Here is a 115,343-nt window from a genome sequence, read left to right as displayed (position 1 = left end):
CTTCGCGATTTGTAACAGATACTTGCCCAGATAAGTCAAGATCATAGATCTCTCCTTCTACAACCACTTTTAAATTATCAAATACAATTGGATCAAACATTTCAACTACTTCCTTTTTTTATAAAATACGAACAGTCAACTCTTCTTCTTTCTTGCCAAATTAATTCATAACATACCTGTTATTTTGTTTTATCTCATAAGAAAAGCGATGCCAAGGCATCGCTTTTCTCTTAAAAAATACCTAGTGCGTGTCCATTCTCGTCAATATCCATATTGAGCGCAGCAGGTTTTTTTGGAAGTCCAGGCATTGTCATAATTGAACCTGTTAGCGCAACGAGAAACCCAGCTCCGAGTGAAGGACGGAATTCCCTTACCGTAATCTTAAAATCTGTTGGTCGTCCAAGCTTCGTCTGATCGTCACTTAATGAATACTGCGTTTTGGCCATACAGATCGGCAGGTGATCCCATCCGTTTGCTTCAAATTGCTGTATTTGCTTTAACGCTTTTGGAGCAAAATCTACGCCTTGTGCTCCGTATACGGTTTTAGCAATAGCTTCTACTTTTTCTGGAATCGAAGCTGACACATCATAAAGAGGAGAAAACTGACTTTCTGTCTCGTTCATGACTTCAAGAATTTTTTCAGCAAGCATGACGCCGCCTTCTCCACCTTTTTCCCATACTTCTGTTAAAGCAACTGGAACATTCTTTGAAGCGCACCAATTCATAAGCGCTTCTACTTCACCTTTTGAATCTGTTACAAAACGGTTCACGGCTACCACATAAGGAACGCCGAATGCCTGAATCGTTTCAATATGTTTTTCAAGATTTTCAATTCCCGCTTCTAAAGCCTCAATGTTTTCTTCATTTAAACGCTCTTTAGGAACACCCCCATGCATTTTCAGAGCGCGAATTGTGGCAACGATTACTACCGTTTCTGGTTTAATATCTGCCATACGAGCTTTAATGTTCAGGAATTTTTCTGCGCCTAAATCTGCCCCAAATCCCGCTTCTGTTACTACATAGTCGCCTAGTTTTGCAGCCATTTTTGTTGCAATGACGCTATTGCAGCCGTGGGCAATGTTAGCAAAAGGACCTCCGTGAATGAGGGCTGGAGTATGTTCCAACGTCTGTACAAGGTTTGGTTTAATCGCATCTTTTAAAAGAAGGGTAAGCGCTCCTTGTGCACCTAAGTCTGCAACCGTTACAGGCTCATTGTCTATGTTATAAGCTACCACAATAGACGCTAAGCGACGCTTTAAGTCTTGTAAATCTGACGCTAAGCAGAAAATAGCCATAATTTCTGATGCAACGGTAATATCAAATCCATCTTCTCGAGGAACACCTTGCATCGGACCACCTAATCCAACGACAACCTGACGCAGCGCACGGTCGTTTAAATCCACCACTCGTTTCCACGTAATTTTACGTGTATCAATACGCAGTTCATTACCTTGATGTATATGGTTATCTAAAATGGCTGCCAGCGCGTTGTTAGTTGTTGTGATGGCATGCAGGTCTCCAGTAAAGTGTAAATTAATATCCTCCATTGGTAGCACTTGAGCATAGCCACCTCCAGCGGCACCTCCTTTAATTCCCATTACCGGACCAAGAGAAGGTTCACGCATGGCGACAATCGCTTTTTTACCTAATCTATGTAATGCCTGAGCTAAGCCAACCGTCACTGTCGACTTCCCTTCTCCTGCTGGAGTTGGATTAATAGCTGTAACTAAAATCACTTTTCCATCTTGTTTTGTGTGTAAACGTTCCATAACGGACAAAGAAAGCTTGGCTTTATAATGTCCGTACGGCTCTAGCTCGGCCTCTGAAATATCGAGCTGCTCGGCAATCTCTTTAATCGGTTTAATCGTTGCCTCTTGTGCAATTTGCAAATCACTTTTTATTTGCTTCTTAGTTGTCATATAAAAACCCCTTTTCTGCTGAGAATTCTTTTTAAACACTTCATCAAAAAAGGATAAAATCCGTTTTCTGGGGGAGATATGAAGTTTAATAAATACAGGAACGACTACTCTATAAATTTTACTGAGTTTCAGTCATGCTAAAAAAGCATAGCAACGCTCCAATTTAACCTTATTGTACCATTTCATTTTAACCATTACGCATATTAATGCTCTTTTTTTTCAAAATTCAATTGCTTAATATTCTGTATATTCCTATAATAGTATATTGTACATAAATGTTGAACCTCATCTTCACGTGAGAAAGAACATTTATACGCGTCATTACTTCGAAATCGAATAGGAGGAATTTTATTGCCTATTAATATTCCACGTGATCTTCCGGCAAAAGAAATTTTAGAAAAAGAGAGAATTTTCATCATGGACGACGTGCGCGCGGTTAACCAAGAAATTCGCCCGCTTAATATTGTTATCCTAAACTTAATGCCGGAAAAAGAAAAAGCTGAAACGCAATTATTACGTTTACTCGGGAACTCACCGCTGCAAGTGCATATTACACTTCTTTACACGGCAAGCCATAAAGCAAAAACAACGAGTAAAAATCACCTAGATCAGTTTTATAAAACGTTTGAACAAATTAAAGAACGAAAATATGACGGAATGATTATTACAGGAGCACCTGTAGAACATATACCATTTGAAGAAGTAAACTACTGGAAAGAACTTCAAGAAATTATGGATTGGTGTAAAACAAATGTGACTTCTACCCTTCATATCTGTTGGGGAGCCCAAGCCGGACTTTATCATCACTTTGGCATTGACAAGCGACCTCTTTCTGATAAATGCACGGGTGTATTTACACATGTTGTATCGAGTGAAGAACCGATTAAGCTCCTGCGAGGATTTGATGATGTCTTTTATTCTCCTCATTCCCGTCACACTGATGTAGACATGAATGAAGTGAAAAATCATCCTGACCTTGAGCTTCTTTCCTACTCTGAAGAAGCTGGTGTTTATATGGCGATGTCTAAAGACGAAAAGTTTGTTTTCGTGACAGGCCACCCAGAGTACGACGTTCAAACACTGCAAGAAGAATTTCTTCGAGATACAGAAAGAGGACTAGAACCAAAGCTTCCGGAACACTATTTCCCAAACAATGATCCTGACAAAAACCCTTTAAAAACATGGCGTTCTCATGCCAACCTGCTGTTTATGAATTGGCTAAACTATTATGTTTACCAAGAGACTCCATATCTGTGGGAATGAAAGAACCGAGTGGCCGTATATCAAACATAAAAAATGACAAGTCCTTATATGGATTTGTCGTTTTTGCATTGATTATATTTCTCTTTTGTAAGCAGCTAGCTTTCTTTTCGATTATTATTTAGAACATAGTTTTATCAAATAAATAAAACACAATCTTCTAAGAGATTGTGTTTTACAGCTCTTTAATATATTCAATGACCGAATCTGGAAATTCGTTTCGTATTCCGCAATTCCCACAATAAAATCCGCTATATTCGTCTGTCGCAACGTATTGCCTTAAAAGAAACAATGTTAACCTATTTGGGAGACCGCATTCTGTGCAAAACGCCAGGTATTTGCTGCGCTGTCTTTTTGCTGACATACGTTTCATCCTTTCGATTAACTATAGAAAGCGTTTTCTTATTTATATGGAGCTTTCTTACTAGTTTATGACAGCAATTACGGTCTATCTCCAATTATTGTCGCGACGAGAAGGGCGGAATAAACGCAGAATTAAATTAATTACAAGTACAATAGCCAAAATGTTAATTAATAACCCAAAAATCCCGCCCAGTGCACCCATATGACCAAGCAAACCGCCAAATAACATCCCTGCCAGACCGCCGTACAGCAGTCCACGAGCGAATCCTCCTCGTTTTGAACGGGTAACGCCTCGATTTACAGTTCCATTTCTGCGATTTGAAAAATTAGATCTCGGCTCATTTTGTCTAACGCTTGGCTGTCTATTAAACGACCGCTTCCCCGAACGATACGACCTTGCACTTACGTTATAGTCGTCTTGATAGGAAATATATTCAGCTAAGGGAGATAAACTTAGCGAAAAAATCAATGCTACGGCAATCATTATTTTTTTCATTTGCTTTTTCCTTTCTTCACCTAATAGTAACTGTTTATTATAGTGCGCTGTTTCATGCATATCATACGTTTTGACACAAAAGGGAAATTCAGCTTCATACAAAGTTTTTAATCGGGTATCATAACGTTATACTTTGCCCTAGAGAGGAGCGTGCATGTACATGATACGGAGAATTAGTATACTGCTGTTCACACTGTGCTTCTTATTTAATGGAGCCCTTCCTGCACTATGTAAAGCGGAACAAGTAAAAAGTGTAGCTGTGCGTGACCGTTTGCTTTATCAAGGTAATAACCACCTAAAGCAAACCGCCCTAACATTTGATGATGGACCGGATCCGCGCTTTACTCCACATGTATTGGATCAATTGAAAAAGTATGGTATTAAAGCAACCTTTTTTCTTATCGGGGCAAAAGCTCATGAACATCCTGAGCTGGTGAAGAGAATGGTAGCTGAAGGTCATGCTGTTGGGATTCATACCTATTGGCACCCCAACTTACTAAAAGAATCGACTGAAAAGTTTCACTGGGAAATTGCCAAAACTCAGGCTATTATTAAAAATATTACCGGGTTTGAAACACAGCTGTTTCGTCCTCCCTATGGAAATTTAACGCAAGAAATGATCAGCGAGCTGCCAAATGAAAATGTCTATGCGATTAACTGGTCTTCTGATTCATTAGACTGGAAGCAAATCCCAGAAGCAGAAATCACCAAGAATGTATTTAAGAACATGCACGCTGGAACAATTGTTTTGATGCACGACGGTGGCCATTGGACCATGGACCTTTCCAACACCCCAAAGTCGCTGGATACCATCATTCCTAGACTTAAACAAGAAGGATATCATTTTGTGACCGTCCCAGAACTATTGCACATCCCTTATCCAAAAAATTAAGCTCCAACGAGTTTCTGATATAGAAACTCGTTGGAGCTTTACGATTTACCTTAATAGAAAGTAAATATGCCTCTCCTACAAAAAGTGCGTGTCAAAAGATCTAATTCAAATCCATCTTAAAACTCAAAGATATGCCCTATTTCTTCAAAACGTTATCATACTAAAGATACAAAATGAGGCATTCTTTTTTTGTTCCATCGCTCTACAATAAAGGGAATTTAAGGATAACCTCTAAAATAGGTTTTAAGTTGCATAATTAGGAGTAAATATTACTATAACTACTCTCATATTTTTAGACAAGCTGCATATGTATAAAATGAGAGAGTCGAACGCATTCCACATATCCCTAAATTTCTTCTTCTCACAAAAAAATTGACGAACTTTTTTTGTCAACAGGTGCGTATAGATATGATAGAATTCCTATATAATGACCTGGATTCATTTCTAAACAAGGAGTTTTGACTATGATTAATGAACAAGAGACGTTGTTATTTATTAAAGAACTTGGCCGCTTGTTGAAAGACTATCAAAACTGTTCAAACGCCTCTGTAAAAAGTGAAATATATAAAGATATCGTGTTGTTGAGCAATGTTATCCAGTTAGATCACGTGAACGTTTCTTACGCTTAGAAAATCCTTTTTATTTCTTTATAAATTTCAGTTTTTCTACCATAACTACAGAAAAGGAAGAAAAGAGACGATTTCCATCCATCTCTTTTCTTCCTTTTCTCGTTCTCATATTTTTATGGTTATTTAGAACATAGTTTTATTAAAATTGCTATAGAGTTTTTCGAGTGTCTTCGGTCCAACTATTCCATCTACCTGCAGATAAAGTGCTTGTTGAAAAGCTTTTACCGCTTTGAGAGTGGAAGACCCGAATATACCGTCTGCTCCTCCAAAAAGAGAATAGCCTAAGTGAATAAGCATACGTTGAATTAACTGTACTTGATTTCCTCGATCTCCGTATTCAATTAGCACTCTTGAAACCTTTTCCGTCTGTTTCTCAGGTTTTTTTCCACTTCGAAGCTGCGACAAAGATAAACCGAATGTATATTGAAAATGAGGATAATCTTTTAAGCTTTTCCAATCTCCTCCCCATTCCAACCCGATCCTTTTTCCTACCTCTCCCGCTTTGTTCCATCTTCGATCAATGGTCCAGTCAACTTCTCCGTTGTTATCAAGCAGCGCAATATCAATAGCTAGTCCATAATTATGATAAGAATAGCCGCCTTTGGCATTAGTCACGATACTTCCTGGTGTTGTTCGGCCTTGTGAATATAGTTTATCCTGCTGCTCTATCGATCTAAATCCTTCAGTGATCACAATAAATATACTTTCTTTATATGCTTGCCTAATGAGTTCGTACGCTTTTTCTTGCACTATTTCATGTACATTCTGCAGCTTATTTTCTGCTTTTTTTAACAGCTTGTCTAATGATAAATCGCTCATACTCCCCACTCCTTAACTAGATGGCTTCTCCTTATATATACGTATAAGACGAACTCTAAGGGAGGCATCCAGTATCAGTTTATGCGGAAAGTAGTTAAGTGGTGCAACAGTGCCGCCTGCTGTGTAGAGCTGCTGTTATTTCAGTACCCAGTGGCTGATAGCCTTCGCTACTCCGTTATTGACATTTGTATCTGTCACCCAGTCCGCTGCTTCTTTTACAGCTTCCTGAGCATTTCCCATGGCGATTCCACAACCTGCCGCTTCAATCATAGCCATATCATTTAAGCTGTCTCCCATTGCAATGACTTCATCCATTGAAATGCCCAAACGTTCACATACAGTCATGATCCCTTTTGCTTTGTTAATACCAAGTGCATTAATTTCTAGATTCGTTAAACTAGAGTTGCTGATTTCAAAATCTGAAATGCCTGCTATTTGTTTCAGCACTTCTTCTCGTAAAGCATCATCTGGAATATCGTAGCCAAACTTCAGCCATTCCTGTGAAGCAATATCTTCTGGAAATTCATCTCTCCATACTTTATCCGTCGTCACAGCCCAGAAGTTAAGCTTATGCTCTTGCGTTAAATTCCACATTTTCTCAATGTGTGAAGCATCAATTAACTTTCGTTCTACAAGCTGTCCAGATTCATCCCAAATTTCACTTCCGTTTACTGTAATAAGGTAAGAAGACAGCTGAAGAGACTGCGCGTATTCACGGCATGTTAAAAGAGATCGCCCCGTGCTTAATACCACATGAACACCTTGTTCTTGAGCTTTAGCAATGGCCGCACGATTTTCTTCAGAAACTTCTTGCTGATTGTTCAGCAGGGTTCCATCCATATCTAGTGCAATCAGTTTAAATTCTTTCTTTTCATTTGTTTGCATCTTTCTCTCTCCTTCTCATCAATAGTAAGTATGACATTACGCTGAGTATTTAACTTATACTATGTAACTCTTACTATAACTGTAGCACAGGAACATTTCACTCTGCATCAGATAAGCGCTAAAATGGTCAATTATTCTCTGGGGAATAATTGAAGGAAAGCAGCATACCTTTGCCGTAATTTATATTTAAAGCTTTTCATTTTTATTTATTTCAACTAGAATTTTGGTAAAAGGATGTGAATGTTATGAACACTATTATTTCACCGGCTGACTTACATACTGCATTACAGCAACCCCAACACTCCATTGTGTTGCTTGACTGCCGATTTACCCTTGGAAAGCCTGAGGCAGGAGCAGATGCTTATCAAAATGAGCACCTCCCGGATGCTCATTATTTGGATTTAGAAAAAGATTTGTCCTCTGTGGCTACTTCTCACGGAGGCAGACACCCGCTGCCCGATGTTCAAAAGCTCGCTCAGAAGCTCGGCAACTTAGGAATTAATGCTGATTCCAGAGTCGTCGTTTATGATGAACAAAACGGAATGATGGCTTCAAGAGCATGGTGGCTACTGCGATATATAGGAATTGAATACGTACAAATTTTAAATGGAGGTTTTAATAACTGGAAACAATCGGGATATGAAACAACTAAGAGCGTTCCAGCATCTTCTCCTCAAACTTTTGTACCTTTCGTTCAACAAGATTGGGGAGTTGCAGGAGTTGAATACGTAAAAGAGAATCTTCATAATCCTAATGTTGTTCTTGTCGACTCTCGTGAAAAAAAGAGATATCTCGGCTTAGAAGAACCCATTGATTTTGTAGCAGGACATATTCCAGGCGCCATTCATTCTTTTTGGCAAGATGTGTTAACTTCAGAAGGTTTATGGAAAACAGATAAAGAGTGGAAGGAGATGTTTTCAGCTATTGATTCTCACGCTGAAATCATTGTATACTGCGGATCGGGTGTATCTGCTTGCCCTAACGTTTTGGCTTTAAAATCAGCCGGTTTTCCAAATGTAAAATTATATGCCGGCAGCTGGAGCGATTGGATTAGCTATCGTGACAATCCAATCGAGAAAAACAGATAGATAAAGAAGGCTCAGTCTCACCAAAAGTATAGAGACTGAACCTTCTTTTTTTGTATTTTTCTTATTAGCCGCATGCTATTTACTGAGCCTCAACATAAAATCATGAAGCCGATCTAAGGTAAGCAAGTTTTGATTACACGCTTCGCTATCTTGACAAATATAATTTCCTCGTTGGGTAAATGTTCCTTGAACAGTTCCTTTGATTTCAGCAGTGAACATACCGACTTCCTCGTAGCTGTGGCAAAGTGTGCATATTCCCTTCTGGTTGATAGGCTTAAATGTTCCTTGAATACCTTTTAGCTTCTGAGTATAGAGATCCTGCGCTACGATAAACTTTTTGTTTGAGCCTTTATCGACCCAGCTAACATATGAAATGCTCCCTAGATCAATGGTATCAACTGAAGGAATCTTTAACTTTTTCACTTTCGGAAACAATTTTTTCACGCCAGCTTCTGTAAACGATTTAAATGAAATCACGTAAGGCTTTATCGTTTCTAAAAACACCTCTGCTTGTTCTTTATTTTTAACTTCAGCAACCGGTAGCAATAACTCTTCCTGTTCCTCAGTAAGAACTCCAAACGCGTTTAATACTTTTTCTTTTGCAAGAGCTTTTAAAGCCTGCAGCACATCGGAATTGTTCACTGTTCCATACCCATTGATAAGAATTTGCGTTTGGCTTTTGATAAAGTTATATTGATCATTTCTTATAAACGCTTCCACGTTCTTCACTCCTTCTTCAGGTAATCAGCTACTTTTTACTTTACCGTATGGATTCCTTTTACGAAATGTAAAAAATAAATCAGAAATAAACTATACCTAAAAAAGCGCGGGCATTCAGTCGCCCGCGCTTGATTTTTACCGTTGCTTTTTATATACAATTTTTTTGATGGTTTCGGTTGATAAGAAGTATTCACGGGCTAGCTCCTCGATTGAAGCTCCTTTTTTGAACAACGTCTTAATCTGTTCGTTTCGCTCGTCAATCAACTTTCTTCCACCAGAGCAAGTGCCCCATTTCTTCCTTGCCTTCTGCGGCTTCGGAATATAAATGGTTTCTCCTTGAATATATTTTTGAATTTCACTAATCAGCTCTTCAGGTAAAATATTTGTTGCTTTTACATACGTCATTTCTGCCAGCTCCTTATGTGATTTTGCTTATACAATAAGGGGCAAAGCCGTATATATTAGAAATGAGATATGCTCGGTTAGGCGATGTCTATTACTAAACCGTCCACCCCATGCAAAGTATCGCCTCTCTAATATCAGGCTTTGCATGAGACGCTGCAGTATCCGGTAAATATCTTTTATTCACCATTTATTACACCTCCGCTTTACATCGAATGGAAACCAAGCTTGTAGAAAATTACAATTATTGGCTCAGATTTTATTATAAGCTATCTGCAATCTTGCAGACAATACTTTCTTACTTATAAAGATGACACCGTAAATAAAACGAACTTGCAGTGAGCTCGTTGTTCTCCCTGCAAGTTCGTTTTATTTTTGTTATGAACGCTTCTGCTTTTTGTTAGCTGAACTGCTTTGAACACCTTGTTCAGAAGTGGTCGTCCCTTGTCCTTCTACATTTGGTGAACCTAGCTCTGATTTTGAGCGGTCTTTTTTAATTTTACTCATGTCACTCACCTCCAGTTTGTAGTGTACCCTTTGTACAGCTACATATAAGGAGACGCGTGCTGTTTTTATTGTTTCTTGAGCATAAATAGCCATAGAAACGTTAAGGCTTGCTTTAATTCATTTGGGAGCTGTCCAATCAGCTTATCAGTAACATTTCGCTTATATACACCTTCGCCATCGATTACTTCCCATCCATTTTCTTTTGCAAGCTGTTCAAACTCCCACGGCATCATCGTATTGCAAATAACGTCTTCCCCATATAGTCTTTGATAACTGTTGGTACGAGGCTGAGCAGTTGGCCCAAGAATACCTACGCATGCATATCCTCCTGGTTTTACAACTCGGTACAATTCCTTCAAAGCTAATCGAGGATGCTCAGTCCATTCTAACGCATTGATTACCATAACCCCTTCTACTGATTCAGAAGACAGCGGGAGCTTCATAATATCAGCTTGAGCGAACGACAAATTTTCACTTTTATGCAGCTGCGATGCTTTTTGAATCATTTCTTCCGATAAATCAAGACCGATTGTTTTGTATCCAGAAGCAGCTAGAAGAGATGTCCCAAACCCATCACCGCAGCCCACGTCTGCCACTATACCACCTGATTTAAGATGTTTTTGAACAAATGGAATCACTGTTTTCCGACTTCCGTTTTTCCACATTTCTTCACTTCGACTATTCCAAAATGATACTTTTTGGTTCCACTCGTCTTGAGCTTGATCATGCCAATTAAATGTTGTCATTTTTTATCCCCTTTGCACTCTTTTCTTTACCTTATCACTTTTTATAATGAATAAAAACGACTATTTCAGCAACCATATAGATGTAAAGGAAGGTGTTTATTTGTATGAAAGAACGTTTCGTTGCAGTACGTAAAAATGCAGACGGTGACCTCTTAGAATTCCAAACGGCTTCAGGAGACGTTTTAACCTATGAAGAAGCGTTAAAGAAAGTAGAAGCTGGGGACGTTGAGCATGTGAGTACCTTTGTAGGGAAAGACGGCGGTACGTATATTCGCAGCATTCCTGACCATGACAAAACAAATAATCTCGATGCATTGCCATCGTTTTAAAGGAGAATGGATATGACAAAAAAGAATAACAAAGGAAGCGCTAATCAAAGTAATCCAAAAACGCAGCACCACCTTGTTGAAATGGGTGAAGAAATTTCAAGCGGGGATAATTCAATGGGAAACAAACGCAACAAAGATCAGTCTAGTAAAACACAATAAAAAAAGCCGTGCTTTTTAGCACGGCTTTTTTTATTAATGTTGGCTTGGAAGACCTAATGTTGAAAAATCTCCTGTTGCTACGCTTGTTCCAACTGAAGCAACACCTGCTACTAATGTAAACGCTAATGCCATACCGACTAATACTTTTTTCATAATTATTTCCTCCTCTTTCTTTGATTTGACTCTAGTGTATCACAGGATAAAAGTAGATGAATTCCTTTCTATCAGCATTTATCACCTTAAAACCATGGATTTCCTCCATTTTGATAGAAATTTCTCAAAAATTATAATGATAGGAATATTTTAAACAAATAGAGCTTCAAGTTCTTTTTCTACTAGCTTGACGAATCGCTCGTTTCGCTGCAAGGTGAAAATGGTCATAGACTTTTCCATATATTCTTTACCTTGTTCAATTTTACCTAATTTGATTAAGCTCTCTCCTGCTTGGTAATGAAGTTCTCCAAATAAATACATTGATTCATTACTAATGCACAAATCGATTCCTCGGTTGCTATATATCAATGATTCATCATAGTTACTCATATCTCCAAGCGTTTTGGCAAGTGCATTTAAAATTCTAATTTTTATATTTTCGTCTTTTGTTTGGGGCAGCTCATTTAAGCTTTTGAGTGCTGTTTGATATGTATCTAGAGCCTGTTCATACTCTTTCTCTTCATAAAGAATAATCCCAATGCTATTTAAAATTTCAATTTCTCTTTCTTTATAAAACGTTGCCGATTGCTTAGTAAGCTCGATCGCTTGGTACATTTTAGACAGCGCATCTTCTTTATTATGATGAATGTAATACACGCAAATACCTTCGTGCCACATTAAAAATTGCTTGTTCAGCGGATTTTGAAACAGGGGACTTTCTTTTTCTTTTACAATGATATTATGAATAGCATCATAATCTCTCTGACGAATATATTGACGAATTAACGATTGAACCGCATCTACGTAATCAAGTCGAGGTGATTCTACACTATCAAAAAAGTAGTTAACATCTACGCCAAGGCGCTTAGAAATTTTATAGAGGGTAATGCTTGATGGATATTCTTCACCATTTTCAATTTTGCTGATTTGCGCTTGTGTACAAATGTCTCTTGATAATTCTTGTTGTGTCAACCCTGCCATTTTGCGAAGGTCTCTCATAACACTCCCAATTCTATACTCTCTCATCTCTTTTCTCACCCTTACTTTCACATAATATATTCTCTCTATAAACATATAGTGCTTTTATTTAGATAGTCAACTGTAAACACGTTAAAAATTTATGCAATGTTTCGAAATTGACCATTCCCTATAATAGCAAATTAATCTATAAGAGTAAAATAGTGTATTATTTTTCTTCTCTAAAAAATCCGAACGATAAATCGTTCGGATTTTCCTTCAACTAACATATTTTTGTTCCAGCCTCATTTACATTTTTCATTTATAAACAGGATATCCAACAAATTTAAAGTCTTTACCGATTGAAATAACAGAAAGACGCTCCACGTCCACTGCATCCCACATCTTTTCTACGCCTTTTCCTTCTAGAAAAGTAGGAGCTTCTTTTCCTCCTGACAGCTTTGGAGCCATATACAGCACCAATTTATCAATTAAACGATTTTCTAGAAATGCGGCATTCACTTCGCCGCCTCCTTCAATTAAAAGAGACGACACAAATTTCTCACCTAGTATAGAAAGCATATCTTCAAGATTTACTTTGTCCTCACCGCTTGTGACAAATACTTCGACGCCTTGTTTCTCAAGCTGTTCTTTTTTTCCTTTTGAATAGCCCTGACTTGTAAATACCCATGTTGGGGCTAAAGAATCCGTTGCTAGCTTGGAATCAAGGGGCATACGCAACTTCGAATCCATCACAATACGAATCGGGCTTCGGCCGCCTTCGATGCGAGTTGTCAGCTCGGGGTTGTCCTTAATGACCGTGTTCACCCCTACTAAGATACCCGCCGTTTCATGACGAAGCTGATGTACATCCAAACGAGCTGCCTCAGACGTAATCCACTTGCTGTGAGAAAAAGCAGTAGCTATTTTACCGTCTAACGTAATCGCTGACTTTAACGAAACAAACGGCTTCTTCGTTACAATATACTTATTGAAGACTTCGTTCATTTGACGTGACTCTTCTTCACATACACCTGTTATGACCTCAATGCCTGCTTTTTCTAAAATTTCAACTCCATTACCTGCTACTAAAGGGTTGGGGTCTAAAGTTGCTATGACCACTTTTTTTACACCGGCTTCAACCAGCGCTTCAGCACAAGGACCTGTACGTCCATGGTGTGAACAAGGCTCTAACGTTACATAAGCAGTCGCTCCTTGTGCTTGTTCGCCAGCCATTCGCAGCGCATGAATTTCAGCGTGAGGCTCTCCCGCTTTTAAATGCGTACCGATTCCAACGATTCGATTATCGTTTACAATGACAGATCCTACAAGCGGATTTGGATCTGTTTGTCCTTTTGTTGCTTTTGCGTTTTGTAAAGCTATATTCATATAAAATTCGTGATTGATCAAAGAAGAACCTCCTCTTTTAAGTGTCCTGAACGTTTAACTTTGGTGTCTAGATACTTTTCATTAAACTGAGATACATCTCCCCAAAGTGGAACGCGCCCTGATAAAAGTGCGCCGTTTTTCTCAAGTGCGATTAGCTTTTTCGGATTATTGGTAATCAGCGTAACCGGTTTTTGGCGCAGCACTTTTAACACGCTGATGGCATCACTATAGCTGCGAGTATCATCTTCAAATCCTAACCCTTCATTCGCCTCTACCGTATCAAATCCGTTTTCTTGAAGAACGTATGCCATTGCTTTGCTGAATAGGCCAATGCCGCGTCCTTCATGATTTGCTAAATAAAATAGCGCTCCGCTTCCATTTTCGACAATCATTTTCATCGATTGTTTTAATTGAAAACCACAGTCGCAGCGTTTGCTTCCGAATATGTCTCCCGTATGGCAGATACTGTGCATACGAATGAGTGCCTCATGCGATTCTTGAAAATCTCCGTACACAAGAACACTCGATTGCTGCATGTCAGCTAAATTAGCTCCTTGCATTTTTTCAATAAGCTCTTCCGTACTTAAAGATCCTTCTTTTACATTATCAGAACGCAACCATGAATACCAACTAAATACTTGTGTCTCTCCATCTAGATTCACCGGAAGCGTGATAGGTCCTACTATATAAATAAAATGATCATCATTTTTTACTACATTAATTTTATCTTTTAAAATTGAAACAACTTTTTCGTTAATCACAGTCATTTCCTCCTCTTATGTGTCTTTCACTTATCTACTCTTTTCACATTGTGCTCAATCTCTCACATGAACAAATATTTTTTCTAGCACTTCACTACATTTATCTTTTTTAATTGATGTATTAGCTTACTAAAAGTAAGTAACTTTACTTGCTTAAAGTATTATATGACGATACATTTATCTTGTAAAGCTTTTATGTTCTCTTTGTTACTTTTAGTAATTAACTTCTTTAATTATATAAATTATATAATTAAAACATAAAAACGTAAAGTAATTTATGTTCTTTAAGTAATTAAATTACACAACACTAGATAAAATGCTGACTTTGTTTTATAATATAGGAAGAGAATGGAGGTAATAACATGGACGGTTTAGCACTCTGCCCGCGTTTTGAAAAGGCTGTTACTATACTAACGAAACGTTGGACGAGTTTGATCATTTTTCAGCTACTTTCCGGCTCACAGCGGTTTTCTCAAATGCAAGAAGCACTTCCAGTAAGCGGAAGGCTCTTATCCGAGCGCTTAAAAGAATTAGAGCATGAAGGAATCGTCATTCGTACGGTTATTCCGGAAACTCCTGTTCGAATCGAGTATTCGCTATCCGACAAAGGATTAGCACTGGCGCCGGTAATTCAGGAAATTCAGACATGGTCCAGTGAGTGGATTACAAAAGAAGAAGTGGAATAAAAGAAATCTCTAAAGAAATCTGGAGGGCTTCTATATCGATATACTCGCAGCCGTTTTCGTTTTCTTTAGAGCTCCATAAATAAAAAAGGCATGCTCCCTTTGAGCACGCCTTTTTTTATTTATGTTATTTTCCTAATGATTCATTTTGAGAAATAATGCGCTGTTTCTGGCTTTTTCGGCCGTGCAATACAAGGTATACTGCTATAGCTAAAAGAGCAACAATGGAACAGAAGACATACATTCCTTTATACCCGGCTGCTGTAGATAAAATGCCTAATAAAAAGGACCCTAAACCCATTCCAGAGTCAAAAAACACAAAAAACGTAGCGGTGGCGACACCTCGGCGATGAGGAGAAGCTTTTTTTACAGCAATGGATTGAAAACTTGATGTAATCGTTCCAAATCCTAATCCAATCAATGCTCCAGCTAATAAAAACACCCAGCTTGTTGTCGCTTGGCTAAGCAAAAAGATACCGATAGCTAGAGATAAAATGGACGGATATACCACGCTGTTTTCTCCGTATTGATCAAACCATTTTCCAGTAAAAGGTCTAGAAGCTAATAAGCACACCGCGTATACAACAAAGAAAAAGCTTGAAGCTTGCGTAAAGCCCATTTCTTTTGCATACATAGACACAAACGAAATAACACTTGCATATGAAAAAGCTACCACAAGGCCAGCAACAGAAATAGGCAGCGAACGGTATTCAAAAAACGCCGCAAGACCTTTAGCTGGCTGTATTTTATTTGTTGCAGAAGAAGCTGGCTCCACCTCAGGTACACGAAGTACTAAACTGCATAATGCTGCTAAAACAGAAGATACAATCGCAACGGTAAAGACCGCTGCATGACCCAAAGTATTTGTTAACGTTAAGCCTACAAACGGACCCACTACCATCGCTAAATTCATGAACGTCGCATAGTATCCCATCCCTTCTCCTTTTCTCTGTTCAGGGATTACATTTGCAACAATTGCTCCTGTAGCAGTTGTGCTCATTCCAAAACCAATACCATGAAGCACACGCAGCAGCAGCAGCGCTGATAATGAGTGAATATTCATATATAAAATAGAACCAATTAAAAAGATGAAGACACCTATTAATAGGACTTTCTTTTGTCCTAATGTTGTCATCCACTTACCGGCTAGCGGTCTGAACACAATGCCGGAGACTAAAAAAATTGTCACAATTAACCCTAAGCTTTGCTTACTTGCATGAAGTTCATCCGTTGCAAACAGCGGCAATGTGACAGTTAACATATAAAAAATGACAAAAACAAAAAAGCTAGTCAGTGAGACCGCTAAAAAATCTTTTGTCCATAATTTCGATTTCTGCATGATTTTCCTCCTTTTATCTTTTCATTCGTACCTATTTATTAAAACAAACTAAAGCATAGTCCATAAATAATATGTATACGAATTATCTCAACTCAAACTATTATAGGGTTCATATATGTAAGTGTCAACATGTATTTATCGATTTCATTTTTCTATAGAAACAAATCAATAAATGAAACCTACATTCAACATCACAATGAAAAAATCCGAACGATTAATCGTTCGGATTTCCCTTCAACTACATTACTTTTATCCCAGCCTCTTTTAGAAGCGTCACTTTTTTAAATGAGAAATAATTTGATCCGTTACTTCACTAGTAGTTGCGCTGCCTCCAACATCTGGTGTAATGATACCCGATTCCGTCACTTGCTCAATAACCTCTAACAAATGACTGCCTACTTCTTGTTCACCAAAATGATCCAACATCATTTTAGCCGTCCAAATCTGTCCGATTGGATTTGCAATTCCTTTTCCGACAATATCAGGAGCAGACCCGTGCACCGGTTCAAACATCGAAGGATATTTTCCGTTCACATTAATATTTGCAGCAGGAGCAACGCCAATACTCCCCATAATAGCAGCTCCTATATCTGTTAAAATATCTCCAAATAAATTGCTTGCCACAATGACATCAAAACGACTTGGATTTGTTACGAAGAAAGCCGCCAGCGCATCGATGTGCTGGGAATCTGTTTCAATATGAGGATAACTCTTTGCAACATCTTGAAACACTTCGTCCCAAAACGGCATGGAATGAACAATTCCGTTTGACTTCGTGGCGCTTGTAACTTTGGCTTTTCTTTTAGAAGCTAATTCAAAGGCATAGCGCATCGCTCGTTCTGTTCCTTTTCGAGAAAAAACCGCATTTTGAATCGAAATTTGATCTTCTCCTTGATATATCCGGCCTCCTACTTCACTGTATTCCCCTTCGCTATTTTCACGAACAACAATTAAATCAAAGTCTTTTGGGTTCGTTAGTGGAGATGCGATGCCTTTTAGCCTCTTGGCCGGACGAATATTAATTACCTGCTGAAATTCTCGACGAATCTTAATAAGCAGACCCCATAACGACACGTGGTCTGGCACAAGATTTAAATTTCCTACGGCTCCTAAAAAAATTCCGTCAAAGTCTTGAAGCTGCTGTAGCCCATCTTCCGGCATCATTTGTCCGTACTTCAAATAATAATCACAGCTCCAAGGAAATTCTGTAAATTCAAATTTTAATCCCCCGTGAAGCTCTGCAATCGTATGAAGAACTCTAACTGCCTCTGGAACAACTTCTTTCCCTACTCCATCTCCTGGTATATTCGCTATTTTTAACGTTTTCATCAAAAGTCCCCCTGCGTCTTTTTATATAGATCTATACACAATACCTCATGGATTATACTCTTTTGATTATACGCAGGGAAAATAATCATCTCAAGAAAATTCAGAATATACAAACCGTAAAAAAGACATCCCTCAAAGAGATGTCTTTTTCAAATCGGCAAAAACACTCCAGGTGCTTCCCCATGTTCATCGTCATCGAGCCACCATTTAAAGCCTTCCTGTGCAACTAATTTTTGTGCTTCTTCAGGGCCTTGTGAACCAGATGGATATTCATAAAGCGGCAGCATATCAGCTTCAAATGCATCTAATACTGGCTGTACCCACTGCCAAGATAGCTCTACTTCTTTCCAATGGGCAAAAAATGTGGAGTCGCCGATTAATGCGTCGTAAATAATTCGTTCATATGCCTCCGGCACACTTTCTTCTTCTCTTGAAAACGTAATACGAACCGGCTCAATCACACCATTTTTTAATGGATTTTTGCTATTAAGCTGCAAAGCGACGTTTTCGCTTGGGCTAATTTCAATAATAAATAAGTTTGGCGCTACTTTATCATAAGGAGTTTCATACAGACCTTTTAACGAATCTTTAAATTCAATGACGATACGAGTTGATTTTTCTTTCATTCGTTTACCCGTTCGAATATAAAAAGGAACACCTTTCCAAAATGGATTATCAATCCATAAGCGAGCGGCTACAAACGTGTCATTTTTAGAGTTTGCTTCTACGCCGGGCTCTTCTTTGTATCCTTTAACAGATTTGTGATCAATTTCTCCGCTTCCGTATTGTCCTCGTACAACATCGCGAGCTACTTCTTGTGCTGGAATTTTCCTCAGTGACTCCATTACTTTTTGCTTTTCTTCTAAAATGTTTTCTGAGCAAATTCGTTTTGGAAGATGCATGGCTGTCATCATGAGAACCTGCAGCATATGATTTTGAATCATGTCGCGTATGGCTCCCGTATGATCATAATACCCTGCACGATTTTCAACACCGACTGTTTCACTTGCTGTAATTTGGACATTCGCAATGTGTTTGTTATTCCACAATGATTGCAGTACAGGGTTCGTAAATTCAAGCGCTTCTAAATTTTGCACCATCGGTTTACCTAAATAATGATCAATTCGATAAATTTCTTCTTCTTTAAACGTACTGCTTAGCTTTTCATTAAGCTTTCTTGCAGAAGCAAGATCATGTCCAAATGGCTTTTCAATCATAAGACGCTTCCAGCCGCTCGTTTGGTCTAAGCCGCTTTTTTTTATATGCAGCGCAATTACATCAAAGTATTCTGGTGCTACGGACAAATAAAACAAACGATTTCCTTTACTTCTATGAGTTGTTTCTTGCTCATTCACAAGCTTTAGCAGCTGTTTGTAATCTTCTGTTTTGCTTGCGTCTACTGCTTGGTAATGAAACAGCGACAAAAAATCTTCCTCGTTACTTTCCATTTTCCGTCTTGAAAAATCGTTTATAGATTGCTTTACACGTTCTTTAAAATCCTCATGAGATAGCTTCTCGTATCCTGATCCAATAATAGAAATAGCATCAGGGAGCTTTTTGTCTGTAAATAAATTATAAAGAGCAGGAAAGATTTTTCTTTTTGCTAAATCACCCGTTGCGCCAAATAAAACAAAAGTTAAGGACTCCACTTTTTTTCCTCCCGTCAGGTTGTATGTATGATGGATTTTCTCTTCTCCTAGCTTACCTCTGTTTATTTGGGAATATCCTTTTTTCATCAAAAAGGACGCTCACAAGTGCGAGCGTCCTTTGTTATTCACATTAAAATATTTGTCATTCCCCACAGCAGCAAAAAGCTAAGCAGAATGGTCATATTTGAAACGGTCCCGACAAATTTCTGATCGTATTTGAATTCTACTGCGTAAGGTAAAACGGATCCCGCTACGGGTAGAATGAAACAAACTAAAATTGTATACCGGAACATATCTTCAAATGGAAGCAAGAAAAACAGCGCAATTCCTACGCCAAGTCCGATCACGTAGCGAATGCTTAAAAACATGATAATTTTTTTTAAGTAGCTTTTTTGGAACGAAAAATTTAAATATACGCCTAAAAGCAAAAGAGAAAGCGGCATATTCGCTTTAGAGATAATACCTGAGACGTCTAATACATATGATGGTAAATGAATGCCTATAATCGCAAGAAGACAAATGATTACATAGGTCAGAAGCGGCATCGATTTTAATACTTTGTATAAAATCTTTTTAAATTCAATGTCAATATCATCCCCTGAGTAGTAGCTGCCAATTACATAGCATAAAACAAAAATAACAAAAGCATTTCCGACATCAAACATACCAAAGTATTTAAGCCCTTCTTTTCCCCAAATGCCTTCTACTAACGGATAAGCAAACATTCCAATATTAAACCCTGGAATCATCATCGTCAGCATGCCTTTCACCTTTCGCTCATCTTTTCGAAAAACAAAAATTCCGACTGCAGCTAACAGCAAGCCATAGACAATCCCAATAACTAATAGTAAAATAAGCGATCCATCAATTTTAATACTGCTGAATGTAACAATAATCAAGCAAGGCATTGTAATATTAAAAATAATTCTTGCTAAAGCTTCCCCGTCTTTTTGCTGAAGGAGGTTTGTTCGTTTTAGTATGTATCCTAATAGAATAATTGTAATGGAATACAAAAACTGACTGTTAAAGCTACTCATAGACCTACTCCCTTACCTTCTTTTATACTTATTTAATCGATTGTTTTACCCTGTCTTTTTTAATCCTTGTTTCATTATAATATAAGCAGCCTAAAAAGAAACTAGAGAATTGGATGCAGTTTACCTATTTGTCAGACAAAAACAGCTTAGAAACAAACGCAAAAACTTTCTTCTAAATTGATTTTAAAACAGGATATTTTTCTTTTTTATGGAATTTACTTAAAAGGTGTGAGTATTTTCATGAGGAGGAAGAAACGTGAAACGAAAAATGATAGCGCTTACTTTTTCTGCTGCTCTTTGTTTTTCCGCTTCAGGATCTCTTGCTGAAGCTGCTAACAAAACAGATGTCATTCCAAATGCTGATCAGTCAGCAGAAACCTATTTTGACGGAGCGAACGGGAATTGGCTGACGACTAAAAACCCCGCTCAATATCAGCTGGCTACGCTCTATGGAAACATCGGGCTTACTCCTTATAACTGGGGAAAAGCTGAAGATGAATCAGGCTGGTATCGAATCAATCAGCCCGCTGCGGTTAAAGGAACGCAAGTAAATGGAATTTTTGAAGACGCTCAGTTCGTCATCCGTGTTCCTGATAACTGGAATGGAAAACTTGTGGTAGCCGGCATTCCTGCTACGCGCAACGAAACGTCCACCGATTTATTATTCAGCGATTACGTTCTTAAAAAAGGCTATGCGTTTGCCGCGATTGATAAAGGAACGCAAGGAGAAAGTGACCCTAACGATCCTTTTGCTAAAGTAAAAAATGCGCTTGCTAACGATGACGACAGCGTAGCAGAATGGAATATGCGCTATCGTCAAATGACAAAAGCAGCTCAGCAATACTTGACTACTCATTACTCGGACAAACTAATCAATCCGGCTAATCGAAAAAACCCTGCAAGCGATTTGATTCGCAACGATCATAAAGTACCCACGTATGCAATTGGCATTTCAAACGGCGGATACGTTGTCAGATACGCACTTGAACACGACGATCCAAAACAAACCAAAGAGCCTCGTTTATTTGATGGAGGCGTCGATTGGGAAGGCGTATTGTGGAGTGCAAAAGCGCCAAATTTAATCAGCTCACTAACACCGGTTGTAAACAACGCGGAAGAAGCGCTGTACGGAACCGGAAAAGAGCAGAAAAAAGCTATTAAACAAATGTATAAAGCCGGCCTTCCGAAAGGATCAGAAAAACTGTGGAGTTATCATGATCAAGTGTACTGGGCGGTCACTTTAAACATTTACCGTGACCACTTTGATCCGACAGCTCCAGGAAGAACAAACTGGCACAACTATTTAAACTTTACTTCATCAGGCCTGCGCGACCGTTCATGGGACTACATCTTTGAAAACTATCGCTATCAAACCCGTCCAAAAAGCGTAAAAGAAAATGTAGCAAAAGTAGAAAATACGGGCGATATCGATGTGCCTCTTATCAGTATGACTGGCTCTCTCGATTCACTTATCTTCCCGTCTATTCACGCCGAAGGCTATGAAAAACTCGTTAAAAAAGCTGGCAAGGCAAATCTTCATCGCCTTTATACTGTGAAAAACGGAAATCACGTTGATAGCTTAGTGTGGAATAAACAAACGGATCCAAATCAAGAGCTTCAGCCCCTGCTCCCATATGCTCATCAATCTTTTGATTTGTTAGTAGACTGGGTAGAAAATAAAAAAGCAGCGCCTGCAAGTAAAGATATTAAAGCACCAAAAGACAGCCTTAAAGTCATCGACATAAAATCTGGACGAGAAGTAGATCCCCGCTGAGGCTGAGACATAACGAAATGAATTCAGCCTAAAGGCGAACAAATGAGATACATGAGCTGGACTGCTTGTGACACCGAAGTTGATTTCCGTGCAAGACTTCGCTTTCTGCGGGCGGCCGCTGAGCCTCCTCGTCGCTTGCGCTCCTGCGGGGTCTCACCTGATCCGCTTTTTCCGCAGGAGTCTTTACCTTGCCCTCCAATCAACTGCTAGAGGGAACGAAACAGATAAAACGATATGTACCATCACAAAAAAACGAACCACTATTCAACATGTTGATTAGTGGTTCGTTTTTCACTTGGGCTAAAATACGTTTGTCCTAGCCTCAGTCTTCATAATAATCAAGATAGAGATGACCCGCTGAGTCTGCTTGCCCTAAAAATACTTTGTCGACTGCAGCACCTTTCTCTTTGAGCTGTTCTTTAACCCACGCTACGCTATACCCCAGCTCATGAACCGCTTCTTTCATTATATTTCCATCCATGATAATCGTTTGAGGTAATCTTGTATGTTCTTCTTTCAGTACTAAATCTTCACGCGTAACGTTCTGCTTTTCTTTTTTTAACAGCACGCTTAATTCGCCGTTTGTTTCGAGCATGGCAAAAGCGACGTCTTCCACATAAAAGATGTCTTTTTTGCGAAGCTGTTCCATGAGCTCATCTACGGTATATTTTTCTTTTTTTACATTTTCCTCAAGGATTTTTCCTTCTTTAATGAGGATCGTCGTCGTCCCTTCCACCGCTTTTCGAAAGCTTATACTTTTTAACGATACGTTTGAGACAAAAATAAGAAACGATGCCCACACTAAAATCGCGACTACCCCATGACTTGCCTGTAAATCTACGTCCATTGAAATGGTTCCCGCAATATCACCAATCGTAATGCCAACGATATATTCAAAAAAAGAAAGTTTAGATAACTGTTTTTTTCCTAACAGCTTTGTAATAAAAAACAAGCCAAGTAAAATCAGCACTGAACGAAGTACTACTTCCATCCAATGATTCAACGCATGCACCTTCTTTACTAAAATTGATGTGTCCTTTATTTTGTGCATATTTGTATGTATCAAAGCAGATTTTCATCTTCCATTATTTACATACCTTTCACGGCAGGTTAGAGTAGAAAGAAGTAGGAAAAAAATTGGGGGACTTACGATGAACGATGAAGTGTTAACCATATTTAACAACCAACAGGAGCGCATAGGAACCGCGTCTCGCAAAGAAGTTCACGAAAAAGGCTATTGGCACGAAGCGTTTCACTGCTGGTTTGTCAGCCGCGAAAATGATATAGACTATATTTATTTCCAAATTCGCAGCGAGCAAAAGCAAGATTACCCCGGTGCACTCGATATCACAGCTGCCGGACATTTGCTTCATACAGAAACCGCTAAGGACGGTGTAAGAGAAATTCACGAAGAGCTCGGCGTCAACATTTCATTTGATGAATTGCTTCCTTTAGATGTCTTTAAATACGAAGTATCTCAGCCGCACTATGTTGATAAAGAATTTGCGCATGTATTTTTATACTACAGCTCTCACCCTCTTAGTGCGTTTACGTTGCAGCAAGAAGAAGTATCAGGACTTGTAAAAGCTCCGTTTTCTCACTTTTGCGAACTGTGGCTTGGAAATCAAACAGAACTGATCATTGAAGGGATAACAAATGAAAAAGAGCCAATTCACCGTACAGCACATAAAAGTGAATTTGCTCCCCATCCCAAAGCTTACTATAAAACAATTATTGCATGTATTAGTCAGCAGCTGAATTCAGCAGAAAAAGCTTAGAATCCTAAGCTTTTTTTGCTGAAAAAATCATATATGTTGCACTGCCAAGCGCAACAAGCTTGCCGCTGCTGTCTTCAATTTTCACTTCTCCAACAGCAAGCGTTTTGCCGCGGTGAGACAATGTAGACTTTGCAACTAAATAATCACCTATACCCGGCCTTGTGTAATTTACTTTTAACTCAACTGTACTGGCACTTTCCTCCTCAGAAAGAGAAGAACGCACAGCCGAACCAACAGCCGCGTCGATAAGCGTGGCAATAACGCCTCCATGAACCGTTCCTCTTCCTTGCAGAAGCTGTGGTTGAATCGTAATTTTCAACTCTGCATATCCTTTTTCAAGCAGCGTTTCTTCAATGCCAATATAATCCCAAAACGGAATCATCCCTTTACTCGTTCGTTTCATTAATCTCATCCTTTACATAAATAAGCTATGTAGGAAATTCTAGAAAGGCTGGAAAACTCCTGTTTTTACATACAAAAAGCGCCTGCTCTTTATCTTTAGCAAGCACTTTTTATTTCTCTATTTTTCAAATAAAAACTGTACTTTGTTTTCTTTCCATTCTAACTTAGCGTTAAAAGTCTTGTCGCCTTTTTTAAAACTTTCAATCAAATCTGTCTGTCCTTCGCTTAACAGCTTTTTTAAATTAGCTTGAGTAACTGTTTTACCTAAAATCTTTTTTGATACGGTAAATGTACATTTTGTTTTTGCATAGTTTGAGCATCCGTAAAAGGAACCTTTATCGACTACTTTTCCGTCGCAAAGCTTACATGGACCAAACGATTTAGAGGAAAAACTTTTACCTTTTCCCTTGCCTTTTCGCTGAATGGATTCAGTGTCATATCCGCTGAAGTTCCACTTGCTTTCTGCTTCGACAGCGTCTTCAATAATTTTAGCTGACAGTTTCTTTGTTTGTTCCATAAAGGCAGCAGCCGATGCTGCTCCTTCTCCAATTTCAGCTAGACGCTGCTCCCACTTAGCCGTCATTTCTGGTGAAGCTAAAATTTTATCTCCAATCGCGTCAATCAATACCTTTCCTTTATCAGTCGCAAACACTTGGTTTTTTTTCACATCAATATATTTACGATCTTTAAGCATTGTAATGATTCCAGCACGCGTTGCTTCTGTTCCTAAGCCTTCTGACTTTGCTAGAATTTTCTCCAGCTCATCGTTATCTAAATGCTTACCCGCTGTCTTCATCAGTGTAATCAACTGACCTTCGGTGTAGCGTTTTGGAGGCTGTGTTTTGCCTTCTTTTACGTCTACCTTAATAACTTTACCTTCTTCGCCTTCTTGAACATTCGGAAGAATGACATCGTCGTCTTTCTCATTTTGAAAAATTACCTTGCGCCAGCCTTCTTGAATTTGCTGCTTTCCTTTTGAAATAAAAGCTGCTCGCTTTTCCACAAGTGTCGTAATCGTTGTGTAGTCGAAAATCGCTTTTTCGTAGTGTGCTGCAATTAGCCGTCTTACGACTAAGTCATAAATTTTCTGTTCGTCTCCTGACAGTTTGCTAGGGTCCTTCACTTGTTCCGTTGGGATAATCGCATAGTGATCGCTCACTTTTTTTGCATTTACGTAGCGTTTATTTCCTAGAATTGAAGAGTACGGAAGCGGAAATAAATGTTCGTATTCAGAAAAAGCGCTCAGCTTTTCTAAAATCTCAGGAAACGTTTCCGCTTCGCCTTCTGTTACGTAGTTTGAGTCTGATCGTGGATAAGAAACAATTCCTTTCTGGTACAGCCCTTGCAGCACATCAAGCGTCTTTTTAGGTGAAAACTTAAACGCTTTATTCGCCGTTGCTTGAAGTGATGATAAGTTAAATAATAAAGGCGGCTGGAACTCTTTTCGCTCCGTTACGAGTTCATGAACTTGTGCGTCTTTTCCTTCGCAAAACTGAGCAATTTTATACGCCATTTCTTTTTCTTTAAGACGCGACTCTCCGTCTTGATACCATTTGCCTTCATACTTTTTTTCTTCAATATCAAACTTAGCAAGCACTTCCCAAAAAGGCTCTGATTTAAAATTATCAATTTCCTTTTCACGCTTTACAATTAAAGCAAGCGTTGGTGTCTGCACGCGCCCTGCTGAAAAAACATCTGACATCCCATGCTTTTTCAATAAGATACTATACACGCGTGAAGCATTCATCCCAACGACCCAATCCGCGCATGCTCTTGTATAGGCTTCATAATAAAGGTTGCGCGTGTCGCTTTCGTCTTTTAACTGTTGAAACCCATCATAAATGGCTTTTGGCGTTAACGAAGAAATCCACAATCGCTTCATCGGCTTATGCACACCTGACAGCTGAATGATATTACGAACGATTAATTCTCCTTCGCGCCCCGCATCTCCCGCATGTATAATTTCTGTGACCGTCGGCTTTTTAAGCAATTTTTTTACCACTTGAAACTGCTTTGCTTTTGAGCGCGTCACTTCATATTGAAAACGGTCTGGAATCATCGGCAGCGTGTCAATTGACCACTTTTTCCACTCCGGCTTATAATCTTCCGGGCTCACAAGCTGACATAAATGCCCCACTGCCCACGTTACATATGCTCCGTCTGTAAACACTTCATTCGGTGGAATCTCTAAATAGCCGTCGTGACGCTTCGGCTTGAACTGTGAAGCGAGCGTCGATCCTTGATCCGGCTTTTCTGCAATAATTAACTTCATGTATTTAATCACCTTACATTTCAAATTTCCATGTGAAACTTATTCAGTTTTATTATTTTATCATAGAAAGAGCTGTTGGAGTATGAATGGGGAGAAAAGTAGTTTCAATGAGAAATACATATCCCATTTTAAAAGCGTGTCAGTGTCCGTTATACTTTTTCAATAAAAAAGCTGTAGATTATTTTCTACAGCTTCGATACACATCTAAAATTTTCTAATAACAGCGATTATCCTATTGACTGAAACACGTCTCTTTTAGGACATGTTATGAAATAATTAATAGCCAAATATACAAACCAACAAGCGTAATAAACAATGTCGGAATCGTTAAAATAATACCCGTTTTAAGATACGTTCCCCAGGAAATTTTCACGCCTTTTGTTGACAGAACATGAAGCCATAAAAGCGTTGCTAAAGAACCAATCGGGGTAATTTTCGGACCTAAATCCGATCCAATGACGTTTGCATAAACGAGCGCTTCCTTGATTGTGCCAGCTGCGTGTGTTGCATCGATTGCTAGTGCATCAATCATAACGGTTGGCATATTGTTCATAATTGATGAAAGAATAGCGGCAGTGAATCCCATGCCAATTGTTGCCGCAAACAGTCCATGACTAGCCGTTGCTTGGATCACATCAGCCAGAATTTCTGTTAAACCAGCATTACGCAAGCCGTATACAACGACATACATGCCGATAGAAAAAAAGACAATGGCCCATGGAGCTCCCTTTAGCACTTTTTTTGTATGAACCGCTCGGCTTTTTTTTGCCATCATCAAAAACAGAATAGCAATAATACCTGCGATGATTGAAACAGGGACGCTAAAGAATTCTCCAATTAAATAGCCTAGCACTAGCAAAACTAAGACAATTCCAGATAGTCGGAACATCTTTTCATCTTTGATGGCATCCACTGGCTTCTGCAAATCTGCTACATTGTATTTCTTAGGAATTCTTTTGCGGAAATACAGATACAAGACCATAATACTTGCAAACAGAGAAACTAAATCTGGAACAATCATGCGTGATGCAAATTCAGAAAAGCTAATGCCAAAGAAGTCGGCTGATACGATATTCACTAAGTTACTAACAACAAGCGGCAGCGAAGTTGTATCCGCAATAAATCCACTTGCGATAATAAACGGAAAAACCATTTTGTCGTCGAACTTTAATGCCCGAACCATGGCTAAAACAATGGGTGTTAAAATCAAAGCTGCTCCGTCATTAGCAAATAGCGCTGCTACAACGGCTCCAAGAAGAGATACGTAGACAAACATACGCACGCCGTTCCCTCCTGCAGCTCTAGCCATATGAAGCGCTGCCCATTCAAAGAAACCAATTTCATCTAAAATTAAAGAAATAATAATAATAGCAATAAACGTAAGAGTCGCATTCCACACAATGCTGGTTACCTCAAGAACGTCTTGAAAATCAACAACGCCTGCCAGTAAAGCAAGGATAGCTCCCACGCAAGCCGACCAGCCGATTGACAAATTCTTCGGCTGCCAAATGACAAAAATTAGTGTTACTAAAAAAATCAATGATGCTAGTACAACTGATGCCACTTTTTAAACCTCCAATTATTCACAACAACTAATACGCAGTCCTTGTTTTTCTAGCTCTTTTAAACGTTCGTCCTGACTTGGTACAGATTCAAGTATACCTAGAACAAACTCATAGTACTGGCTTTCTTTATTAAGAGAATAAAAAACCCATTGCCCTTTTCTTCTTTCCTTCACAAGCTCAGCATCTCTTAATTTTCGCAAATGCTGACTAATTGAAGGTTGGCTAGCTTGATAGATATCCACGAACTCACACACACAACATTCATTGTTCTCTATTAATTTCACCATCGAAAGCCTTGTTTTATCTCCCAATAATTTTAAGATTTGAGCCGCCTTTTCAATACTATCTATAGATTTTGTACTCATTAATGAACACCTCCTACTCCCTTTCAGCTGATGTATAAATGGGCTTATGTATTAATGCTTCATTACTATAATTGATTTTTAACTGATTTACAATTTTTTAGTGAACTAAGAGTGATTTAGTAGTTGTTTAAGGATTGGATTTAAGAAATTATTTTTCCCTACTAATTTAAGTCAAATCTAACATACGATAATATAGATATGTTTTCTCGTAAAAATGCTCCTAATGTCCTTGGACAAACATACATACTTATTTTGTCTATCTGAATAAAATATAGAGAAAAATAAGAAAGGATGATTACGATTAAAAAACATTATTCCTATTATAATCCGCAAGATGGTAAATATTATGTAGACAAGCCTTACTCTCTTAGAGACGATAAAGTATCTCCCTCTGCTGCCCCTAAAATCCCTTTAAAAAATACAGCCGACAGAGCTTATAAAATTCCTGTATTCCTCAGCCACCCTTCTATGCTTAATGCTACTCAAACAAGATTTCTTAATCGTTTAATTGATGAAATTGAACGTGCTCTTCTTTTCCCTCGTACACTGCCTGATACGGAGCAATATCCTAATAAAACGATTACAAGCGTTCGCCGAATGATCCTCTCTAGCTATGGATTGATTGCGGTGAATATGCAGCAAGTCTTCGCCAATTATACCATGACGAATATTCCCGGCGGTACACCTCCGCCACCATCATGGGAAGGTGCTCCATTTTTACAAATAGAGCCAAGCATGGGTTACCAACGAGGCCTGCCTTTACTTCTTATCAAAGAAGCAGGTGTCAATAGTATAGGCGTATGGAATCCATCAGTAGTTCCGTTCTTTATCATTGAATGGGATTCTTCAAAGCCGCTTGATGAGTTTTTTAACCGTGTTGAATGGAGAGAAATATTTCAAAACTGGGTAGCTCAAGTACGAAATGGCTATTTTATTCAAACACAGCCTTCCTATCGATATGGCCCAGATGATCTATAGAAATCACTTCAAACGAAGAGTACTTTCGAAAGCTATTTCTATAAACAACGTTGAAATGTGAGGTGAATATAATTGACTCTAATTACTAGTGGGACATGCGTAGGAGTTCTATATCGAGCTAATGCCGGTGCATCATGCAGAAACGGGTACTGTGTTCATAATGGAAGATTAGTAGGCGGTGTCATAAGCTCAAATGCCGGTACCTTAACGGTTACAAGAAGCATCGATAACACAAAGTTACAGACCTATAATGGTATTCTTCTAAGTCACCGAGCCGTAAATCGAACGACAGGGCAAGTCACGCAGCAATATTTGTATTTTAGAAAAAATCAATTGGAAAAGGTAGAAGTCACACCTTATACACAATATAGTGACCCTAGCTGTCAAAGAGAAAGTCATTACAACATCCCTGATATTATCTATCCCGGTGAATGTGTAGGAATCAGATATCGGTCAGAAGATGAATGGCATATAGGAAACGGGCGATATCTATATTGGACAGGCCAAGTGAATCACTGTATATTTGATGAACGTCCACAAAGTACAAATAGACAATTTTTACGTCAGATTTGGTACGTACACTGGATACTTGACCCAAAAAACGAACGAAATATTATACCTCAAAAGACCTCCAGAGGGCCTGGATCTCCAAGAGGTGAACGTAGAATTTATGCTTTTAAGAATCTGCTTCCAGCTAATGGTGAGACGGTCCTTGTAAAAGCTGCTTCTCCTGTAAATTCTGCTTCTTGGCCTTTTCGTATTATCTATCAGTAAGAAAAACAGATTGTAATCCTTAATGCTATTACAACTCCCATCCTCCACCTAGTTTCCTCTCAAAATCCCACAAATAGGCCGAGGTTAATTTGAACTGCCCCTCCAATGGTTAACCATTGGAGGGGCAGTTTCTTATGACTTTCTGTTTTTATTTGTCCATACGCTTCTCTACTTTATTTCCTTGTACTGCTTCCCTTTTTCTCTTTTTTGTAAGAAAATAGAGGCACTAATCCAAGAGGTAATCGGAATAATAATGGCTACACCAATGCCCCCGCTTAAAATAGAAATGACTTCTGCACAAAAGGTTTTTGAATTGATAATGTCTCCAAACGAATACGACAATCTCTTAAACCAGATAATTAACGTCAAATATCCGCCTACAAAGGCAAAATACAGTGTATTGGTTGTGGTGCCCAAAATATCTCTTCCGATTTTCAAACCAGAATTGAAGAGATTCTTTTTAGTTACGGACGGATCATGAACAAATAATTCATTCATAGAAGACGAAATAGATAGCGAAATATCAATGATCGCTCCTATGGCACCCATAATAATTGTACAAATGGCTATTTTAGCAAAGTCAATTCCAACATAAAGTGAAAAAGCGTTAATTTCTTCTTCCTGTTCTTCTCCAAATCCTTGAATCATTGCATGATGTTCAATAATAAAAATAAAGAGTACTAAAACAGCTAAGGTAATAATCGTTGAAACAAACGCAGCAAGCGTTTTATGATTGAATTTATTAATATAAAATAAATTAATGCAGCTAATGATTGTACAAGCGATTAACGTAACAACAATCGTATTTTTTATAGACAGCATAAAGAGAATGGTGAGAAAAATAACGCCAAAATTCAAGAACAGCGCAAGGAAAGACCGGATTCCTTTTTTTCCGCCCACAACACTCATCAGAATAAATAAAATAAGAGCAAGCAATAGTAAAACGTTCACTTTCTGTTCCCCTTTCTAAAAATAAAAAGAATCGAAAGATAGAGTGTAATGGGAATCGTTAAAACAATGCCAATGCTGCCAGTAAGAGCACGGATTAACTCCAAGGAGAAATTCATCGAAAACGTATATCCTAAAGGAGAGCCATTCTTTAAATAAAGAAGAACCATTGGGATTGTTCCGCTTATATATGAAAAAAATAAAATATTCGTCATAGCTCCCATGATGTCTCCACCAATTTCTTTGCCTGATTTCAGTAAATCTTTGCGCGCAATCTCTTTATTTTTTTCATATAGTTCATAGACAGAAGAAGTAATCGTAATCGCTACATCCATAACAGCTCCTAAAGATCCTATTAATACCTCACTCATAAATATTTTTTGAGGAGGAATCGTCACAAACTCCATTCCTTCATAATGAAGGCCATTAGAATCTGTTAGTTGCATGACACCATACGCGATTAAAAGAGAAACAAATGTACCTATTAAAGTTGAAATAATTGCTACATGCGTTTTTTCTTTATTACCGCTTACTAATAACAAAGAAATAACCGTAAAAAGAACGACCGCAACAATACATACAGCTAGCAAGCTCACATTTCCTAGTGCTAAATATACATTGAGGGCCCCGATTAAAAGAACAATATTAATAAATAAGCTAATGATTGAATAAAAACCTTGTTTTCTTCCAATAGCCAGCAAAATTAATATAAATAAACCAGCGACAGCGGTAACCTGCTTGTCCCGCTTCACTCCTTCAATTGTTCCATTTAGAGCATGCTGTGAATTCTTTTCTAAGGAGACAAAAAGATCTGTTCCGACAGTATACTTTTGATCATAAGCACCTGAATATGAGTACGTATTCTCTAAATGGATAAGCCTTCCTTTATATTTTCCGTTCATTATTTTAGCAACAATTTCCTGAGAGTATACGGTATCTTTGTTATGATTTAAATCAGCAGATTTGTTTTTTTCTACAACATTCGTCTTCACTACCTCAGCTATTGGTTTTTTATAAAGAGAATAATTGTGGTTTGTTACAATGAGCGCTATACACAAACAGCAAATCCCTAATATGTAGAGAAAAATTTGTTTCCGTGATGATTTATTGGACTTTATTTTCGAAAAAAGGTTCCTTATGTGCTGAGCATACAAAGTAGACATAAATACTTTCCTTTCTGGTTATCAGTTGAACGCAGAGCTTTTGAACATGAAGAGACTGCAAAGAGATCCAAATTCCCTTTGCAGTCTTTTCATTCGTTTATTATGAGCGTTATAGAGCAAGACATACTCCAAGTACACAAGACGCTTAAACCTACTGTTTTTTCCCTTCCGTACTGTATCAGAGAAAAATGAAATTATAGTGAAAACATAGAACGATTTATCTACTTCACTAGTTTTTTATGACTATCTTATATAATCATAGGAATATAAAAACAAATAGAAAACTGGCTGCGCTATAATAAGTTGACTTTATAGCTACTAATTAGTTATAAAGCTCATGAAAAGCGACAAATAGTTGCTAAAAACAAGGAGGTTATTTCATGTTAACGAAAAAAACACTTGTCATGCTTTCTACTCTTACGCTTGCAACAACATGCGTAGCATTCAGCACTCCAACTACTGAAGCAGCTGCTAAAGATGCCTACTCACAAAAAATTGAAGCTAAAGCAGAAACGAGGCCTACGCTTCGTAAAGGTTCCCACTCTAGCTACGTAAGAGACTTACAGCAAAGCTTAAAGGATGTGAAGTATAACACATCAGTTGATGGCATTTTCGGTACGCGAACGCAAAATGTAGTAAAAGAATTTCAAACCGATCACCGCTTGTCTCCAGATGGTATTGTTGGCCCCTTAACATGGGCAGCTTTAGATGAGAACAAGGTAGAAAGAAAGCAATTTCCTGTCAGCACGGCTATTGCATTCGGTAAAAAAGAACTCGGTGACAACATTGTCTTCAGTACAGACGACCGCTTACGGAAAGATAACAACGATAAAGCTTACTATAGATTCGTAGCAAAAAATAAAGACTGGATGGATCAAGGGGGATCAGGTACCATAGGCTGGTATCATATTTACAAAAGTGGAGATGTGATTGAAGAATCCAATTAAATCTATTTGCAGATAACCGTTCGAAAAAAGCCTTTATAATCACTCTTTTGAGTGATTTACTGCCCGCCTTACAGAATGCTAAAATTTAAAGGAATCATTCCGTAGGTATTTTACTTGAACAAGAACAGCTGCTACTCCCCTTAGCTGTTCTTGTTATTTTTTTAAGTAAACATACAAAAAGCAGCATGTAAACATTCCACACGCTGCTTTTTGCAATTACATGACTACTCTGTGGGTCGAGGTCCTGCTTCTCGTCCTGAGCTTTCTACCGTTAGTATTGGCCGAACGGTGACATCTTCATTTACACAAATTTGGCACGATAAGCGCAAATGATCTTCAATTGAACTTTCTGAGTATGCATTTTTCTCCGCGTGTGTTAAATCACAATATTCACCTTCGAGCACTTCTACCCTGCAAGTCGTGCATTTAGCTTTCCCACCGCACCGATGAAGAATATTTATACCGTTGTCTTCGAGTGCCAAGACAAGCTTTTTTCCTTTTGCCACTTCAAAACTGCCGTATCCTAAAACGGTTACTCTTGGCATATATCTCCCTCTTTCCCTCTACTGTATCCAAGCGATTTGAATTACACTCTATGCAGTTTTTTTGTTGCATGCCTAAGTTGCAATCCATTATTTCTACTGATTGCGACGTCTGTTTGTACGTTACAGACCCCTTTTACATGCCTAGATCCAATTAAGAAGACCATCGTTTTGTAATACGGCCACTAAAACGACAAGCCCAAGTATAATAACAGGTATCAGTGCCTTTAAAATTTGGTACTTAGATAATTCTATGCGCTGAGGCTCCTTTAACAAATGACTTTGATTTAACTCAGTATTGCTTTCACTTTCTTTATGATTCATGTTCCTCTGCCTTTCTATTTTTTTATAGTGCGGTTCGTATCTACTTCTGCTGAAATAACAAAACTAGACACAAGGTTTCTTCATAAAAACCATCTTAACCTTTTTAAGAACATGCTATACTAACAATTCTGTTTTAAAATAAGTCTCTATCATATGTTTTAAACAAACAAATTTACCTTATTTCCCTTCTTAATAGCGTTTCTCACATCGCTAAACGCACAAGCAAGGTCGTTATTTATAATCAAAAGTAAAACCCCATAACGAGTCATGGGGTTTTACTTCGTACGTTGATTTTTTGGAATTTTAATTTGTTTAATATCTCCTAGCACATAAATATAAAAAATTAAGCCTAGCAACAATACAATTCCCGCTACCATAAAGCTTAGGTTAAAAGAACCTGTTTTATCTAAAAGGTACCCTGTTAAAGCTGTAGCTATAATTCCTCCAAACAAATTATTAGCTAAATTAACAATAGAACTAAGAAGGGAAATAGAGCCTGCAGGTGCAATTTCTGCAGAAATAGACCAGCCGATTGGTGCGGTTGCAGATATACCTGCCAGTCCAATCGAGATACAAATCATCGCTAAGACGACACTATTAGTGAAAATAGAGCCTAAAAAAACAAACCCTAAGCATAATCCTATAACAATGATGGTGCGATATACTTTTTGACTGTCATAACCTTTTTTTATGAGGTAATCAACAAGCCACCCGCCTACTAAAATGCCAGCAAATGTAGCAATTAGCCAAGGTACTGCCGTAAGCAGGCCCGATGATATGATATCCATACCGTATTTTTCTTTTAAAAAAGTTGGCAGCCACGTTAACAGTAAATTAAACGTATATCCATAGCCTGTAAACCCAATCATTAGCCCCCAAACTTTTCGATTCGCAAATAATACTTTCAAGGTATGTAAAAATTTTGATGTTTGCTCATCGTTTGCATTTAAATTATTTTCTTGAATATACTTCAGCTCATCATCTGATATGCGTCTATGCTTTTCTGGCTTTTCGTAATAAAACCAAAACAGCAGCGTAAACAGTACGTTTATAATTCCAATAGATAAGAATGCTGTGCGCCAATCAAATTTGGTGATGAGAAACGCTACAAGAGGCGCGCCAAGTACATTCGAAAATTTGGCCGCTGAATCAAACAAAGAATTTGGTAAGCTTCTTTCATTTGGAGGAAACCATAGCGACGTAGCTTTTGATGCTGCCGGAAATGCAGAAGCACTCATTATTCCTATTAAAAATCGGACAATATAGAGAAGAAGTTTTCCTTGCAAAAAGGCCATCGACATCGTTAATAAACTCCAAATCACCATACCGACTCTTGTCACCCATGCTACTCCGAACCGATCAAGCAAGCTTCCCGCAGGTATTTGCATGATCGTATAAGAATACGTATAAATAGAAAAGACAATTCCAAGCTCTGTTCCCGTTAAGTGAAATGCATCTTGTATTGCAGGAGCGGCCACTGACACCGCTACACGATCAAAATAGTTTAAAATAATCATACTGCTTAACAAAGATGAAATGAACCATCGTGTGCGTCCTGTTCGCTTTACTGTATGTTCACTCATAGCTAGCTCCTTTCATCAGTAGTTTGTTCGTTTTATTACCGTAGCATTCTACTTAATACCGCAGCTAGAAGACACTACATAAGACCTACGCTCACCCTACCCATAAAAAATCCGAACGATGAATCGAGATTCTCAATCAAGAATCTTGATTCATTGTTCGGATCTTCTTTCACCCAAAATACTTCTGTCCAGCCTTTTTTCTCGCTAACAGTCTATTTTGCTGAAAGCTCATCTTCCGTTACCCACTTATGATTTTTCACTTTCTCTCCGCCTGTAGTCGGTGTGTAGTCTACCATATATACCGTTGTTTTTTCGGCTGAATCAATCGTTGCTTTTGCCCCTTTCATACCTTTCATATGATCTGCTTCAAGCGTCACTTCGCTGCCTGGCTTTAACTGCTCGTTACCCGCATCTTTTATTTCTTCTTGAATAACCCACTTATGATTTTTTACTTTTTCCCCGCCAGTCTTTGGCGTATACGAAACGGTATAGGCCGTAGTATCGTAAGCACCAACAATCGTTGCTTCAGCACCGTTCATGCCTTTCATATGATCAGCTTTCATAATGGCTTTATCTCCAACTTTATATGTTGGATTTTCAGCTTGCTTTAATCCTTTTGGAACCTCTCCTGAACTAGAGTGATTCATCTCTGAGTGATCGTGCATGGATTCATTTTTGTCAGCTGAAGGTTTTTCATGACTAGAATCGTTTCCGCATCCGCTTAGTCCAATAATGACAGATGCACCAAGAATAAATAGCTGTTTTTTCATGACAGTCCCTCTTTTCCACCTAATAAATTTTAAAATAAAAATCCTTTAATCCTTAGAAACAACTTATCTTTGCATACTCTTCTTTTCTTTATTGTAGCCAGACTTTGTGCAGATTTTGTGAAGATGAAGGTAATTAGGTACGAAAATTTCCTGTGCCTAAAAAAGGCCTTCGTATGAAACACTTACCACTAGGAAAAAGTATAAAAATAAAAGGAGGAAAGAAACATGCTAAAAATACGCTTTGCTCTATCCTCACTCTTACTTGTAGTTAGCTTGGTGATGGGAGTCCCCTCTTTTTCCGCACAGTCCACGCTCTCACCTAGCGTACAAAAGATAGAAGTAACGTCCATTAAAATGAAAACGCTCAAAACGTTTATCGATGAACAAGATATGAATACATTCACCAATAGTATAAAAAAGGCTGAGCGCATGAAACTTCTCTTAGATGAAGAGTCTGCTGGGAGCATCGATTGCAAAATGACCATTACCTATGGAGATGGTTCTAGCCGTCATTATTTCATTTGGATTATGGATGATGGACGTGATGTGTTAATTGCTCAGCAAAAGCATCCAGAAGACCTTCATCTTAAAGGGTATGAATTGAATCAAAAAAATTCCTTGCACCTGACAAAGCTGCTAAAGAATATTCTTTAGCAGCTTTGTTTTACATCACTTTCACCGAAAATGGCTTGGTGACCCAAATATTTTTCACTTTATATTTCCCACACAGCATATACTGCTATAACGGCAAGCACGTACAAAATAGCTGAGATGATCCACTTTTTCATACCTTATAGCCTCACTCTCTGCAATCGCAGTGCATTTAATACAACCGATACAGAGCTAAAAGCCATCGCGGCACCAGCAACCCAAGGAGCTAACAGCCCAACTGCTGCAATTGGAATACCGAGCGTGTTATAACCCATCGCCCAGAATAGATTTTGCTTGATATTAGAAATCGTTTTTCTACTCATTTCAATCGCATCTGCAATGCTCATCAAGTCTCCTCGCATCAGCGTAATATCAGCGGCTTCCATCGCTACATCCGTTCCTGTTCCGATGGCCATTCCAATATCAGCTAACGCAAGTGCAGGAGCATCGTTAATACCGTCTCCTACCATTGCGACTTTTTTACCTTGCTGCTGAAGCTTTTTCACTTCTTCTGCTTTGCCTTCTGGCAACACTTCTGCTATAACGTGCTCAATACCCGCTTGCATCGCAATAGCCTGAGCTGTTTGACGATTATCTCCGGTAATCATCATCACTTCTAAGCCCATCTCTTTTAACCTAGAAACTGCTTCTTTAGAAGTCTCTTTAATAGTGTCTGCAACAGCAAGCATGCCGGCATATTTTCCGTCAAGAGCAACGAGCATGGCCGTTTTTCCTTCTCGTTCTAAATTTGTCATTTCTTCTAAAGCTGCATCAATATTCACTTTATGTTGGTTCATAAGCTTTCTTGTTCCTACTAACAGCTCTCGTTCTTGTACAGTTGCCCTTACTCCATGCCCTGGAATCGCTTCAAAAGATAACGGATCTTGAATTTCTATACCTTTATTTTTTATACCTGCTACGAGTGCTTGAGCTAGAGGATGCTCCGATAAACGCTCAGCTGATGCAACTAACTGTAATAGCTCATTTTCTTCGTAGCCCTGTGCAATACGTACATCGGTTAGCTCAGGCGTTCCATTTGTAACAGTTCCCGTTTTATCTAAAAGAATCGTATCGATTTTATGCGTCGCTTCTAAATGCTCGCCGCCTTTAAACAAAATACCAAATTCTGCTGCGCGGCCCGACCCCGCCATAATGGAAGTTGGAGTAGCTAAACCTAATGCGCATGGACATGCGATCACTAATACGGCGATAAGCTTTTCTAAAGCCGGTGCAAATTCGCCAGGCACAATCCAAATGTACCAGACAAAGAACGTAAGAAGAGCAATTCCAACCACAATTGGCACGAATATACCTGAAATATAATCAGCTAATCTCTGAATAGGGGCTTTAGACCCCTGCGCTTCTTCTACTACTTTAATAATTTGCGCAAGCGCCGTCTCTTTTCCAACGTTTGTAGCTTTTATTTTTAGAAAACCATTTTTATTGAGTGTGGCTCCAATTACTTTATCTCCAATGCTTTTATCTACCGGTACGCTTTCCCCTGTCAGCATGGACTCATCTAAAGCCGATTGTCCTTCAATAATCTCTCCGTCTACAGGTACTTTTTCACCGGGTTTAATAAAAATAACTTCGCCTTTTTGCACTTCTTCCACTGGAATTTCAATTTCCGCTCCGTCTCTTACTACAACGGCCGTTTTAGCTTGTAAACCCATCATCTTTTTAATTGCTTCTGAAGAACGGCCTTTGGCATTGGCTTCAAATAATTTCCCTAAAAGAATCAGCGTAATTAATATAGCACTCGTTTCATAGTAAAGCTGAGTAGTATGAGCAGATGAGCCAAGCGATTTAAGAGAAGAGTATAAACTATAGAAATAAGCTGCGCTTGTACCTAGTGCTACTAAAACATCCATGTTGGCACTTTTGTTACGAAGAGCTTTAAATGCACCTATATAAAATTGCTTCCCTACGACGAATTGAACAGGCGTAGCTAAAGCGAGCTGAACCCATGGATTCATCAGCATATGAGGCAAAGGAATAAACGACGTAAACGTAAAATGACTAACCATTGCCCATAATAACGGTACGCTTAAAATAAATGAAAACCAAAACTTTCCTTTTTGTTTACTCACTTCTTTTTCTCTGTAGCTTTGCTCTTCTTCTTTTTCTTCTGACTTTAGCTTGGCTCCGTATCCAAGCTTTTCAACTCGCTGCGTTATGTCTTGCGGATCTATTTGAGAAGGGCTGTATTCAACAGAAGCCGTTTCTAAAGCAAGGTTAACACTTGCCTTTGTCACGCCTTCTAATTTGTTTAACCCTTTTTCAATACGAGTCGAACAAGCGGCGCACGTCATGCCCGTAATAGCAAATTCGGCTTTTTCACTTACAACTCCGTACCCAAGCTTTTCGATTTTTTCTTCAAAGGCCTGTGGACTTGTTTTAGACGGATCAAATATGATAGTAGATCTTTCCAAAGCCAAATTCACGTTTGCTTCTTTTACACCTTCTATTTTTTTTAACCCTTTTTCAATCCGGTTAGAACACGCTGCGCATGTCATACCCGTAACTTGCAAGGTGGCTTCTTTTTGTTTGTCACTCACCGTGTTTCGCCTCCTGTTATATACCTACAAGGGGTATATTTTTCTCTTAAATCAAGCGTGCGAAGGTATTCGCACGCGATGCTGTTTATGCTACTTCATAACCTTGGTCATCAATAGCTTCTTTAATATCTTCGACCGTTACTTGACTTGGATCAAATGCAACCGTTACTTTTGCATCTTCTAAGCTTACTTCTACGCTTTTAACGCCATTAAGTTCGCCTACGCCGCCTTCAACAGCTTTGACACAATGACCGCAAGACATTCCTTGTACTGATAATGTTACGTTTTCCATTTCTAGCATCTCCTTTATTTCATTAATCGTTTAATGGTTGTTAATAATTCATCCACTACTTCTTCATCACCAGCTTGCACACGTTCTACAATGCAATGCTTCAAGTGACCTTCAAGCAAAATTTTACTTACACTATTCAAAGCAGACTGCGCAGCTGCGATTTGAGTAATCACGTCGTCACAATACGTATCTTTTTCAATTAATCCTTTAATTCCTCGAATTTGTCCTTCAATTCGATTTAATCGGCTTGTTAGGTTTTTTTTCACTTCTGGAGAATGGTGACTTTTTCTTTCACTATTTATCGTACAACATTTTTCTTCACTATTCATGTGATTCGCTTCGACCATCTAACATCCTCCCTTCATAACTTCATGATACTATACCCCCCTACCCTATGTAAAGCGAAAAGCTGGCTTCTGCTCACTTTATCTTTTCACCAATTTCAGTAGCTATGCTCATATCATTTTCAACTAACATCAACCCACTTATAGCCTATTCCCCATACAGTTTGCAAGTATTCGTCTACGGGAAAGCCCGCTTTTCTAAGCTTATCCCGAACATTTCGCACATGAGAGTCAATAGTACGGTCTCCAATCTCCGCCTCATATCCCCACACTAACACAAGCAAGTCGTCTCGGCTGAACACACGATTTAAATGCTGAAGAAGTAACCCCACCAATTCAAACTCTTTAGGCGTTACTTGAATCTGCTGATCTTTATATTGTAATACGTGATTTTCCTTGCTCCATACTAACCCTTTGTAGGTGATTTCATGTTTTTCCTTTAACGAACGTCTAAGAACCGCACCGATGCGTGCAACCAATTCTTCTTCGCTAAACGGTTTGGTAATATAGTCGTCTGCCCCTATATTTAATCCTTTTACTACATCTAACGTTTGACTGCGAGCTGTGAGCATAATGACCGGTAGATCAGACATTTTTCTTACTTTTTGACAAATCTCCCACCCATCTTCGCTTGGCATCATAATATCTAATAACATCAAATCTGCTTTGTTACCTTCATAAAGATAGCGCAGCGCTTCTGTGCCTTTTTCAAATTTTATACATGTAAATCCGTTTGGCAGCAGATAAAGTTCTAGTAAATCCAGCATCCTTGCTTCATCATCTACTAATAAAATAGTTGCCATCCTATCCATCCTCTCTTAATACAATCTCTACAGTCGTACCTTTTCCCGTCTCGCTTGTGATTGTTATTTCTCCTCCATGAGCTTCTACAATCTCCTTTACAATTGATAAGCCTAATCCGTAGCCTCCGCTTTTTCTCGAGCGGGATTTTTCCACTCGATACAGCTTGTCAAATACGTAAGGTAGATCTTTTTCTGGAATGCCTATTCCTTGATCTTTAAGAGTTATTGTCAATGATTCAGCTGATTTTTTTACACTTAAATCAATTTTGGTCTCTTCTTTTGAATAGTTCATTGCGTTATCAAGTAAATTGATAATCACTTGCTGAAATCTTTCAGGATCTAGTGAAACGTAAAGACCTTGAGGGCAGCTTATCTCCAGCTCCATCTCCTTTTCTTTTAAAGCTAAATGAAAATGCGCGCATACGGTGTGCAAATACGTAGCTAGCTCTACTTTTTGTTTTTGAATAAAAAATGTATGCTGATCCAGCTGCGCCAGCTGAAACAAATCTTTGACTAACTGTGAAATTCTTCCTGCTTCTTCTTCCACAATAGCAAGATACTTATCACGTTCTTGCGGTGTATTAGAAGGCCTTCTTGCTACGTCTGCATAGCCCTTTAAATACATCAAAGGAGTTTGAAGTTCATGTGAAATGCTGCTTAAAAATTCATTTCTCTCTTTTCGTAACCGCTGCAGCTCATTCGCTAACGACTGAATGGACATTCCTAATTGTCCAAGTTCATCTCTTGAATGAGCGCCAAGTTTCACAGACAAATCTCCTTGACTCAGCTTCTCTGTTGCTTTTTTCATTTTGATTAAAGGAGCGGTTATAAATTTAGACAGAGCAAAAATAGTCACAATGGAAAATAAAACGGACACAGCTCCCGCTACGTAAAAATGATGCTGTAGTCTCGCAATCATTTCGTGAATATCCTTTGTGTTTTTGAACATATAAACCGTTCCGAACTGTTGATGGCCTTCTTTAATAGGTGATGCCGTGGCGATATAAGGTTTGCTTTTCCAGTCGCCTTGCATAATTTCACCTTTATATGTAAGAGACTTTCCTTTCCATTTCTCTACTGCTTTTCTTGCACCTTGAATTAAAGGTCTAGATGAACTGATAATTTTTCCTGTTTTATCCGTTATGATAACATCAGTTTCTGCTTCTGATTCCATCAGTGCAACATGGTTAAGCGTAGCAGAATCATGATGCTTCTCTAATACTTCCCGGTGACTGTTTCCTCTTAAACGCAAGCTTTGCAGCTCCTCTGAAATTCGTGTATTGGCAAGACCGCTATATAAATAGAAAAAGAGAGCGGCTTCAATTAGTAAAATGAACATTAAAAACAAGAGTCCAAGCTTAATAGAAATACGATTCATTTATTCACATCCCTTGCTTTCATTATAAAAGTAATAAATGAAGAAACTGTGCAGAATAAAACATACCTAATTAAATAACGATTATTCTTTGACATTTTACCACGGGTATCTGACAGCTTAGCGTATGAAGTAAGTTTATCATACAGCAAATTTCGAACTTACGAAGCGTGCAGCAATACATAATCCAAAAGCAAAAAGAGATTGAGACATAACAAAATCACTCTAATCTAAAGACGAACGAATTGGATAAGGGAGCTAGTATAAATTACTGGTCACACCGCAGTTGATTTCCGTGCAAGACTTCGCTTTCTGCGGGCGGCCGCTGAGCCTCCTCGTTGCTTACGCTCCTGCGGGGTCTCACCTGTTCCGCTTTCCCCGCAGGAGTCTTCGTCTTACCCTCCAATCAACTGCTAGAAGCAACTATATACATGAAACCTACGTTCACCATACCAATAAAAAAATCCAAACGAGTTGGATTCTTCATCAAGAATCTCGATTCATCGTTCGGATTTTTCTTTAACTAAACTACTTTTACCCCAGCCTCTTTTTATTTAACAATAATAACAGGACATTCTGCGGATTGAGCAACTTCGTGACTTACACTTCCTAGAAAGGTCTCTTTAACAAAGCCCTTTCCTCGGCTTCCTATTACAATGACGTCTTGTTGATTGTCACGTGCGTATTCAATAATTTTCTTTGAAGCAGTGCCTTCTACACCGTATGCCTCATATGGAATACCTGATTGAGTTAAATGATTGTGAGCTTCAGATAAAATATCGCGGTTTTCTTCTTCTATCAGTGCGTCCAAGTCAACGCTAAAAACAGGCTGCTGCAAGTGAATTCTTTCCTTAATATGTACAATTGTCAGCTTATTAGCATTTACGCTTTCAGCTAGTTTACTTGCATGTTGAAGAGCACGAATAGAAGGTGCGGAACCATCAAAGGCGACTAAGATTTTGTTATACATATCAAGAACCCTCTCTCTTTTTGTTCTTTCATGATGTATTACCATCTAGATGCTGTAGATGATAAAGCAAAAAATAATAAAGTAAGAGACTTCTTGATTTTTGCTTTATCATCCATACTATACTTTTACCGCTTTCAGAAAAAACAAAACATTTATCCGTTTTTTTCCATATGAAAAGCCTTTGCTCACTAGAAGCAAAGGCTGATTGTTTATGTTAGTAGGTTATTTAACAAACTTCTTTTAACTCTTCAGTTAAACGTAAAAAAGTTTCTTTATCTCTTTTTTCTAAAGACTGATCGATTTGCAGTAAAAGCTGTGCTTTTTTAAAGTCACGAAGAGATTTGTTTAGCACTAGTTGAGCTGCTGTCGCGTCTGATACTTTTACTTCTTCTCGTGTCATTTTGCGGGACGTATAGTTTTCCATTACAAGTCAACTCCTCATCCTTTTCGCTATTATATAAGAAATCATATAATTATTCAAATATTTTTTCTTATTTTTCATTTTAAATTTGACCCCCAAAAACCGAGATTAAGACATAGCGAAATTAATTCAATCTAAAGACAAACAAATTGGATACATGAGCTGAACCGCTTGTGACACCGCTGTTGATTTCCGTGCAACCGCTAGAAGCATCTACCCCCATAAACGAAACCTACGTTCATCACAATAACAAAAAAATCCGAACGAGTTGGATCCTTTATCAAGAATCTCGATTCATCGTTCGGATTTTCTTTCCACTAAAATAATTTTGTCTCAGCCTCTTGTTATCACAACCACTCTGGGCGTGAAGAACCTCGAGGAACGAGAACCGTCTTATATTCCCCTGGAGTTTCCGACATTTCGATTTGTTCTGTAAGCCCTTGGTACAATCCTAAAGGTGTTTGGGCTGTAAAGAGATCCGGTGCAATGTACTCATGCTTCTCTGACGAACCAGCTGTTTGATGAGCATATGTTTTATCATAGATGCCCATTGATAAAATCCATAAAGATACGCGATCTAATGATACACGCACGCGGTAGCTGCCTCCTTCTTTTGCTCTTCTTTCTAGTGCCATTAAAGCACCAACTTCAAGCAGCCAAGAAACTGCATAATCATTGACAACTACAATAGGAGGCAGCTTAGGATTTTCTGGCGATCCTTCTAACGCCATGACTCCCGTTACGCTTCCCGCTGTCTGGTCAAATCCATTTCTTTTTGCCCACTCTCCTTGCGTCCCGTGCAGGTTAACGGTGCAGTGGATGATGCCTGGTTTTAATTTTGCACACTCTTCAGCTGTTAGACCGTATCTCTCTAGAAATCCGTAGCGACGGTTCCCAAAAAAGATATCGGCTTCTTTTAGAAGATCAACCATTTTTTCTTTTCCTTCTTTTTCACCGATATCCAGCGTTGAAGAGCGCATACCGACATTAGACGTAGCGTAAATCGTATCATGCTCCCAATCCGTTGGCTTCCAAATATTTAAGACGTCCGCACCGTGTAAAGCGAGAGCTCTACCGAATCCTGCTCCTGCAATAACATGACCAAGCCCTAATGCTCGAATACCATCTAGCGGCGTTTTAGGGTTCTTGGAAAAAGGAATCGGCTCACTTTCTCCAATCTTTTCAATTTCAATTAAAGGAAGCTGAGCTATTTCTTCATACACGGCTTCTTTCATAAACTCTTCAATTGTCCGCACAACAGGCATGATCACTCCTCGCTCCGCTGCAGCTTTTTCCAATTCTTCTGCATTCCATCCGCGAATCGCTTTTGCCACTGCATCAGGGTCTTCTATACAATTCAATAGCTTGAGCGTTTCATGCTTAGAGCGTGGATACGGATTCAGCGGCATTACCCATTTGCCGTCTTTTGTTTGATAAAAGCGAAAGCCTAATGGATTATAAGGATCATTTGCTTTACTCGGGGCATACCCATTAAGCTGTTCCCATTTTTTATCGTAAAAAGGTGATAATCTTCGGATCGCTTTTCGTAAATCCATATGAATATCTTGACCTTTTCCTCCGCGTATTCTCCAAATTTTTGAGACAGCTACTGACTTAGCAACCAGTGCAATAGCTGCTGCTGAGGCAAGTCGCAGCGTACTAGGAACAATCGGATCTTCTCCGTAAAATGTAATGTTTCCTCCGCTGTCTTTTGCTGATAAGCCGACTCCTTGAAGCACATTTTCCAGCTCTTGATAGATATCAAAATCACTATTATCCGTTAAACGATTTTCATTTGCTTTCACAATAGATTTTGTTAGCTGACCTTTCATAATGTTGCTCATGTGTAGTCCCTTCTTTCCTCATATAATTACCTCATTATGTCCCTGCTTGCTGAAGTTATGCCCTCATCAAGTTAAATCAAAACACTTTAAATATAACCTTTACGTTAACGTTAATATTATCTTAAAACGAATTTATCATATATCACTTGGGCGAACAAATAATTTGTTTCATAAACAAACAAAAGCGCTTTATGTTTTTGTACATAAAACGCTTTTTTCCTATTTCATATTTTCTTTTTCGAACTACTTTTCGATTGGTTTTTTTAATGCATGTAAATTTTCTTCTGCAGAAAGCATGACCTGGTTCATAATATCTTCCGCATCTTTAATGGCTTGGTTATAAAAATGAGGACCTATATGTTCTTTAATAAACTCCAATACATTTTCCGCTGCAAATTCACTGATTTCTTCATCTCGTTCGTTATAAAAAAACGTTTGAATTTCATTCAGCATTTTATCTTTGTCTTCTTTTGAAAAATTAATAAACATAAACAAAACTCCTCTTTACATTGATATCTGTCTACCTGACATCATAGCAAGAGGAGCTGAGAAAATGCAGTCTTTTTTTCTTGTGATTTTTGTGTACAATGCTTGTGTTGATTTGAATTAGCTAGACACTTTCATAGCCGGTTTTTCTTTTATGCGGCTTGAGCGTTTTTTCATATCCTGTAAAATCTCTAAATATCTCTTTTCCGTCAACTCATATTTTACGAGTGGGACAAGTGATAACAAGCAAAGAATACCCGGAATAATCGTAAAGATTAAAGCAATCCAAATGAGCGTGCTGTGTGACTGAATTTGATTTGGCACGTACCCTACTGCTGAAAGGATGTACCCACCTACTGCTCCACCCACTGCTGAAGCGACCTTTGTTTTGAAAATATTCGTAGAAAACACCATTCCTTCTGCTCGGTTCCCCGTTTTCCATTCGCCGTATTCTACACAGTCAGCGAGCATAGATGTTTGAGCAATGTTACTAACCCCACCGCCAAAAGAAGCTAAAAAGCTTAAAATCATCACTGGCATAACGTGGAAACCCGTTGCAAACATTGTAAGAGTGGCTACAGCATTTAGGGCAATTCCCCCTATTGCTGCACGTTTCTTTCCAAATTTATTTGAAATGAAAGGAGACGCGATCGCTCCTACAATTTGTGCTGTAAAAAATAAGGTTAAATAAAGAGACGCGATATTCTCTGCATTTAAATTGTATTTAAAATAGTAAATAGAAAACGTAGTTCGAATTGTTAAAATCGTTTCAACTAAAAGCATTGAGAAAATTAGGTAGCGCAACGGTTTATTTTGAATAAATAAGTTCCAAACTGCTTTTGGCGTCTGCTTTTCCTGTCTTTTTACGGTATAGTTTTCTTTTACTCCTGAAAATGTAATAATCATTGTAATCATTAAGATACACGCATAAATAAGACTAAGCATAAACCAGTTTCCAAAATAATGAGCTAGTGGAAGAGTTAATAAACTAGCAAATAAAGACCCTACTGCTGCAATGGTTCTAGGAAAAGCCACAACTTTGTTTCGTTCTTTTACATCTTGTGTAATCGTTGCTGAAAGCGACCAATAAGGAATATCCATGATAGCAAAGCTTGTTCCCCACGCGATATAAGTGATATAAGCATAAATTAATTTTCCTGTGTGAGAAAGATCCGGACTAATAAAACACGCGACTGTAGCAACAGCTGCAAAAAATCCGCCTATTAAAAGATATGGCCTAAACTTACCAAATCTCGTTTCTGTATTATCAACAATCATTCCGATAATAATATCCGCAATCCCATCCCATATCCTAGCAATAAGAAATAAAGTTCCTACGGCTGCAGCGTTTAATCCTACACTATCCGTATAAAAAATCATTAAATATGTACTTGTTAATGCATAAATAATATTGTTTCCAAAACTCCCCATTCCGTATGATAATACGGTTTTGAGAGAAACTTTTGACTGTACCCCCATGTTCATGTAACCTAACTCCCTTCTCCTATAAAACGCTTTCATATCATATTATGAGTGACTAGAATCTCATTGCTTTATGAGATTCTAGTGTCCTGTTGCTACTACATGTTTTCTACAACTCGACTTTCGTAAGGCTGCAGAACAATATCTTTAAATACTTTTACTTCTGGCGTATGGTTCATAAGGAAGTAATAACTTGTCTCTCCAAGCTTGCGAGGATATACTTCAACTCCATCTTCACTTTCCGTATGCTCAATCTGCTGCTCTGTTACAATATCAAGCGCCATTTTTTCAAACGTTTGCCCTTCAATTCCACAGCCTACATAATAAACCGTCCCGCGACCAAACTGATTTTTTGTTACCGCCGCTTGATTATAGAATGGATCATCATACTCATACAGCACTTCAGCTGTTACAGGCGTGATAATATCTCTCCACACGGACGCACTTGCTTGTTCTCCTTCATACGGTCCTTTTCCTTTAATAGCTGCTTTTTGAGTAGAAGACAGTGCTTCCACTTCATGAATTTCAATCCCTGTTATTTCTTTTACATATCCGGGCAGCGTCTGTTTAAAGTGAATATTATTTTGTTTGTCTTTAATGCCGGTTCTAAACGTAAAAATGATGACGCCTCCGTTTTCAGTAAATTCAGTAAATCTTTTACCTAGTTCTTTATCAATGATTTGCAAAGCTGGAACAACCAGTACTTTATAGCTTGAAAAATCTCTTGTAGCAGGAATAACATCAATAGGTGTATTCAACTTATAAAACGGTGTATACCCTCTAAGAAGCTCTTGCGTAAAGTCAAACCCTTCACTTTGCTGCTGAAAACGCCATGACCATATATTTTCATAGTCATATAAAACGGCAATCTCCGATTTAATATCAGACTCAAGCACATGTTCGTAATGAACGATTTCACTAAATAACGACTGAACTTCTTTGTAACGTTTTCCATAATGATTATCGTGACCTACAATTCCGTAGCAGTATTGCTCAGCTCCTCTTGTCATTCCGCGCCAGCGAAAATACAGCATATTCGTGCATCCATGAGCAAAAGCTTGATAAGACCACATTTTTGCCTGATTAGGTCGCGGTAGATAACCGATGATATCATGACCTTGAGCACCCATTAATTCCTCTACAATCCAGAAATTTTTATGTAACAAGCCTCTATTAAAATCATGACCTAGTGCAATATGAGCCGGGGTAATTGGCTCTGTTTGACCGCCCCATACCGGATAATTATCATAGGATACAAAGTCCATTACTTCTAGGTTTTCTTCATGATCGAACCATTTATCAAAAAAGCCTCCTGATACGTTCGTGGTCAACAGCTGGTGATCACCTTTATATTTCTTCACAATCGCTGTTTGTTCGTGAGCGTATCTGTTTAACGAAAAAGAGCGAAAGCGGGCCCAGTCTAGCTTTAACGAAGGGCTGTGTGTCGTAATTGTTTTTACAGGCATAGGCACTTCGGTAAAGTCGTTATACGTTTGTCCCCAGAAAATAGTGCCATACTTTTCATTTAACTCATTAATATCTTTATATTTTCTTTCCAAAAACTGCTGAAACTCTTTATGACATTGTTCGCAGTAACACATATCACTGCCTTCATGGCCAAATTCATTGTCAACTTGCCATGCTACGATTGCTTCTTCTGAGCAGTAGTGCTTTACTAGTTGTTCTGTAATCTGAGCGCTATACTGCCGGTAAAGAGGAGAATTAAAACAATATTGACGTCTTCCTCCAAATGCTCTGACCGCCCCATTTTCATCTTTTGATAAAATAGAAGGATGCTGCTTCGCAAGCCAAGCCGGAAAAGTGGCAGTAGGGGTACCAAACATAACGTCAATATTCTGTTTTTTAAGCTTATTGATAACGCTATCAAAAAAAGAAAAGTCATATTGCCCTTCTTTAGGCTCCATAAGATGCCAAGCGAACTCCCCTATTCTCACCATATTTGATCCTAACTCTTTAATACCTTGAATATCTTCTTCTATCATATTCTCTGGCCAATGTTCAGGGTAATAATCGACGCCGATGTACATTTTTCTCTACTCCTATCTATTTCTTTATTTCATTAAATGAACGTTTTGCTGTTACTTGTTAAGGTATTCTTGGAAACGGTGATCAAAAGCAAAAAAATCACATTTCCTGTCTTCATAAATAATTCTCTATTCAACTTTTAAGATACATACTTTCTAATCTTTTAAAACGCTTACAAGTTTATTTTATGAACTTTATTCAAAATATTCAATGGTAAAAATTTAGAGAAAAACATCCTTTTTTTGCTCTTTATTAAAATAAAGAATAAAACGCTTACAAAGACAAATGTTTTTATAATTCTTTTATATATCTTCCCACACACTCCCCACATCCACATTTAGGTAATAAATTGCTTAGAAAACAATCTTCAAAAGTCATTTCTTTCATACATGTTATCTATCAATTAGTAAGAGTCATTTTACTTATCTATAAAATAGTAAAAATTCCAGAGCAGGTTTTTACCATTATTAACACATTGATCCTACGTTCACCATCACAACAAAAAAAGACCGCACAATGAATCGATAATCTCGATTCATTGTGCGGATACTTCTTGGGCTAAAATACGTTTGTTCTACCTCTTACTTGCATCTGATTATGAACACGCCCTTTTACGGATTTGTATTCATGCAGCTGCCATTTATACAAAACTCTTCAAACACAGGGTTCTTTACATTCTCCATTAACAATGGGGTTGCAACATGCTGGAAATTAGAATGGCGAATTGTTAGGTTTGTAACGGGAGAACGTTCATAGGCTCCAATCCATAAGCCGTATTTCCCTCCATTGCTTTGCAAATTCTTATGAAGACTTTTTTACATAGAGCTTATAAGGTTACTAAGACGAATAGCTATCTTTAATGCTATAATTAGCGTCGGATGCGAAAGAAAAAAGTATCACTACAAGCATTTAAATCATACATAATCGCTGCACCTTATTTTCGCATCATTTAAAATAAAGGAATTTTAAAGAGAAAAGTGAATAGTATAAACATGCACTTTATTTACTATCTCTTTTTAATTTTATATATTCATTGCTTTTAAAGGAGAGGATATCATGCCAGGAGCCACAAGCATGGTCGTAATCGGGATTACTGCCTTAATTGTATTTGGACCAAGTAAATTGCCGGACATAGGACGAGCATTTGGACATTCCCTGCGAGAATTTAAAAATGCAGCAGAAGGAATTATACAGGATGACGACGAAAAAACTCCAGAGGATACTACTGAAGATAAAGAGGAAAAAGCCTAATTTTTATTTAAATGAAAGTTATACAGACTAAAAAAGCCCACTTTTAACGTGCAGTGGGTTTCTTTTTTGATGTATGATAGTAAAAAATAGTAAAGAAAGAGGGTAACTTTTTGTTTAAATCGAAACTGCATTTTTGGACATTAGAACTATTAATGATTGCTTTACTGATTTACATTTGTAAACATATTTCGTTTGTTTTTCTACCAATCGGTGTGTTTATCTCCACTTTGTTTTTCCCTATTCTTGTAGCTGGTTTTCTTTTCTTTTTATTCGAACCAATTGTGTCATTTCTCACAAGAAAAAAAGTGCCAAAAACACTGGCCATTTTACTATTATACGTTGTTTTTATCGGCGTAATTGCTTCTATTGTAGGCGGTGTGGGACCTACTTTATCTAAACAATTAACTGATTTGGCTAAGAATATTCCGTCTTACATTGTAGAAACGAGAGAGTACATAAATGATTTATCTAATTCAAGATGGTTTAACTGGCTCGTTGAACAAAAATATGTGTCGCTCGATCATATTGAAGAGTCACTTTTAAACTACGCGTCTACTTTACCTACGAATCTCACAAACAGTATTTCATCTGTTTTAAGCGTCGTAACAAATATTACACTTACGGTTGTAACCGTTCCTTTCATTCTTTTTTATATGCTCAAAGACAGCCATAAACTTCGTAAAAATACGCTGCGTATGGTTCCTGCTTCTTATCGAAAAGAAACGTTGCGTACAATGAAAGAAACAACAAATACGCTAGCTACTTATATTCAAGGCCAAATGCTCGTTTGTTTATTTGTCGGTATTAGTACGTTCATTGGTTACCTCATCATTGGGTTGCCCTATGCATTAATACTTGCACTAATAGGAGCCCTTACTAATATTATTCCGTACGTCGGCCCCTTTATTGGCGTAGCTCCCGCTTTAATCGTAGGTTTATTATACTCTCCTACAAAAGCGATATTAGTAATTATTGTCGTCGTAATCGTTCAACAGCTAGATGGGAACATTATTTCTCCGCTGGTAATTGGAAAGAAATTAAACACTCATCCTTTAACGATTATTATTTTATTGCTTGTTGCGGGTAATATTGCAGGAATACTCGGAATGATCTTAGCGATTCCGGCTTATGCTGTAACAAAAACAATTGTGATAAATATTGTAAGAATGATTCAATTCAGAAACAAATCTATCAAGTTATAAAATGCAAAGGCAATACAATAAAAGGACCTTCTCTTGAAGGTCCTTTTATTATTCCATAGGTTCAGCATTCACACACCATAAGATGATTTCCATCTGGATCTTTAAATATAAACCAGTGATCGTGTTCAATTCCTGTCGTTAGCTCTACTTTTTTCTGTTTCATATACTCATAAGCTTCTTTGATATCGTTTGTATTCAAATGAAAAGCCGGTGTTTTAAAAAGCGTATTTTTTGAATAAGTTTTGCTATCTAATACAATTCCTGTTCCATTCATAGGTATCACATATAAATGATCATATAAAATGTCTCCATCTGCCGGCAAACCTAGCACGTCACAATACCAGTCTCGTGCTTTTTGTATATCTTCTACAGGAATAAAAATCGTGCCTACTTCATTTAATATAGGGTTCATTCATGACCTCCAGGGTATGTTTAGTAGTTTTAGAAAGTATTCTCTTTTAACCGCTGATATCCTTTTATGTTAAATTGCTTGCTATTCATCCATTAAACTCCGCAGCAGAATTAGTAGTCTTGCGAACAGAGTTATCCTCCTTACATAAGCTACGCAGCAAATGTATATACTTCATGACCAAATTTAGATTACGAAAAAAGAAAATAAGAAAATCCCCCCCTTCGCCCCCTTTGCACGTGTATAATGAAAAATAGACTATAGATAGTAGCCGTCTTTTGTTTGTGGCATCGAACTTTCGTGCATTACAATAGATTTAAAGCTACTATCCAACTAAGGATTAAAATGACTAACTTAAGATTAAGGAGGTTAGATGTGTATGGATTATTCATCTTTACTCATACGCGAAGTCATTGATAGAGTATCTAAATTACGCCTCTTATCCGTTTATAACGAAAGTATAAAAGGTGATTTAGAGAGCACCATCCTCCCTCTTTATCAGCAGCACTTTGAAAATAAAGATGTAAACGAAGCGTTGAGAATTTTAAAAAAAGACTTTCTCAATCGTACGAAACGCAGGTGGTTAGATGCTGCTATACGCGACTATGAGCAAAAAAAGCCCAAGAAGAATAAAGAGCTGATTGGGGAATACAGAGCGCTAACAGCTTATTATAAAACAAACGGAAAAGAACTCTTTTGCAAACAGTTTGAAAACATACCGTCTCCGGAAGAAGTCATTAATAAACGAATTGATATCCTACGTGAATGGAGTCAAGAAGATAGCTTCTTCTTAACTGATTATCCTTATATTCATCAAAAAACCAAAACGCAGCGAGAAAAAGCAATTCATACGGATATATCTATTATTATTGGGCTGACTATACTGGACCCTAGCTTCCAAAACGGAAACCATAGTATTATTGAAAGCCCTTTTTCAACTGTAGAGAACCCTTTTTTCTCTAACTCAAGAGCAAAGCTTCTCGTCGAGCAACCCCTATTAGAGAAAGAAGGAAAAGAATATTTCTTAAGTACTTATAACTCTGAAGACGGGACAGATTACGAATTGTTAATAGAAAAAGAATACGCTGAAGAAAATGGAAATAAAATTAGTGATTTAGATCGGTTTGATTATAAAGTGTTTTTAGAGATCATGAGCCAGCGCGACGAGTTGTTCGCTACACAAAAAATCATTAATGTAAAGATTGGTGACCTTGTGAAAGCACTTTATAAAACAGACAGTAAGCGCAACTATCAGATGATAGAAGAAAGAATTACAAAAATGAAGCACTACAGCATGTCAAAAGTACAGCATAATAAGACAATTGCCTATGGTATTTTTGACTTTGTGGATATTACTACGATGCCAAACGGAACGCGAATTGCTGAAATTCACGTCAATGAAGTGATATATAGAGACTATATTCAACGCCAAACGGTGCGTATTTACAAAAATAAAGTAGAAAAATTAAGTTTAGACGCCGCTTACCATTTGCTATTCGTTATGCAAAAAGAGCGTCTCATTTGCTATGAAACAAAATCTTCATACAATGTCACAAGAGATTATTTATATTTTTCGACAAGAGTCCGCTTTCGAAAAAGACGCAAAAAAGAAAACCTTGTCGAAATTGAAACAGCCTTAGATGAGCTAGTCGAACAAAAACTAGCTGTCCAATCTTATAAAAGAGTGGGCCAAGTGTTTCAGATTACCTTTATTCCTGTGGGAGAAAGTGAAGTAAAAGACTTATTAGCCGGTGATTACGAATATGCTCCCCTTTCTATCTATCAAAACGTAACAAGCTCTATAGGCTAAAAAAAGAATGCTCTTATGATCTTTATAAGAGCATTCTTTTTATCTGCCTACCATTAGTTACTGCATTTTTTGCTCCACATTTCCGTGCAAAAGTGTTTTTTTGCTCCAATTCTCCATATAAACATACTATTTCCCCTGCTGATATAGTTATTAAACTTCACCTTCCCTATCATTTTGTGAACTTTTTGTGTCTAAAAGAAGTGTTATAACTAATTTTTGCTCCAGGTTCCCGTGCAAAAGTGTTGTTTTTCTTTCTATACTGCATTTACTATAAGTTTGGCTCCAATCTTCCGTGCAAATATGCCACTTTTACATAAATTTTCTTGTGACAGCGACTTTCCCCCTTCGTTTTCTGCATTTTTTGCTCCAAATCTCCGTGCAAAAGTGTTTTTTGCTCCAGATTTCCGTGCAAACATGCCACTTCTTAAAAAAAGCGCGATTTTTTCTGCAAATGTTCATTTATTCTTTGTAAAAATGTGAACTTTCTGTGTCTAAAAAAGGGCATTTTTTTGTTTTATGTCCCTATTTTCCGTGCAAATGTGTCACTTTGTTGCCCAAATCTTTATTTTTATCATTTTTGCTCCTATTCTCCGTGCAAATATGTCATTTTTACATCAAATTTTTTTTTGAATTTTTCACATTACGTGTATTTCATCCGTCATAATACGACATTTGTCTTAAGAATGCTGTTTTATCAACGTTTATGAAATGTAACGCTATTTTTGCTCCACATCTCCGTGCAAATATGTCACCTTGTAAATAGATGTCTCGTCCCTTGGTATCACTAGTCTTTTAAAAAAATGCACCATTTTTCCGTGCAAATATGTCATTTTACAGCCTATATGACTGTGTCTATACTGTAAAAGATGACGTATATAGTTTTGGAAAGGAGGTAACTACATGAGTATACAAAAGCTGGCACTAAAACGGCACACTCTGATAGCAAACAAGCTGCTGATTGTCATGAGCGGTTTAAATAGAGAGACGAAACGAGACAACAGCTATTACTATGAAAAACATTCATTTGGTCTAGCAAAAAACTTTGTAGACATAAAGTGGACGGGTTCTCTGATGAAGCAAATTTTAGCTTACGTAGCCAAATGTAACAGCCAAGGTCATATTTCAATTATTTCTGAGCAAGAACTGGCTAATACAATCCAATGTTCCGTTCGGACCGTTCAAAATAATAATAAGCTTTTAGAAGACTATGACATCATTCGCTGGGATCGTTTATGGGGAGACTATATTCAAGTTTCTTTAAACAACTATTTAGAGGATTTTTTAGATTTACATATAAAAGAAGCTGCTGATGCTCAAAACATATCATATACTCCGGAAATGCTTGATAAAGATCACAATACATATACTTCAAAAGGTGGTTACACTTCTGTTTCAATGGAAGTGATTTATCAATTGCTGGCTATCAAAAATATTAACATGCTGCGCCTGGCTTTACGTGCTTTGTATGTATACGAATCTGATGTAAACGTAAAGAAAGATTCAGAAGCACTTTTATCTTACACTGAGGTAAAACACATTCTTCCAAAATACATTGGCTATAAAGCTGCTATTAAAGAAATGGCTAGTAAATTGAGTACAATTTTCCGTATCGATATACTAGAAAAAGATGATTGTGTCAAAACATTATTAGAAGAAAAGCAGCCAAGAAAATCAATTATTGAAAAAATCAAGGATGGTTTTATTCTAAGCTTTAATTTAACTGGTGCTCATGATAGTAAAAAACAAAAAGAAATCGAAAAGATTCGTGGAGAGCATGCATTTGCTCAGTTTAAGAATTTCTTTAAATCTTTTGGTCATTATTCAATTAAAAAGGAAGATATTCATTCCATTGTACATGAGTTCGGTTTAGATATAATTGAAAAATCATTAACGTCCGTTCAGCTTTACCTGCAACAAACTTACATAGAAGAAAGTATGGATGCATTTCGCCCTCTTGTGCATGAAATGGAGTCAAACTTCTTTACGTATATCCGCAAAATTGCCAACGGGTATTATCAGGCAAAAATTAACGCTCTATAATACTCTTTTTTGTTATGCCTTTTTTCCTCATCTCTACTCTATTTCCCTCCTACTCTTCTTTTCTCTTTAACTTACTAAAACATATTTGTCTCTCAGCTATAATAAATCTCTTTAAATGATAATGATTTTCGTTTTCATGAAAAAAATCAACTAAATGAACAAAAAATACAATAAATAAACGTTATTTTCCGATCGATTGGGTAGAAAATATGACTGTTATAAAAAAATCCTATATTTTTTCGTGAAAATTCTTGTTGTTAACTGCAGTTTTTTTGATTCCTTAATACCCCTTAAACTCAGTCAGCAGAAGGCTTTTACCAATATAATTTTTAACAATGTTTATAATCTCTTTAATTTCTTTTTAATCTCTTATAAATGTATAGTAATTTCTTTAAAATAAAGAGCAGCGAATAAATATAATTCATATATCTGGATGCATTAAATTAAAATATATAACTCACTGAAAAAAGCGATCCTATAAAATGGAAACTCTCTTTCTTACTTCATGTATCTGTATCACTTCATAAAAAAACACACAAAACAAATTCTTTACATCTGCTTTGTGTGTTTTTTTTATTTAGTAGGATTATATTGTTTAAGAACTTTATCACGTACATATTTAAGATGATGATACATTTTCTTGAATGCATCATCTGGGTCATGATTAGCTAACGCATTATAAATAGCGGTATGATGTTCTACAGTAAGTGCTGGTTCTCTAAAGGTAATTTCGCTATCTGTTTTTTCATGAGTGAAAAGCAGGGAATTAATCATACCTTCTACCACCGGATTATCCGCGCTAACAGCAATAATTCGATGGAATTCCTTATCCGCTGCACCGTAATTGTTATCTGTGCTCTTTTTTATTTCCTCGATCGTTTCTTTTAACTGGCTTAATTGATCATCGTTTATTTTTTCCGCTGCCATGGTTACTAGGCCCAGTTCTAGTGCCATGCGCGCCTCCACTACTGCAGGTAAATTATCGATTGATAACGCTAACATAACGGAAAAAGGATGTGCTCCTATTTTGTTATTAAAATACGTACCTCCACGAGTTTTTCGTGTAATTACTTAATGAAGAAGTCGGTCAATCTCTAATTAATGAAATGAAGTGGTATGATCAATATTTAAAAAGAGGCGAAGCTGATAGAAGTGCAAATCCTTCACCTGGAAATAAAAAAGGCGGACTTGTAAACGTAGTAGAAAAAGCACTTGGCTCTATAGCTAAAGCAGGAACAACTCCAATCGTCGAAGTTTTATCGCCTGGAGAAAAGCCGACTAAAAAAGGCTTAATCTATGCAGCAACTCCGGCGAGTGATTTTGTATGCGGAACATTACAGTTAGCTTCTGGGATGAACATGCATATTTTCACAACAGGGAGAGGAACTCCATATGGCCTGGCAATGGCACCTGTTCTTAAAGTATCTACTAGAAGTTCATTAACTGAGCAATGGGACGATTTAATAGATTTAGATGCAGGAAGAATAGCACAAGGAGAGGCAACCATTGAGGAGGTGGGTTGGGAGCTCTTTCACTTAATTATAGAAATTGCAAGCGGCCATAAGAAAACGTGGAGTGATTATTGGGGGCTGCATAATGATTTATGTCTGTTTAATCCTGCTCCTTTAACTTAACAAGATAACGAGAACCTGTTTCTAAACTGGTTCTCGTTGTTTTATGACGCGTTGAGTAACTAATTGGAGATTAAATGACCTCTGTCTGCTGCTTCTGGCGGTGTTTCCATCCAGCCATTTTCCATCATAATATCCGCAGCCTCCTTTACAAACTTTGAGATATTTGTCATTGATTTTCCATATAACAGCGCCAAATCATGTCTTCCATTGACGGCTACCGAATTTCCAAAAGCCCTCATTTTCATTGAGAACATATCCATTTTGTGAAACAGCATTAATTTATCGGAAAATGGTGAAAAAGTCGAAGTAGTAATTAAATGATCAAGAAAAGATGGCGCTGGTAAATTATCTAGATGAAGCTTTTCAACATAGCGTTCTACCGCTTTATTTGTCAGATCTTCGCCTTTTACAAATAATGCACGAATTTTTTCACTTTTAACAACTTGACTAAATGCCAAAATTAAGGCTTTGCTTGTCACATTATTCTCGATGTTATCATACAAATGAGCAATTTCTAATGCGTGCAAAGGTCGAACATCTCCTATAAACCCGCTTAAATAATGAGTAGTAGCGATGTTCACTTTTTCTGGTGCGGGAATAATTGGCGGCTTAATAATAAATCCTTTATCCATTAAGATTGCCTTTATTTGCTCCATCAATTCCATTGTTGCTTTCATACAATACGTTAAAAGCGTCTTTACATCTTCTCTATACATTAGCGGCAGTGCAATACTGTAAATGCTTAAACCCGCTTTAGCAGCATATTTTAAATAATGCACGTAAAATTCATCTTCAAACAGCTTTGGAGCACCTAGGTTCACGTCTTCTTGCGTAAATCCATACGGAATTGGCACATTCTCTTTTGTGAAAATGTCTTTTACGTTACTTTGAAATTCTTCCGTTAAACCTTTTGCATGTTGTAACAGCTTTTTTATATCCGGATCTTCAACGTGTTCAAGAAAATAGCTTAAAATATGTGAAGACATGTTGTTGCCCATATAGGTTGCCCAAAGTTTACCCATTTCGGGGGCTGTTAATTTCTCTTTCACGCTTGTTTTTTTTGAACCTATTTTAGTTGGTTTGATTGTTTCCATCTATAATCTCCTAATTCGATTTGCTTTTTGGTTGGTCTTTTCTATTTTATCTATTCTTCCACTTTTGATTTAACATTATTAGGTGAGAAATGCAGGTTTTCAGTATTTTAGTCTATAGTCGGACCTATTCGCTGTTTGTTTCCGTGCTTAACCTGTACATTGACCTTCACGTTTATTGAGTCTTTTGTTAGAGGAATAGCCCCGTTGCTTTGAACAGCTTTCCATTTACGCAGTTCTTTTTTGTAAAGAACATGAGAAAGCCTGTAAACATCGCTGTTTATACTTAAGCCTTGCGCGTATGTTTCAATAATTTGTTTCTTAATTTTCTGTTCAGCTTCTTTTTTTATAGTTGATAGTTTTTCGTGCTGCGGCATAACTAAAATCGTTGCTTTTGCCCGAACTTTTATATTAAAGGTTAGATTACTACCTTTTAGAACAGGTTCAATTTTTACTTTTTTCTTGTCTACCACAAGATCAATATCGGAATGATCAGGTAGCCTTACCCGTAAACCAGCTCGTACAAATTCATCAGTTATCCATCTAAGCCCTTTGATTTTATTTTCAGAAAAAACTCCTTTTAATTCAGATGATGTAATAGCCACTGCTCCGTTTACTTGAATAGCTGTTTCACTTTTTTGATCCGTTGTTAAATGTTCTTTAGTCTGAACTAGAGGGATGTTTACTTCGTGACTTGGTTCATTAAGATGGATAATGAGCTCTCTTAAATCAACTGGTGGAATAAAGGAGTTTTGCTTGAAAATCACTTTAGGATCGCTCAAGCGAGAAAGAGCATTCGATACTTCGAACATCGGCGTAGCTAACAGCGTTTTTTTCAAAGGGCTTTTCGTCGCATACATCCAAATGTTATATCTCGTTTCCCGATAACGATCTAAAAAGTCCACCGCAGATTTGACAGCGCCATGCTTTAACGCATCGTCCGTTAGAACAAGAAAAGCTAAGTGCCCAAAAAAGATTCTGCGCTGAGAAATTTGATAATACCTAAAAATAGCTTCATCAATGGTTTTTCCTGTTGCGTAGCCAACTTCTACTTTGACTTGACCCGCGCCAGCACCGCTTGCCTCAGATTTTGCCAATAAACTTAAATTGATTGTCTGCAGGTAAAGAATGTAACGATTATCTTTAAAATCTACCCCCATTCCCTGTGCGTATACCATTTGTTCCGGTTCATTCGTATCCCAGCACCCCGAAAGAAACAATAAAAAAGAGCTCATAATAAGTATAAGTAAGTTCCTTATGGTCCTTTTCACTAACTTCCTCCTTCTTCGCGGGTGGAATCGCTTGGGTTAAGCATACTAGCTCTCGTTGCTTTTTTACTTTCGGGCAGGCGGAAGAGGGATTTTAAAATATTTTTCGCGTCTAATCGGGTTGCTAATTCGAAATATGGCACACCAAACGTTCGAATGTTTGTAATATAGATCATGACTAAAAAGATGGAAATAAAAAAGCCAAAAAAACCTAAAATGCTAACACAGATAATACTAAAAAAGCGGATCAGTGAAATTGTTCCTATAAGGGACTGATTTGCTAGCGTAAAGGTAGCAATCGTAGAGCCTGCAATGACAACAAGCATGGCAGGACTTGTTAAACCAGCTCTAATGGCTGCATCACCGATAATAAGACCTCCGATTACACTGAGTGTCTGCCCGACAGAAGTCGGGAGTCTAAACCCTGCTTCTCGAAACAATTCAAATAAAAGAAGCATTAGTATCGCTTCAAGAGAGGTAGGAAACGGGACACCTCTTCTTGCCTCAACAATCGTAGCTAATAGGCTGAGCGGAAGCTGATTTTGATGAAAAGCCGTCATTGCAACCCAAAACCCCGGCAAAAAAGCAGCGATAGAAAGCCCGAAGATTCGAAGAATACGCTCAAAAGAGCTGTATAAATATGTATTTTCTTTATCCTCAGATCCTTTTAATAAGTAAAAAAGGTTAATAGGTGTAACATACGCATATGAAGTTCCATCAATTAATATAATGAACCGGCCATTTAACAGAGATTGAACCGCAAAATCAGGTCTTCCTGTATAAGCGTGGCGAGGAAAAAAGCTATACGGATTTTTATTAATGAGCTCTTCTAGCTGTGTTCCGCTGAAAATACCGTCGATATCGATATTCCCTAACTTCTCCATAATTTCGTCAAGTATCTTCTTGTCAGCTACGTCTTCCATGTATAAAATGCTTACTTTTGTTTTTGTTCGTTTTCCAATCTCTAAAGATTTTGTTAACAAGGAAACCGATTTAAGACGCTTACGAATTAAAGCAATATTCACAGGTAAGTCTTCAATAAAATTATCTCTAGGACCCAATATGGTTACTTCATTTTTCGTTTCTTCTGGACTTCTTTGAGGACGGTCAGAAATATCGATAGACAAAACAGATTGTGGTAATCCAAAATCAATGAATAATTTCCCAGAAAAAATTTCCGAAACTGCCTGTTCTTCATTTTGAACGATAGAAACTGAGGGAAGGTTTAATAATTTTATGATCTTGTCTCCTTCTACTTCCCCCTCTAACTTAGCGCAGCATTCCTCTAATCTTTTAGGGATCATTCCATATAGCATTTCCGTACTCACTAAACCGGTACAATAAATCATAAGCACTCGTTTGTTATAAAAATAAACGGTCTCGAAGTTAATATCGCCGCATTTTCCAAATAAATCTCTTAACGTACGCTCATTGATGATCTGAGAACAAGAAGAACTTTCTTTTAAAAGACTTTCGGTCTTTTGTTTTTTAGAGCTGTAGTCTTTTTGCTTCTTAAAAAATTCCACTTTTATCCCTCCTTGTTTTATGAGAAATTAGAAAGACTATGACTACTAAGAAAAGAGAAAAAGCAACAAACAGCCAGAAAGTAGCCGGTATGATTGTAAAAAATAAAAGATTTGAAAAAGTAAAGTCTGTTATAGGAGCCAGCGTGCATACAGTGATAACCACTAAAATGAGTAAAAGAAACCTTTTGTGGCCTTTTTGAAATGGAACTAATTCTTTCATAATAAAAAGAAAGGTCGAAATGCGGATGAAGGTACCCGACAGCCACTGATAAATAGATAAAAAGTCGATATGCTCTATAAACTTTCCAAGTGATGCAATTCCCCATTCTTCATAGGGAGGGAAACGTTGCTTAGAGGCTTCTACAGGACCAAATTCAGTAATTGCCCCAATAAGAGGCCCAATTGTAAGGCCCGTTAAGAGAATTCCTGCCACCGCTAAATGCTTATAGCGTATAGGCTGCGGTACTTTGTGCTGCAAGAAAAGCAGCAGCAGCAGCTCTACCATCCCTGATCCTTGAAATACAATACTTTTAATAACCGGAAAATAGCCATTTTCTAAAACAGGCTGCAATAAAGAATAATCTTTAAATTGAAAGTTTGTAAAAGAAACAAAAAAACCTAATAGTACAATAAAAAATAAAAGAAACACGTTTACAATACTAATCGTTCTCATGCTCGTAGTGGCAAGTAAGCAACAGGTAAAACCAAATAATAAAACGAGTATAATTAAAGGTGTTCGCTGAAGAAAAATAATATTGATCCACGTAATCGTCTCTCGTAAGGTGGCAATTTCCATAATGGCCAAATAAGCGATTATAAGAAAAATAACAACATTGGTAAATGACTTATTCATATGTTTTTTCATCCATTGAAAAAGATGTTCGCCGTTTGTTTTTTTATTTACATATACGAGTAAAGGAACCCATATGAGTGTTAAAAGACAAGTAAGAAGAACAGTGATCCAAGCATCGCGCCCTGCCGTTTTAATTAATGGAGATATAAGCATCACATGAGTTTTTAAGCCAATAAACGTCATCGAAAGAAGGATCAGCTGAAAAACAGAAATTGAGTCTGACTTATTCATGGTAACCACTCCTTCTCTCCGGTAAATTTACTACTGGTAGCTTATCCTAAATTTCTCATAATATAATGGAGAATCATTATTCACAAAATAAAAAAGAGCTGTTTTATACGTGAAGTTTCTCACGGATAAAACAGCTCGGTCTGTTATTCACTTATTTTCACGAAGCCCTATTCTCTGCCCATTATTCAGCGCGTTCAATTACTAGTTAGCTGGACTTCTTTCTTATCTTCCTTTTCTTCTATTCCCGCTTCTTCTATATTCACAAAAGGTTGATCAGCAACGGTCACTAGGTCGCCGCCGCAAACGTGACGAACAACGGTTACGAGCTCTGGAAAATCGGGAAATTTTCCGTATAACGTTTTTAAAGGAAGTGCGCCTTTGCACACCTTACTGTTATGTGGTTCATACCCTTTGAGCGTGTCAAGCAATAATTGTTCTCCCTTTTCAGTCAGTTTGATGTAGGTATTTCTTTTATCATTTTCTCTTTTGGATAGATGCAGATACCCTTGATTTTCTAATTTTTTCGAAAAATTAAATGCTGTAGAGATATGCATAGCGCCTAAGTTAGCTAACTCTGACATCGAGATTTCTCCCGTGCTGCTAGCCAAACATAAAATATGATGCTCATTTACATTCAGACCATAAGGTTTCACCCATTGCTCCCAATCATCTTCTGCAGCTCGCCAGATGGCTTTACTTACCTGCATTAATTTAAATCCAAACAATGATGCATCTTTTATTGTGTATTCATTTTCTTGTTTCGACATACTATCATTCCTTATTTGTAGGCTATTGTAAGTTAGTTTATTTTTAAAGCGTGTAAAAACATTTTTATTTCATCTAATTTATCAGTATACCTACAAAATCAGACGAAAAAATACACGTGCAGTTTAATTTCTCAGCTTTATTCCACAATATCTCTGCAATTTTGAAGAAACGTCTACCAACTAAAAAGAGTTGCTTACCTTATTTTTATTTAAAAAAGTAATACATGTCTTTTTAATTACTAATAGGTGATGCAGATTCTAAGTGAGCAAATGCTTGTTCTAAGTCTGCAATTAAATCTTCCGTATCTTCAATTCCTACAGATATGCGAACCAGTCCTTCGGATATTCCAAGAGCTTTACGTTCTTCAAGCGTACATTCTACGTGACTAGTCGTTCTTGCCGGACCGTAAATCGTTTCAACTGCTCCTAAATTACCGGCTTTATTTGCATACGTTAACTTTGGCAGCAAAATTTTAATAGCTTCCATTTCTCCTTTTAACACAAAGCTTAATATTCCGCCAAAGCCTTTCATTTGTTTTTTGGCAATATGATGATGAGGGTGTGTTTCCAATCCAGGATAATAGACGGCTTCAACAGCTTCTTTCTTTTGAAGAAATTTAGCAATTTCCAAAGCGCTTCGTTCTTGTTGACGTATACGCAGCTTTAACGTCTTCATTCCTCTTAAAATAAGATACGCTGACATAGGGTCCATGGTCGCGCCATTGATCTCACGGTAGTGATACACATGCTGCATTAATTCTTTAGAGCCGCATACTACCCCGCCTAAAGCATCGGCGTGTCCGCTTAAAAATTTTGTGGCGCTGTGAATGACAAGATCTACTCCTAATTGAAGAGGGTTTTGGTTAATTGGTGTCGCAAACGTATTATCAATAATGACCACTGCCCCTACCGATTTTCCTGCTTTCGCTATTCTTTCAATATCAATAATTTTCATCGTAGGATTTGTAGGTGACTCTAAATACAGCACTTTACATCCTTTATTTACTTCCGCTTCAATTTCTTCATGATTTCCCGTATTACATAAGGTTACATCCACTCCAATGTTAGGAAGGAACTCAGTGAAGATTTTATTTGTTCCTCCATATGTATCTTTTACCGATACGACTCGGTCTCCGGGTTTTAAAAAAGTGTACAATGTGCTGCTAATAGCCGCCATGCCGGAGGAAAATGCGACCGACTCTTCTGCTTCTTCAAGTATCCTTACTTTTTCTTCAAAAGCTTTAACCGTAGGATTACTCATGCGATTATACGTATAGCCTGGTTTGTTTCCTAACGCAACTTCTTGCCATTCGTCTACATCATCATAATTGTAAGCTACGCTGAAGACGACGGGAACTTGAGTGGCATTGTAAGCAAGCGATTCTTTTTCTCCTGCCCATACCGCTTTTGTGCCGTCTTGTACATTTCTAAACTGTTTGTCTGTCATTCACTCATCACCTCTGGTTTTGTTAATTAGATATTGATTAAATTATATATTGTATACAATATACTGTATATAGTACAGAATAATCTGATAATAAAATATGCGTACATTCTTCATTAAATTTAAAAAAGATCGAGATATAACGAAATCAACTCAATCTAACGACGAACAAATAGGATACATGAGCTGAACGCTCGTGACATGTCAGTTGGTTCCGTGCAAGACTTCGCTTTCCGCAGGCGGCCGCTTAGCCTTCTCGTCGCATACGCTCCTGTGGAGTCTCACCTGTTCCGCTTTTCCCGCAGGAGTTTTCGTCTTGCCCTCCAATCAACTGCTAGAAGGGTCTAAACAAATCGAACGTACGTTCACCCTAAAAAAAAAAGAACCACTAATCGAAAATCTTGATCAATGGTTCATTTTTTACTTCGTCTAAATTTAAAATAGCTAAAAACTCTCAGCTTATAAATTGAATTTTTTTAGTCTGTTATAAAATGTACTTCTTGGTATATCTAACAGTTTAGCGGCAAGTGACACATTACCCTGCGTTTTACGTAAAGCATCCATCATCAAGTCTTTTTGAACTTTTTCGCGAAATGTGAGTGCGGATAGGGACGTAAAATCGTTTTCTTCTATTTCTTGTGAAGTATCAGAGTGAGAGATGGTCCTCTGACCACCAAGATGTAAAGAACTCAAATAACTCAATATTGTCTCTTTTTCTGTGTCCGCGTTTAGTGAAATTTTCAAGCGTTCAAGTACATTAAATAATTCTCGAACGTTTCCGGGCCACTGGTAATCTATCAATTTATCTACTAGTTCCTTGGGGAAATTCATATTCCAATCATTCGTTTGACAAAAGTACCGCATAAGATGCGGAATATCTTCTTTTCTTTCCCGTAAAGGCGGAACATGCACGGGGTACACGTGAAGCCGGTAGTATAAATCTTCTCGAAACTTCCCTTCATTGACAAGTTGGCGAAGATCTCGATGAGTAGCGGTAATAATCCGGATGTTTACCGGAATTTCCTGATTGCTTCCCACAGGCGTGACCTTGCGCTCTTGCAATACTCTTAACAAAGAAACTTGCATAGAATGAGGAAGCTCACCTATTTCATCAAGAAAAATCGTACCATGATTAGCCTGTTCAAACTTCCCTTGATATCCTTGACGCCGTGCTCCTGTAAAAGCTCCTTCTGCATAGCCAAATAATTCACTTTCCATAAGTTCCTTCGGAATGGCACCACAATTAAGAGCAATAAAAGGTCCGTTTTCACGCGAACTGTTTTCATGAATCGTTCTCGCCACTATTTCTTTTCCAGTACCTGTTTCCCCTAAAATATAGACCGTTGTATCAGTAGGAGCCGCCTGCTTTATTTCTTCTAATGTTCGCTGAAAGGATCGGCTTATGCCTGCTTCTCCTTTAAAACAAAATGATTGAGCAGAGATCTGTTTAGTTGTTTGGTTATGAGTGGTTTCTTCTGATAAGTAAACAATCTTTCCAATAGAATGACCGTGTCTTTTTGAAATGACTGGCACTTCCATCACTATACGAAATCCCTGTTGTACAATCGTATTCAACTGTTGTCCTGACCATTTAGGTATACATTCCCGAACGGTTTTACTTGCTCCTACAATCACTTCTTTGTAATTGCAAAGCAGCAAGAGCTGCTTGCTATCGACAAAATTCATAGAAGCATGAACCAACTCAATTTCGTCTTTGTGCATTCGAATGCTTAACTCCCGTTCGATTGTATACGCAATGGACGTAACCATTCCAAGCATATAAGGATGCGCTCTGTTTACGGGACAGGAAATATTAATAATCCCAATTAAATTTCCGTCGTCATTTCGAACAGGCGCCGCCGAACAGCTCCATTGATGCGAAGCAATCGAATAATGTTCTGTACCTGTTATCATAATGGGTTCTTCCGTTTGCAGAGCCGTCCCGATTGCATTTGTTCCTACTTCTTTTTCTGTCCAACAGGCACCTTCCACAAAATTAATTTTTCTTGCTTCATTCAGTGTAAGTCTATTTCCTGTAATAGATAAAATATAGCCTTCTGGGTCAATTAATAGAGCAACCATTCCTAAATCTGCCGCTGATTGTCTGATTCTTTCTAAGTGCGGCAACGCCGTTTCAAGAAATAAAGAGTTCATTTGTTTTCGAGAATGAAAATCTTCGTTTCTTAAAATCGATCTGCCTTTATCTAGGTAAGGGTTAACATCTGCGCTTTTACAGCGGTGCCACGATTTTACAATGATGTCGTTTAACCTTGAAGATTCAAGTGCTCCTTCGTTTACAAAACGTTTCCATGTGTTTAAAGAAAGTGTGGATTCCATTTCTTACCTCTCCCCTATAAACTTAATTGAATATAGTAAATCAAGGCTTGTTACTATTATTATAAATCACAAAGAAAACGTTATCATTACCAAAGATAGATTCTTAAACTCACGTTATGTAAAAATTAATAGAAAAACTAGACGAGGATGCAGGAAAATCTCTCTCCCTCTTTCATGATTCCTTCATCCTCTAGTTTACCTTTTTAAATCATTCATTTTTACTTTTCATTCTTAAAGAGCTTAATAACTTGAGCACTTGTATAATCATGAGTGAACGGCCTGACCCGCTGAATGCAAAAGAGCTTCATGAATCGCTTCGGATAATGTAGGATGAGCAGCGATAAAGTCTTCCATTACATCCGTGGTCAACTCCCCGTGCAGCATGATAGTTCCTTGTCCAATTAATTCTGTAGCATGTGCACCTACAATGGAAAGCCCAATAATTTCATTAAACTGCGGTTCTACGATTACTTTCACTTTTCCAACAGAATCATTTGCAATCATCGCTTTGCCGTTTGCCATAAACGAAAATTCTCCGATACGAACATCACCGTATTTTTCTCGGGCCTGTTTTTCTGTCAAACCGACACTTGCAATTTCAGGATGAGTATAGATGCAGCGTGGTACAGCTCGGTAATTCACGCTCTTATCTTTTCCGTATGCGTGCAAAGCAGCAACTGTGCCTTCATGAAAGGCTACATGAGCAAGCTGAATTCCACCGACTACATCTCCACAAGCATAGATATTAGGTATATTCGTTTGCATATGCTCATTAACATCAATTCCTTGTTTTGAAAAATGTATGCCAAGCTTTTCTAAACCTAAACCTAGCACTCTAGGCTTTCTCCCAATTGAAATTAATGCATAGTCAGCCTGCAGTTCATGCAGTTCTTCTTTATGTTTAAATAGAGCCGTTTTATCTTGTGGCTGCATTTCTGTTAGCGAAGCAGATGTATAAATCGTTACGCCTTTTTTCTCTAACTCTTCCTGCAACATAAAGGCGATATCGGCGTCTTCACCAGAAAGCAGCTGATCTGCCGCTTCCACAATCGTTACTTTTGTTCCCATTTGACTGTAAATGCTTGCAAATTCACACCCAATTACACCTCCTCCTACTATCAAAAGAGATGAAGGGATAGAAGGCAGCGACATCGCTTGTCCACTGTGAATGATCCACTTTCCATCAAACGGAGCAAATGGCAGGCTAGCAGGTTCTGAACCTGCAGCAATAATAAACTGTTCAGCCTCTATTTCTTCTACTTGATTTTCATTTCGCACGGCTAGGCGATGATTTGTCAAAAAAGAAGCTTCTCCTTTCATGACTTTAATACTGTTCTTTTTCATCAAATAGCCAATTCCCCTGACCAAGTTTTTAACAATGATTGTTTTATGATGCTGAACGCCATCCCAGTTAATTTTCACTTGTTCTAAAGGAAGAGTGATGCCGAATTGCTCAGCTTGCTTTATTTTCTCATAGACTTCCGCGCTTGCTAATAATGACTTTGTTGGCATGCAGCCCTCATTTAAACATGTTCCACCTAAATCTTTTTGTTCGATTAACGTAACTTGTTTTCCTTGCCGGGCGGCAGTGATTGCCGCCACATATCCTGCAGGACCGCCGCCAATGACAACTAAAGGTTTCATGGAATGCACCAACTTTCTATAAGAGTAGTAAAATAGGTTGCTCTAAGTATTGTTTAATAGTTCCAAGGAAATTAGCTGCAGGTGCTCCGTCCAGTACGCGATGATCAAACGTCAGGCTTAAAGGCAGCACGTTTCTTCTTTGTAAATCGTCTCCTATATACATAGGTACATCTTCAGTAGCTCCCACACCAAGGATTCCTGTTTCAGGCGGGTTCAATACAGGTGTAAAATACTCTACTCCGTAAGTACCGAGATTAGTAATAGTGAATGTGGAACCTTGCATGCTATCAGTACTCAACTGACCTTGCCGAGCATCCGCTGCTCGTGTTTTAATCTCTGCAGCTAATTCAACTAACGGCATTTTTTCAGCATGTTGCACAACAGGAACAACTAGCCCATTTTCTAAAGCCACGGCCATTCCAAGATGAACATGATGATAGAGATGAATTTCGTTATCGATATACGCACTGTTCATTTGCTTGTGTTCTTGAAGTGAAAGAACAACAGCGCGAGCAATAAAATCAGTTAGAGAGATTTTCACCTTATGGCGTTGTTGAATCACTTCTTTAATTTCTCGTTGAAGAGACAGCAAATCCGTCACGTCAGCTTTCATATTAATCGTTAATTGAGCACTGTTTAGTAAGCTATTATGCATTCGGCCTGCAATGACTTTCCTCATCCCCGCTACTGGAAGCGTTTCTTTTTTTGTAGCTTTATCTATTTCAACTGGTGGATGACTTGTTTCTGAAGCTTTTTCTGTCAGCACTTTCTCTACATCCGCTTTTGTGATTCTTCCTTTTGGTCCCGTGCCTTTAATCATTTCAATGTCAAGGTTTTCAGATTCTGCTATTTTCCGTGCAATTGGTGAAATGCGCACAGTTTCTTTGCTCTTCTTTGATGAAGCTGCGTTTGCTGGCGGCTCTTCTAAAGAGACAGCAGCCGCTACCTCGTTTTTAGGCGCTTGCAGCTCATTTGCTGAACGGTTCTGCTCAGTGAGCTGCTCGTTTGGCTTTCCAACATAACAGATAATCGTTCCAGGAGGCACTCCTATATCTTCTTGCACAAGGATATCAAGAATCACACCGTCCTGCGGCGCTTCAATTTCCATTTCTATTTTTTCAGAATTAATACTTGCAATCATATCTCCTTTTGAAACGGAGTCTCCCACTTTTTTATTCCATGTCGAAACGGTTCCTTCTTTCATTGCCATACCTAGTTTTGGCATTACAACCTCTGCAGCCATTTGCTTCCTCCTCCTTTCTCTTTACTTACACGCTTAGAAGCGATTTATCTCCTAGCAACTCCGATACAACTTCAATTACTTTTTGCGGTGTTGGCAGATAAATATCTTCTAATGGAGGTGAAAATGGTACAGGTGTATGTGGTGCTGTAATTCGTTTAATAGGTGCATCAAGCATATCAAATCCTTTATCAGCAACTAGCGCAGCAATATCTGTTGCGATGCTGCATCTTGGGTTAGCTTCGTCAATAACAATTAATCGATTCGTTTTTTCTACAGAAGAAAGAATCGTCTCTTCGTCAAAAGGTGATAGACTTCGCGGATCGACTACTTCTACGTCAATTCCTTTGTGAGATAATTGATCTGCGGCTGTAAGTGCAGTATTTACTTGTTTGCCAATCGCTACAATAGTTAAATCTGTTCCTTCGCGTTTCACGTCTGCTTTTCCTAATGGAATCGTATAATAGCCTTCAGGAACCTCACCTTTCATGTTGTACAATGTTTTGTCTTCAAAAAAGATAACCGGATCATTGTCTTCAATTGCTGCTAATAATAAACCTTTTGCATCGTAAGGGGTAGAAGGCACCACTACTTTAATGCCAGGAATGCTAGTGAACAGAGCATACAAGCTCTGAGAATGCTGAGCCGCAGCTCTGAATCCAGCTCCATGAGTCGTTCGAATCGTGACGGGCACTTCTGCTTTTCCTCCGAACATGTATCTGAATTTTGCGCCTTGATTCAGCACTTGATCTAAGCAGCAGCCAATAAAGTCATTAAACATTAATTCTGCAACCGGTCTTAACCCCGTAGCTGCCGCTCCCATTGCAGCTCCTATATAAGCTGCTTCTGAAATAGGCGTATCAAGAATTCGTTCACGTCCAAATTCTTGTACAAGTCCCTTTGTCACTCCAAGGACACCGCCCCAAGCCTCATCATCTTGCAGGTGGTCAATTTCCGCTCCGCCAGCTACATCTTCTCCCAGCAGAATCACATTCTCATCTTTTCGCATCGCTAGTTTCATTGCTTCATTGATAGCTTCAGACATACTTAATTTTCTAGTCATTTTCTTTTCCCCCTTTAATTAGTAAGATACATAAACATCTGTTAATAGTTCGGAAGCATCAGGATAATCGCTTGTTTCTGCTAGCTCAACTGCGCGTTTTACTGCTTTTTCTACGTCACTTTCAATATCTCTAAGCTCTTTTTCTGTTACTACTTGTTCTGAAAGCAAATAGTTTTCAAAAAGAGCAATCGCATCTTTTTCCTGAAGATGTTCTTTCTTTTCACTGCCTGATTTATACGTTTGTGCGTCGCCTTCGAAATGCCCGTAATTTCGATACGTTACACATTCAATTAACGTTGGGCCTTCCCCTCTGCGAGCTCGTTGAATCGCTTCAGCAGCTGCTTCATAAACAGCCATCACGTCTTTTCCATCCACTCGCACGCCTGGAATATTGTAAGATGCGGCACGGTCTGCAATCGTGCTGCAGCTTGAAGCATAAGAAAAGGGAGTTGCCTCTCCGTAGCCATTATTCTCAGCAACAAAAACAACAGGCAGTTTCCAAATGGCTGCTAAGTTAATTCCTTCATGAAACGTTCCTTCATTGCCCGCTCCGTCTCCAAAAAAGCAAACGCTTACATCTTTTGTCTTTTTATATTTAGCAGTTAAAGCAGAACCACATGCAAGCGGAAATCCTCCTCCTACAATTCCATTTGCTCCTAAAATTCCTTTATCTAAATCCGCGATATGCATAGATCCGCCTTTTCCTTTGCCTAACCCGGTTACCTTCCCAAATAGTTCAGCCATCATTCCATCTAAATCGCCGCCTTTAGCAATACAATGACCGTGTCCACGATGAGTGCTCGTAATACTGTCACTGTCATTAAGGTGAGCGCACATTCCAACCGCTATCGCTTCTTCACCTGCATACAGATGAACAAAACCAGGCAGTACACCTTTTGCAAAAATTTGATGTACTTCATCTTCAAACTTTCGAATTTCTACCATTTTCTGATACATCCAGCTGGCTTTTTCTTTCGTAAGCTTTTCTGTTTTATTTTGAGCAGTTTTCATTATGGTAAGCCTCCTCATTTGATTATCAAACTTCACTTAATTACTCTTGCAAGTACCGTGCCAACATGAAAACCGCTTTATCTTAGCAATCCATTGTTTTATTTGTTCTCACAAAGTTAGACAAAATTGGATACTGTTCCAACTTTGTCTAACTTTGTCCGATATTAGAGGAATCAATTATGTAAACTGAATTTAAGGTGCATAATAAGCGTGTGGGTTGAAAATCACATGAATAATTAGCAAGAAAGCTTTTATGTAAATATGATATAATGCTGAAGGAATCGTCTTCATTTTGAAGAACACCAAAGCTTTTAAAGGAGGTTGGTTAAAGGAAAGCGGATTTTATAGAAGTTTTACCGTAAAGTTGGATGTAAATTAAACGATGAAAGATGAGGTGAAAACCTGGACAACATCCAAAGTTCTCGTCACTAGATGACATATCGCCAGGTTACTGTTATGCACAATGCAATTCAACACATTACAAGTTTTCATGTATACGCAGCCATTATTATATTTATCATTACATATTTTTTGATTATGACCGAGAAGATCAATCGCGCTTCAGCAGCTCTTTTAGGTGCTATATTGATGATTTTGTTAGGTATTGTTGACTTTAATAAGGCCATTATGGAGCATATTCAATGGGAAACGATTGTCCTGCTTATGGGTATGATGATTTTAGTCGGCATCACAAACAAAACAGGCGTGTTTCAATACGCAGCCATCAAGTCTGCTAAAATTGCTAAAGGTGATCCGGTTCGAATTCTAGTTATTTTATCGATTTTAACAGGCGTCGGATCAGCTTTTTTAGACAATGTGACAACCGTGTTATTAATTGTTCCGGTTACATTTTCGATTACTACTATTTTAAACATTAATCCTTTTCCGTTTCTTATATCAGAAGTGCTGTTTTCAAATATTGGAGGAACGGCAACTTTAATAGGCGACCCCCCTAATATCATGATTGGGGCAGCGAATCCTCACCTTGATTTTAATGCTTTTTTATTAAATTTAACTCCTGCAGTGCTGATTATCGGTGTTGTTACGCTGGGGATTCTTGTTCTTATCTATCGTAAAAAGTTAAAAGTAGAAGATAGTAAAAAGCAAGAGTTAATGAGTTTAAATGAAAAAGATTATATTCAAGATTCTGTTTTAATGAAAAAATCGTTAACTGTATTAGTATTAACGATTCTAGGTTTTACCCTGCATTCTGTTTTGCACATTGATGCGGCTATGGTAGCCATTACAGGTGCTGCTGTACTACTGGTAATTGGATTAAGAACTCATGATGAAGTAGAAAGCGCATTTGATTCTGTTGAATGGACAACCATTATTTTCTTTGCAGGTTTGTTTGTTCTTGTCGGAGGCTTAATCGATGTAGGCATTATTAAAAAGCTGGCTGCTGGCGCGTTGAACGTTACAGACGGCAATATCGCACTCTCAGCTTATCTCATTTTGTGGATTAGTGGCATTGCCTCAGCTGTTATTGATAACATTCCTTTTGTTGCTACAATGATTCCACTTATTCAAGATATGGCTCATGGAATGGGAATGAGCCCTGATTCTGCTCAAATCAATGTACTATGGTGGTCATTGGCTCTAGGAGCATGTTTGGGAGGAAACGGTACGTTAATTGGAGCATCTGCCAACGTCATTGTAGCTGGCATGGCTGTAAAAAAAGGACATAAATTTTCGTTTATGGACTTTTTGAAAATTGGAGCTCCAATTATGCTTGTATCTCTTTTAATTTCAACGTTATATATCTTCCTTCGCTATCTTTTATTTCTGTAAGGGAGAGAGATTAAAATCTACACGATCAGTAAAAAAGACTTCTCAGCTGAGAAGTCTTTTTTGCTCTAGATATATGCGTTCAAGCAGCCCAGATGAAGTTGATAATAAAAGCGGCGCTAATGATATACATAATCCAATGGATTTCTTTCGCCTTGCCGGCTAACAATTTAACGAACGTATAAGATAAAAACCCTAGCGCTAAGCCTTCGCCGATACTAAACGTTAACGGCATCAAAATAATGGTGCAAAAAGCAGGTACAGCATCTGTTATTTCGTCGAGAGGAATGTTTTTAATTTCTGTTAACATGAGAGCTCCAACCATAATTAAAATAGGCGCTGTAGCAAAAGCAGGAATAATGCTGATCAATGGAGTGAACAAAATACTGACTAAAAACAGCATGGCAACAACCAGTGCTTTAAGACCCGTTTTGCCTCCTTCTGCAATTCCCGCCGCGTTTTCTACATACGCGTTCATTGCGGTAGATCCCATAGCAGCACTGGCTACAGTCGCAAGAGAATCTGCCATAAGCGCTTTATCTAACCCTTTAATTTCTCCTTTTTCATCCATTAGTCCAGCTTTTTTAGATAATCCAATCATCGATCCTAAATTATCAAATAGCTCCACAAGCGTAAATGAAAAAATAATAGAGAAAAGACCGTAGTGGAGAGCAGATTTAATATCCATTTGTAAAAAAGTTTCTGACATGCTTGGCATTGAAAACGACACAACGCTGCTGATGCTTTTAGGTGCTTCTACTATGCCCAGCGCCATCCCTGCAATTGATACTAGTAAAATACTAATCAAAGCAGCTCCTTTAATTTTTCGAGCAGTTAATACAGTTACCGCGATAAAACCTAATAAAGCAAGTAATGGGCCCGGTTTTGTCAGTTGTCCAAGCGCTACTAAATTTTCTTTGTTGCTTACAATAATTCCAGCTTGCTTAAAACCGATAAAAGCAATAAATAGACCGATTCCAACGGAAATAGCACTTTTTAAAATAGCGGGTATCCCTTCAATAATCTTCTTGCGTAAGCCTGTTATGGTTAAAATAAAAAATACAACCCCAGAAATAAATACGGCTCCTAAACCTGTTTGCCACGTTAACCCTTCACCCAATACCACTGTATACGTAAAAAAAGCGTTTAGCCCCATTCCTGGTGCAACTGCAATAGGCATGTTCGCCCACAGTGCAAACAAAAGAGTTGCAAAAACAGTGGCAAAAATTGTTGCCGCAATTGCCGCTTCTTTTGGAATGCCTGCATCTGCTAAAATCGTCGGATTAACAAAGATAATATAGCTCATCGTCACAAAAGTCGTAATTCCCGCAAGAATTTCTGTTTTTACATCTGTTTTACGTTCTGTTAAATGAAACAGCTTATCTACCCATGAAGGATTAGGTGCTGATTTTTTTATTAGTTCCATATGATGAGTTTCAACTTTTTCATTTATCGCCACTTGCTTTTCACTCCTTTAATGATCGATTGGATTTTTTTAACTAGTTTTTACAGCCGCTTTATCAACAAGTGTATATTCAGTCATTTCCCCACTCCTTTTTTATGAAAATATGTATAAAAAGAGCCGTGAAAACAGAAGGAAACCCTTCTATCTTCACGGCTCTTTGCTTCTGTAAACAGAAGATAAGCATCCGTCTTTTACGTTTTTTGCAAAACCAACGATTTCATCGAACGTTTTGCCATTTATATAGAGAAGTTATTTAAAGCAAATAACCGTACAAGAATTCTCAGTAGCAGGATCATAATCTCTAAATAAAGAAGTGACCTGGATATCGAATAATAGCTCCACTTTTTGCTTTAGCATTTTTTTATATTTAGTCGACAAAGCCGCATCAAGAGACATCACTAATTCTTTATATTCTTCACTGAGGGCGTCTAGCGCTGGCATTCTTTTTGATTGAGCTAGTATAAGAATTTTATTATCAATAATATCTATTTTTTGAGTATTCACGCCTACATTAAAAATTTCTTGGCTAATTTGAGTATACAAAGTAGCTATCTTCTTTTTAGAGATCGGCTCCATATGCTTCACCTTTTTCATTGTTAAAAATGTAGTTTTATTATGTTGTTTTCACTTGATTAGCGTCTTTTGACCAGCTGCCGATAAATTCAGGCTCATTATAGTCAAAGAAATTGGTTAAATTCTCATGGCGGTTATCAATAAAAAGCTGATTGGCGACTTCTGATACGAGCTTCGGTATCGCATATTTCAGCCCTGAAAGAGCGGAAGCAGAAATTCCACAGCTAATTAAAGCGGAATAATTAAAAGCAAAAAGGCCATATACCATTTTTTGACCTTCCCCATTGCGATTTGAAAAAGCAAAGCCATTACTAAGGTAAGGGTGGGCATCCAATACTGGATTGGCAATTTCATGCGGTGCTTTGTAATAATCGCTCCAGCGGGCGATGTGTTTTTCAACAAGACGTAATTCTGGACGAAGAGCCGGATCTGTTAGAAGGCCTGTGCTAATAATTAAATAGTCAAATGTAAAGACTCCCTGAGGAGTTGTTACAACTGCTTTGTCCTGTTTTCCCTCGACATCGAGCCACGGTGCATGTACGTGCAAATGAAAACCTGGCCATGAGGAAGCGCGTCCAAATGTATCATTCGTAGGCGGCTGATTGTATTCGAAAAAATGAGCCATTACTTCATATTTTTCAGCATCTGACAGAGCATGAAAACGCTCAATCATTCCTGAAGCTTCCATTTGTCTGATTGGATTAATGCGCGGAAGTTCTTTTCGGCGAACAAATACATGAGCTTCAGCAACCCCTTCAGAAAGCGCATAGTTGGCATTGTCAAACGCGGAAGCTCCTCCTCCTAAAACAGCTACTTTTTTGTTCTTTAACGTAGTAAAATCAATCGTTTGGGAAGTATGAGAATAAAGATGAGGCGGCAATTTTTCAGAAATCATAGGCGGGACATGCCACTCTCCTCCTCCTTGAATTCCTGTAGCTAGTATAACTTTACGTGCCATCAGTGTAGGACACGAAGCTCCATTCCCTTCAATATGCAAGCGATGAATACCTGTTTCCGTCGGCTCAATTAACGTTAATTTTATTTCATTTGCCACAGGAAGGTTAAGAATACTCCGGTACCAGCGTAAATAATTCATCCAGTCTCCTCTTGGAATTTTGTCAAGAGCTTCCCAGCCCTCTGAGCCAAATTGTGCTTCCCACCACGCTTGAAACGTAAGCGAAGGCATACCTAAATCGATAGATGTTAAGTTTTTGGGCGTTCTCAGCGTAATCATTCGTGCATACGTTTCCCACGGACCTTCTAAACCCGAACGGTTTTCATCAATAACAAGAATATTTGACACGCGTTCTCGCAGCAAGCCAAAAGCCGTTCCTAAACCGCTTTGACCTCCTCCAATAATGATTACATCGTATACGTGTCCACTTTTAGGGATAATTGGCTGTGCTTCTGTTGGTTTCCTGAAAGAAAGGTAAGAAAGATCGGTTTCTACTCTTTTATTTAAAGCTTCTAAGCTCATCGTTATCTCTCCTTTCAATAAAGTTTCTCCGTGATAAAAAAGTTTATTTTATATCTAACATAAAATGATAGGTTTTATAACATCATTTGATTTATATTTATATTATCACTTTTGGAATATGATTGTATCTCCATTCTCTCTAAAGTTTTTTTTGCAAATTGTATAAAATCACTAATATAATTTTTTATATCTTATGTATGAAAGCATATTTACATTGTTTAAAAGAAAAAAACCATTACAAAGCTTAGTGAAGAAAGCTTTTCTGACATCAAATTTAAGGAAAACATGTGCGAGTTTGTGACAGTTATTTGTTAATTACGTTCTACTACTTGACTATCGTATTCATCAAATCTATAGTCATAATTAGTAACTCAACAAAGGGAGTCAACGTATGAGAAATTTATTTAAAATAACAGCTATATTTACAACGATTGTTATGTTTATTTTAATGATTGCCGGCAGTCTGGTCACAACCACAGGGTCTGGATTAGGGTGCGGAAACGAGTGGCCACTATGTAACGGGCAGTTAATACCCGAATACGCAGTAGCAACAATGATTGAATATACGCATCGTTTGATTACCGCATTTGCAGGTCTTCTTGTTTTAGCATTTTCTATTTGGGCTTGGATTCGTTATCGCAGAAACCGTGAAGTGAAAATTTTAGCGATCATGAGTATTGCATTTATCGTTATCGAGTCGTTGCTCGGGGCTTCTGCCGTTATCTGGCCTCAGTCAGCTGAGGCGCTAGCCCTGCATTTCGGTCTTTCGCTTATTGCGTTTACCGGTGTATTTTTACTTTCAATATTTGTTATTCAAAAGGACCGTTCGGATCATTTTATTAAAGGAGCCGTTACAGGCAAATTTAGATGGCTCACATGGTTTACGCTTATATTTACCTACTGCGATATTTATTTAGGTGCATATGTGCGTCACAAAGGTGCAAGCTTAGCGTGTACAAGCTTTCCGGCTTGTTATGGCAACACTCTTATTCCAAAGCTATCAGGAACAACAGGCATTCACTTTGCTCACCGATTTGCTGCTCTTGTGCTGTTTGTTCTTATCATTTGGATTATGGTATCTGCTATCAAACAGTATAAAGAAACTCGCCGTGATATTTACTACGCGTCCATCATTGCAGTTGCTTTAACCTTTGCTCAAATATTTAGCGGTATCTTTGTTGTCATGTCTCGTTTAAATGTCTTTGCTACACTGTCTCACTCGGCATTTATTACAGCGTTATTCGCTACGCTTAGCTACATTTGTGTACAAACTTTAAAAGGTAAAAGACGATAAAACAAAAAAACACGTGCAGTTCATAACTGCACGTGTTTTTTGTTTTAAGCTAGTTCTATTCCGCCTGTAATTCCGTAAACTTGAGCTGTTACGTAGCTTGCATCCGTTGAAGCTAAAAATACGTATACATTTGCTAACTCTACCGGCTGACCAGCACGCTGCAAAGGTGTATCTTGTCCAAAGCCTGGAATAGCGTCGCTTGGCTGCCCTCCAGAAATTTGAAGCGGCGTCCAGATAGGTCCTGGAGCAACGGAGTTAACGCGAATACCTTTTGGAGCTAATTGCTTGGCTAGTCCGCGAGTGAATCCGTTAATGGCAAACTTTGTAGCTGCATAATCTAATAAATTAGGACTTGGGCTATAGCCTTGTACAGAACTTGTGGTAATAATAGAAGCACCTGCCGGTAAATAAGGCAGCGCTGCTTTTACGGTCCAATATAAAGAGAATACATTTACTTCAAAGGTTTTGCGCAGCTGATCCGTTTCTAAATCAGCAAGATCTTCTACTGCCTGCTGTTTACCTGCTACGAGCGCTAAAACGTCTAATCCATCTAATTCTTTATAAGCTTTTTCTACTAGCTCCTTGCAAAAAGATTCTTCGCCTACATCACCAGGTATGAGTACTGCTTTTCTGCCTTCTGCCTCAATAAGCTTTTTTACTTCTTCTGCATCAGCTTGCTCTTGTGGCAAGTAATTAAGCGCAACGTCCGCTCCTTCTCTTGCGTAAGCGATAGCTGCTGCTCGGCCAATACCTGAATCTCCACCTGTCACAAGAGCTTTTCTGCCTTTTAATTTACCTGCACCTATGTAACTGTTCTCCCCGCAGTCTGGGATGACGTTCATTTCTTTTTGTACACCAGGCGGTTCTTGATACTGTTTTGGATAGTCTTCATGGAAATATTGAGTTAATGGATTATTTAACTTTGACATATTCGTCACTCCTTTATAAATCAACCTTAACCAACTAAGGAAAAGTTTTCTATATACTTGTTTTTCCCCTCTTCTTCTTTCATAAACATGTTTGATGTGCTCTACTATCCTCACCTTTCTTTCTGCCATTCCCCTTCAATCAACAGCTGGATACATGAAAACTACATTCACCATCACAATAAAAAAATCCGAACGAGTCACGTTCTCTCTTGAGAACCTTGACTCCTTGTTCAGATCTTCTTTTAACTAAAATACGTTCCCCCCCTCTTTAAATAAATGAAATAGTGAGAGCTTTGTATTTTGCTGTGCACAACAAGTTTTATTTCTCGTCTGTGCCTGCTACTCTGTTAGTTCTACTTGTAAAGGCTTTGATTCCTCTTCAGCTTCTTTAGGGGTGCGAACGATTAACACATCACATTTGGCATAGCGCAAAATATGCTGAGATACACTTCCGATTAAGATACGCTCTACCGCGTTTAACCCGGTTGCACCGCATACAATTAAATCAACGTGCTTATCGGGAGCAATTTTTTTAGATATTTTTGTTTTAGGAGAACCGTGTTCAATTAAGGGCTCGACTTTCGTTACTCCAGCCTTAATGGCTAGGTTACTATAGTTGGTTAAAAGTTCTTCAGCAAATTTCTCTGCATCTTGAAAGCGTGTATCCGTATAAAATGCATAAGGTGATGGACTTAACGCCTGTATGTCGATAACGTGACAAATTATCAAATGAGCGTTATTTTTTTTCGCACTGTTAACTGCTTTTTTGAATGCCCACTCCGCTTCTACAGAACCGTCTACTGCTACGAGGATGTTACGATAAGCCATATTCATCATAATCTCTCCTTTAACATTCATTTATAAAGAACTTTCTTTGCTACACTTTTATTGTACTTCTTGCGCAAGCGAAAGTATGTGATTTTTATCACAAGTTATAGAAATTAATAAAAAATGGAGCCGCGCACATCGTACACGGCTCCATTTTTATTGAACTTGAGAGTTAAAAGTCATTATCCAAATAGATCCTGCTACAATCGTAATAACAAAAACGATTCCAAGTATCAAAGCCATCACATTATAACGAGGCTTCTCTCCGTCTTTAATATGCATAAAGAAAAACAATTGAACGAAAAATTGAAGCACGGCCATTCCTAGAATGCTAGCTAGTAATATATTTTTAGCAAGCACGTGGTTTAATACCAGCAGCAGAGGAATAACGGTTAAAATAATTGAGAAAATAAATCCGGTTGTATAAGCTTTTAACGACCCGTGGTTCTCCATCTACATCACCCCCATTAAATATACAACCGTATAAAGGAAGATCCAGACAGCATCAAGAAAATGCCAGTATAAGCTGATAATCGTCACTTTTCGTTTTGTTATAGAGGTAATTCCGTATCGTTTTAACTGGATTGTAATTGAAATCATCCAAATGATTCCGACAGAGACGTGCAGCCCGTGCGTACTAACCAGCGTGTAGAAAGCCGTGAAAAATGCGCTCGTAGAAATGGTTGCTCCTTCGTGAACCATTGTTTGAAATTCATGAATTTCAAGTCCAACAAAGCATACACCTAAAAGCAGAGTTACGATTAGCCAGCCAATTAAAGGCTTTATTTTTCCTTTGTGCATGCTTAACACGGCCAATCCGCTTGTAAAGCTGCTCGTTAATAAGATAAACGTTTCAGAAACAAATCCTGGGACTTCAAAAAATTCCTTTCCTGTAAGGCCTCCGGCAGTATGATTAACAAGAACGGCATACGTAGCAAATAATGCTCCAAATAAGATACAGTCCGTTACGAGGAAAAGCCAAAAACCCATAACTTTGATTTCTTCATCATGTTCATGATGATGTTCTTCGTGGTGCGCTGTCGCATATGCCATGTTACCCGACCCTCCCTACTGAATTTTCTGTATGTCGAATTTCATCCACAGGGATATAATAGTCCGAGTTGTATTGAAAAGAACGAGCTAGTAAACAAGCTCCTACTCCTGTCAAACCGAATATCGCTACCCATACCCAGTGGAACGTTAAGCCAAAACCAGCAATAAACCAGAAAACCGACATGATAAATGGAATACCTGAATTCTTAGGCATATGAATTGGAGAAAAAGCCGCTGTTTCCTTCGCTTTTTTCTTTTTTCTTTCTTCTTTTATCGTCCACCACGCATCTTGCCCTGTTACTGTTGGAATCACTGCAAAATTGTAGTGCGGCGGCGGTGAAGGAATGGACCATTCTAATGTACGGCCATTCCAAGGATCTCCTGTTACATCTCGTTCTCCGTACTTAATGCCATGAAGAATCTGCCATGCTTGAAAGATAAACCCTATGCCCATAAAGAAGGCTCCCACTGTAGAGATAACGTTCAGCGGTCCCCATCCCATGTCAAAATCGTACGTATAAATACGGCGTGTCATTCCCATAAATCCTAATGCATATTGAGGCATGAAGCATACGTAAAAACCAATATTCCACGTCCAAAACGCCCATTTACCAAGACGGTCATTTAGTTTAAAGCCAAACATTTTTGGCCACCAATAGTACAAACCTGCAAAAAAGCCGAATACAACGCCTCCAATTAACACTTGGTGAAAGTGTGCAACTAAAAAGTAGCTATTATGATACTGATAGTCTGCGGGAGCTGCTGAAAGCATAACACCCGTTGCTCCTCCCACAACAAAGCACGGGATAAAAGCAATTGTCCATAGCATCGGCTGGGTCATTTGAATACGGCCGCGGAACATTGTAAATAACCAGTTGAACACTTTAACACCCGTTGGAATCCCGATGGCCATCGTGGTAATAGCAAAAAACACATTTACATTAGCACCTGCACCCATCGTAAAGAAATGATGCACCCATGTGAAATACGATAGAACGCTAATAATCATCATTGAAAAAACCATAGATTTATAGCCAAATATCTTCTTTTGAGAAAACGTTGCAACAATTTCAGAAAAAATGCCGAATGCCGGAAGCACAACAATATACACTTCAGGATGTCCCCACATCCAAATTAAGTTAATGTACATCATCGGATTTCCACCGCCGGTCATGGTAAACAAGTGTCCGTCAAAGAAGCGGTCGATAAACAATAAAGCAAGCGTTACGGTTAATACAGGAAACGCGAAAATGATAATAATACAGCTTGCTAGAACAGACCACGTGAATAGCGGCATATGCATAAGTTTCATGCCAGGCGCACGCATTTTTAAAATGGTCATAATAAAATTAATTCCAGAAGCCAAGCTGCCAATACCTGATATTTGAATGCCCCAAATATAAAAATCTTGACCTGGTCCAGGACTGAACTGCATGCCAGAAAGCGGCGGATAACTCAACCACCCTGCATCTGGCGATCCTCCGATTACAAACGACAAATTGAAAAGCATGGCGCCAAAGAAAAATAGCCAAAAGCTTACCGCGTTTAAAAAAGGATAGGCGACATCTCTTGCTCCAATTTGAAGCGGCACAACGATATTAAAGAAAGCAAACATAAGCGGCATTGCCATAAATAGAATCATAATGGTTCCGTGCGTAGTAAAAATTTCGTTGTAATGATTAGAATCTAGAAAATGCCACTGAGGGAATGCTAGTTGCATACGCATCAATAATGCATCTACTCCGCCTCGAAACAGCATTAACAATGAAGAAAGCATATACATGATTCCAATTTTTTTATGATCCACCGTTGTGAGCCACTCACGCCATAGCCACTTCCACTTTTTAAGATACGTAAGAACAAAAATAATACCGGCTAGTGTTAACAATACGGCGACATCGGCTCCGTAAATCATTGGCTCCCCTGTCACAAAAAAATGAGATGAAAAATCTTTTAATTTGTCTAACAACTTAGTTTCCTCCTTCCTGGTGCTCGTGCTGTGTATGTGCTTGTTCATCAGAAGCCACATTCATTGTCTTCATGTCTTCATTTTTCATATGGTGATGCTGACTATAATATTGACCACCGTTTTTAATGACAGTTTCTTGGAACAAACCTTTAGGAATGGTAGAATACGATTTCTCTAAAGAAAGACCTTGTTTTGCAAGACTGTTATAATCAGCTTTTGTTAAAGCTGGTGCTGTTTCTTTTACTTGCCTTACCCACTGATTAAATTCTTTTGTCGATGTAGATTTAACTTTAAAGTTCATATGAGCGAACCCTTCACCCGTAAAATTAGCACCTGAACCAAAATATTCTCCCTTGTGATTAGCTTGCAGCCAAAGCCCCATGGCCATTCCCGGCATTGTATATAATTGTCCTCCCAGCTGGGGTACCCAAAAAGAATTCATAGGTGCATCTGACGTTAGCACGAATTGAACGGGCACATTCTTTGGAATTTCGACATAATTGACTGTCGCAATATCTTGATCCGGATATTGGAATAACCATTTCCAATCAAGAGACGTTACTTCAATCGTTAGCGGCTTTACATCTTTTTTCGGCGGATCTACTAATTCATAAGTCGTCTTGGCCGTAGCGAAACCTAAAATGCCAATAATAATAATAGGGATGCCCCACCAAATAAATTCAAGACGCTTGCTATCGTCCCAATCTGGTCGATACGGAGCCTTGTTTCCAGGCTTATCACGGTAGCGTAAAACGATATACACAAGCAGACCTAAAACAGGAATAACGACAATTGCGCATAAAATTATGGAAAAAATAATTAACTGGTATTCTTTTTGAGCTACCGCCCCCTGCGGATTTAAAATCAAATAACGACTATCACAGCCTGCTAAAAAAATTGTAATGAATACGGAGAGAATGATTAACTTGCCAATATGCATTGATTTTTGCTTTCTCACCTCAGCTCAGGCTCCCTTCCTTTAAATCTCTGTACATAATAATGGTATATAAACGTTCATATTAGAGATGCATCTCAACAGATCAAAAGGCTAAAAACCTCCTAACATATTGAAGTTTGTCATGACATATTGCTTACTTCTAAAAAATTATCATGTTGTATGTTTAAAAGGTGTGATATTTCTCACACTTGAAGCGATTTTTATCTAGTTTAAATGGCTTTACCATAATTTCGTCACATATTTGGTTAAATGTGGTGTGAAATATCTTTCTCCTAGCGCGTAGATTCTGATAAAAGTAAAAAAGCTCTTCCAGTTCTTATTAACTGGAAGAGCTTTTTGGGAGTAATGAAGTATGGAGCTTTATTTCTTACTAGTTTGTTTGCTTTACTTGCTGAAACATCCAATCAATCATTTTCTGATTCCGATACGTTGGAACCCATGAAGCATGGTCATACTTTAATTCTTTAGGATATTCCGTATATAGCGGATGCCCCCCAGATCTTTTGTAAATTCATTGCACCGTTATTTATATTTACGATAAAACACTCCTCATAAAAAAACTATATTTCTATTTTTAAAGAGGCTTATCACTATAGCAATATCCTTTAAAAAAGCTATCCACTTTCTTCATAAAGGTTACATATTAAAAACACCTAAAGATAATTTAGGTGTTTTTGAAAGTTTTATATTCATCTTTCCTCTAAGCAAAAGCTTAATGGTTATATGGCCTTCTTACTCTTTGAAGCCTCTTGTTTTTTTCTCCACATATTTTCCATTTGTTCAAGAGTTCTACCTTTTGTTTCAGGAACAAATTTCCAAACAAATAAAGCAGAAAGTACACTCATTAAACCGTAGAAACCATATGTCAATCCTCCGCTATATTCCATCATCACAGGATACGTAGAGGAAATAAAATAGTTAGCTGCCCATTGAGCAGCTACGGCAATAGCTACAGCACGACCTCTAATTTTATTAGGAAAAATCTCTGAAATGAGCACCCAACAAATTGGCCCCCATGACATCATAAAGGAAGCTGTATAAATAATGATAAATACAAGCGTCCCTATACCAATGATGTTTGAAAAAGCCATGCTTGCTACACCGAACATTCCAATGGCCATTCCGATAGACCCTGTTATTAATAAAGGTTTTCTTCCCAAACGATCAACTGTCAAAATTGCAATTACTGTAAAAATAACATTTACTAATCCCATAATAATGGTTTGCAGCATAGAAGAACCTTTAGCTGCTCCCATGCTTTCAAAAATACGCGGAGCATAATATAGAGCTACATTGATTCCTACAAACTGTTGAAATACAGAAAGCAGTATACCTACAACGATAACTAATTTTCCATATGCCAATAATTTTCCAGACGAAACATTGGTAGAAATTGTTTGTTTAATATCTTCTAAAATTGATTTCGCTTCTGAAGACCCATTAATTTTAGTTAGTATGGCTAAAGCTTTTTGATCTTGATTCTGTATAGCTAAGTAGCGAGGCGTTTCAGGAACTAAAAACAAGAGTGATGCAAAGAGTAAAGCTGGAATAGCTCCTGAAGCAAACATGTATCTCCAACCCACATCATTAATCCATTCTAAGGTTTCCCCATTTGCAATACCCCAATTCACGAAGTAAACGACTAACATTCCAAAAATAATCATAAATTGATTGAATGATACCAATCTGCCGCGAATATCTGCCGGTGCAATTTCTCCTATATAGATGGGACAAATGGCTGATGCTAAGCCAACACCAATCCCACCTATAATGCGGTAGAAGTTAAAAGCTAGTAACAAAGAGAGTGTCGGTTCCCCTTTTGTGAAAAATAAAAACTCAGGATAAGAAGCTCCTAACGCTGAGACTATAAAAAGAATAGCTGCTAGTATAAGTGATTGTTTGCGTCCTAGTTTCGTCGCAAAATAACCAGATACCAATCCTCCAATAATACATCCTATCAAAGCACTTGATACAGTAACACCATGTGCTAAAGATCCTAACCCTAAGCTGTCAATAAGATACACCTTTAATGATTCTTCAGCTCCAGATATTACAGCTGTATCATATCCAAACAGTAACCCTCCGATAGCGGCAACTAAGGTAATAGAAAAAATATATAATGAGTTTCGATTTTGTTTCATGCGTTGTTAAAAGCAGTTAGTTAAAAGTAACAGTAGAAGTTCTATTTCTAACTGAGTTCGCACTTATTTGAATGCGTTTTCAAATTCTTGGAACACAAAAGAAATTTTCGTCGTCTATTCGACTAACTGCTCTTATCCTCCCCTCCAATGTACGTATTTTTCTAGTGAATCAAATCTTACTACAGCATTTTCTATACTTCCTTTTGTGTCAGGTATATCGATATACAACCATAATCAATTGATACAAGCTACTTTCATATGAAGCTCTTTTTTAAAGGAAGATTGCATATTTTGCAACCTATTATTTCCTTTTAAATTCGCCTAGCTTTTTACTTAAGTCGTTTGTTTGAAGGTAGACTTCTTTATATAATTCATAAAGCTGTTTATAGACTTGTACATGTTCTGCATTAGGATAATATGTTTTCGACGAGGTAATAAATACGTTTGCACACTCTTCCAATGAGTTATACCAGCCACAGCCATAAGCTGCTAGCATGGCTGCTCCTAACGCTGGGCCTTGTTCAGTAGACAACTTTACGATTTTTGCATTAAAAACGTCTGCTTGAATTTGAAGCCAATGATCATTTTTTGCTCCTCCGCCAATTGATACAATAGACGTAATTTCCTTTCCGCTTTCTCGAAAGATTTCAATTGATTCACTTAATGAAAACGTAATACCTTCAATAACTGCTCGCGTAAAGTCTCTCTTTTTATGAGAGGCGTCCATTCCTACAAAACTTCCCCGAATCGTAGCATCTGCATGGGGTGTACGTTCCCCAACTAAGTAAGGGGTAAATAAAAGGCCGTTTGATCCGATTGGTACATTTTTTAGGTCAGCCAACAATTCTTCAAACGTGTCGTTTTCCGCGAAATTTTCCTTAAACCAGCTTAAACTGTGACCCGCAGATAGCGTAACGCCCATCGTATAAAAGGCATTTTCTTTTCCATGATTAAAATAATGGACTTTTCCATTAAAGTCTCTATCGCTTCGTTCCTCATAAGAAAGAACAACACCCGATGTCCCAATGCTACATAGTGTTTCCCCTGGCGATAAAATGCCGGCGCCAATTGCACCGCAAGCATTATCAGCTCCACCTGCAAATACTTTTGTTGAAGTAGCTAACCCCGTTTTTTGAGAGAATGATTCACTGATATTGCCTATGCATTCACTAGATTCGACTAGTGGCGGACAAAGGTTAATATTGACTCCTACTAATTGGCAAAGCTCACCATCCCATTTTTTCTTGCTGATGTTTAATAATAATGTACCGGCAGCATCTGAATATTCACTATGAATAAAGCCAGTCATCTTAAAACGCAAATAGTCTTTGGGCAGCATAAATACAGCTGTTTTTTCAAATATCTCCGGTTCATACTCTTTTACCCACAATAACTTAGGAAGAGTAAATCCTTCTAAAGCCTGGTTTTTTGTTATTTCTAAAAGAAGTTTTTCTCCAATCACTTTATAGAGATGATGACATTGTTCTGTTGTTCTTGTGTCATTCCACAAAATGGCGTTACGTAATAGGTTATAGTTTTCATCCAGCAGCACAAGGCCATGCATCTGTCCAGAATAACTAATTCCTTCTATATCTTCGGGTTTTATATTGGCGTTAGCAATTAATTCATTTAAAGCACTAGCCGTCTGCTGAACCCATTCTTCTGGATTCTGTTCGCTATACCCTGTTTTTTCATGAAGGAGAGGATAATTCTTAGAAACCACAGCGCAAATTTCGCCTTTCGTATCAACTAAAACCGTTTTTACCGCACTTGTTCCTAGGTCAATTCCAATTACATATTTCATCTTAATACCTCCGCGTTTATAAACGAGAGTAGAAATCGCTTCTACTCTCGTTTGTCCTTTAAACTTCCAAAATATATTGATTTAAAATGGCCTTTAATCGTTCTTGTCTTCCTGATTTATTCACAATATTCGGATTTTTAAACGCGTACTGCTCCAGTGTATGGAAGTTAGCTTTTCCTTCCACAATCTCAAGCCCAATTCCCTCTTTAAAGCTGCTGTAGCGCTCGTTGATAACATTTTCGAAAACACGATCTTCTACTAATTTATGTGCTACTTTCAATCCTCGAGCAAACGCATCCATTCCTGCTACATGAGCATAGAGTAAATCGTCTTGTTCAAAAGAACCTCTGCGTACTTTGGCATCAAAGTTTAATCCTCCGCTTCCCAGCCCTCCATTTTGCAGGATTTCATACATTGCTAGCGTTGTAGAATATAAATCCGTTGGGAATTCATCTGTATCCCAGCCTAAAAGAGGGTCACCTTGGTTTGCATCCACCGATCCTAAGAAGCCTTGTACTCTAGCTACTCGTAATTCGTGTTCAAATGTATGCCCAGCTAACGTTGCGTGGTTAGCTTCTAGATTAAGTTTGAAGTATTTATCTAATCCGTATTGTCTTAAAAATGAAATAGTTGTTGCTGCATCGGTATCATACTGATGTGTCGTAGGCTCTTTAGGTTTAGGTTCAATTAAAAACTGCCCCGTATATCCAATTTCGGTTGCGTAATCTACAGCCATATGCATAAATCTAGCTAAGTTATCTAACTCTAACTGTAAATTTGTGTTAAGTAGTGTTTCATATCCCTCACGGCCGCCCCAGAATACATAATTTTCTGCGCCTAGTTCTTTTGCTGTTTCAAGCCCCTTTTTTACTTGAGCCGCTGCATAAGCAAATACATCTGCATTACAAGAAGTAGCTGCACCATGAACGAACCGGGGATTTGTAAACATATTCGCTGTGTTCCATAATAGCTTTACGTTACTTGTTTGCATGTATTCTTTGATCATAGTGACGATAACATCAAGATTTTTATTTGTTTCTTGCAACGTACTGCCCTCAGGAGCAATGTCTCGATCATGAAATGCGAAGAATGGAACATTTAATGTTTCAAAAAGTTGAAAAGCTGCCTCAACTCTCGCTTTTGCTAAATCCATTCCATCATATCTATCCCAAGATCTTTGCATAGTAGCTGCGCCAAAAGGATCCGTACCATCTGCTGTAAACGTGTGCCAGTAAGCAACAGAAAAACGCAGCTGATCTTTCATCGTTTTACCGCCTACTACTTCTTCAGGGTTATAGTATTTAAAAGCTAAAGGATTTTTAGAATCTTTACCTTCATATAAAGTTTTGTTTACGCTTTCAAAAAAATTAATTTTATTAGTACTAGTTTGGACCATTTGTCATTTCCCCCTTTGATTTAAGTGAACAAGTTTATCCATCAACTATCTTATTTGAGTTAGTTTGTTTATCCAATAAACTAACTTTATCTCATCATATACAAAATAAATGTTTATTTCAATGTTTTTTTTAGAAAATTTAGTTATAATATTAGATATGATACTTTTAAATATCTAATTCAACCTTCTAAAAACGCCAACTTAGTTCGATAGATAAACAAAGGAGTGGTTATTATTCAAATTGCAGATCAAGCTTTAGTAAAAAAAATGAATCAAAAATTAATATTAGATGAAATTTTAAAGAACTCCCCTGTCTCCAGGGTAACTCTCTCTGAGATTACAGGATTAAACAAGTCAACTGTCTCCTCCCAAGTAAATACCCTGCTTGAAAAAGATTTTATTTTTGAAATTGGGGCAGGGCAATCTAGAGGCGGCAGAAGACCTGTAATGCTTGTTTTTAATAAGAATGCAGGCTACTCGATTGGTATTGATATAGGAGTCGACTATCTTAACGGAATTCTAACCGACTTAGAAGGAAATATTATTCTCGAGAAGACTTCTGACTTGTCTAGTTCTTCCGCTAGTGAAGTAAAAGAGATTTTATTTGCACTTATTCATGGTTTTGTAACCCATATGCCTGAGTCCCCTTATGGTCTAGTCGGAATAGGAATTTGTGTTCCAGGCCTTGTAGATCGTCATCAGCAAATTATTTTCATGCCTAACTTAAATTGGAATATCAAAGATTTGCAGTTTTTAATTGAGAGTGAGTTTAATGTTCCAGTTTTTGTTGAAAATGAAGCTAATGCAGGAGCATACGGTGAAAAAGTATTTGGTATGACAAAAAACTATGAAAACATCGTTTACATCAGTATTAATGTCGGAATTGGAACTGGACTTGTTATTAACAACGAATTGTATAAAGGTGTTCAGGGTTTTTCTGGGGAAATGGGTCATATGACGATAGATTTTAATGGCCCCAAATGTAGCTGTGGAAATCGAGGCTGTTGGGAATTATATGCTTCTGAAAAAGCGTTACTGGCTTCGCTCTCTAAAGAAGAAAAGAATATTTCTCGAAAAGAGATTGTGGAACGCGCAAATAAAAATGATGTAGAAATGTTAAATGCACTTCAAAACTTTGGCTTTTATATCGGAATTGGATTAACCAATATTCTTAATACATTTGATGTAGAAGCTGTTATCTTGAGAAATCATATAATTGAATCTCATCCCATTGTTTTAAATACGATTAAAAACGAAGTTTCTTCTAGAGTCCATTCTCATTTAGACAATAAATGTGAACTACTGCCTTCTTCGTTAGGAAAAAATGCACCTGCTTTAGGAGCGGTTTCTATCGTTATTGATTCTTTTTTAAGTGTTACCCCTATAAGTTAGTTAAGTGAACGCAAAGGTTAGCAAACTATATCACGTTTGATCTTAAGAATGAAGGAGCTACTTTCGATTAATTGATTTTCTATAAAAGGGAAAGAATTACCCTCTTCTATTAAGAGTGTTATGTCTGTCTCCACCCTCACCTTTTCATCCCATGCAGCCAGTCACCTATCATAACGGCAACTGGCTGTTTATATGTTTTATAGGCAATCTTCTCTTTCTTATATGACGCAGAGCCTTGACTGTTAGTTTAGCTCATGTGCTTTTTAAATTATGAAGAATGTCTTGTCAGAGTAGTTACGACTTCCTTATATTCCTCTAGCTCTTTGGTCTGGGCGAGAGTATTGATTTTCTCTAGCGATAAAAGAGAACTCTGAATAATGAATGTGCGAGGCTCCGTATCATTTTGCAGCAATTCATCCGATATAAACGTAACAAATTCTAGACTTCTCTTTCGTTCCTCTTCATTTGTTAATTTATTTTCAATCACCCGTTTTAACTTCGCAGTTACACGCGTCAGATCTGTCGAAAAATGACTTTCTGTTTTCTTATTAAATACCGCAGAGTAAACGGAAGGGTTAAATAACTGTTCTTTTTGTTCTGCTACTTCGATTATGATTTCCTCTGTACGCTTCATGCAATAATGGACAATTTGTTCAATAGGTAATGGATAGTCCATCGCTTTGTTCATTTTAAACATATTGTTAAGCATTCCTTCTAGCAGCACAGCTCCATCAAATAAATAAGGAGAAGTCTTAGATGGAAAAACCTGCTGAAAACGTTCATATATCCAGTTGAATGTTGCAGCTTTTAATTCCTCTATATAATGAAATGTTTTAACTTCATTTAAAACGAGTGTACTTTCAATCATTTCAGGAATTTTGTTTTGCTCTGCAAAGTTCATCATAAAGATCATCTGTTCTTGAAATCCCTTCTGATTATCCTCTCTATATTCAATGGCTACTTTTTCTCTTTGTAGAATAAGTGATTCTTGCAGAGACGAAAGTAATGAAATAAGCAGTTCGCTTTTAGATGAGAAATATTTATAAAATGTTCCTTTTGAAATCCCGCTTCTTTCTAATATATCTTGTACCGAAGTGTCTACGTATCCTTTTTCCATAAAAAGCTGGTGCGTATGCCCTAAAATATCGAGCTGTTTTTGATTCATTTCTGTTACTCCTCTGTTTACAATTTACTTTTTATTTAGTATAACTTATCTGCCTTTTCCTACGTTAATTTTATCCTTTTTCCTTGATAACCAAGTAAAAATAATTATATACTATTAGTACATTTTTATACATTTAGTATAAAAATGTACTAATAGTATAGGTTGATTCGACAAAGTAACTATTTATCTAGCAAGTGACAACTACTGAGCGCTATGTAGTTAGTAAATTCCAAATCTATACCTATTCTGAAGGAGGAATAAGATCATATGAACAAAGAAGTCATTCCCGTTACAGAAATTCCAAAATTTCAATCACGTGCAGAAGAGTTTTTCCCTATCCAATGGTATAAAGAAATGTTGAACAACTCCCCCGTTTATTTTCATGAAGAAACAAACACATGGAATGTATTCCAATACGAACATGTTAAACAAGTCTTGAGCAACTACGAATTTTTTTCAAGCGATGGACAAAGAACCACTATTTTTGTTGGAGATAATAGCAAGAAAAAAAGCACATCTCCAATCACCAACCTTACAAACTTAAATCCTCCTGACCACCGGAAAGCGCGATCTTTGCTTGCTGCCGCCTTTACTCCTCGCAGTTTAAAGAACTGGGAGCCGCGAATCAAACAAATTGCAGCAGGCCTTGTAGAAGCGATACAAAAAAATGCAACTATTAATATTGTTGAAGATTTATCTTCTCCTTTTCCTAGTTTAGTTATAGCAGATTTATTCGGCGTACCGGTAAAAGACCGATATCAGTTCAAAAAGTGGGTAGATATTCTTTTTCAGCCTTATGACCAAGAAAGATTAAAAGAGATTGAACAAGAAAAGCAACGTGCAGGAGCTGAATATTTTCAATATCTCTACCCGATTGTCGTTGAAAAGCGCTCCAACCTTTCTGATGATATTATTTCAGACTTAATTCAAGCCGAAGTTGATGGTGAAACATTCACAGATGAAGAAATTGTACACGCTACCATGCTGCTTCTAGGTGCAGGCGTTGAAACCACAAGTCACGCCATTGCAAATATGTTTTATTCTTTTTTATATGACGACGAGTCGTTATACAGCGAGCTGAGAAACAATAGAGAATTAGCTCCAAAAGCCATAGAAGAAATGCTTCGATATCGGTTTCATATCTCCAGACGAGATCGCACGGTTAAACAAGATAACGAGCTATTAGGCGTTAAACTAAAAAAAGGAGATGTCGTTATTGCGTGGATGAGTGCGTGTAATATGGATGAAAATATGTTTGAAAACCCTTTTTCTGTAGACATTCATCGTCCAACTAATAAAAAGCACTTAACGTTCGGAAACGGACCTCATTTTTGTTTGGGCGCCCCTCTTGCACGACTTGAAATGACAATTATCTTAGAAGCATTTTTAGAGGCCTTTTCTCATATCGAACCATTTGAAGATTTTGAATTAGAACCGCATTTAACAGCTTCAGCTACGGGTCAATCTTTAACATACTTGCCCATGACGGTTTACAAATAAAGGTTATGTACGTAATAAAGCAGAGAAACGTGAAAGAGATTTACCTTCTCCGTCACGCTTCTCTTTTTGTTATTCCACTATTTATTGGACTTTTAGTATCTTTGCTAAGTATTTATGTAGTACACTTGAAGGTCTTCAATACCATTTACAATTGGCAGTAAGCGACACTTAAATGCCGATGAGCTCGTTAACGAACTATCACCTATTGTCTTCTCTGCCTTAAAACATCTTCTATAAAATGCTGATACAAATAATTAATAAAAGCAGTCGCAATCGAGATGAGAAAAAGTTGAAAGCGCGTCATGTTTACCATTTTATATACCTTCAGTTTTTCTGCCAAACTGGTCAAGGGATAAGCAAATAGATAGTCAAATAGGATGTTAATTAACAAATATTTTTTGAAATTCCCATAGGTCAGCTTGAATACCCAAAAATTAGCTATAAAAAACGGTCCAAATATAAAAGAAACGTCGCTTGAAAGTTTAGGGAAAAGAGGTTTCCTCACTTTCCACCATGTAAAGCTTTTAGATAACTCACTGATAAAAGCAATAACTAATGAACTAAATGTTAAAACAGGTAGGTATCTTTTAAAGACAAATTTATCAACTTTTATTATAGACAGCCAAGGCAATAAAAGTACTGCCAAAAGCGTTAACTTTCCTTTCATTATGTACCCAACTCCTGCCGTTACGAAAATGTAAGCTAAATCATATTCTCTTTAGTTTGTGTAATAGGCTCTTTTTTATGTGTTTATTACACTGCGTTCGTTCTTTTATTCGTCTTTTATTACAAGATTTTTTGCTTTCAGGAAATTATTGATTCTCATATTCTGCATGTGCATGGAGAAAATACGGAGGTGAATGTTTAATTAAAAGGAGGAATTAAAAATGACTACAGTACGTGAAGTTATGACTAAAGATGTGAAAGCTTGTGCACCGCACGACCCAGTAACAGCTGCAGCAAAATTAATGCGTGATATTAATTGTGGGTCTGTGCCAGTGTGTCAAGAAAATCGAGTAATGGGAATGATCACAGACCGTGATATCGTGTTAAACTGCGTGGCGGATGGAAAAGATTGCAACACTGTGCATTGCCATGATTGTATGACTAAAGATGTGATTACTTGTTCTCCAGATACGGATATTCATGAATGTGCACGTATGATGGCCGATCATCAAATTCGCCGCATTATTGTAGTGGAGAATAATAATATGGTTGGAATCTGTGCAATCGGTGACCTTGCGACCGTGAACGTATATGTTGATGAAGCCGGTGCAGCATTAAGCGAAATTTCTAATCAAGTTCATTAAAACTTTTTAGCATATAAATCCTTAATGTTTGTACAAAATAACCCTGTCTGCAAGGAGGTGCTAATATGCCAAATTTAAACGATAACAAATTTAAAAAGATTCAGTCTGAGAGTCAAAAGCAAGGAAAGTCTCAAGAAGAATATGCGGCTGAGCTTGACGCTAATCGTGCAAAAAGCCAAAAGAAAAAGTAAGAATAAAAAAGGATTACAATCGGCAGAGGCTCGTTTGTAATCCTTTTTATCATTCCGTTTTGTTACAGGCTGCAATCAGTTATAAATGTATAGTGAGTAGATGCTTCATATTTCTCACCAGGCTTTAATACACAAGAAGGAAAATGCTTATGATGAATAGCGTCTGGTAAACCTTGTGTTTCCAAGCAAACACCGAGGTATTTCTCTGAGTGAACCCCTCTAATTTCAAATTCTTCGTCTAGATGATTTCCCGTATAGAGAACAACTGAAGGCTGATCCGTTTTGACTTCTATTTTGCGACCGCTTGCTGGATCAAATAATGACATCTGATTTTCAGCTTCTGCTTCTAAAAGAAATGGATGATCGTATCCTTTACCAACTAATACATTTTGCGGATGTGTAGATTCCACTCCTTCCTTGAGGCTATGTCCTTCTCTAAAATCAAATGGGGTATCTGTGACACTTATCGTTTCTCCAGTAGGTAAAAGATCATCATTCAGCTCTAAGAATTCGTTACTTTTCAGCTTTAAAACATGATCTAAGACCGTTTCCTTTAGATTTCCGCTTAAATTGAAATACGTATGGTTTGTTAAATTGATAAGAGTGTCTTGATCTGTTGTTCCTTCGTAAGAGATATGAAACTCATTTTTATTAGTCAACGTATACGTAACTTTCACTTCAAGATTGCCAGGGTACCCTTCTTCTCCGTCTTTACTTACATATGTAAATTCAATACCTACGTGATCACTTGCCTCGATTGTTTTTGCATGCCATATTTTGTGGCTAAACCCTTCTGAACCGCCATGCAAATGGTTATTTCCTTCATTTTTCTCTAGACGATAGGTTTCATCATTAAGCTGAAACTCCGCTCCCCCTATACGTCCTGCTACGCGTCCGACCACAGCTCCGAAATAAGGAGAATACTTTTGGTATTCTTCTATTGAATCAAATCCCAAGACAACACTTTCAATCTTCCCTTCAGAATCCGGCATTTCAATATTTGATATCACACATCCATAGTCAAGGCAGGTGATTTTAAGCCCTTCATCATTTAATAAGGTATAAGCATGTACAGCTTGATTGTTTAGTTCGCCAAATTTCTCAAAATTCACTTTCATTTTTAATCAGTCCAATCCTCTTTTTATTCGTAAATTGCTTAACGGACCCTACATGTTATACACATGGGATATGTTCTTATAGTTCCCTCTGCAATCTTTCCTGAATCTTCATTATTCTCATTTTATTGTAATCGTGTACATTTCCTAATTCAAGCTTCAATGATAAAGGCTGGCTACTGTTTGTCATTCCTATTTCTTTAGTATTCCTAAGTATTCTTCCCAAGGTCCTACATCTTCTCTGTATCGTTCTGCCATTACTCGAATAATTTGGGCAATATGCGTTAAATCGTGAGCAACCCAAGTCGAGAGCAACTCTCTGACTTTTACTTCCCCAAACTCCGGGTGTTCTCCTCTCACTTCAAGATGCTTTTCAGGCTTAATTAACAGTTTTAGTTGTTGTAAATTCTGCATTCTTATCATGTTGAATTCAAGAAGCTTTTCTTCAATAGAACTAGTAGATTCCTTGTTTAAATGAGCATAGCGATCAAATGGAGGGAAAGCTCCTCCTTTTCCTTCTTGAAGGATGAATTTTAGCCTTGGTATCCAATTGTTTTTTTCTGCTTCTATTAAATGTTCTATTACTTCCGAGGTACTCCAAGTTCCTTCTCCTTCATTACATTGCAGCCACCCTGCAGATAGACCCGACAAAAGTTTTTCAAGCGTCTTAGGCGTACGCTCAAGTATTTCGGTCGCTTCTTTTAAATTAAAATTCATGCTCATTCCCCTTTCTCAACGTAATGATGCTGAGCTGTCAGTTATGTAAAAATTCTTGCGATTCTAGTCAATTTTACCACAATTGACTTTTATTAAAGGAAGGAGCTAATCTTCTACTTACTTTAATGCTTACTAAAACAAAAACAGAACACACGTTTGGTTTTTCTGTAGAAATATGATAAAATATATACAGGTTAGAATGCAGTGAGTATCAGTCTGAATGGGTACTGCTCATTCGTAAAATAGATTGCTAGCAACTTTTTCATCTTGAGCTTTTCGTTTGAATTGGAGTGAGACAACAGTGAGTAAAAATCAAAAGCGATGGACAAAAGAAGAAGATAAATTTCTTATCCAACACTATGGCGTTATGACGCTTCAAAAGATGGGTGAGCATTTACATAGAAGTAAGGAATCGGTTAATAAACGGCTTACTCGATTAAATCTTCGAGCTTCAGATACCGCTTTACGTAAAAAGTGGACGCCGAAACAAGATGCTTTTTTACAGCAGAACATTGATATCATGAACAACCGTGAAATGGCACACTCCTTAGACAGAAGTCCTTCTTCTATTGCTACGCGCATAAAAGTTTTGGGTTTAACTCGAAAAACTGCGATGCGAAGATGGACCGTACAAGAAGACGAATATTTGCTAAGGTATTACGGAATAAAACCTCTTTCGCGCATATCAGCGAAATTGCAGCGAAGTGTGCAGGCACTAGAATCGAGGTTAAGTCGTTTAGAGGTGTATGGAGCTAAATCGCACGTAGGACATATCACAGCGTGTGAGCTAGCAGCCTGCCTCGAAGTAGATGTTCATACAATTTACAAGTGGATTCATAAAGAGAATCTACCGTATAAAATGATCATCGCCAAGACAAGAACATTCATGGGAATTGACATTCAATCTTTTTGGAAGTGGGCTGAACAAAATAAATCGTGCCTTAACTTTTTTAAAATACCTAAAAATACGCTTATTCCAGAACCAGCGTGGGTGGATAAACAAAGAAAGCTAGACTATGTCAAGCGCCCTAAATACGAGCATAAAAAGTGGACAGCAGAAGAAGATGCTAAATTGTGGCGTATGTTTTATCAGGAAAAGCGCAATCAGCGAGAAATTGGGCAGCTGCTCGGGCGTTCAAGAAATAGCGTGCAGCGCCGCTTAGAGCGGCTACGTAAAAAGAAACTAGCGAGTTAAACGAAAAAAAGCTTGGGATAAGCTATGCTTATCCCAAGCTTTTTTTTTTGATATGACTTTTTGTTAAGCTTTAACTGCTTTTTCCCAATCTGCTGCAAATTTTTCCATTCCTTGGTCAGTTAACGGGTGTTTTGCTAATTGCTCAATAACAGCGTATGGAATTGTGGCAATATGAGCCCCTGCAAGTGCTACGCGCGTTACATGATCCGGGTGTCTTACAGATGCGGCGATAATTTGAGAGTCGATGTTTTGAACGCGGAATAACTCAGCAATTTTAGATACCAGCTGTACTCCGTCTTCTGAAATATCATCAAGACGTCCTAAAAATGGAGAAACATACGTCGCTCCAGCACGAGCTGCTAAAAGCGCTTGGTTTACTGTAAAGATTAGGGTTACATTTGTTTTTACGCCTTTTTTTGCAAGGTAGCGCGTCGCTTCCAAGCCAGCTAATGTCATAGGCAGCTTAATCGTAATGTTTTTATCTCCATCGTTAATTTTAATCAGTTCTTCAGCTTGAGCGATCATGTCTTCAGCAGAAAGTGCGTCAGGCGTTACCTCAGCGGAAACGGATTCAACCTCCGGTACCATTTGAAGAATTTCTTCGATGCGGTCTTCAAATCTTACGCCTTCTTTTGCTACTAAAGATGGATTGGTTGTTACACCTGCTAGAACACCAACTTTATATGCTTTCTTAATATCCTCAAGGTTTGCTGTATCAATAAAAAATTTCATCTCACTATTCCTCCTTATTGTTGTACATCAATCTGCATTTCAGCGTACGCGAACTATAGCCTAGCCAATTTGCTGCAGCGCATATAGATTTTCTATAGAAGCGTTTTCAATCTCTTTTGCAGTTAATACCTTTAGTTTTTCTAAAAATTGTATAGCGTCCACGCGGTCTTCGATGTCTTCCTCTGTACGAATATTCTCCGTTTTAATCTGATGGATACATTCGTTGATGACTTCTTTATACGCATTCGTTTGGATAAACCATTCTGCTAATAGCGTTTTTGTTGCTTCTCTTTCTTCTTTACTTTTAACTGCAAACAAACTCTCTGTTTCCGTTTCACTCAGCATAAGGCTGCTAAAATCGTGATTCATACAAAGCCAGAAATAACCTTTTTGGCTATCGTAATACTTTCCTTCTCTTAAAAGAAAATACTTGATTCCAAATTTAATTTTATGAGATTGATTCTCTGAACTTGGCATATGAATTTCTTTTATTTCTACGCTTTCTGATACATCCAGATATGTTTCTAAACCGTACTTTGTATTCACTACTTTTGCATCCAATATGTCCATTCTCATTCTCCCTTTCTCAAGTTCTATTTATTTTTATAAAAAAACAGAGGTCTGATTTTATGTAATAACAAATCCAGTTTTTGTGGATGTTTTTCTTAACCAACCGACATGTTTTACTGTTTACGCTTTCATTATATATCAGATTATTCGAAAAATCATCAAAAACAATCAAATTCATTCAAAAAAAGTCATAAAATCGTAAAAAGTAGTCAAAAAAGTTCATATGACATAAAAATTACGTAGTCATAAAAGATTTTCACAATACAATTGTAAAAATTAGGGGTAAAGTAGCTAAACTCAACGATGTACTAATAAGCGTTGCACTTGAAACAAATTCTGGCTCAGTATCAAATTGCAGCGCATACATGGTCGTGTTTGCTGCTGTTGGCATAGCGGCCGTAATAATCATAATCTGTTTAACCATGTCATCAACTGGAAGAAACAAAGTAAGTAAATAAGCAACGGTAGGAGAAATGATCAGTTTAATTATAAGCGATAAAGAAACTTTGCTTTTGGCTAAATTTTTAACTGATATTTTTGCCAGCTGCATGCCGAGTACAATCATAACCGTAGGAATTGCTGCATTCGCAACTAAATCTACCGCTTCGAGGACTGATTTCCCTAAATGAATATTGGAAAATTGAAAAAAAGCTCCCAAAAAGGCGCTATATATAGCAGGCATGCGCTGAACAGCACGAATAGCTGAACGTATACCATTTCCTTCTGCACTTCCTTTTGCGGCGTAGTAGACTCCAATTGTACACATTGCCAGCTGTTGAATAACCATTAAAATGATTGCACAGTCAAGCCCTGAAACTCCAAAGATTAGTAAAACCACAGGAGTACCGTAATTCCCATTGTTCATAAAAGAAGAGGCTAATATCATTCCGCATGTCTCTCGAGTGGAATACTTCTGAATAAACGCCACAATATATACAACTATAATTAAAGTAAAACAAAGGGCAAACGTATAAAAAGCAAGATATAAATAATCCACCTGAAATTTTGTCGTATAAAACGTTCTAAAAACTAATATCGGAGACATTAAATAAAGCGCCATGGTGGATATCGCTTTTGTATCGAACCCTATTTTCTTTTGCCCAATAAAACCTAGTGTAAATATGCCGAAAATAGGTAATAGGATTGTTAAAAATTCCATTTTAATCACCTGTTTATATTCTATTCTTTAGAGAAACAATTGAAAAGCCTAGATAGTCAACTCTCTAGGCTTTTCATTCCCTAATTCATGTACGTTCCGCCATTCACATTAATAGATTCACCCGTTATAAAATCAGACATACTTGAAGCTAAAAACAAAACGCTTTCCCCAACATTTTGAGGAGTTCCTAACTTATTTAACGGAATTCGCTTTGTTACTTCTTTCCTGTATTCATCTGTCCATTGATTGCTCATGTCAGTTTCTACAGGACCTGGACATACAGCATTTACAAAAATATTATGATGCGCCATTTCTAAAGCTAAATGCATCGTAAGGTAGTTAACTGCAGCTTTTGAAGCTCCGTAAGATGGCGCTGCATTTCTATGCGCTGTTTTGGCTGTTGTAGAACTTACATTGACAATTTTCCCATAGTTTCGCTCTATCATATAAGGTAAGACGGCTTTACAGAAATATAAAGTTCCATTCAAATTAACATCTAATACCTTTTTCCAATCATCCAAAGTCATTTCTAATGTTGAGCTGCGCATATTGATACCCGCATTATTTATTAAAATATCAATTTTTCCAAAACGCTCTACAGCAGCTCTTACAACCTCGGTTGCAACATTTGGATCTGCTACGTCCCCAGCTTTTACAATACATTCTCTACCTAAGTCCTCAACCTGTAAAGCTAATTCATTTAATAAAGTCTGATTCGTACCGTGTATAACTAATGAGGCACCATTTTTAGCTAAAGTTAAAGCGATAGCCTTTCCAATACCTCTACTAGCTCCTGTAATAATCGCAATCTTGTTTTCCAACAGCATACTTTATCCCTCCGAAGTATATGAAGCTATTAAGACTTTATGAATTCTTCTGACACACATACATATTTAATAGCTTGTCTAAAATACGTAAAAGCGATATGAATTTTTCCATCAGCGCTTTGTTTAATAGAAGGATATGAGTATTCTCTATTTAATTTTTCTTTTGAATTATTGGTCATTGCATAGCCATCCCCTATTTCAATATCCTTTTTATATGGCCATGTTCTACCTCCATCTTCTGAAATCGCAACTGTCATCGGTGCTCTAGGTGCTCCCCAAAATGCTTGTCTGCCTTCATCATCTTTTTCAGGCGTATCTTGATTAGCAGACAGAATATCCGTACCCTCTTCATCTTCAATTTCATCATAAAGCGACAGCCTGCGCTCCGTACAATTATCGGCGTTCATATTGTTAAAAATTAGCGCTAAATGCCCGTTATTTAATTTTGTGAATTGAATAGAAGAATTGTTATTAGGTAACTGCGTTGGAATGGGCTCGCTCCACGTTTTCCCGTAATCAGTTGAACGGCTGCTATAAATATGATCAGCCCAGCGGCTGCGGAATAATGCTAAAAGCGTACCATCATCTAATTTTTCAATATTCATATGAACACACCCTAAGCTATTAGGCACTTCATACTCTTCCCAAGACTCACCTTGATCTTTTGAGATTTTCACCGCGCTTATATCTTTATTTCCTGTCCACTTTTGTCCCGGAGGCGTAATGCAATAGAAAACAGGTAAAAGCCAATCACCGTTATCTAATACAACAATAGGCTGTCGAATAAAAGTACCTGGCTGATCAAATAAAGTCTCAATAGGTCCCCACGAATAGCCTTCATCTTCCGAAATACGATATCTTACAATCGCTGTGTCTTGATTACCGGATTTTTGTGCCGTGTACAATAACCATAATTTATTGTCTGGAGCACGAAATAAAATGGGGTTTTGCTCAGAACGAGCGGGATCATCTGAAAGTTTTACAGCTTTACTCCATTCTTTTTGGCCTTTTTTAAGTCTTGATAGATAAATGTGAATGTCGGCTATTCCCTCTTGTGTGCCGCCAAACCAAGTGCATAACAGGTCACCGTTGTCTAACACAAGTAAATTAGAAGCATGATTTTGTATACAATCAGAGGGAATATATGCCTCTACATGTTCCAATCCGTCTGGACACATTTTTAATTTTCCATCTGCTACAATAGTCGTTGATTGATTACTCATTACATATCTCTCCTTTTAACGTATTAACGTAAACTAAGCTATTTTCTACTTTGCATCTATATATTCTACAGTATTGGATTCAGTATTTTCAGACTTTTTATCTTTTCCACCGATAAATCGGTCAATTACCATCACAATAAATGGTGTAATGACAGCGACATACATATTGTCAATACCAAAAGGGTTTCCTAGCAAATACCATACAGTTGTGAAAATACCGGACATTGCTAAGCCGATAGTTGCACCTCGGTTTGAACTAAAAAATGGAAGATAAAATCCCATTGCAGCTACCACAGCAATAGATGTTCTCAATGCACGAGTGAAAAAAGATAAAGTTAATAGTTCTGGGGCTAAAACCACACCAAGTAAAGGAATGATACCAACAACTACAGAAATAATTCGAGTCATCTTCATCTGTTGTTCTGGAGATGGTTTAGCTTTTGGAACATAAAAATCGTCAACAATTAATGTTGTTGTAGCTAAAGCCACGGTTGAAACCCCAACGAAAATGGATGCTACTAAGGAAGTTGCTACAATTGCTGTTAATACTGGATTCATATGTTCTAAGAATACTGGAAACGCATAGATAGGATCGATATTTGGATACAAATATCGTGCACATACCCCAATCACTCCGATTGCCAATGCAAGCGGCAAGCATAATAGTGCTGCATATAAACTTGATTTTTTAGCTGCTTTTGCACTTTTTGACGACGTAATGGCTTGAATAATAAATTGTGTAGAGAAAATAGCTCCCATATTCCCGATAAGCCATGCAAAAATAGTCCCTCCACCAATCGTTCCATCCCATGTAAAGTAGCTTTTTGGCAGTTCGTGCACGATAGGCTTGAACCCACCGCAAAGGTACAATGCCACTCCTACTGTGATCAAGACACCCGCATATTTCACGAATGAGTGAAGAATGGTTACCCAAGCAACCCCTTTCATTCCCCCAAATGTAAAATAAAATGTACTGACAATGGCTGTAATAATAGCACATGTCATTAATGGTAAACCTAACAAAGAAGCAATGGCCGCAGAACCACTCAAGTAGTTTCCTAGATTCACAAGTAAAAGAGCCGCTATCATAATAATTGATACAACCGTTTTTGTAGATCTTCCTAATTTTTGCTCAATTATACCGGAAATAGTATATTTTCCAGTCCCATAAAATTTATTAACCAAAAAGAATGAAAAGAGGAAAAAAGCAATTGTTACCGTAATAAGTGACCAAGAAGCCGCGATACCACCAGTAAATGATGATTCAGCAGTCCCTACTGTTGATTTCGTGCCGATAAACTCTGACATTAATAAGATTCCAACTACAAGCGCAGGCAATGTTTTGGCTGCGTTATTAAATTCCGCGCTGGATTTACTTCTTAATCTCATTGTTAACCATGTTGTAAATAGAATATATACAACAATTACTGCTAAAACAAAAACCAGGCTTGAAGGATTTAATGCTTTCATTATAGATTTCCTCCTATAATAACAACAGAATTTTGATATATGTCGATAAAACTTTCAATATTTTAGGATTTATTTTTCTCAATGCTTCTACCATTTTTTCTGTTCTAAAAAGATTCATTGGTCAGTAGTCAAACGTTTTATGCAGACATTTATTAAGCGCTTTCATTTGTGTTCTGTGAAGAAGCAATAAAACATTACCAAATATAACTCACTGTCTTCGGAGTTCTTTAATTACAATTCATATTATTACTACTATACTCATAGTAAAAGATGTTCAAATTCCTCCGAAGACATTTTATAAAAAATTGATAACAACGCCACTTTTAAAACTTATTTAAAACCTTTTTAGGTGATAGCTCAGCAGCTGATTGAAGAGCAGCTAACATACTTCTTTCATCAGCAATTCCTTTTCCTGCGATATCAAATGCTGTACCGTGATCGACAGAAGTGCGAATAACGCCGCCGTTTAAACCAACTGTGATGTTGACACCCTCTTCTAACCCTAGGACTTTAATAGGCACATGTCCCTGATCGTGATAACAAGCGATGACAATATCGAAATCTCCGCGAACTGCACGGAAAAATAGCGTATCCGCAGGGTATGGACCTGTAACATTTATCCCTTCAGAAGCTGCAATTTGAATACCAGGAATTAGTTTTTCTTCCTCTTCTCCTTCTCCAAATAAACCGTTCTCTCCAGCGTGAGGATTAATTCCGCAAACGGCAATTCGCGGGTTTTTATACCCTGCGCGACTTAATGTTTCATGAGCAAGTTTGATAACGGTGTATGTTCGTTCCGGTGTAATAGCATCTATTGCTTTTTTTAATCCTACATGAGTAGTAAGGTGGATGACTTTTAGCTTTGGTGAAGATAACATCATGGAATAATCCTTTGTATTCGTAAGCTCTGCCAAAATTTCAGTATGGCCAGGGTAAGTGTAGCCGCCTTTATGTAACGCTTCTTTATTTAAAGGTGCCGTACAAATGGCCTGTATCTCTTGCTGCTTTGCTAATTCAATCGCTTTTTTAATAAATTTAAACGCTGCGCTCCCAGCTAATGATGAGATTTCTCCAACTGGAAGATCTTCCGGCACTAAGTCCAAATGCAGACAATCAATTACGCCATGAGTAAATTCTCCTTGATTTACCTCGTTAACGCGATGGACAGTTAACGAGGTTCGTGTCATTTGGATCGCTCTTTCTACTATCTTAGCGTCTCCCACAACAATAGGACGACAAGCTTCATAAACCGATGGATCTGCTAGTGCTTTTACAATAACTTCTGGACCTACTCCAGCTGCATCGCCCATTGTAATTCCGATGACAGGTTTCATCATATGCCTCCTTTAAAATTCACTTCCATTTTTATTGCACTGTTTAATTATTTGCTTAATCTTACAGAGGGTTCCCAAACATCTTTTTTCCCCTGCAGCTTCGATTTAGCTTTAAGCATAGCTACATCTGTACCAAAACTTCCTGCTTTCGTTACAGCAAAAATCTCTCTTTTATAATCTAACTTGCCAAGCGGTATACCAGGCTCCACCTCGTCAACCAAATGAAGTCTATGAACCTGTAATTGACTTAACACTTGTTGAGCCGTGTCTCCTCCTGTAAGAAAAAGATTAGTAATAGTACATTGATTAATTAGATCTACAGCTACTTCTCCCATGGCCATTGAAATATAGTCACTTATTTCAATAGCGCTATAGCCTTGTTTTTTACCAATCTCTTGTGTTTCTTTTACTTCTTCTGAAGAGAATAAAGCAATACTTTTTCCTGTTTTCAGAAATGTTAAGGCCCTCTCTATTACCTGATCTATTTCTTTTTGTCTGGAAACACCGTCTAAAATGATTTTTGATGGGTTCATTTCTACACTAATGGTATCAGAGTATAGTAATAGTTGGTTCAGCTGATTTCTTCCAACTTTACTTACGCTTCCAATAACAAATAGCACGGGTTGATCATTTCTTAGAAAACTGACTTTCTTTGTGGATGGCTGTAGTCCATAAGCTTGAGGTAAATAGTTAATTAATCCGCTTGAACCGGACCATACAACAGAAAATTCCGTCTTTTTTATCGTTTCAACGAGACATTTAAGATCTGATTCATGAATTGAATCTACTGTGATGTATGAAATGTTTTGATTTTTGTATGCTTTAAGCTTTTTGAAGATAAATTCATATCCTGCATGAAGATCTTTGTACGAAAGATGGCCCACTTCCTTTTGCGCTTGGTTTTTAACCAGTCGGGCAATTAAAGAATCCTTTACGGGAGTTTTAGGATCGTTCGCTACTTCAGTTTCATCTAAACGTTTTTGATTCAAAAAATGTACGCCGTTAATCACTTGTCTTCCGGCGTTTGGAAAGGCTGGAGCGATAAAAACAAAATCAGGTTGAAATACGTCGTACACAGCATTAATTTCTTGTCCGATATTGCCTCTCATTGTAGAGTCAATTTTTTTGTAAATAACATCAAATGTTTCACCTTGAATTCTTTCACAAACGTTTTTAACTCTTTCGTAAGCCTCTTTCCCTGAAACAGCGCGGCTATCCGTATTAAATATAAAAGCTTCTTTTTTACTTAAATTACTATTGTCATCGGTTAAAACGACAGAAACATCTAACCCATAACGAACTAATTGTCCTCCGCAATCACTTGCGCCTGTTAAATCATCAGAAATAACGGATATTTTCATAGAATGTCATCACCTTTTTAAACAAGTAATTTACGGTAAATTCCTTCCATATCTTTCAAACTTACTTCTTTAGGATTATTATTTAATAATCGCGTTACTTTTGAAGCGGAAAGAGCTAGCTCTGGAACATCTTCTTCCTTTACTCCATATTCTTTTAGATTTTGTGGGATTTCTAAAACGTTTGTCCACTCTACAATACGATTTACTACTTTTTGAGCTACTTCCGTCTTTGAAAAACCCTCTATTTTAATTCCCATAGGCTCAGCTACGAGGAACAATCGATCTTCAATGGCATCCATGTTAAACTCCATCACATGGGGTAAAAGCATCGAATTAGCTACACCGTGAGGAATTTTAAATTTTCCGCCTAGCGGATATGCTAATGCATGAACCGCAGCAGTACCTGCACTTGTTAAAGCCATTCCGCCGTACATAGAACCTACAAGCATTTTTTCTCTCGCCTCGACCGAATTCCCATTTTGATAAGCTTCTATAATACTAGACGAGATGAGACGAATTGATTCTAATGCAACCATATCGCTTATTAAATTTGATTTATTTGAAATAAATGATTCTAATGAGTGAGTAAATGCATCCATCCCGGTTGCAGCTGTGATAGGTCTTGGCAAACTTAATGTTAGAACTGGATCGAGTACCACTAATTTAGGCAGTAAATACTTACTTACGATTCCAATCTTCAATTCTTCATCGGGCAGTGTAACAATCGCATTAGGCGTTACTTCCGAACCTGTTCCTGAAGTAGTTGGAATTAAGATAGTTGGTGTACCTGGGTTTTTAACTAAATCTGTACCTAATAGTTCACGGATAGATTGGTTATTTGTTTGTAAGACTGAAAGAATTTTTGTTGCATCCAGCACGCTTCCTCCACCAAATCCAATTAATACATCATACTGTTCTTTGCTAATGGCTTGAAAAACTTCTTCAATGTTTTCAACCGTTGGCTCTGGAAGAACATCAATATTCACATAGGCTGATACGCCTTTGTCAGATAAATGATGAATAAGCTTCTCGACAAAACCTAACCTTTTCATCGATGGTTGAGTAATAATTAAGGCTGACTTGACCTCTGTACCTAATAGAGAAAGGTATTCTCCTACTTTTTCAATTGAATTTGGTCCTGCGATAAGATGATTTGCTGTTTGAAATTGATAAAGCTTTTGCATCATTTTAACCTCTTTCCCTTATAGTTAGTTTATTTTAAAGTGCATTCTGTTTTTTATAGCCCGCAACCATTTCTTTTACCTTTTCAAGTCCCTCTCCTGATAGTTCAGAGACTGGCAGTTTAGGAGGGCCTACCGGAATTCCATATAGTTCTACAGCTTTTTTCAAAGCCGATGGAAGCGTACCGTATTGGAATGTGTCTCGAAGAGGCTGTAATTTTTTTTGAGCTTCTTCCGCTTCGTTATTAAATCCCTTTAACCAGCTGGCGTAAATAGATACGACAATATCAGGGACCATATTTGCAGTTGCTGCAACTGCTCCTACTCCTCCTGCTTCTAAGGTCTTTAGTATTAAAGAATCCGTTCCCGCAAACACGGAAAAGTCTTTGTCTTTTGTTACATGAATATAGTTTTTAATATTTTCGAAGCTGCCGCTGCTATCTTTAATTCCTACTATATTAGGAACGTCTGCTAGCTTGGCGACAGTATCGGGCTCTAAGCTCATTCCCGTTTTTGAAGGGATATTGTATAAAAGAACTGGTAATGATGTTTCTTCTGCTATTTGCTGAAAATGAACGATCACTTCTTCTTGAGTTGGTGTAACAAAGTAAGGAGTAATAACAGAAAGAGCATTTGCTCCAAGGTTTTCCATCTGCTTTGATAATTCAATAACTTCTTCTGTACTGTTCCCTCCCGTACCAACAATTACGGGGATTCTTCCTTTGACCTCATCAATGATCACTTGAGCAATTTTTAATTTCTCTTCTTTTGTGAAGAGATGAAATTCACCATTTGTTCCTAAAGCAAAAATGCCATGGACACCTGATTCAATAAGATGACTAGTTAATTGACGCAGTACCGGTTCGTTTATTTTCTGCTCTTTTGTTAAAGGCGTTAATAACGCTGGAATAATTCCTTTTAACTCCATATTCCTTCCTCCCTACACTATCTATTTGAATTTAGTTAATTGTTTATTTTTGCAACGTTTATGTATGATTTACTTTTTTAAAACGTTTACAATTTGAATTATATACATAAACGTTTAATTAATCAACAGTTAAAAGTGGTAAAATTTAATATTTTCTAAATTGTTTAAAAATTCAACAGGAAAAACCACTTTATCTTTACTAACTTATAGATAAAGTGGTTTTAAATTTGACTCAATCGAATATATATAGGAAATTTCATTTTAGTTTCCGCCACAGAGTGGTTCGATTTATACCTAGCCTTTCAGCTGTCTTTGTTTGATTCATACCCTCTTCTAACCATATTCTTTTTATGATTTTTCGTTCGATTTCTTCTAACGTTCCGTTTAAATCAATTTCCTGATTGTCACTTGTAACGCGAATGGTACTTATTACTTTCTTTAGATCATGAAGCTCTAAAAAAGCCCCTTCAGCTAATAGTACACTCTCTTTAATGATCTGTTTTAGCTGCTTTATGTTACCAGTCCATTCAAAATTCTTTAAGTTTTCGTTTGCATCGCTACGTATCCCTACGATTTGCTTGCCGAATTTTATATTGTATTCTCCGATAAAGAAAAGAGCTAAGCTTTCGATATCTTCTTTTCTTTCTGTTAATGAAGGAAGGTCCAAGGTTAAACTAGCTAATAAATAATACAACTCTTGATCAAAACGCTGTGTTTCAGTTAAGTATTCGATACTTTTACGCGATAAAGTTATAAAACGGCACGTAGTTGAATTCTTTTTTAAATAACTCGCTAATTGTTTTTGAGTATCCAATTCTAAAAGGTCTATATTGTTTAAAATAACGCTTCCATGCGGATTATGGGCTAATAAATCATCATAGGAACTTTTGTCTAGAAGGCGCGCCCACTGTGCTTTTGAGAGAACTTCACAATCTATAATAAGCAGTGGATATTCACGTCTTTCACTATTAAGATGAATAAGCTTTGCTAGTCGTTCTTTTCCAGTTCCTTCTTCACCGCTAATCCATACAGGTTCTTCCGTATTAGCATAAATAGTTGCAGCTTTTAAAACACCTTTCATTCTCTCATTTTTTGTGACGACAGTAGTAAGGTTACTTGCAGAGCTTGCTTCGTTTTGTAAAGACACAATTGAGATTCCATCTATACCTTGATTTTCATTGGACTTATATTGATTAATGCGAAACATAATCAATTTTGAATGTGAGGTTTCCAGAGGATATCCTTTTACTGTCAAAAAGTCATCATCCCTACTAAAGACTGTTTCAAAAGAACCTGTGTTACATACAGTCTTTACAGCCTCTTCTACATTGAGGTTTTGTTTAAAGCTGTCAGTAAAATTCTTATTAAAATAAGGATTAGAAAAAATAGCCCGAGACGTTGAATTGTATACAACAATTCCTTCCATTTCATTTTGAATAATATCATAAGACATCAAGTAGTTTTTTTTGAAAGACGAAAGAAATCCATATATTTTCTTTGCATTTTGAAAAGATTTTAAAACACTTTCTTTTCCAGAAGTCAGCAATATACCATTGAGTCCAAGCTTTTCAGCTATTTTTACCGTAATGGCATCTCCAATAATATTTGTATATCCATCTTGCTGTAATTGAACTAAAATAGGCTCGATTTCTTTCTCGCTTTTGACTTTGTATGCAGACATATTGATATCTAGTATTTCACAAATTGTAGAAGCTCCTTCTGAAATAGGAGAGAACCCAACAATTGCTTTTTTTCCTGGGTAACCTTTAGCAAGCGTCAGCACGCGAAGCATATCGTAACCAGAAACTTCAATTTCAACAACCGGGATAGTCAACTCTCTTTGGATGAGTTCCGCCGTTCCTCCTCGACTGATGATGATATCTATGCCATTATGTATTGCATCTTTAGCAAGAGTCAGGCCTTCTTCTAAATCACCTATCTCTACTTGCAACTCGAACTCTTCTTTTTCTCCTAGGGTAATCATTAGCTCTTTTAAACCGTTATAAGGAGCGATAGCCAGTACTTTCATCCAATCACCTTCTGTTGCATTTTTAAACACATCTATAATATACCAAAAAATTCTTTTGATGCAAAATGAATCAACTTACAAATATTTTTAAAAAAGCTTTATATCGATTAAATATATGTAAGGCTTGAAAACACGGACAAAGGTTACCTGCTAAATGACCTCTTCTTTTATTAGTACAAACTTCTCTATATTGAAAATATACCCACTCATTTCACCGTTTTTTCACTTTAACATGATATCCTGTAGTATACTTTTGTTTCACGTGCTAATTCCCATATTTTTTTACTTTTTAAGGTTATTCGTTTTTATTAGTGGGAAAGTTACATAAATACAACACGTTATAGGGGGACTTTAACATGGATAAAAGAATTGAAACATTAAAAGAAAAGCTGCCTGATAATCATAAAGAGGTTGCTGTTCTTACCTCTCATATTTTTGATGCGCTTGATAAATTAACAACTGAACATCGCAGATATGTTGATATTTCGGCAGCAGCCAAAATAAAGCCGAATCCGGATGAAGAGAAAGCTTTTTTTGATACCATCTATGAAGTAAAAACACTCATTATGTCAGAGCTCGAAAAAACCGTTGAAGATATCGAGCACAAAGGTGATAAAAACTGGCATAAGAACTATAAAGATGGAATCGAGTGATAGGTAAATAAGACGTTTAAAAGCCTGTGCTTTTTGGAGCACAGGCTTTTTTCCATGAGATTCTCTACATTTTACTGACTCGATTTGGATAGCTCTTGGAATTCAATCATTGAAGATTTAATACCGTTACTTTTTCACGAGTCATGGATTCAATGCTTTTACGAATGCCTTGAGCGCCCATACCGGATCCTTTTACGCCGATAAAAGGAAAATGATCAGGGCCGCGTTCTGTGCGGCCGTTGATTTGAACGGAACCGACTTCCATTTTATTTGCAATTGAGAAAGCTTTATTAATATCTTTTGTAAAAACGCTTGCTTGTAAGCCAAATTCTGATTCGTTTGCGATGTCAATGGCTTCTTGGTCAGAAGCGACGCGGATAATTGGTAACACAGGACCAAATGGTTCTTCCCATGCTACACGCATAGTATCATTCACGTTATCTAAAAGAGTAGGATAGATAAGGTTGCCTTCACGCTTGTTCCCAGTCACAACTTCTGCACCTTTTCCGAGCGCGTCTGCAATTAAAATTTGAATAAAGTCCGCTGCCTTACTATCAATTAATGGAACGATTGTACATCCATCTTCAGGAGAACCCACTGATAGTTTATGTACTTCTTCTTTTAGGATGTCGACCAGCTCGTTTGCCACTTTTTCATGTACAAGTACACGTTTAATAGCTGTACAGCGCTGACCCGAATAAGAAAATGCTCCGCTTATAATATGTTTTGCTGCCTCCTGTAAATCTGCATCTTCACATACAATACCCGGGTCTTTTCCTCCAAGTTCTAGTACAAGAGGAATCATGCCTGCCTTTTTAGCTAACTGAGTACCCGTATTTGTTCCTCCGGTAAACGAAATCATGTTAATGCCTTTATGTTCAACCAAGTAATCACCAATTACAGATCCCCGGCCCGTTACGACGTTTACAAGTCCTTGTGGAATCCCTGCTTGATCAAGAGCTTCAATCATCTTAATACCGCTGATCGCTCCTTGCGTTGCGGGTTTGAAGATAACTGCATTTCCTGAAATAAGAGCAGGCGCAAGCTTAGCAGCAGACAAATTTACCGGATAGTTAAAAGGAGGAATCGCGAGTACCACGCCTAAAGGCACGCGTTCAACAATCGCAACCTTTGACTTAGAACCTCCAGGAAAGCTATCTCCTTTCATGCTTTCTCCGTTCATATGAAGAGCTTCTTCAACTGTATAGCGAATGAAATCTGCCGTGCGTACGACTTCATTCCTTGCATCTTTTAAGCTTTTTCCAACTTCTCTCATAATAATTTCGGCAATTTCACTCTGCATTTTTACCAGCTCATCTGCCCACTTATATAAATATTTGGCACGGTCTTGCAGAGAAGTTTCTGCCCACCCTTGCTGAGCTTTCTGTGCGGCATGTACCGCTTCATCGACTTCTTCTTTTGTGATAGCCTGCACTTTTCCAATCACATCATGACGGTATGGAGAAACAATATCGATCGTCTGCCCTGATTTGCTTTCTTTCCACTCACCATTCAGATAAAAAGAATAAGTTGATACATTTAAAACCGTTGTTGTCATAAAAAGTCCCCCTTAATAAAAGTGAAATTTATTATCAAAATTTTCAGTCTTTTTTACGAATGAAAACTATGTGAATATTTGAGCAAAAAGAATTCTACTTGTATTCATTTCTATAACTTTTATATTCCGTGTAACTCCTTAATCTTATACTGCTTACTTGTTGCCTTTAAAGCAGCAGCTTTTTTCTTTTTAACTTAAAACAAACCCTTGTATAATTTAATGAATATTTCGTATTTTTAATATATATAAATTTCTTTCATTCGTACAATATAAATAAGTTATCTTAATGATTAATAATTTTAATGATTCATGCCCCGAATACGAAGAAATTTTTATGTTTTCCTACTTTTTTAAGCTCCCTTGATTGTATTTACTTTGGATGGATATTCAGGCGATGCATACCCTCTTTTTATTCTATGTGTTGAGAAAATAAAATAAGGGTATAAAATAAATATAGGAAAATGAAGATGAAAGTAGAATATATATTCTAAAGGGAGGGATTTATTGTGATTGTTACTTTAGGTTTTGTGGCATCAATTATTGCGTTGTTTATGCTTTTTACTAACCGGACGTCCAATATCCCGGAAGAAATAATCCATGAAACAACAAATACCAATAAAGAAGAGCAGTATATGTATTATATATAAAGCGTCTTAACAGACGCTTTTTTGTTGCGCTTTTTACAAAGTCTATAGCGGTTAGAAACGGCCCTCACCTATCATTTATCTTTATTTGTCAGTGCCTGATAGCCATAAATAGTTAAACAGAAACCAATAAATGAAAAAAAGATATGTTTTTGTTTAAAGTTGACTAACTTAAATAAGTCCAATCTTATGTTAACATGCCTAAATGTAATCTGATTATGCCTATATCCAAAAAACAGGGGAAGCTCTGTTACTCCGTCAGTTATTTACAACCGGTGGAACAATCATAATTAAGACAGAGCGCAGCTTCCAGCAAAACGTTTAAGAGTTAATTCTTTTTAAATGAAAATATCTGAATTCAAAATACGACAGACTTCGACACTATCTATTTGTTACTATATTTTTTAGGTTCTATTTTTAGATTTGAACCGTTTTTACATAAAAAATTCAATAATTTAAACCTTTAAAATGACGTGGCAAGTGGAGGAAACTTAATGTGTTTCAAATGTAGACTACTGCTGATAAAGATAGAATTTATACGAAAAATGATGATGATGATTGCCCTAGAAGAAGGGTTTACAAGTAGTAATACGATTAAAATCAGTCAGGATCTAGATGTATTGTT

General features: G+C 37.6%; 107 protein-coding genes and 2 pseudogenes (2 of these 109 only partly in view). 28 read left to right on the top strand and 81 right to left on the bottom strand.

The window, feature by feature from the left end:
• Both WKH56_RS28635 and WKH56_RS28630 read right to left on the bottom strand, forming a co-directional pair.
• Positions 1 to 100, bottom strand: the start of a protein-coding gene (locus WKH56_RS28635; protein ID WP_168760665.1) for a hypothetical protein. The gene continues 419 nt to the left of window position 1, outside the view; the window shows 100 of its 519 coding nt (coding positions 1-100); its start codon is at positions 98 to 100; its stop codon lies beyond the left edge, outside the window.
• A gap of 130 nt (positions 101 to 230) precedes the next feature.
• The gene (locus WKH56_RS28630) at positions 231 to 1,919 is read right to left on the bottom strand and encodes a formate--tetrahydrofolate ligase (RefSeq protein ID WP_048021304.1); all 1,689 of its coding nucleotides are present in this window, start codon (positions 1,917 to 1,919) and stop codon (positions 231 to 233) included.
• Between the two features lie 351 nt (positions 1,920 to 2,270).
• Here WKH56_RS28630 and metA point away from each other — a divergent pair, with 351 nt between their 5' ends.
• Positions 2,271 to 3,182 carry a homoserine O-acetyltransferase MetA gene (gene metA, locus WKH56_RS28625; protein WP_025752026.1) on the top strand — a complete coding sequence of 304 codons (912 nt, stop codon included), beginning with the start codon at positions 2,271 to 2,273 and terminating at the stop codon, positions 3,180 to 3,182.
• A 172-nt stretch (positions 3,183 to 3,354) separates the two neighbouring features.
• Here metA and WKH56_RS28620 read toward each other — a convergent pair whose 3' ends face one another.
• Both WKH56_RS28620 and WKH56_RS28615 read right to left on the bottom strand, forming a co-directional pair.
• Positions 3,355 to 3,543 carry a hypothetical protein gene (locus tag WKH56_RS28620; protein WP_080968666.1) on the bottom strand — a complete coding sequence of 63 codons (189 nt, stop codon included), beginning with the start codon at positions 3,541 to 3,543 and terminating at the stop codon, positions 3,355 to 3,357.
• Positions 3,544 to 3,627: 84 nt separating this feature from the next.
• Positions 3,628 to 4,038, bottom strand: coding sequence for a hypothetical protein (locus WKH56_RS28615; RefSeq protein WP_048021305.1), 411 nt, complete (start codon positions 4,036 to 4,038; stop codon positions 3,628 to 3,630).
• A gap of 160 nt (positions 4,039 to 4,198) precedes the next feature.
• Between WKH56_RS28615 and WKH56_RS28610 the strand changes: the two genes are divergently transcribed.
• Entirely contained in the window at positions 4,199 to 4,930 is a 732-nt protein-coding gene (locus WKH56_RS28610; protein WP_063247262.1) for a polysaccharide deacetylase family protein, read from the top strand.
• A gap of 464 nt (positions 4,931 to 5,394) precedes the next feature.
• The gene (locus WKH56_RS28605) at positions 5,395 to 5,559 is read left to right on the top strand and encodes a hypothetical protein (RefSeq protein WP_013056680.1); all 165 of its coding nucleotides are present in this window, start codon (positions 5,395 to 5,397) and stop codon (positions 5,557 to 5,559) included.
• Positions 5,560 to 5,682: 123 nt separating this feature from the next.
• On the opposite strand, the gene WKH56_RS28600 is transcribed toward WKH56_RS28605, so the two are convergent.
• Both WKH56_RS28600 and WKH56_RS28595 read right to left on the bottom strand, forming a co-directional pair.
• Positions 5,683 to 6,378: a peptidoglycan-binding protein gene (locus WKH56_RS28600; RefSeq protein WP_063247261.1), complete on the bottom strand. Its 696-nt coding sequence runs from the start codon at positions 6,376 to 6,378 to the stop codon at positions 5,683 to 5,685.
• A 135-nt stretch (positions 6,379 to 6,513) separates the two neighbouring features.
• Entirely contained in the window at positions 6,514 to 7,263 is a 750-nt protein-coding gene (locus tag WKH56_RS28595) for a Cof-type HAD-IIB family hydrolase (RefSeq protein ID WP_048021311.1), read from the bottom strand.
• Between the two features lie 245 nt (positions 7,264 to 7,508).
• Here WKH56_RS28595 and WKH56_RS28590 point away from each other — a divergent pair, with 245 nt between their 5' ends.
• Positions 7,509 to 8,351 (top strand): sulfurtransferase, encoded by an 843-nt coding sequence (locus WKH56_RS28590; RefSeq protein WP_063247259.1) that lies wholly within the window; start codon positions 7,509 to 7,511, stop codon positions 8,349 to 8,351.
• A gap of 75 nt (positions 8,352 to 8,426) precedes the next feature.
• Here WKH56_RS28590 and WKH56_RS28585 read toward each other — a convergent pair whose 3' ends face one another.
• From WKH56_RS28585 to WKH56_RS28570, 4 genes are all read right to left on the bottom strand, one after another.
• The gene (locus tag WKH56_RS28585) at positions 8,427 to 9,071 is read right to left on the bottom strand and encodes a FusB/FusC family EF-G-binding protein (protein ID WP_048021315.1); all 645 of its coding nucleotides are present in this window, start codon (positions 9,069 to 9,071) and stop codon (positions 8,427 to 8,429) included.
• Between the two features lie 135 nt (positions 9,072 to 9,206).
• The gene (locus WKH56_RS28580) at positions 9,207 to 9,485 is read right to left on the bottom strand and encodes a CD3324 family protein (protein WP_285852074.1); all 279 of its coding nucleotides are present in this window, start codon (positions 9,483 to 9,485) and stop codon (positions 9,207 to 9,209) included.
• A gap of 366 nt (positions 9,486 to 9,851) precedes the next feature.
• On the bottom strand, positions 9,852 to 9,980 hold the full coding sequence (locus WKH56_RS28575; RefSeq protein WP_013056674.1) for a YuzL family protein: 129 nt from the start codon (positions 9,978 to 9,980) through the stop codon (positions 9,852 to 9,854).
• A 65-nt stretch (positions 9,981 to 10,045) separates the two neighbouring features.
• Positions 10,046 to 10,726, bottom strand: coding sequence for a class I SAM-dependent methyltransferase (locus WKH56_RS28570; protein ID WP_028413664.1), 681 nt, complete (start codon positions 10,724 to 10,726; stop codon positions 10,046 to 10,048).
• A gap of 104 nt (positions 10,727 to 10,830) precedes the next feature.
• On the opposite strand from WKH56_RS28570, the gene WKH56_RS28565 reads away from it, so the two are divergent.
• Together WKH56_RS28565 and WKH56_RS28560 are read left to right on the top strand one after the other, a co-directional pair.
• Positions 10,831 to 11,055 (top strand): DUF3892 domain-containing protein, encoded by a 225-nt coding sequence (locus WKH56_RS28565; protein ID WP_013056672.1) that lies wholly within the window; start codon positions 10,831 to 10,833, stop codon positions 11,053 to 11,055.
• Between the two features lie 12 nt (positions 11,056 to 11,067).
• The gene (locus WKH56_RS28560) at positions 11,068 to 11,214 is read left to right on the top strand and encodes a hypothetical protein (protein WP_342837155.1); all 147 of its coding nucleotides are present in this window, start codon (positions 11,068 to 11,070) and stop codon (positions 11,212 to 11,214) included.
• A gap of 303 nt (positions 11,215 to 11,517) precedes the next feature.
• On the opposite strand, the gene WKH56_RS28555 is transcribed toward WKH56_RS28560, so the two are convergent.
• From WKH56_RS28555 to WKH56_RS28545, 3 genes are all read right to left on the bottom strand, one after another.
• The gene (locus tag WKH56_RS28555) at positions 11,518 to 12,393 is read right to left on the bottom strand and encodes a helix-turn-helix domain-containing protein (RefSeq protein WP_014460489.1); all 876 of its coding nucleotides are present in this window, start codon (positions 12,391 to 12,393) and stop codon (positions 11,518 to 11,520) included.
• Between the two features lie 249 nt (positions 12,394 to 12,642).
• A complete protein-coding gene (ribD, locus tag WKH56_RS28550) occupies positions 12,643 to 13,734 on the bottom strand; it encodes a bifunctional diaminohydroxyphosphoribosylaminopyrimidine deaminase/5-amino-6-(5-phosphoribosylamino)uracil reductase RibD (RefSeq protein WP_063247257.1) in 1,092 nt (363 codons plus the stop codon).
• Positions 13,731 to 14,480, bottom strand: coding sequence for a GTP cyclohydrolase II (locus WKH56_RS28545; protein ID WP_028408822.1), 750 nt, complete (start codon positions 14,478 to 14,480; stop codon positions 13,731 to 13,733). Before WKH56_RS28545 ends, ribD begins: the two co-directional genes overlap by 4 nt.
• 356 nt (positions 14,481 to 14,836) lie before the next feature.
• Between WKH56_RS28545 and WKH56_RS28540 the strand changes: the two genes are divergently transcribed.
• Complete coding sequence (locus WKH56_RS28540; protein WP_014460492.1) at positions 14,837 to 15,160, top strand: winged helix-turn-helix transcriptional regulator; 324 nt, start codon at positions 14,837 to 14,839, stop codon at positions 15,158 to 15,160.
• 124 nt (positions 15,161 to 15,284) lie between these two features.
• Here the strand turns inward: WKH56_RS28540 and WKH56_RS28535 are convergent, their stop codons facing one another.
• The 4 genes from WKH56_RS28535 to WKH56_RS28520 form a co-directional block, all read right to left on the bottom strand.
• Positions 15,285 to 16,496, bottom strand: coding sequence for an MFS transporter (locus tag WKH56_RS28535; RefSeq protein WP_048021319.1), 1,212 nt, complete (start codon positions 16,494 to 16,496; stop codon positions 15,285 to 15,287).
• Between the two features lie 273 nt (positions 16,497 to 16,769).
• Entirely contained in the window at positions 16,770 to 17,825 is a 1,056-nt protein-coding gene (locus WKH56_RS28530; protein WP_221833490.1) for a tartrate dehydrogenase, read from the bottom strand.
• Positions 17,826 to 17,974: 149 nt separating this feature from the next.
• Positions 17,975 to 19,474, bottom strand: a complete 1,500-nt coding sequence (gene zwf, locus WKH56_RS28525; RefSeq protein ID WP_063247256.1) for a glucose-6-phosphate dehydrogenase — start codon at positions 19,472 to 19,474, stop codon at positions 17,975 to 17,977.
• 125 nt (positions 19,475 to 19,599) lie between these two features.
• On the bottom strand, positions 19,600 to 20,511 hold the full coding sequence (locus tag WKH56_RS28520) for an AEC family transporter (protein ID WP_014460496.1): 912 nt from the start codon (positions 20,509 to 20,511) through the stop codon (positions 19,600 to 19,602).
• 256 nt (positions 20,512 to 20,767) lie between these two features.
• Between WKH56_RS28520 and WKH56_RS28515 the strand changes: the two genes are divergently transcribed.
• Positions 20,768 to 22,285, top strand: a complete 1,518-nt coding sequence (locus WKH56_RS28515) for a peptide chain release factor 2 (protein WP_048021325.1) — start codon at positions 20,768 to 20,770, stop codon at positions 22,283 to 22,285.
• Between the two features lie 23 nt (positions 22,286 to 22,308).
• Here WKH56_RS28515 and WKH56_RS28510 read toward each other — a convergent pair whose 3' ends face one another.
• Together WKH56_RS28510 and WKH56_RS28505 are read right to left on the bottom strand one after the other, a co-directional pair.
• On the bottom strand, positions 22,309 to 22,488 hold the full coding sequence (locus WKH56_RS28510) for a hypothetical protein (protein ID WP_080968667.1): 180 nt from the start codon (positions 22,486 to 22,488) through the stop codon (positions 22,309 to 22,311).
• Positions 22,489 to 22,607: 119 nt separating this feature from the next.
• Entirely contained in the window at positions 22,608 to 23,297 is a 690-nt protein-coding gene (locus WKH56_RS28505; protein WP_228123063.1) for a DUF421 domain-containing protein, read from the bottom strand.
• 139 nt (positions 23,298 to 23,436) lie between these two features.
• Between WKH56_RS28505 and WKH56_RS28500 the strand changes: the two genes are divergently transcribed.
• A complete protein-coding gene (locus tag WKH56_RS28500; protein ID WP_048021329.1) occupies positions 23,437 to 24,063 on the top strand; it encodes an NUDIX hydrolase in 627 nt (208 codons plus the stop codon).
• 4 nt (positions 24,064 to 24,067) lie between these two features.
• Here the strand turns inward: WKH56_RS28500 and WKH56_RS28495 are convergent, their stop codons facing one another.
• The 4 genes from WKH56_RS28495 to WKH56_RS28480 form a co-directional block, all read right to left on the bottom strand.
• A complete protein-coding gene (locus tag WKH56_RS28495) occupies positions 24,068 to 24,466 on the bottom strand; it encodes a PaaI family thioesterase (protein WP_048021331.1) in 399 nt (132 codons plus the stop codon).
• 117 nt (positions 24,467 to 24,583) lie between these two features.
• Positions 24,584 to 26,737 (bottom strand): DNA topoisomerase III, encoded by a 2,154-nt coding sequence (locus tag WKH56_RS28490; protein ID WP_342837148.1) that lies wholly within the window; start codon positions 26,735 to 26,737, stop codon positions 24,584 to 24,586.
• A gap of 265 nt (positions 26,738 to 27,002) precedes the next feature.
• Positions 27,003 to 28,301, bottom strand: a complete 1,299-nt coding sequence (locus tag WKH56_RS28485; protein ID WP_063247255.1) for an arsenical efflux pump membrane protein ArsB — start codon at positions 28,299 to 28,301, stop codon at positions 27,003 to 27,005.
• Positions 28,302 to 28,316: 15 nt separating this feature from the next.
• Positions 28,317 to 28,667 (bottom strand): ArsR/SmtB family transcription factor, encoded by a 351-nt coding sequence (locus WKH56_RS28480; protein WP_013056623.1) that lies wholly within the window; start codon positions 28,665 to 28,667, stop codon positions 28,317 to 28,319.
• A gap of 291 nt (positions 28,668 to 28,958) precedes the next feature.
• On the opposite strand from WKH56_RS28480, the gene WKH56_RS28475 reads away from it, so the two are divergent.
• Both WKH56_RS28475 and WKH56_RS28470 read left to right on the top strand, forming a co-directional pair.
• Positions 28,959 to 29,645 carry a hypothetical protein gene (locus tag WKH56_RS28475; RefSeq protein WP_223546544.1) on the top strand — a complete coding sequence of 229 codons (687 nt, stop codon included), beginning with the start codon at positions 28,959 to 28,961 and terminating at the stop codon, positions 29,643 to 29,645.
• 72 nt (positions 29,646 to 29,717) lie between these two features.
• Positions 29,718 to 30,419: a hypothetical protein gene (locus tag WKH56_RS28470; protein ID WP_063247254.1), complete on the top strand. Its 702-nt coding sequence runs from the start codon at positions 29,718 to 29,720 to the stop codon at positions 30,417 to 30,419.
• A 168-nt stretch (positions 30,420 to 30,587) separates the two neighbouring features.
• Here the strand turns inward: WKH56_RS28470 and WKH56_RS28465 are convergent, their stop codons facing one another.
• Positions 30,588 to 31,370 (bottom strand): YibE/F family protein, encoded by a 783-nt coding sequence (locus WKH56_RS28465; RefSeq protein ID WP_048021337.1) that lies wholly within the window; start codon positions 31,368 to 31,370, stop codon positions 30,588 to 30,590.
• On the bottom strand, positions 31,367 to 32,359 hold the full coding sequence (locus tag WKH56_RS28460; RefSeq protein ID WP_034264529.1) for a YibE/F family protein: 993 nt from the start codon (positions 32,357 to 32,359) through the stop codon (positions 31,367 to 31,369). The genes WKH56_RS28465 and WKH56_RS28460 overlap by 4 nt, the downstream gene beginning before the upstream one ends.
• A gap of 551 nt (positions 32,360 to 32,910) precedes the next feature.
• Here WKH56_RS28460 and WKH56_RS28455 point away from each other — a divergent pair.
• Entirely contained in the window at positions 32,911 to 33,477 is a 567-nt protein-coding gene (locus tag WKH56_RS28455; protein ID WP_033578741.1) for a peptidoglycan-binding domain-containing protein, read from the top strand.
• A gap of 224 nt (positions 33,478 to 33,701) precedes the next feature.
• On the opposite strand, the gene WKH56_RS28450 is transcribed toward WKH56_RS28455, so the two are convergent.
• The 3 genes from WKH56_RS28450 to WKH56_RS28440 all read right to left on the bottom strand — a co-directional run bounded on the left by WKH56_RS28450 (position 33,702) and on the right by WKH56_RS28440 (position 36,696).
• Positions 33,702 to 34,022: a 2Fe-2S iron-sulfur cluster-binding protein gene (locus WKH56_RS28450; protein WP_310884364.1), complete on the bottom strand. Its 321-nt coding sequence runs from the start codon at positions 34,020 to 34,022 to the stop codon at positions 33,702 to 33,704.
• A 596-nt stretch (positions 34,023 to 34,618) separates the two neighbouring features.
• Entirely contained in the window at positions 34,619 to 35,926 is a 1,308-nt protein-coding gene (locus WKH56_RS28445) for an MFS transporter (protein WP_342837141.1), read from the bottom strand.
• A gap of 212 nt (positions 35,927 to 36,138) precedes the next feature.
• The gene (locus WKH56_RS28440; RefSeq protein WP_033578737.1) at positions 36,139 to 36,696 is read right to left on the bottom strand and encodes a YdhK family protein; all 558 of its coding nucleotides are present in this window, start codon (positions 36,694 to 36,696) and stop codon (positions 36,139 to 36,141) included.
• 225 nt (positions 36,697 to 36,921) lie between these two features.
• Between WKH56_RS28440 and WKH56_RS28435 the strand changes: the two genes are divergently transcribed.
• Entirely contained in the window at positions 36,922 to 37,350 is a 429-nt protein-coding gene (locus tag WKH56_RS28435) for a YhfM domain-containing protein (RefSeq protein ID WP_033578736.1), read from the top strand.
• 137 nt (positions 37,351 to 37,487) lie between these two features.
• On the opposite strand, the gene WKH56_RS28430 is transcribed toward WKH56_RS28435, so the two are convergent.
• From WKH56_RS28430 to WKH56_RS28375, 12 genes are all read right to left on the bottom strand, one after another.
• Positions 37,488 to 39,905, bottom strand: a complete 2,418-nt coding sequence (locus WKH56_RS28430; RefSeq protein WP_221833496.1) for a heavy metal translocating P-type ATPase — start codon at positions 39,903 to 39,905, stop codon at positions 37,488 to 37,490.
• An 85-nt stretch (positions 39,906 to 39,990) separates the two neighbouring features.
• Positions 39,991 to 40,197 (bottom strand): copper chaperone CopZ, encoded by a 207-nt coding sequence (gene copZ, locus WKH56_RS28425; protein ID WP_033578734.1) that lies wholly within the window; start codon positions 40,195 to 40,197, stop codon positions 39,991 to 39,993.
• Positions 40,198 to 40,211: 14 nt separating this feature from the next.
• Positions 40,212 to 40,544, bottom strand: a complete 333-nt coding sequence (locus WKH56_RS28420; protein WP_014460516.1) for a metal-sensitive transcriptional regulator — start codon at positions 40,542 to 40,544, stop codon at positions 40,212 to 40,214.
• Between the two features lie 119 nt (positions 40,545 to 40,663).
• Positions 40,664 to 41,344, bottom strand: a complete 681-nt coding sequence (locus WKH56_RS28415; RefSeq protein ID WP_047751141.1) for a response regulator transcription factor — start codon at positions 41,342 to 41,344, stop codon at positions 40,664 to 40,666.
• 1 nt (position 41,345) lies between these two features.
• A complete protein-coding gene (locus WKH56_RS28410) occupies positions 41,346 to 42,722 on the bottom strand; it encodes a sensor histidine kinase (RefSeq protein WP_047751142.1) in 1,377 nt (458 codons plus the stop codon).
• Between the two features lie 547 nt (positions 42,723 to 43,269).
• Positions 43,270 to 43,689: a universal stress protein gene (locus WKH56_RS28405; protein ID WP_028413689.1), complete on the bottom strand. Its 420-nt coding sequence runs from the start codon at positions 43,687 to 43,689 to the stop codon at positions 43,270 to 43,272.
• A gap of 226 nt (positions 43,690 to 43,915) precedes the next feature.
• A complete protein-coding gene (locus WKH56_RS28400) occupies positions 43,916 to 44,113 on the bottom strand; it encodes an IDEAL domain-containing protein (RefSeq protein WP_013082792.1) in 198 nt (65 codons plus the stop codon).
• A 344-nt stretch (positions 44,114 to 44,457) separates the two neighbouring features.
• On the bottom strand, positions 44,458 to 45,954 hold the full coding sequence (locus WKH56_RS28395) for a CoA transferase (protein WP_342837136.1): 1,497 nt from the start codon (positions 45,952 to 45,954) through the stop codon (positions 44,458 to 44,460).
• A 243-nt stretch (positions 45,955 to 46,197) separates the two neighbouring features.
• Complete coding sequence (locus WKH56_RS28390; protein WP_013082790.1) at positions 46,198 to 46,443, bottom strand: DUF2164 domain-containing protein; 246 nt, start codon at positions 46,441 to 46,443, stop codon at positions 46,198 to 46,200.
• A gap of 117 nt (positions 46,444 to 46,560) precedes the next feature.
• Entirely contained in the window at positions 46,561 to 47,925 is a 1,365-nt protein-coding gene (locus WKH56_RS28385; RefSeq protein WP_033578731.1) for a glycoside-pentoside-hexuronide (GPH):cation symporter, read from the bottom strand.
• A 95-nt stretch (positions 47,926 to 48,020) separates the two neighbouring features.
• A complete protein-coding gene (locus WKH56_RS28380; RefSeq protein WP_255900501.1) occupies positions 48,021 to 49,970 on the bottom strand; it encodes a beta-galactosidase in 1,950 nt (649 codons plus the stop codon).
• Between the two features lie 609 nt (positions 49,971 to 50,579).
• The gene (locus WKH56_RS28375) at positions 50,580 to 50,765 is read right to left on the bottom strand and encodes a hypothetical protein (RefSeq protein WP_342837134.1); all 186 of its coding nucleotides are present in this window, start codon (positions 50,763 to 50,765) and stop codon (positions 50,580 to 50,582) included.
• A gap of 259 nt (positions 50,766 to 51,024) precedes the next feature.
• Here WKH56_RS28375 and WKH56_RS28370 point away from each other — a divergent pair, with 259 nt between their 5' ends.
• Together WKH56_RS28370 and WKH56_RS28365 are read left to right on the top strand one after the other, a co-directional pair.
• Complete coding sequence (locus tag WKH56_RS28370) at positions 51,025 to 51,219, top strand: twin-arginine translocase TatA/TatE family subunit (RefSeq protein WP_221833502.1); 195 nt, start codon at positions 51,025 to 51,027, stop codon at positions 51,217 to 51,219.
• A gap of 110 nt (positions 51,220 to 51,329) precedes the next feature.
• Positions 51,330 to 52,421, top strand: a complete 1,092-nt coding sequence (locus WKH56_RS28365) for an AI-2E family transporter (RefSeq protein WP_025751972.1) — start codon at positions 51,330 to 51,332, stop codon at positions 52,419 to 52,421.
• Positions 52,422 to 52,482: 61 nt separating this feature from the next.
• On the opposite strand, the gene WKH56_RS28360 is transcribed toward WKH56_RS28365, so the two are convergent.
• Complete coding sequence (locus tag WKH56_RS28360; protein WP_028413699.1) at positions 52,483 to 52,833, bottom strand: VOC family protein; 351 nt, start codon at positions 52,831 to 52,833, stop codon at positions 52,483 to 52,485.
• Positions 52,834 to 53,209: 376 nt separating this feature from the next.
• Here WKH56_RS28360 and WKH56_RS28355 point away from each other — a divergent pair, with 376 nt between their 5' ends.
• Together WKH56_RS28355 and WKH56_RS28350 are read left to right on the top strand one after the other, a co-directional pair.
• The gene (locus tag WKH56_RS28355; protein ID WP_028413700.1) at positions 53,210 to 54,640 is read left to right on the top strand and encodes a hypothetical protein; all 1,431 of its coding nucleotides are present in this window, start codon (positions 53,210 to 53,212) and stop codon (positions 54,638 to 54,640) included.
• Between the two features lie 900 nt (positions 54,641 to 55,540).
• On the top strand, positions 55,541 to 56,680 hold the full coding sequence (locus WKH56_RS28350; RefSeq protein WP_221833504.1) for a hypothetical protein: 1,140 nt from the start codon (positions 55,541 to 55,543) through the stop codon (positions 56,678 to 56,680).
• Positions 56,681 to 57,253: 573 nt separating this feature from the next.
• On the opposite strand, the pseudogene WKH56_RS28345 reads toward WKH56_RS28350, so the two are convergent.
• A pseudogene (locus WKH56_RS28345) lies at positions 57,254 to 57,751 on the bottom strand (FadR/GntR family transcriptional regulator); the annotation flags it as partial.
• Between WKH56_RS28345 and garD the strand changes: the two are divergent.
• Positions 57,751 to 58,314: pseudogene (gene garD / locus WKH56_RS28340) on the top strand (galactarate dehydratase); the annotation flags it as partial. The pseudogenes WKH56_RS28345 and garD sit on opposite strands and share 1 nt — an antisense overlap.
• Positions 58,315 to 58,373: 59 nt before the next feature.
• Here the strand turns inward: garD and WKH56_RS28335 are convergent.
• The 11 genes from WKH56_RS28335 to WKH56_RS28285 form a co-directional block, all read right to left on the bottom strand.
• Complete coding sequence (locus WKH56_RS28335) at positions 58,374 to 59,408, bottom strand: DUF3231 family protein (protein ID WP_221833506.1); 1,035 nt, start codon at positions 59,406 to 59,408, stop codon at positions 58,374 to 58,376.
• Between the two features lie 107 nt (positions 59,409 to 59,515).
• A complete protein-coding gene (locus WKH56_RS28330; RefSeq protein WP_275211189.1) occupies positions 59,516 to 60,676 on the bottom strand; it encodes a Ger(x)C family spore germination protein in 1,161 nt (386 codons plus the stop codon).
• Positions 60,676 to 62,199, bottom strand: coding sequence for a spore germination protein (locus tag WKH56_RS28325; RefSeq protein WP_221833508.1), 1,524 nt, complete (start codon positions 62,197 to 62,199; stop codon positions 60,676 to 60,678). The genes WKH56_RS28330 and WKH56_RS28325 overlap by 1 nt, the downstream gene beginning before the upstream one ends.
• Positions 62,186 to 63,283 carry a GerAB/ArcD/ProY family transporter gene (locus WKH56_RS28320; protein ID WP_275211190.1) on the bottom strand — a complete coding sequence of 366 codons (1,098 nt, stop codon included), beginning with the start codon at positions 63,281 to 63,283 and terminating at the stop codon, positions 62,186 to 62,188. Before WKH56_RS28320 ends, WKH56_RS28325 begins: the two co-directional genes overlap by 14 nt.
• A gap of 194 nt (positions 63,284 to 63,477) precedes the next feature.
• Complete coding sequence (locus WKH56_RS28315) at positions 63,478 to 64,050, bottom strand: HTH-type transcriptional regulator Hpr (protein ID WP_063247236.1); 573 nt, start codon at positions 64,048 to 64,050, stop codon at positions 63,478 to 63,480.
• Positions 64,051 to 64,282: 232 nt separating this feature from the next.
• A complete protein-coding gene (locus WKH56_RS28310) occupies positions 64,283 to 65,497 on the bottom strand; it encodes a cystathionine gamma-synthase family protein (protein WP_063247235.1) in 1,215 nt (404 codons plus the stop codon).
• Between the two features lie 456 nt (positions 65,498 to 65,953).
• A complete protein-coding gene (locus tag WKH56_RS28305) occupies positions 65,954 to 67,831 on the bottom strand; it encodes a sigma-54-dependent Fis family transcriptional regulator (RefSeq protein WP_221833510.1) in 1,878 nt (625 codons plus the stop codon).
• A 264-nt stretch (positions 67,832 to 68,095) separates the two neighbouring features.
• Complete coding sequence (lpdA, locus tag WKH56_RS28300; protein WP_221833512.1) at positions 68,096 to 69,475, bottom strand: dihydrolipoyl dehydrogenase; 1,380 nt, start codon at positions 69,473 to 69,475, stop codon at positions 68,096 to 68,098.
• Positions 69,476 to 69,491: 16 nt separating this feature from the next.
• Complete coding sequence (locus WKH56_RS28295; RefSeq protein WP_221833514.1) at positions 69,492 to 70,718, bottom strand: dihydrolipoamide acetyltransferase family protein; 1,227 nt, start codon at positions 70,716 to 70,718, stop codon at positions 69,492 to 69,494.
• Between the two features lie 25 nt (positions 70,719 to 70,743).
• Positions 70,744 to 71,778 (bottom strand): alpha-ketoacid dehydrogenase subunit beta, encoded by a 1,035-nt coding sequence (locus tag WKH56_RS28290; protein ID WP_028413711.1) that lies wholly within the window; start codon positions 71,776 to 71,778, stop codon positions 70,744 to 70,746.
• An 18-nt stretch (positions 71,779 to 71,796) separates the two neighbouring features.
• Positions 71,797 to 72,789, bottom strand: a complete 993-nt coding sequence (locus WKH56_RS28285; RefSeq protein WP_033578716.1) for a thiamine pyrophosphate-dependent dehydrogenase E1 component subunit alpha — start codon at positions 72,787 to 72,789, stop codon at positions 71,797 to 71,799.
• Positions 72,790 to 73,245: 456 nt separating this feature from the next.
• On the opposite strand from WKH56_RS28285, the gene WKH56_RS28280 reads away from it, so the two are divergent.
• Positions 73,246 to 74,580 carry an ArsB/NhaD family transporter gene (locus WKH56_RS28280; protein WP_033579516.1) on the top strand — a complete coding sequence of 445 codons (1,335 nt, stop codon included), beginning with the start codon at positions 73,246 to 73,248 and terminating at the stop codon, positions 74,578 to 74,580.
• A 79-nt stretch (positions 74,581 to 74,659) separates the two neighbouring features.
• On the opposite strand, the gene WKH56_RS28275 is transcribed toward WKH56_RS28280, so the two are convergent.
• From WKH56_RS28275 to WKH56_RS28265, 3 genes are all read right to left on the bottom strand, one after another.
• Positions 74,660 to 76,036 carry an NCS2 family permease gene (locus tag WKH56_RS28275; RefSeq protein WP_221833516.1) on the bottom strand — a complete coding sequence of 459 codons (1,377 nt, stop codon included), beginning with the start codon at positions 76,034 to 76,036 and terminating at the stop codon, positions 74,660 to 74,662.
• Positions 76,037 to 76,291: 255 nt separating this feature from the next.
• A complete protein-coding gene (locus WKH56_RS28270; RefSeq protein ID WP_014460548.1) occupies positions 76,292 to 76,618 on the bottom strand; it encodes a Na-translocating system protein MpsC family protein in 327 nt (108 codons plus the stop codon).
• A gap of 37 nt (positions 76,619 to 76,655) precedes the next feature.
• The gene (locus WKH56_RS28265; protein ID WP_168760654.1) at positions 76,656 to 78,092 is read right to left on the bottom strand and encodes an NAD(P)-binding domain-containing protein; all 1,437 of its coding nucleotides are present in this window, start codon (positions 78,090 to 78,092) and stop codon (positions 76,656 to 76,658) included.
• Between the two features lie 391 nt (positions 78,093 to 78,483).
• Between WKH56_RS28265 and WKH56_RS28260 the strand changes: the two genes are divergently transcribed.
• The gene (locus WKH56_RS28260; RefSeq protein WP_221833518.1) at positions 78,484 to 79,386 is read left to right on the top strand and encodes a COX15/CtaA family protein; all 903 of its coding nucleotides are present in this window, start codon (positions 78,484 to 78,486) and stop codon (positions 79,384 to 79,386) included.
• Positions 79,387 to 79,430: 44 nt separating this feature from the next.
• Here WKH56_RS28260 and WKH56_RS28255 read toward each other — a convergent pair whose 3' ends face one another.
• From WKH56_RS28255 to xylA, 9 genes are all read right to left on the bottom strand, one after another.
• Positions 79,431 to 80,315 (bottom strand): SDR family oxidoreductase, encoded by an 885-nt coding sequence (locus WKH56_RS28255; RefSeq protein WP_016763765.1) that lies wholly within the window; start codon positions 80,313 to 80,315, stop codon positions 79,431 to 79,433.
• Positions 80,316 to 80,654: 339 nt separating this feature from the next.
• Positions 80,655 to 81,149: a universal stress protein gene (locus WKH56_RS28250; protein ID WP_063247227.1), complete on the bottom strand. Its 495-nt coding sequence runs from the start codon at positions 81,147 to 81,149 to the stop codon at positions 80,655 to 80,657.
• Between the two features lie 150 nt (positions 81,150 to 81,299).
• Positions 81,300 to 81,596, bottom strand: coding sequence for a cytochrome o ubiquinol oxidase subunit IV (cyoD, locus tag WKH56_RS28245; protein ID WP_033578712.1), 297 nt, complete (start codon positions 81,594 to 81,596; stop codon positions 81,300 to 81,302).
• The gene (gene cyoC / locus WKH56_RS28240; protein WP_028413718.1) at positions 81,597 to 82,196 is read right to left on the bottom strand and encodes a cytochrome o ubiquinol oxidase subunit III; all 600 of its coding nucleotides are present in this window, start codon (positions 82,194 to 82,196) and stop codon (positions 81,597 to 81,599) included.
• Between the two features lies 1 nt (position 82,197).
• On the bottom strand, positions 82,198 to 84,165 hold the full coding sequence (qoxB, locus tag WKH56_RS28235) for a cytochrome aa3 quinol oxidase subunit I (protein ID WP_063247225.1): 1,968 nt from the start codon (positions 84,163 to 84,165) through the stop codon (positions 82,198 to 82,200).
• A 1-nt stretch (position 84,166) separates the two neighbouring features.
• Entirely contained in the window at positions 84,167 to 85,105 is a 939-nt protein-coding gene (locus tag WKH56_RS28230; RefSeq protein WP_221833694.1) for a cytochrome c oxidase subunit II, read from the bottom strand.
• A 737-nt stretch (positions 85,106 to 85,842) separates the two neighbouring features.
• Positions 85,843 to 87,264, bottom strand: a complete 1,422-nt coding sequence (xylE, locus tag WKH56_RS28225) for a D-xylose transporter XylE (protein WP_034264608.1) — start codon at positions 87,262 to 87,264, stop codon at positions 85,843 to 85,845.
• A gap of 301 nt (positions 87,265 to 87,565) precedes the next feature.
• A complete protein-coding gene (gene xylB, locus WKH56_RS28220) occupies positions 87,566 to 89,068 on the bottom strand; it encodes a xylulokinase (RefSeq protein WP_221833520.1) in 1,503 nt (500 codons plus the stop codon).
• 58 nt (positions 89,069 to 89,126) lie between these two features.
• Positions 89,127 to 90,464: a xylose isomerase gene (gene xylA, locus WKH56_RS28215; RefSeq protein ID WP_034264614.1), complete on the bottom strand. Its 1,338-nt coding sequence runs from the start codon at positions 90,462 to 90,464 to the stop codon at positions 89,127 to 89,129.
• 234 nt (positions 90,465 to 90,698) lie between these two features.
• Between xylA and xylR the strand changes: the two genes are divergently transcribed.
• Positions 90,699 to 91,856: a transcriptional repressor XylR gene (xylR, locus tag WKH56_RS28210; protein ID WP_275211814.1), complete on the top strand. Its 1,158-nt coding sequence runs from the start codon at positions 90,699 to 90,701 to the stop codon at positions 91,854 to 91,856.
• A 268-nt stretch (positions 91,857 to 92,124) separates the two neighbouring features.
• Here xylR and WKH56_RS28205 read toward each other — a convergent pair whose 3' ends face one another.
• Positions 92,125 to 93,021 (bottom strand): TetR/AcrR family transcriptional regulator, encoded by an 897-nt coding sequence (locus tag WKH56_RS28205; RefSeq protein ID WP_221833539.1) that lies wholly within the window; start codon positions 93,019 to 93,021, stop codon positions 92,125 to 92,127.
• Positions 93,022 to 93,288: 267 nt separating this feature from the next.
• Here WKH56_RS28205 and WKH56_RS28200 point away from each other — a divergent pair, with 267 nt between their 5' ends.
• On the top strand, positions 93,289 to 94,521 hold the full coding sequence (locus WKH56_RS28200; protein ID WP_221833541.1) for a cytochrome P450: 1,233 nt from the start codon (positions 93,289 to 93,291) through the stop codon (positions 94,519 to 94,521).
• A 202-nt stretch (positions 94,522 to 94,723) separates the two neighbouring features.
• Here WKH56_RS28200 and WKH56_RS28195 read toward each other — a convergent pair whose 3' ends face one another.
• On the bottom strand, positions 94,724 to 95,188 hold the full coding sequence (locus WKH56_RS28195; protein WP_099330852.1) for a hypothetical protein: 465 nt from the start codon (positions 95,186 to 95,188) through the stop codon (positions 94,724 to 94,726).
• A 220-nt stretch (positions 95,189 to 95,408) separates the two neighbouring features.
• On the opposite strand from WKH56_RS28195, the gene WKH56_RS28190 reads away from it, so the two are divergent.
• Together WKH56_RS28190 and WKH56_RS28185 are read left to right on the top strand one after the other, a co-directional pair.
• On the top strand, positions 95,409 to 95,831 hold the full coding sequence (locus tag WKH56_RS28190) for a CBS domain-containing protein (protein ID WP_013056563.1): 423 nt from the start codon (positions 95,409 to 95,411) through the stop codon (positions 95,829 to 95,831).
• A 65-nt stretch (positions 95,832 to 95,896) separates the two neighbouring features.
• Positions 95,897 to 96,022: a hypothetical protein gene (locus WKH56_RS28185; protein ID WP_013056562.1), complete on the top strand. Its 126-nt coding sequence runs from the start codon at positions 95,897 to 95,899 to the stop codon at positions 96,020 to 96,022.
• Positions 96,023 to 96,084: 62 nt separating this feature from the next.
• Here the strand turns inward: WKH56_RS28185 and WKH56_RS28180 are convergent, their stop codons facing one another.
• Both WKH56_RS28180 and WKH56_RS28175 read right to left on the bottom strand, forming a co-directional pair.
• Positions 96,085 to 97,140: an aldose epimerase family protein gene (locus tag WKH56_RS28180; protein ID WP_221833545.1), complete on the bottom strand. Its 1,056-nt coding sequence runs from the start codon at positions 97,138 to 97,140 to the stop codon at positions 96,085 to 96,087.
• A 189-nt stretch (positions 97,141 to 97,329) separates the two neighbouring features.
• Positions 97,330 to 97,854 (bottom strand): DinB family protein, encoded by a 525-nt coding sequence (locus WKH56_RS28175; RefSeq protein WP_221833547.1) that lies wholly within the window; start codon positions 97,852 to 97,854, stop codon positions 97,330 to 97,332.
• A 301-nt stretch (positions 97,855 to 98,155) separates the two neighbouring features.
• Between WKH56_RS28175 and WKH56_RS28170 the strand changes: the two genes are divergently transcribed.
• Entirely contained in the window at positions 98,156 to 99,049 is an 894-nt protein-coding gene (locus WKH56_RS28170; RefSeq protein ID WP_063247221.1) for a sigma-70 RNA polymerase sigma factor region 4 domain-containing protein, read from the top strand.
• A gap of 63 nt (positions 99,050 to 99,112) precedes the next feature.
• Here the strand turns inward: WKH56_RS28170 and fsa are convergent, their stop codons facing one another.
• The 11 genes from fsa to WKH56_RS28115 all read right to left on the bottom strand — a co-directional run bounded on the left by fsa (position 99,113) and on the right by WKH56_RS28115 (position 111,893).
• Complete coding sequence (gene fsa / locus WKH56_RS28165; protein WP_013082751.1) at positions 99,113 to 99,781, bottom strand: fructose-6-phosphate aldolase; 669 nt, start codon at positions 99,779 to 99,781, stop codon at positions 99,113 to 99,115.
• 60 nt (positions 99,782 to 99,841) lie between these two features.
• Positions 99,842 to 100,351, bottom strand: a complete 510-nt coding sequence (locus tag WKH56_RS28160) for a hypothetical protein (protein ID WP_063247220.1) — start codon at positions 100,349 to 100,351, stop codon at positions 99,842 to 99,844.
• Positions 100,352 to 100,607: 256 nt separating this feature from the next.
• Positions 100,608 to 101,510, bottom strand: coding sequence for an AEC family transporter (locus WKH56_RS28155; RefSeq protein WP_168760648.1), 903 nt, complete (start codon positions 101,508 to 101,510; stop codon positions 100,608 to 100,610).
• Between the two features lie 80 nt (positions 101,511 to 101,590).
• Positions 101,591 to 102,337 (bottom strand): SDR family NAD(P)-dependent oxidoreductase, encoded by a 747-nt coding sequence (locus WKH56_RS28150; protein ID WP_033578703.1) that lies wholly within the window; start codon positions 102,335 to 102,337, stop codon positions 101,591 to 101,593.
• Positions 102,338 to 102,366: 29 nt separating this feature from the next.
• Complete coding sequence (locus WKH56_RS28145) at positions 102,367 to 103,560, bottom strand: sialidase family protein (RefSeq protein WP_168760647.1); 1,194 nt, start codon at positions 103,558 to 103,560, stop codon at positions 102,367 to 102,369.
• A gap of 45 nt (positions 103,561 to 103,605) precedes the next feature.
• The gene (locus WKH56_RS28140; protein ID WP_342837127.1) at positions 103,606 to 105,030 is read right to left on the bottom strand and encodes a sodium:solute symporter family protein; all 1,425 of its coding nucleotides are present in this window, start codon (positions 105,028 to 105,030) and stop codon (positions 103,606 to 103,608) included.
• 323 nt (positions 105,031 to 105,353) lie between these two features.
• Positions 105,354 to 106,367: a 4-hydroxythreonine-4-phosphate dehydrogenase PdxA gene (pdxA, locus tag WKH56_RS28135; RefSeq protein WP_168760646.1), complete on the bottom strand. Its 1,014-nt coding sequence runs from the start codon at positions 106,365 to 106,367 to the stop codon at positions 105,354 to 105,356.
• A 44-nt stretch (positions 106,368 to 106,411) separates the two neighbouring features.
• On the bottom strand, positions 106,412 to 107,725 hold the full coding sequence (locus WKH56_RS28130; RefSeq protein ID WP_034264664.1) for a four-carbon acid sugar kinase family protein: 1,314 nt from the start codon (positions 107,723 to 107,725) through the stop codon (positions 106,412 to 106,414).
• A gap of 17 nt (positions 107,726 to 107,742) precedes the next feature.
• Positions 107,743 to 108,909 (bottom strand): iron-containing alcohol dehydrogenase, encoded by a 1,167-nt coding sequence (locus WKH56_RS28125; protein WP_221833696.1) that lies wholly within the window; start codon positions 108,907 to 108,909, stop codon positions 107,743 to 107,745.
• Between the two features lie 34 nt (positions 108,910 to 108,943).
• Positions 108,944 to 109,834 carry a 4-hydroxy-tetrahydrodipicolinate synthase gene (gene dapA, locus WKH56_RS28120; RefSeq protein ID WP_221833549.1) on the bottom strand — a complete coding sequence of 297 codons (891 nt, stop codon included), beginning with the start codon at positions 109,832 to 109,834 and terminating at the stop codon, positions 108,944 to 108,946.
• 256 nt (positions 109,835 to 110,090) lie between these two features.
• On the bottom strand, positions 110,091 to 111,893 hold the full coding sequence (locus WKH56_RS28115) for a PrpR N-terminal domain-containing protein (RefSeq protein WP_342837126.1): 1,803 nt from the start codon (positions 111,891 to 111,893) through the stop codon (positions 110,091 to 110,093).
• Positions 111,894 to 112,219: 326 nt separating this feature from the next.
• Between WKH56_RS28115 and WKH56_RS28110 the strand changes: the two genes are divergently transcribed.
• Entirely contained in the window at positions 112,220 to 112,516 is a 297-nt protein-coding gene (locus WKH56_RS28110) for a hypothetical protein (protein ID WP_028413740.1), read from the top strand.
• Positions 112,517 to 112,622: 106 nt separating this feature from the next.
• Here WKH56_RS28110 and WKH56_RS28105 read toward each other — a convergent pair whose 3' ends face one another.
• A complete protein-coding gene (locus WKH56_RS28105) occupies positions 112,623 to 114,074 on the bottom strand; it encodes an NADP-dependent glyceraldehyde-3-phosphate dehydrogenase (RefSeq protein WP_165635838.1) in 1,452 nt (483 codons plus the stop codon).
• A gap of 506 nt (positions 114,075 to 114,580) precedes the next feature.
• On the opposite strand from WKH56_RS28105, the gene WKH56_RS28100 reads away from it, so the two are divergent.
• Both WKH56_RS28100 and WKH56_RS28095 read left to right on the top strand, forming a co-directional pair.
• The gene (locus WKH56_RS28100) at positions 114,581 to 114,721 is read left to right on the top strand and encodes a hypothetical protein (RefSeq protein ID WP_275211203.1); all 141 of its coding nucleotides are present in this window, start codon (positions 114,581 to 114,583) and stop codon (positions 114,719 to 114,721) included.
• Between the two features lie 491 nt (positions 114,722 to 115,212).
• Positions 115,213 to 115,343, top strand: the 5' portion of a protein-coding gene (locus WKH56_RS28095; protein ID WP_016763750.1) for an aspartyl-phosphate phosphatase Spo0E family protein. It continues 25 nt past the right edge of the window; the window shows 131 of its 156 coding nt (coding positions 1-131); it begins with the start codon at positions 115,213 to 115,215; the stop codon falls past the right edge of the window.

The organism is Priestia sp. SB1 (genome assembly GCF_038898415.1).
The sequence above is the reverse complement of the archived record's forward strand: the minus strand, read 5'-3'. Positions and strand labels throughout refer to the sequence as shown.

Excerpts from the sequence above, each read along its gene's own strand:
- WKH56_RS28630 (WP_048021304.1), bottom strand. The coding sequence starts at position 1,919 with ATGACAACTAAGAAGCAAATAAAAAGTGATTTGCAAATTGCACAAGAG.
- WKH56_RS28620 (WP_080968666.1), bottom strand. The coding sequence starts at position 3,543 with ATGTCAGCAAAAAGACAGCGCAGCAAATACCTGGCGTTTTGCACAGAA.
- WKH56_RS28615 (WP_048021305.1), bottom strand. The coding sequence starts at position 4,038 with ATGAAAAAAATAATGATTGCCGTAGCATTGATTTTTTCGCTAAGTTTA.
- WKH56_RS28610 (WP_063247262.1), top strand. The coding sequence starts at position 4,199 with ATGATACGGAGAATTAGTATACTGCTGTTCACACTGTGCTTCTTATTT.
- WKH56_RS28605 (WP_013056680.1), top strand. The coding sequence starts at position 5,395 with ATGATTAATGAACAAGAGACGTTGTTATTTATTAAAGAACTTGGCCGC.
- WKH56_RS28600 (WP_063247261.1), bottom strand. The coding sequence starts at position 6,378 with ATGAGCGATTTATCATTAGACAAGCTGTTAAAAAAAGCAGAAAATAAG.
- WKH56_RS28595 (WP_048021311.1), bottom strand. The coding sequence starts at position 7,263 with ATGCAAACAAATGAAAAGAAAGAATTTAAACTGATTGCACTAGATATG.
- WKH56_RS28590 (WP_063247259.1), top strand. The coding sequence starts at position 7,509 with ATGAACACTATTATTTCACCGGCTGACTTACATACTGCATTACAGCAA.
- WKH56_RS28575 (WP_013056674.1), bottom strand. The coding sequence starts at position 9,980 with ATGAGTAAAATTAAAAAAGACCGCTCAAAATCAGAGCTAGGTTCACCA.
- WKH56_RS28570 (WP_028413664.1), bottom strand. The coding sequence starts at position 10,726 with ATGACAACATTTAATTGGCATGATCAAGCTCAAGACGAGTGGAACCAA.
- WKH56_RS28565 (WP_013056672.1), top strand. The coding sequence starts at position 10,831 with ATGAAAGAACGTTTCGTTGCAGTACGTAAAAATGCAGACGGTGACCTC.
- WKH56_RS28560 (WP_342837155.1), top strand. The coding sequence starts at position 11,068 with ATGACAAAAAAGAATAACAAAGGAAGCGCTAATCAAAGTAATCCAAAA.
- WKH56_RS28555 (WP_014460489.1), bottom strand. The coding sequence starts at position 12,393 with ATGAGAGAGTATAGAATTGGGAGTGTTATGAGAGACCTTCGCAAAATG.
- WKH56_RS28545 (WP_028408822.1), bottom strand. The coding sequence starts at position 14,480 with ATGACTGTGATTAACGAAAAAGTTGTTTCAATTTTAAAAGATAAAATT.
- WKH56_RS28540 (WP_014460492.1), top strand. The coding sequence starts at position 14,837 with ATGGACGGTTTAGCACTCTGCCCGCGTTTTGAAAAGGCTGTTACTATA.
- WKH56_RS28535 (WP_048021319.1), bottom strand. The coding sequence starts at position 16,496 with ATGCAGAAATCGAAATTATGGACAAAAGATTTTTTAGCGGTCTCACTG.
- WKH56_RS28530 (WP_221833490.1), bottom strand. The coding sequence starts at position 17,825 with ATGAAAACGTTAAAAATAGCGAATATACCAGGAGATGGAGTAGGGAAA.
- WKH56_RS28520 (WP_014460496.1), bottom strand. The coding sequence starts at position 20,511 with ATGAGTAGCTTTAACAGTCAGTTTTTGTATTCCATTACAATTATTCTA.
- WKH56_RS28500 (WP_048021329.1), top strand. The coding sequence starts at position 23,437 with ATGAACGATGAAGTGTTAACCATATTTAACAACCAACAGGAGCGCATA.
- WKH56_RS28495 (WP_048021331.1), bottom strand. The coding sequence starts at position 24,466 with ATGAAACGAACGAGTAAAGGGATGATTCCGTTTTGGGATTATATTGGC.
- WKH56_RS28490 (WP_342837148.1), bottom strand. The coding sequence starts at position 26,737 with ATGAAGTTAATTATTGCAGAAAAGCCGGATCAAGGATCGACGCTCGCT.
- WKH56_RS28480 (WP_013056623.1), bottom strand. The coding sequence starts at position 28,667 with ATGAGTACAAAATCTATAGATAGTATTGAAAAGGCGGCTCAAATCTTA.
- WKH56_RS28475 (WP_223546544.1), top strand. The coding sequence starts at position 28,959 with ATGATTACGATTAAAAAACATTATTCCTATTATAATCCGCAAGATGGT.
- WKH56_RS28455 (WP_033578741.1), top strand. The coding sequence starts at position 32,911 with ATGTTAACGAAAAAAACACTTGTCATGCTTTCTACTCTTACGCTTGCA.
- WKH56_RS28450 (WP_310884364.1), bottom strand. The coding sequence starts at position 34,022 with ATGCCAAGAGTAACCGTTTTAGGATACGGCAGTTTTGAAGTGGCAAAA.
- WKH56_RS28445 (WP_342837141.1), bottom strand. The coding sequence starts at position 35,926 with ATGAGTGAACATACAGTAAAGCGAACAGGACGCACACGATGGTTCATT.
- WKH56_RS28440 (WP_033578737.1), bottom strand. The coding sequence starts at position 36,696 with ATGAAAAAACAGCTATTTATTCTTGGTGCATCTGTCATTATTGGACTA.
- WKH56_RS28435 (WP_033578736.1), top strand. The coding sequence starts at position 36,922 with ATGCTAAAAATACGCTTTGCTCTATCCTCACTCTTACTTGTAGTTAGC.
- copZ (WP_033578734.1), bottom strand. The coding sequence starts at position 40,197 with ATGGAAAACGTAACATTATCAGTACAAGGAATGTCTTGCGGTCATTGT.
- WKH56_RS28420 (WP_014460516.1), bottom strand. The coding sequence starts at position 40,544 with ATGGTCGAAGCGAATCACATGAATAGTGAAGAAAAATGTTGTACGATA.
- WKH56_RS28415 (WP_047751141.1), bottom strand. The coding sequence starts at position 41,344 with ATGGCAACTATTTTATTAGTAGATGATGAAGCAAGGATGCTGGATTTA.
- WKH56_RS28410 (WP_047751142.1), bottom strand. The coding sequence starts at position 42,722 with ATGAATCGTATTTCTATTAAGCTTGGACTCTTGTTTTTAATGTTCATT.
- WKH56_RS28405 (WP_028413689.1), bottom strand. The coding sequence starts at position 43,689 with ATGTATAACAAAATCTTAGTCGCCTTTGATGGTTCCGCACCTTCTATT.
- WKH56_RS28400 (WP_013082792.1), bottom strand. The coding sequence starts at position 44,113 with ATGGAAAACTATACGTCCCGCAAAATGACACGAGAAGAAGTAAAAGTA.
- WKH56_RS28395 (WP_342837136.1), bottom strand. The coding sequence starts at position 45,954 with ATGAGCAACATTATGAAAGGTCAGCTAACAAAATCTATTGTGAAAGCA.
- WKH56_RS28390 (WP_013082790.1), bottom strand. The coding sequence starts at position 46,443 with ATGTTTATTAATTTTTCAAAAGAAGACAAAGATAAAATGCTGAATGAA.
- WKH56_RS28385 (WP_033578731.1), bottom strand. The coding sequence starts at position 47,925 with ATGAACATGGGGGTACAGTCAAAAGTTTCTCTCAAAACCGTATTATCA.
- WKH56_RS28380 (WP_255900501.1), bottom strand. The coding sequence starts at position 49,970 with ATGTACATCGGCGTCGATTATTACCCTGAACATTGGCCAGAGAATATG.
- WKH56_RS28370 (WP_221833502.1), top strand. The coding sequence starts at position 51,025 with ATGCCAGGAGCCACAAGCATGGTCGTAATCGGGATTACTGCCTTAATT.
- WKH56_RS28360 (WP_028413699.1), bottom strand. The coding sequence starts at position 52,833 with ATGAACCCTATATTAAATGAAGTAGGCACGATTTTTATTCCTGTAGAA.
- WKH56_RS28355 (WP_028413700.1), top strand. The coding sequence starts at position 53,210 with ATGGATTATTCATCTTTACTCATACGCGAAGTCATTGATAGAGTATCT.
- WKH56_RS28350 (WP_221833504.1), top strand. The coding sequence starts at position 55,541 with ATGAGTATACAAAAGCTGGCACTAAAACGGCACACTCTGATAGCAAAC.
- WKH56_RS28335 (WP_221833506.1), bottom strand. The coding sequence starts at position 59,408 with ATGGAAACAATCAAACCAACTAAAATAGGTTCAAAAAAAACAAGCGTG.
- WKH56_RS28320 (WP_275211190.1), bottom strand. The coding sequence starts at position 63,283 with ATGAATAAGTCAGACTCAATTTCTGTTTTTCAGCTGATCCTTCTTTCG.
- WKH56_RS28315 (WP_063247236.1), bottom strand. The coding sequence starts at position 64,050 with ATGTCGAAACAAGAAAATGAATACACAATAAAAGATGCATCATTGTTT.
- WKH56_RS28310 (WP_063247235.1), bottom strand. The coding sequence starts at position 65,497 with ATGACAGACAAACAGTTTAGAAATGTACAAGACGGCACAAAAGCGGTA.
- WKH56_RS28305 (WP_221833510.1), bottom strand. The coding sequence starts at position 67,831 with ATGGAATCCACACTTTCTTTAAACACATGGAAACGTTTTGTAAACGAA.
- lpdA (WP_221833512.1), bottom strand. The coding sequence starts at position 69,475 with ATGAAACCTTTAGTTGTCATTGGCGGCGGTCCTGCAGGATATGTGGCG.
- WKH56_RS28295 (WP_221833514.1), bottom strand. The coding sequence starts at position 70,718 with ATGGCTGCAGAGGTTGTAATGCCAAAACTAGGTATGGCAATGAAAGAA.
- WKH56_RS28290 (WP_028413711.1), bottom strand. The coding sequence starts at position 71,778 with ATGACTAGAAAATTAAGTATGTCTGAAGCTATCAATGAAGCAATGAAA.
- WKH56_RS28285 (WP_033578716.1), bottom strand. The coding sequence starts at position 72,789 with ATGAAAACTGCTCAAAATAAAACAGAAAAGCTTACGAAAGAAAAAGCC.
- WKH56_RS28280 (WP_033579516.1), top strand. The coding sequence starts at position 73,246 with ATGCACAATGCAATTCAACACATTACAAGTTTTCATGTATACGCAGCC.
- WKH56_RS28270 (WP_014460548.1), bottom strand. The coding sequence starts at position 76,618 with ATGGAGCCGATCTCTAAAAAGAAGATAGCTACTTTGTATACTCAAATT.
- WKH56_RS28265 (WP_168760654.1), bottom strand. The coding sequence starts at position 78,092 with ATGAGCTTAGAAGCTTTAAATAAAAGAGTAGAAACCGATCTTTCTTAC.
- WKH56_RS28260 (WP_221833518.1), top strand. The coding sequence starts at position 78,484 with ATGAGAAATTTATTTAAAATAACAGCTATATTTACAACGATTGTTATG.
- WKH56_RS28255 (WP_016763765.1), bottom strand. The coding sequence starts at position 80,315 with ATGTCAAAGTTAAATAATCCATTAACTCAATATTTCCATGAAGACTAT.
- WKH56_RS28250 (WP_063247227.1), bottom strand. The coding sequence starts at position 81,149 with ATGAATATGGCTTATCGTAACATCCTCGTAGCAGTAGACGGTTCTGTA.
- cyoD (WP_033578712.1), bottom strand. The coding sequence starts at position 81,596 with ATGGAGAACCACGGGTCGTTAAAAGCTTATACAACCGGATTTATTTTC.
- cyoC (WP_028413718.1), bottom strand. The coding sequence starts at position 82,196 with ATGGCATATGCGACAGCGCACCACGAAGAACATCATCATGAACATGAT.
- WKH56_RS28230 (WP_221833694.1), bottom strand. The coding sequence starts at position 85,105 with ATGCATATTGGCAAGTTAATCATTCTCTCCGTATTCATTACAATTTTT.
- xylE (WP_034264608.1), bottom strand. The coding sequence starts at position 87,264 with ATGAAACAAAATCGAAACTCATTATATATTTTTTCTATTACCTTAGTT.
- xylB (WP_221833520.1), bottom strand. The coding sequence starts at position 89,068 with ATGAAATATGTAATTGGAATTGACCTAGGAACAAGTGCGGTAAAAACG.
- xylA (WP_034264614.1), bottom strand. The coding sequence starts at position 90,464 with ATGGTCCAAACTAGTACTAATAAAATTAATTTTTTTGAAAGCGTAAAC.
- WKH56_RS28205 (WP_221833539.1), bottom strand. The coding sequence starts at position 93,021 with ATGAATCAAAAACAGCTCGATATTTTAGGGCATACGCACCAGCTTTTT.
- WKH56_RS28200 (WP_221833541.1), top strand. The coding sequence starts at position 93,289 with ATGAACAAAGAAGTCATTCCCGTTACAGAAATTCCAAAATTTCAATCA.
- WKH56_RS28195 (WP_099330852.1), bottom strand. The coding sequence starts at position 95,188 with ATGAAAGGAAAGTTAACGCTTTTGGCAGTACTTTTATTGCCTTGGCTG.
- WKH56_RS28190 (WP_013056563.1), top strand. The coding sequence starts at position 95,409 with ATGACTACAGTACGTGAAGTTATGACTAAAGATGTGAAAGCTTGTGCA.
- WKH56_RS28185 (WP_013056562.1), top strand. The coding sequence starts at position 95,897 with ATGCCAAATTTAAACGATAACAAATTTAAAAAGATTCAGTCTGAGAGT.
- WKH56_RS28180 (WP_221833545.1), bottom strand. The coding sequence starts at position 97,140 with ATGAAAGTGAATTTTGAGAAATTTGGCGAACTAAACAATCAAGCTGTA.
- WKH56_RS28175 (WP_221833547.1), bottom strand. The coding sequence starts at position 97,854 with ATGAATTTTAATTTAAAAGAAGCGACCGAAATACTTGAGCGTACGCCT.
- fsa (WP_013082751.1), bottom strand. The coding sequence starts at position 99,781 with ATGAAATTTTTTATTGATACAGCAAACCTTGAGGATATTAAGAAAGCA.
- WKH56_RS28160 (WP_063247220.1), bottom strand. The coding sequence starts at position 100,351 with ATGGACATATTGGATGCAAAAGTAGTGAATACAAAGTACGGTTTAGAA.
- WKH56_RS28155 (WP_168760648.1), bottom strand. The coding sequence starts at position 101,510 with ATGGAATTTTTAACAATCCTATTACCTATTTTCGGCATATTTACACTA.
- WKH56_RS28150 (WP_033578703.1), bottom strand. The coding sequence starts at position 102,337 with ATGCTGTTGGAAAACAAGATTGCGATTATTACAGGAGCTAGTAGAGGT.
- WKH56_RS28145 (WP_168760647.1), bottom strand. The coding sequence starts at position 103,560 with ATGAGTAATCAATCAACGACTATTGTAGCAGATGGAAAATTAAAAATG.
- WKH56_RS28140 (WP_342837127.1), bottom strand. The coding sequence starts at position 105,030 with ATGAAAGCATTAAATCCTTCAAGCCTGGTTTTTGTTTTAGCAGTAATT.
- pdxA (WP_168760646.1), bottom strand. The coding sequence starts at position 106,367 with ATGATGAAACCTGTCATCGGAATTACAATGGGCGATGCAGCTGGAGTA.
- WKH56_RS28130 (WP_034264664.1), bottom strand. The coding sequence starts at position 107,725 with ATGAAAATATCCGTTATTTCTGATGATTTAACAGGCGCAAGTGATTGC.
- WKH56_RS28125 (WP_221833696.1), bottom strand. The coding sequence starts at position 108,909 with ATGCAAAAGCTTTATCAATTTCAAACAGCAAATCATCTTATCGCAGGA.
- dapA (WP_221833549.1), bottom strand. The coding sequence starts at position 109,834 with ATGGAGTTAAAAGGAATTATTCCAGCGTTATTAACGCCTTTAACAAAA.
- WKH56_RS28110 (WP_028413740.1), top strand. The coding sequence starts at position 112,220 with ATGGATAAAAGAATTGAAACATTAAAAGAAAAGCTGCCTGATAATCAT.
- WKH56_RS28105 (WP_165635838.1), bottom strand. The coding sequence starts at position 114,074 with ATGACAACAACGGTTTTAAATGTATCAACTTATTCTTTTTATCTGAAT.